The organism is Clostridium magnum DSM 2767 (assembly GCF_001623875.1).
In the GTDB taxonomy this organism is placed as follows: domain Bacteria; phylum Bacillota; class Clostridia; order Clostridiales; family Clostridiaceae; genus Clostridium_AM; species Clostridium_AM magnum.
On record NZ_LWAE01000001.1, the window covers coordinates 1,093,192 to 1,208,534 of the forward strand.

Annotated in this window: 112 protein-coding genes and 4 pseudogenes (2 of these 116 only partly in view); 114 read left to right on the top strand and 2 right to left on the bottom strand. The window is 31.5% G+C overall.

Annotated features, from left to right (window positions below):
- The 84 genes and pseudogenes from CLMAG_RS05235 to CLMAG_RS05605 form a co-directional block, all read left to right on the top strand.
- Positions 1 to 201 (top strand): annotated as a pseudogene (locus CLMAG_RS05235) (APC family permease) (it extends 1,637 nt beyond the left edge of the window).
- 103 nt (positions 202 to 304) lie between these two features.
- Entirely contained in the window at positions 305 to 1,525 is a 1,221-nt protein-coding gene (locus CLMAG_RS05240) for a M16 family metallopeptidase (protein ID WP_066618906.1), read from the top strand.
- 70 nt (positions 1,526 to 1,595) lie between these two features.
- Positions 1,596 to 1,811 (top strand): heavy-metal-associated domain-containing protein, encoded by a 216-nt coding sequence (locus CLMAG_RS05245; protein ID WP_066618908.1) that lies wholly within the window; start codon positions 1,596 to 1,598, stop codon positions 1,809 to 1,811.
- A gap of 218 nt (positions 1,812 to 2,029) precedes the next feature.
- Positions 2,030 to 3,808, top strand: coding sequence for a single-stranded-DNA-specific exonuclease RecJ (gene recJ, locus CLMAG_RS05250; RefSeq protein WP_066618912.1), 1,779 nt, complete (start codon positions 2,030 to 2,032; stop codon positions 3,806 to 3,808).
- Between the two features lie 102 nt (positions 3,809 to 3,910).
- Positions 3,911 to 5,971, top strand: coding sequence for an ATP-binding protein (locus tag CLMAG_RS05255; RefSeq protein ID WP_066618915.1), 2,061 nt, complete (start codon positions 3,911 to 3,913; stop codon positions 5,969 to 5,971).
- 101 nt (positions 5,972 to 6,072) lie between these two features.
- Positions 6,073 to 7,131, top strand: coding sequence for an undecaprenyldiphospho-muramoylpentapeptide beta-N-acetylglucosaminyltransferase (locus CLMAG_RS05260; RefSeq protein WP_423231063.1), 1,059 nt, complete (start codon positions 6,073 to 6,075; stop codon positions 7,129 to 7,131).
- Between the two features lie 504 nt (positions 7,132 to 7,635).
- Entirely contained in the window at positions 7,636 to 11,139 is a 3,504-nt protein-coding gene (gene nifJ / locus CLMAG_RS05265) for a pyruvate:ferredoxin (flavodoxin) oxidoreductase (protein WP_066618925.1), read from the top strand.
- A gap of 492 nt (positions 11,140 to 11,631) precedes the next feature.
- On the top strand, positions 11,632 to 11,991 hold the full coding sequence (locus CLMAG_RS05270; protein ID WP_066618927.1) for a DUF1292 domain-containing protein: 360 nt from the start codon (positions 11,632 to 11,634) through the stop codon (positions 11,989 to 11,991).
- A 282-nt stretch (positions 11,992 to 12,273) separates the two neighbouring features.
- The gene (locus CLMAG_RS05275; RefSeq protein ID WP_066618930.1) at positions 12,274 to 12,915 is read left to right on the top strand and encodes an HAD-IB family hydrolase; all 642 of its coding nucleotides are present in this window, start codon (positions 12,274 to 12,276) and stop codon (positions 12,913 to 12,915) included.
- Positions 12,916 to 13,095: 180 nt separating this feature from the next.
- Entirely contained in the window at positions 13,096 to 13,899 is an 804-nt protein-coding gene (locus CLMAG_RS05280; RefSeq protein WP_066618933.1) for an aminotransferase class IV, read from the top strand.
- A gap of 47 nt (positions 13,900 to 13,946) precedes the next feature.
- The gene (locus CLMAG_RS05285; protein WP_066618936.1) at positions 13,947 to 14,771 is read left to right on the top strand and encodes a PRD domain-containing protein; all 825 of its coding nucleotides are present in this window, start codon (positions 13,947 to 13,949) and stop codon (positions 14,769 to 14,771) included.
- Between the two features lie 58 nt (positions 14,772 to 14,829).
- Positions 14,830 to 15,638 (top strand): annotated as a pseudogene (locus CLMAG_RS33485) (PTS transporter subunit EIIC); the annotation flags it as partial.
- A gap of 240 nt (positions 15,639 to 15,878) precedes the next feature.
- Complete coding sequence (locus tag CLMAG_RS34625) at positions 15,879 to 16,727, top strand: PTS sugar transporter subunit IIAB (protein ID WP_341420090.1); 849 nt, start codon at positions 15,879 to 15,881, stop codon at positions 16,725 to 16,727.
- 450 nt (positions 16,728 to 17,177) lie between these two features.
- A complete protein-coding gene (locus CLMAG_RS05295; protein WP_066618938.1) occupies positions 17,178 to 19,169 on the top strand; it encodes a flagellar assembly protein A in 1,992 nt (663 codons plus the stop codon).
- A 100-nt stretch (positions 19,170 to 19,269) separates the two neighbouring features.
- On the top strand, positions 19,270 to 19,716 hold the full coding sequence (locus tag CLMAG_RS05300) for a chemotaxis protein CheW (protein WP_066618941.1): 447 nt from the start codon (positions 19,270 to 19,272) through the stop codon (positions 19,714 to 19,716).
- 23 nt (positions 19,717 to 19,739) lie between these two features.
- Positions 19,740 to 20,228 carry a chemotaxis protein CheD gene (locus tag CLMAG_RS05305; protein WP_066618944.1) on the top strand — a complete coding sequence of 163 codons (489 nt, stop codon included), beginning with the start codon at positions 19,740 to 19,742 and terminating at the stop codon, positions 20,226 to 20,228.
- A gap of 22 nt (positions 20,229 to 20,250) precedes the next feature.
- Positions 20,251 to 21,300 carry a protein-glutamate methylesterase/protein-glutamine glutaminase gene (locus tag CLMAG_RS05310; protein WP_066618948.1) on the top strand — a complete coding sequence of 350 codons (1,050 nt, stop codon included), beginning with the start codon at positions 20,251 to 20,253 and terminating at the stop codon, positions 21,298 to 21,300.
- Between the two features lie 5 nt (positions 21,301 to 21,305).
- Complete coding sequence (locus tag CLMAG_RS05315; RefSeq protein ID WP_066618956.1) at positions 21,306 to 22,073, top strand: CheR family methyltransferase; 768 nt, start codon at positions 21,306 to 21,308, stop codon at positions 22,071 to 22,073.
- 12 nt (positions 22,074 to 22,085) lie between these two features.
- Positions 22,086 to 24,128: a chemotaxis protein CheA gene (locus CLMAG_RS05320; protein ID WP_066618958.1), complete on the top strand. Its 2,043-nt coding sequence runs from the start codon at positions 22,086 to 22,088 to the stop codon at positions 24,126 to 24,128.
- A 17-nt stretch (positions 24,129 to 24,145) separates the two neighbouring features.
- Positions 24,146 to 24,742 (top strand): chemotaxis protein CheC, encoded by a 597-nt coding sequence (locus tag CLMAG_RS05325; RefSeq protein ID WP_066618960.1) that lies wholly within the window; start codon positions 24,146 to 24,148, stop codon positions 24,740 to 24,742.
- A 170-nt stretch (positions 24,743 to 24,912) separates the two neighbouring features.
- The gene (locus CLMAG_RS05330; RefSeq protein WP_066618963.1) at positions 24,913 to 25,272 is read left to right on the top strand and encodes a response regulator; all 360 of its coding nucleotides are present in this window, start codon (positions 24,913 to 24,915) and stop codon (positions 25,270 to 25,272) included.
- 442 nt (positions 25,273 to 25,714) lie between these two features.
- The gene (locus CLMAG_RS05335; RefSeq protein ID WP_066618965.1) at positions 25,715 to 26,116 is read left to right on the top strand and encodes a chemotaxis protein CheW; all 402 of its coding nucleotides are present in this window, start codon (positions 25,715 to 25,717) and stop codon (positions 26,114 to 26,116) included.
- A gap of 50 nt (positions 26,117 to 26,166) precedes the next feature.
- Positions 26,167 to 27,162 (top strand): flagellar motor switch protein FliM, encoded by a 996-nt coding sequence (gene fliM, locus CLMAG_RS05340; protein WP_066618968.1) that lies wholly within the window; start codon positions 26,167 to 26,169, stop codon positions 27,160 to 27,162.
- Positions 27,155 to 28,336, top strand: coding sequence for a flagellar motor switch phosphatase FliY (fliY, locus tag CLMAG_RS05345; RefSeq protein WP_066618970.1), 1,182 nt, complete (start codon positions 27,155 to 27,157; stop codon positions 28,334 to 28,336). The genes fliM and fliY overlap by 8 nt, the downstream gene beginning before the upstream one ends.
- Positions 28,337 to 28,540: 204 nt before the next feature.
- Entirely contained in the window at positions 28,541 to 28,813 is a 273-nt protein-coding gene (gene flgM / locus CLMAG_RS05350; protein ID WP_066618972.1) for a flagellar biosynthesis anti-sigma factor FlgM, read from the top strand.
- A gap of 160 nt (positions 28,814 to 28,973) precedes the next feature.
- Positions 28,974 to 29,381, top strand: a complete 408-nt coding sequence (locus CLMAG_RS05355; protein WP_066618975.1) for a flagellar protein FlgN — start codon at positions 28,974 to 28,976, stop codon at positions 29,379 to 29,381.
- 87 nt (positions 29,382 to 29,468) lie between these two features.
- Entirely contained in the window at positions 29,469 to 31,451 is a 1,983-nt protein-coding gene (flgK, locus tag CLMAG_RS05360; RefSeq protein WP_066618978.1) for a flagellar hook-associated protein FlgK, read from the top strand.
- Positions 31,452 to 31,541: 90 nt separating this feature from the next.
- Positions 31,542 to 33,206 (top strand): flagellar hook-associated protein FlgL, encoded by a 1,665-nt coding sequence (flgL, locus tag CLMAG_RS31490; RefSeq protein WP_066618981.1) that lies wholly within the window; start codon positions 31,542 to 31,544, stop codon positions 33,204 to 33,206.
- 128 nt (positions 33,207 to 33,334) lie between these two features.
- Complete coding sequence (fliW, locus tag CLMAG_RS05370) at positions 33,335 to 33,760, top strand: flagellar assembly protein FliW (protein ID WP_066618984.1); 426 nt, start codon at positions 33,335 to 33,337, stop codon at positions 33,758 to 33,760.
- 103 nt (positions 33,761 to 33,863) lie between these two features.
- Positions 33,864 to 34,079 (top strand): carbon storage regulator CsrA, encoded by a 216-nt coding sequence (gene csrA, locus CLMAG_RS05375; RefSeq protein WP_066618987.1) that lies wholly within the window; start codon positions 33,864 to 33,866, stop codon positions 34,077 to 34,079.
- Between the two features lie 35 nt (positions 34,080 to 34,114).
- The gene (locus CLMAG_RS30595) at positions 34,115 to 34,516 is read left to right on the top strand and encodes a flagellar protein FlaG (protein WP_082831805.1); all 402 of its coding nucleotides are present in this window, start codon (positions 34,115 to 34,117) and stop codon (positions 34,514 to 34,516) included.
- A 48-nt stretch (positions 34,517 to 34,564) separates the two neighbouring features.
- On the top strand, positions 34,565 to 34,861 hold the full coding sequence (locus tag CLMAG_RS05385) for a hypothetical protein (protein WP_066618993.1): 297 nt from the start codon (positions 34,565 to 34,567) through the stop codon (positions 34,859 to 34,861).
- 275 nt (positions 34,862 to 35,136) lie between these two features.
- Positions 35,137 to 35,523, top strand: coding sequence for a flagellar export chaperone FliS (gene fliS, locus CLMAG_RS05390; RefSeq protein ID WP_066618995.1), 387 nt, complete (start codon positions 35,137 to 35,139; stop codon positions 35,521 to 35,523).
- A 144-nt stretch (positions 35,524 to 35,667) separates the two neighbouring features.
- Positions 35,668 to 37,671 carry a flagellar filament capping protein FliD gene (fliD, locus tag CLMAG_RS05395; protein ID WP_066618997.1) on the top strand — a complete coding sequence of 668 codons (2,004 nt, stop codon included), beginning with the start codon at positions 35,668 to 35,670 and terminating at the stop codon, positions 37,669 to 37,671.
- A 72-nt stretch (positions 37,672 to 37,743) separates the two neighbouring features.
- The gene (locus CLMAG_RS05400; protein ID WP_066619000.1) at positions 37,744 to 38,079 is read left to right on the top strand and encodes a hypothetical protein; all 336 of its coding nucleotides are present in this window, start codon (positions 37,744 to 37,746) and stop codon (positions 38,077 to 38,079) included.
- A 347-nt stretch (positions 38,080 to 38,426) separates the two neighbouring features.
- Complete coding sequence (locus tag CLMAG_RS05405; protein ID WP_082831807.1) at positions 38,427 to 39,026, top strand: sigma-70 family RNA polymerase sigma factor; 600 nt, start codon at positions 38,427 to 38,429, stop codon at positions 39,024 to 39,026.
- A gap of 103 nt (positions 39,027 to 39,129) precedes the next feature.
- Positions 39,130 to 39,354: a DUF1659 domain-containing protein gene (locus tag CLMAG_RS05410; protein ID WP_066619003.1), complete on the top strand. Its 225-nt coding sequence runs from the start codon at positions 39,130 to 39,132 to the stop codon at positions 39,352 to 39,354.
- A 132-nt stretch (positions 39,355 to 39,486) separates the two neighbouring features.
- Positions 39,487 to 39,705, top strand: coding sequence for a DUF2922 domain-containing protein (locus tag CLMAG_RS05415; RefSeq protein ID WP_066619006.1), 219 nt, complete (start codon positions 39,487 to 39,489; stop codon positions 39,703 to 39,705).
- Between the two features lie 70 nt (positions 39,706 to 39,775).
- Positions 39,776 to 39,940, top strand: coding sequence for a YvrJ family protein (locus CLMAG_RS05420; RefSeq protein WP_066619009.1), 165 nt, complete (start codon positions 39,776 to 39,778; stop codon positions 39,938 to 39,940).
- 60 nt (positions 39,941 to 40,000) lie between these two features.
- Positions 40,001 to 40,831 (top strand): Rpn family recombination-promoting nuclease/putative transposase, encoded by an 831-nt coding sequence (locus CLMAG_RS05425; RefSeq protein WP_066619011.1) that lies wholly within the window; start codon positions 40,001 to 40,003, stop codon positions 40,829 to 40,831.
- 345 nt (positions 40,832 to 41,176) lie between these two features.
- On the top strand, positions 41,177 to 41,791 hold the full coding sequence (locus CLMAG_RS05430) for a sigma-70 family RNA polymerase sigma factor (protein WP_278329759.1): 615 nt from the start codon (positions 41,177 to 41,179) through the stop codon (positions 41,789 to 41,791).
- A gap of 46 nt (positions 41,792 to 41,837) precedes the next feature.
- Positions 41,838 to 42,062, top strand: a complete 225-nt coding sequence (locus tag CLMAG_RS05435; RefSeq protein WP_066619014.1) for a hypothetical protein — start codon at positions 41,838 to 41,840, stop codon at positions 42,060 to 42,062.
- Between the two features lie 94 nt (positions 42,063 to 42,156).
- A complete protein-coding gene (locus CLMAG_RS05440) occupies positions 42,157 to 43,485 on the top strand; it encodes an IS701 family transposase (protein WP_082831782.1) in 1,329 nt (442 codons plus the stop codon).
- Positions 43,472 to 44,344 (top strand): DnaD domain-containing protein, encoded by an 873-nt coding sequence (locus tag CLMAG_RS30600; RefSeq protein WP_073393114.1) that lies wholly within the window; start codon positions 43,472 to 43,474, stop codon positions 44,342 to 44,344. The genes CLMAG_RS05440 and CLMAG_RS30600 overlap by 14 nt, the downstream gene beginning before the upstream one ends.
- Positions 44,226 to 45,107, top strand: coding sequence for an ATP-binding protein (locus CLMAG_RS05445; RefSeq protein WP_169809796.1), 882 nt, complete (start codon positions 44,226 to 44,228; stop codon positions 45,105 to 45,107). Before CLMAG_RS30600 ends, CLMAG_RS05445 begins: the two co-directional genes overlap by 119 nt.
- 638 nt (positions 45,108 to 45,745) lie before the next feature.
- A complete protein-coding gene (locus CLMAG_RS05450; RefSeq protein ID WP_066619019.1) occupies positions 45,746 to 47,113 on the top strand; it encodes a flagellin N-terminal helical domain-containing protein in 1,368 nt (455 codons plus the stop codon).
- A gap of 629 nt (positions 47,114 to 47,742) precedes the next feature.
- Positions 47,743 to 48,180 (top strand): Uma2 family endonuclease, encoded by a 438-nt coding sequence (locus tag CLMAG_RS05455; protein ID WP_242872930.1) that lies wholly within the window; start codon positions 47,743 to 47,745, stop codon positions 48,178 to 48,180.
- A 48-nt stretch (positions 48,181 to 48,228) separates the two neighbouring features.
- Positions 48,229 to 48,366, top strand: coding sequence for a hypothetical protein (locus tag CLMAG_RS33495; RefSeq protein WP_242872931.1), 138 nt, complete (start codon positions 48,229 to 48,231; stop codon positions 48,364 to 48,366).
- On the top strand, positions 48,338 to 48,553 hold the full coding sequence (locus CLMAG_RS34630; protein ID WP_341419723.1) for an AAA family ATPase: 216 nt from the start codon (positions 48,338 to 48,340) through the stop codon (positions 48,551 to 48,553). Before CLMAG_RS33495 ends, CLMAG_RS34630 begins: the two co-directional genes overlap by 29 nt.
- Positions 48,516 to 49,358: an AAA family ATPase gene (locus tag CLMAG_RS34635; protein ID WP_341419725.1), complete on the top strand. Its 843-nt coding sequence runs from the start codon at positions 48,516 to 48,518 to the stop codon at positions 49,356 to 49,358. Before CLMAG_RS34630 ends, CLMAG_RS34635 begins: the two co-directional genes overlap by 38 nt.
- A complete protein-coding gene (locus CLMAG_RS34640; protein WP_341419727.1) occupies positions 49,328 to 49,636 on the top strand; it encodes a hypothetical protein in 309 nt (102 codons plus the stop codon). Before CLMAG_RS34635 ends, CLMAG_RS34640 begins: the two co-directional genes overlap by 31 nt.
- A gap of 20 nt (positions 49,637 to 49,656) precedes the next feature.
- Entirely contained in the window at positions 49,657 to 50,007 is a 351-nt protein-coding gene (locus CLMAG_RS34645) for a PD-(D/E)XK nuclease domain-containing protein (protein WP_341419729.1), read from the top strand.
- Between the two features lie 348 nt (positions 50,008 to 50,355).
- On the top strand, positions 50,356 to 50,526 hold the full coding sequence (locus CLMAG_RS05465) for a carbon storage regulator (RefSeq protein ID WP_066619022.1): 171 nt from the start codon (positions 50,356 to 50,358) through the stop codon (positions 50,524 to 50,526).
- A gap of 96 nt (positions 50,527 to 50,622) precedes the next feature.
- Complete coding sequence (locus CLMAG_RS05470) at positions 50,623 to 50,904, top strand: four helix bundle protein (protein ID WP_082831809.1); 282 nt, start codon at positions 50,623 to 50,625, stop codon at positions 50,902 to 50,904.
- Between the two features lie 203 nt (positions 50,905 to 51,107).
- The gene (locus tag CLMAG_RS34190; protein ID WP_066619025.1) at positions 51,108 to 52,799 is read left to right on the top strand and encodes a flagellin N-terminal helical domain-containing protein; all 1,692 of its coding nucleotides are present in this window, start codon (positions 51,108 to 51,110) and stop codon (positions 52,797 to 52,799) included.
- A 193-nt stretch (positions 52,800 to 52,992) separates the two neighbouring features.
- Positions 52,993 to 53,256 carry a hypothetical protein gene (locus CLMAG_RS05480; protein WP_066619028.1) on the top strand — a complete coding sequence of 88 codons (264 nt, stop codon included), beginning with the start codon at positions 52,993 to 52,995 and terminating at the stop codon, positions 53,254 to 53,256.
- Between the two features lie 19 nt (positions 53,257 to 53,275).
- Positions 53,276 to 55,237 carry a motility associated factor glycosyltransferase family protein gene (locus CLMAG_RS05485; protein ID WP_066619033.1) on the top strand — a complete coding sequence of 654 codons (1,962 nt, stop codon included), beginning with the start codon at positions 53,276 to 53,278 and terminating at the stop codon, positions 55,235 to 55,237.
- Positions 55,238 to 55,269: 32 nt separating this feature from the next.
- The gene (locus CLMAG_RS05490; protein WP_066619036.1) at positions 55,270 to 56,511 is read left to right on the top strand and encodes an N-acetyl sugar amidotransferase; all 1,242 of its coding nucleotides are present in this window, start codon (positions 55,270 to 55,272) and stop codon (positions 56,509 to 56,511) included.
- Between the two features lie 5 nt (positions 56,512 to 56,516).
- Complete coding sequence (gene hisH, locus CLMAG_RS05495; RefSeq protein WP_066619039.1) at positions 56,517 to 57,134, top strand: imidazole glycerol phosphate synthase subunit HisH; 618 nt, start codon at positions 56,517 to 56,519, stop codon at positions 57,132 to 57,134.
- A 1-nt stretch (position 57,135) separates the two neighbouring features.
- Positions 57,136 to 57,894 carry a glycosyl amidation-associated protein WbuZ gene (gene wbuZ, locus CLMAG_RS05500; protein WP_066619042.1) on the top strand — a complete coding sequence of 253 codons (759 nt, stop codon included), beginning with the start codon at positions 57,136 to 57,138 and terminating at the stop codon, positions 57,892 to 57,894.
- A gap of 17 nt (positions 57,895 to 57,911) precedes the next feature.
- On the top strand, positions 57,912 to 58,481 hold the full coding sequence (locus tag CLMAG_RS05505; protein WP_066619045.1) for a GNAT family N-acetyltransferase: 570 nt from the start codon (positions 57,912 to 57,914) through the stop codon (positions 58,479 to 58,481).
- Positions 58,478 to 59,236 (top strand): cytidylyltransferase domain-containing protein, encoded by a 759-nt coding sequence (locus CLMAG_RS05510; RefSeq protein ID WP_066619047.1) that lies wholly within the window; start codon positions 58,478 to 58,480, stop codon positions 59,234 to 59,236. Before CLMAG_RS05505 ends, CLMAG_RS05510 begins: the two co-directional genes overlap by 4 nt.
- Before the next feature lie 51 nt (positions 59,237 to 59,287).
- On the top strand, positions 59,288 to 60,583 hold the full coding sequence (locus tag CLMAG_RS05515; protein ID WP_066619050.1) for an aminotransferase class III-fold pyridoxal phosphate-dependent enzyme: 1,296 nt from the start codon (positions 59,288 to 59,290) through the stop codon (positions 60,581 to 60,583).
- A gap of 31 nt (positions 60,584 to 60,614) precedes the next feature.
- The gene (locus CLMAG_RS32270) at positions 60,615 to 60,773 is read left to right on the top strand and encodes a hypothetical protein (protein ID WP_161486934.1); all 159 of its coding nucleotides are present in this window, start codon (positions 60,615 to 60,617) and stop codon (positions 60,771 to 60,773) included.
- Positions 60,755 to 61,282, top strand: coding sequence for an aldo/keto reductase (locus tag CLMAG_RS05520; protein WP_066619053.1), 528 nt, complete (start codon positions 60,755 to 60,757; stop codon positions 61,280 to 61,282). Before CLMAG_RS32270 ends, CLMAG_RS05520 begins: the two co-directional genes overlap by 19 nt.
- A 163-nt stretch (positions 61,283 to 61,445) precedes the next feature.
- Positions 61,446 to 62,366 carry a dTDP-4-dehydrorhamnose reductase family protein gene (locus CLMAG_RS05525; protein ID WP_066619056.1) on the top strand — a complete coding sequence of 307 codons (921 nt, stop codon included), beginning with the start codon at positions 61,446 to 61,448 and terminating at the stop codon, positions 62,364 to 62,366.
- Positions 62,359 to 63,426, top strand: coding sequence for an N-acetylneuraminate synthase family protein (locus CLMAG_RS05530; RefSeq protein WP_066619059.1), 1,068 nt, complete (start codon positions 62,359 to 62,361; stop codon positions 63,424 to 63,426). Before CLMAG_RS05525 ends, CLMAG_RS05530 begins: the two co-directional genes overlap by 8 nt.
- Positions 63,427 to 63,963 (top strand): GNAT family N-acetyltransferase, encoded by a 537-nt coding sequence (locus CLMAG_RS05535; RefSeq protein WP_066619060.1) that lies wholly within the window; start codon positions 63,427 to 63,429, stop codon positions 63,961 to 63,963. It begins immediately after the preceding gene.
- Between the two features lie 233 nt (positions 63,964 to 64,196).
- On the top strand, positions 64,197 to 64,661 hold the full coding sequence (locus CLMAG_RS05540) for a hypothetical protein (protein ID WP_066619061.1): 465 nt from the start codon (positions 64,197 to 64,199) through the stop codon (positions 64,659 to 64,661).
- A gap of 15 nt (positions 64,662 to 64,676) precedes the next feature.
- Positions 64,677 to 65,168, top strand: a pseudogene (locus CLMAG_RS05545) (N-acetylneuraminate synthase family protein); the annotation flags it as partial.
- A 17-nt stretch (positions 65,169 to 65,185) separates the two neighbouring features.
- Positions 65,186 to 66,079, top strand: a complete 894-nt coding sequence (locus tag CLMAG_RS05550; protein WP_066619066.1) for an aldo/keto reductase — start codon at positions 65,186 to 65,188, stop codon at positions 66,077 to 66,079.
- 172 nt (positions 66,080 to 66,251) lie between these two features.
- Positions 66,252 to 67,268 carry an SDR family NAD(P)-dependent oxidoreductase gene (locus CLMAG_RS05555; protein ID WP_066619069.1) on the top strand — a complete coding sequence of 339 codons (1,017 nt, stop codon included), beginning with the start codon at positions 66,252 to 66,254 and terminating at the stop codon, positions 67,266 to 67,268.
- Between the two features lie 163 nt (positions 67,269 to 67,431).
- Positions 67,432 to 68,493 carry a UDP-2,4-diacetamido-2,4,6-trideoxy-beta-L-altropyranose hydrolase gene (pseG, locus tag CLMAG_RS05560; RefSeq protein ID WP_066619071.1) on the top strand — a complete coding sequence of 354 codons (1,062 nt, stop codon included), beginning with the start codon at positions 67,432 to 67,434 and terminating at the stop codon, positions 68,491 to 68,493.
- Between the two features lie 122 nt (positions 68,494 to 68,615).
- On the top strand, positions 68,616 to 69,623 hold the full coding sequence (locus tag CLMAG_RS05565) for a dTDP-glucose 4,6-dehydratase (protein WP_066619072.1): 1,008 nt from the start codon (positions 68,616 to 68,618) through the stop codon (positions 69,621 to 69,623).
- A gap of 311 nt (positions 69,624 to 69,934) precedes the next feature.
- Positions 69,935 to 70,033, top strand: a complete 99-nt coding sequence (locus CLMAG_RS33510; protein WP_242872932.1) for a YjfB family protein — start codon at positions 69,935 to 69,937, stop codon at positions 70,031 to 70,033.
- On the top strand, positions 70,033 to 70,290 hold the full coding sequence (locus CLMAG_RS05570) for a hypothetical protein (protein WP_242872933.1): 258 nt from the start codon (positions 70,033 to 70,035) through the stop codon (positions 70,288 to 70,290). Before CLMAG_RS33510 ends, CLMAG_RS05570 begins: the two co-directional genes overlap by 1 nt.
- A gap of 680 nt (positions 70,291 to 70,970) precedes the next feature.
- The gene (locus CLMAG_RS05575; RefSeq protein ID WP_066619077.1) at positions 70,971 to 71,330 is read left to right on the top strand and encodes a hypothetical protein; all 360 of its coding nucleotides are present in this window, start codon (positions 70,971 to 70,973) and stop codon (positions 71,328 to 71,330) included.
- A gap of 495 nt (positions 71,331 to 71,825) precedes the next feature.
- Positions 71,826 to 72,053, top strand: coding sequence for a type II toxin-antitoxin system HicB family antitoxin (locus CLMAG_RS05580; protein WP_066619079.1), 228 nt, complete (start codon positions 71,826 to 71,828; stop codon positions 72,051 to 72,053).
- The gene (locus CLMAG_RS05585; protein WP_066619081.1) at positions 72,053 to 72,283 is read left to right on the top strand and encodes a type II toxin-antitoxin system HicA family toxin; all 231 of its coding nucleotides are present in this window, start codon (positions 72,053 to 72,055) and stop codon (positions 72,281 to 72,283) included. Before CLMAG_RS05580 ends, CLMAG_RS05585 begins: the two co-directional genes overlap by 1 nt.
- 323 nt (positions 72,284 to 72,606) lie before the next feature.
- Positions 72,607 to 72,780, top strand: coding sequence for a hypothetical protein (locus tag CLMAG_RS32275; protein ID WP_161486935.1), 174 nt, complete (start codon positions 72,607 to 72,609; stop codon positions 72,778 to 72,780).
- Positions 72,781 to 72,887: 107 nt separating this feature from the next.
- A pseudogene (locus tag CLMAG_RS05590) lies at positions 72,888 to 74,347 on the top strand (IS1182 family transposase).
- A 39-nt stretch (positions 74,348 to 74,386) separates the two neighbouring features.
- Positions 74,387 to 77,089: a DEAD/DEAH box helicase gene (locus CLMAG_RS05595; RefSeq protein WP_066619083.1), complete on the top strand. Its 2,703-nt coding sequence runs from the start codon at positions 74,387 to 74,389 to the stop codon at positions 77,087 to 77,089.
- Positions 77,090 to 77,222: 133 nt separating this feature from the next.
- Positions 77,223 to 77,549 (top strand): nucleotidyltransferase family protein, encoded by a 327-nt coding sequence (locus tag CLMAG_RS05600; protein ID WP_242872934.1) that lies wholly within the window; start codon positions 77,223 to 77,225, stop codon positions 77,547 to 77,549.
- Positions 77,521 to 77,907 (top strand): nucleotidyltransferase substrate binding protein, encoded by a 387-nt coding sequence (locus tag CLMAG_RS05605; RefSeq protein WP_066619086.1) that lies wholly within the window; start codon positions 77,521 to 77,523, stop codon positions 77,905 to 77,907. Before CLMAG_RS05600 ends, CLMAG_RS05605 begins: the two co-directional genes overlap by 29 nt.
- A 71-nt stretch (positions 77,908 to 77,978) precedes the next feature.
- Here the strand turns inward: CLMAG_RS05605 and CLMAG_RS05610 are convergent, their stop codons facing one another.
- The gene (locus tag CLMAG_RS05610; RefSeq protein WP_169809791.1) at positions 77,979 to 78,578 is read right to left on the bottom strand and encodes a DUF975 family protein; all 600 of its coding nucleotides are present in this window, start codon (positions 78,576 to 78,578) and stop codon (positions 77,979 to 77,981) included.
- Between the two features lie 160 nt (positions 78,579 to 78,738).
- Between CLMAG_RS05610 and CLMAG_RS05615 the strand changes: the two genes are divergently transcribed.
- The 3 genes from CLMAG_RS05615 to CLMAG_RS05625 all read left to right on the top strand — a co-directional run bounded on the left by CLMAG_RS05615 (position 78,739) and on the right by CLMAG_RS05625 (position 85,998).
- A complete protein-coding gene (locus tag CLMAG_RS05615; protein ID WP_139264154.1) occupies positions 78,739 to 82,014 on the top strand; it encodes a DEAD/DEAH box helicase in 3,276 nt (1,091 codons plus the stop codon).
- A gap of 195 nt (positions 82,015 to 82,209) precedes the next feature.
- Entirely contained in the window at positions 82,210 to 84,696 is a 2,487-nt protein-coding gene (locus CLMAG_RS05620) for an MBL fold metallo-hydrolase (RefSeq protein ID WP_066619089.1), read from the top strand.
- 240 nt (positions 84,697 to 84,936) lie between these two features.
- Positions 84,937 to 85,998, top strand: coding sequence for an HD-GYP domain-containing protein (locus CLMAG_RS05625; RefSeq protein WP_066619092.1), 1,062 nt, complete (start codon positions 84,937 to 84,939; stop codon positions 85,996 to 85,998).
- Between the two features lie 296 nt (positions 85,999 to 86,294).
- On the opposite strand, the gene CLMAG_RS05630 is transcribed toward CLMAG_RS05625, so the two are convergent.
- Complete coding sequence (locus CLMAG_RS05630) at positions 86,295 to 87,089, bottom strand: MBL fold metallo-hydrolase (RefSeq protein WP_066619095.1); 795 nt, start codon at positions 87,087 to 87,089, stop codon at positions 86,295 to 86,297.
- A 119-nt stretch (positions 87,090 to 87,208) separates the two neighbouring features.
- Between CLMAG_RS05630 and CLMAG_RS05635 the strand changes: the two genes are divergently transcribed.
- The 27 genes from CLMAG_RS05635 to CLMAG_RS05765 form a co-directional block, all read left to right on the top strand.
- Positions 87,209 to 87,586 (top strand): VOC family protein, encoded by a 378-nt coding sequence (locus tag CLMAG_RS05635; RefSeq protein ID WP_066619097.1) that lies wholly within the window; start codon positions 87,209 to 87,211, stop codon positions 87,584 to 87,586.
- Positions 87,587 to 87,745: 159 nt separating this feature from the next.
- On the top strand, positions 87,746 to 88,414 hold the full coding sequence (locus CLMAG_RS05640; protein WP_066619100.1) for a superoxide dismutase: 669 nt from the start codon (positions 87,746 to 87,748) through the stop codon (positions 88,412 to 88,414).
- 65 nt (positions 88,415 to 88,479) lie between these two features.
- Positions 88,480 to 88,854, top strand: coding sequence for a zinc ribbon domain-containing protein (locus CLMAG_RS05645; protein ID WP_066619102.1), 375 nt, complete (start codon positions 88,480 to 88,482; stop codon positions 88,852 to 88,854).
- A 112-nt stretch (positions 88,855 to 88,966) separates the two neighbouring features.
- Entirely contained in the window at positions 88,967 to 89,317 is a 351-nt protein-coding gene (locus CLMAG_RS05650) for a single-stranded DNA-binding protein (RefSeq protein WP_066619107.1), read from the top strand.
- A 209-nt stretch (positions 89,318 to 89,526) separates the two neighbouring features.
- Positions 89,527 to 89,865 carry a hypothetical protein gene (locus tag CLMAG_RS05655; protein ID WP_066619109.1) on the top strand — a complete coding sequence of 113 codons (339 nt, stop codon included), beginning with the start codon at positions 89,527 to 89,529 and terminating at the stop codon, positions 89,863 to 89,865.
- Positions 89,866 to 90,290: 425 nt separating this feature from the next.
- Positions 90,291 to 92,189 carry a cell wall-binding repeat-containing protein gene (locus tag CLMAG_RS05660; protein WP_066619110.1) on the top strand — a complete coding sequence of 633 codons (1,899 nt, stop codon included), beginning with the start codon at positions 90,291 to 90,293 and terminating at the stop codon, positions 92,187 to 92,189.
- Between the two features lie 37 nt (positions 92,190 to 92,226).
- Positions 92,227 to 95,175: a DUF5050 domain-containing protein gene (locus tag CLMAG_RS05665; RefSeq protein ID WP_066619111.1), complete on the top strand. Its 2,949-nt coding sequence runs from the start codon at positions 92,227 to 92,229 to the stop codon at positions 95,173 to 95,175.
- 80 nt (positions 95,176 to 95,255) lie between these two features.
- Complete coding sequence (locus CLMAG_RS05670) at positions 95,256 to 95,966, top strand: hypothetical protein (RefSeq protein ID WP_066619112.1); 711 nt, start codon at positions 95,256 to 95,258, stop codon at positions 95,964 to 95,966.
- A 277-nt stretch (positions 95,967 to 96,243) separates the two neighbouring features.
- Positions 96,244 to 98,142, top strand: a complete 1,899-nt coding sequence (locus CLMAG_RS05675; protein ID WP_066619119.1) for a cell wall-binding repeat-containing protein — start codon at positions 96,244 to 96,246, stop codon at positions 98,140 to 98,142.
- Between the two features lie 39 nt (positions 98,143 to 98,181).
- On the top strand, positions 98,182 to 101,055 hold the full coding sequence (locus CLMAG_RS05680) for a DUF5050 domain-containing protein (RefSeq protein ID WP_066619121.1): 2,874 nt from the start codon (positions 98,182 to 98,184) through the stop codon (positions 101,053 to 101,055).
- A gap of 264 nt (positions 101,056 to 101,319) precedes the next feature.
- The gene (locus CLMAG_RS05685; RefSeq protein ID WP_066619130.1) at positions 101,320 to 102,045 is read left to right on the top strand and encodes an Ig-like domain-containing protein; all 726 of its coding nucleotides are present in this window, start codon (positions 101,320 to 101,322) and stop codon (positions 102,043 to 102,045) included.
- A 71-nt stretch (positions 102,046 to 102,116) separates the two neighbouring features.
- Positions 102,117 to 102,995: a flagellin N-terminal helical domain-containing protein gene (locus tag CLMAG_RS05690; RefSeq protein WP_066619132.1), complete on the top strand. Its 879-nt coding sequence runs from the start codon at positions 102,117 to 102,119 to the stop codon at positions 102,993 to 102,995.
- Positions 102,996 to 103,671: 676 nt separating this feature from the next.
- Positions 103,672 to 104,073, top strand: coding sequence for a flagellar basal body rod protein FlgB (gene flgB / locus CLMAG_RS05695; RefSeq protein WP_066619134.1), 402 nt, complete (start codon positions 103,672 to 103,674; stop codon positions 104,071 to 104,073).
- Between the two features lie 39 nt (positions 104,074 to 104,112).
- Positions 104,113 to 104,547 carry a flagellar basal body rod protein FlgC gene (gene flgC / locus CLMAG_RS05700; RefSeq protein ID WP_066619146.1) on the top strand — a complete coding sequence of 145 codons (435 nt, stop codon included), beginning with the start codon at positions 104,113 to 104,115 and terminating at the stop codon, positions 104,545 to 104,547.
- Between the two features lie 12 nt (positions 104,548 to 104,559).
- Positions 104,560 to 104,868 (top strand): flagellar hook-basal body complex protein FliE, encoded by a 309-nt coding sequence (gene fliE / locus CLMAG_RS05705; protein WP_066619148.1) that lies wholly within the window; start codon positions 104,560 to 104,562, stop codon positions 104,866 to 104,868.
- A 19-nt stretch (positions 104,869 to 104,887) separates the two neighbouring features.
- Complete coding sequence (gene fliF / locus CLMAG_RS05710; RefSeq protein ID WP_066619150.1) at positions 104,888 to 106,480, top strand: flagellar basal-body MS-ring/collar protein FliF; 1,593 nt, start codon at positions 104,888 to 104,890, stop codon at positions 106,478 to 106,480.
- 6 nt (positions 106,481 to 106,486) lie between these two features.
- Entirely contained in the window at positions 106,487 to 107,503 is a 1,017-nt protein-coding gene (gene fliG, locus CLMAG_RS05715) for a flagellar motor switch protein FliG (protein WP_066619152.1), read from the top strand.
- Positions 107,487 to 108,257, top strand: coding sequence for a FliH/SctL family protein (locus CLMAG_RS05720; protein WP_066619156.1), 771 nt, complete (start codon positions 107,487 to 107,489; stop codon positions 108,255 to 108,257). Before fliG ends, CLMAG_RS05720 begins: the two co-directional genes overlap by 17 nt.
- Positions 108,258 to 108,460: 203 nt before the next feature.
- A complete protein-coding gene (gene fliI / locus CLMAG_RS05725; RefSeq protein WP_066619159.1) occupies positions 108,461 to 109,768 on the top strand; it encodes a flagellar protein export ATPase FliI in 1,308 nt (435 codons plus the stop codon).
- A gap of 18 nt (positions 109,769 to 109,786) precedes the next feature.
- The gene (fliJ, locus tag CLMAG_RS05730) at positions 109,787 to 110,224 is read left to right on the top strand and encodes a flagellar export protein FliJ (protein WP_066619162.1); all 438 of its coding nucleotides are present in this window, start codon (positions 109,787 to 109,789) and stop codon (positions 110,222 to 110,224) included.
- Positions 110,225 to 110,249: 25 nt separating this feature from the next.
- Positions 110,250 to 111,605, top strand: coding sequence for a flagellar hook-length control protein FliK (locus tag CLMAG_RS05735; RefSeq protein ID WP_066619169.1), 1,356 nt, complete (start codon positions 110,250 to 110,252; stop codon positions 111,603 to 111,605).
- 76 nt (positions 111,606 to 111,681) lie between these two features.
- Entirely contained in the window at positions 111,682 to 112,383 is a 702-nt protein-coding gene (locus CLMAG_RS05740) for a flagellar hook assembly protein FlgD (protein ID WP_066619172.1), read from the top strand.
- 20 nt (positions 112,384 to 112,403) lie between these two features.
- On the top strand, positions 112,404 to 112,793 hold the full coding sequence (locus CLMAG_RS05745) for a TIGR02530 family flagellar biosynthesis protein (protein ID WP_066619175.1): 390 nt from the start codon (positions 112,404 to 112,406) through the stop codon (positions 112,791 to 112,793).
- 188 nt (positions 112,794 to 112,981) lie between these two features.
- The gene (locus tag CLMAG_RS05750; RefSeq protein WP_066619178.1) at positions 112,982 to 113,992 is read left to right on the top strand and encodes a flagellar hook-basal body complex protein; all 1,011 of its coding nucleotides are present in this window, start codon (positions 112,982 to 112,984) and stop codon (positions 113,990 to 113,992) included.
- Between the two features lie 140 nt (positions 113,993 to 114,132).
- A complete protein-coding gene (locus CLMAG_RS05755) occupies positions 114,133 to 114,321 on the top strand; it encodes a flagellar FlbD family protein (RefSeq protein WP_066619182.1) in 189 nt (62 codons plus the stop codon).
- Between the two features lie 357 nt (positions 114,322 to 114,678).
- Positions 114,679 to 115,212, top strand: a complete 534-nt coding sequence (locus CLMAG_RS05760) for a flagellar basal body-associated FliL family protein (protein ID WP_066619185.1) — start codon at positions 114,679 to 114,681, stop codon at positions 115,210 to 115,212.
- 28 nt (positions 115,213 to 115,240) lie between these two features.
- Positions 115,241 to 115,343: the start of a flagellar biosynthetic protein FliO gene (locus tag CLMAG_RS05765; RefSeq protein WP_066619187.1), read on the top strand. The gene runs 299 nt beyond the window's last position; the window shows 103 of its 402 coding nt (coding positions 1–103); its start codon is at positions 115,241 to 115,243; its stop codon lies beyond the right edge, outside the window.

Here is a 115,343-nt window from a genome sequence, read left to right on the forward strand (position 1 = left end):
GGTCCGCTGGTTAAATATATAGAGTCAGAGGAATATGCAGCAGGGCCGATGGATACAGTAACAGTTGTAATACCTCAATTTGTAGTTACGAAGTGGTGGGGAAATATACTTCACAATCAAACTTCATTATTCATTAAGACAATGCTTTTAAAGAGAAGAAATATTGCGATGATTACTATACCATATATAATTGAAGAGTAGTATTATATAAAGAGGGGACAAGTCTCCTCTTTATTTTTATAGGTAGATAAGGGAATAGGGATGTAAAATCCTCTACTCCCCATTTAGATAGTAGGGAGGATATATGAAAAAATATATATTAAATAATAGAGTTAAACTAATATATGAATTTAGAAGCTCAGATATAACATCTTTTTGTATAGGATTTAATGCTGGGGCTTTAGAAGAGGTATATGGATTTAAAATGGGAACTGCTCATGCGGTGGAACACATGGTATCAAAGGGAACCAAAACAAGAAGTGAAGAGCAAATTAATAAGTTATGTGATAAGATATTTGGATTTGAAAATGCTATGACTAACTTTCCATATGTAGTTTACTATGGTACATCTCTTTCAGAGGATTTTGAAAGAGGATTAGAACTTTATTCTGATATAATTTTAAACCCTATATTTCCTGAAGAAGGTTTTAAAGAAGAAATGGATATTATAATGGAAGAATGGAAAGAGTGGAGTGATGATATATATCAACATTGTGAGGATAGCTTACTTTATAATTCATTTAATAAAAAAAGAATCAAAAACTTGATAATTGGTGAGTTGGACAGTATAAAAGAAATTACATTAAAAGATATAAAAGAATTTTATAAAAGATATTATTCTCCTGAAAACTGTGTTATAAGCATTTGTTCATTCTTACCTTTTGATGAAGTGCTTGCTATAGTGAAAAGGTATTTTGAAAAATGGAATAAGGAATTTAAAGGAATTACAAGAGAAGTAAAAGAGACAAATAACCCAGGAATATTTACTGAAAAAGTATTGAATATAAAGGGAGCTAAAATACAATATTTATTTAATATAGATCATTTAGAAGAAGATGAGTTCAAAGCTTTAACATTATTTAACTCTGCCTTTGGTGAAGGTACTAGCGGTATGTTATATGAAGAAATTAGAACGAAAAATGCACTTGCTTATGATCTTGGTAGTCTTATTAAAAATGAAAGAGGAATAAAGTTTTTTACTATTAACATGGGTACCTCAGTAGAAAATATAGAGAAAGCTTTAGCAATAACAAATAATAAAATAGAGGAGATTAAAAAATCTTCAGGATATTTTAATGAAGAAAAGATAAGGGATTTAAGCAAAAGCATAAAATTAAAAAGGCAGCTTAAGCTTGAAAAATCTATTCAGCTTTGCAAAGAACTAACTACCTATGAACTTATGTATGGAAGTGCTGAAAAAGTTTATGAAGAAGTGGAAAATTTAGAGTATATTGGTGAACAAAAAATACTAGAAGTTATAAATAAAGTCCTGAAGAATCCAACGATACAAGTCCTAACAAACTAATTGTTATAGAATGCAGCAAAGTGGATAAAATTTATATGTACAGAAGAATATAAGGAGAGAGATATAAAAAATGAAAAAGATACTAACCATTCAGGGTATGAGCTGCATGAACTGTGTAAAACAGGTTCATGATGCATTAATGGAACTCCCAGAAGTAAATTCTGTAAATATAGATATTAGAACAGATACTGTATTTTTGGATGTTAAAGGAAATGTAGACAATGATAAAATTAAAAATGTAGTAGATGATACAGGATATAAAGTGACAGATATACAAAAAGTGTAAATTTCACACTAGCCTTTTTAGGCAATAACTAGATCTAATAGGTCTTAGTTATTGCCCTTTTACTTTTATTTGTAGAAAATACACAATTAATGTAAAACAATTGTAGGATAAATAACAAATTCCTTGTCTCAAGATTATAGTTTACATGTTATAATAAAGTGAAACTTGTTTCGGATATTTATTATGAAATAAGTTGAGGAAAGTAGGTGAAACTTTTTATGGCAAGATGGATGCTAAAACGATGCAGTGCTGACATCAAAGACCTATCTAGGAAAACTAGTATAAGTGAAATTATAATTTCTATTTTAGTAAATAGAGGTATAAAAACTGAGGAAGAAATAATAAAGTTTATGAATCCTAAATTAGAAAATTTACATAATCCAATGATTATGAAGGATATGGATAAAGGCACAGCTATAATAAAAAATGCTATAGAAGAGGGTAAAAAAATTGTTGTATATGGAGATTACGATTGCGACGGCATAATAAGTACATACATTTTATATTCAGCTCTTACGAGAGCTGGTGCTGATGTGAAATATCATATACCTGATAGAATTACTGAAGGTTACGGAATTAACAGCGATAGTATAAAAGTATTAAAGGAAGAAGGCTATGAAGTAATAATTACCTGCGATAACGGTATAGCGGCAATAGAACAAATTAAATTTGCAAAAGAACTGGGGATGACTGTTGTGATAACAGATCACCATGACATACCTTTTGTAACCCTAGAGAACGGAGAAAGGCAGTTTGTGGTTCCAGAAGCGGATGCAGTAATAAATCCAAAGCAGTATGATTGTTCTTACCCATTTAAAATGTTATGTGGAGCAGGAGTAGCTTTTAAATTTGTGCAAGTGCTTTATAAAAATTTTAATATACCAAAAGAAGAAGCCTATGAGTTCATGGAATATGCAGCCATAGGAACTATTTGTGATGTAGTTGATTTAACAGGAGAAAATAGGATAATTGCTAAGATTGGTTTAGGAATGTTAAATTCAACAGCAAATATTGGGATAAAGGCACTAATTAAAGAGACTTCATTAGAAGGTAAAAAATTAAATTCATATCATATAGGTTTTGTTATAGGGCCTTGTATAAATGCAACTGGAAGATTAGAAAGCGCTATCTTAGCTTTAAGGCTTCTTTTATCCATAGAGGAAGAAGAGGCACAGGAGCTTGCTAAAAAACTCCATAATCTAAATAGTGAAAGACAGGATATGACTGTTGACAGTGTAAATAAAATAATTGAAATGATAGAGTGCTCAGAAATGAGAAAGGATAAAGTTCTGGTAGTATACAAACCGGATGTACATGAAAGTATAGCTGGTATTGTTGCTGGGAGACTTAAGGAAAGATATAATGTACCAGCCATAGTACTAACACAAGGTGAAAAAATGCCAAAAGGTTCAGGAAGATCCATAGAAGAGTATAATATGTTTGAGGAGTTAATAAAATGCAAAGAACTAATGGAGAAGTTTGGGGGACATCCATTAGCGGCAGGATTATCTATAAAAGAAGAAAATATTGATTTCTTAAGAAAAGCATTAAATTCTAGCTGTTCTCTGAAAGAGGAGGATATAATACCTAAAATAAGAATTGATAGGCAGCTTCATCTAAATGAAATATCCTTTAAGCTTATTGAAGATATAGAAAAGTTAGAACCTTTTGGTAAAGCTAATTCATCACCAATTTTTGCAGAGAAAAATGTAACTATATTTAGGGTGTATTTAATTGGTAAAGATAAAAATATATTGAAGCTTTTTTGTAGGCCTAATGGAAGCTTTGAAAAACTAGATGCTATATGTTTTGATGGAGGAGAAAAATTTAAAGAAATGATATCAGAGACTTATGGTGAAGAAAAGCTTTTACAAATGTTGAATAATGGTCCCATGGATTTAAAAATGGATTTGATATTTTCACCCTCTATAAATGAATATAATGGAAACATAAGCTTACAATTAGTGGTTAAGGATTTTAGACTTTCTAATGTTTAAATAGAACATACAGTAATTGGTAGAAGGAATTTTGAATTTGGCATAGAATTTCTATAATTATTATATTTTTTGGAAGATTATAGATATGGGGGAAGAACATAGATGCAAAAATCTAAAAGTAATATATTTAAAAGTGGTAATTTGACAGAAAAAATAATAGAATCACTACCTGATTTTGCATATATAACAGATGAAAATGGTAATATAATATATAGTAATAAAAAGGGGCTTGAAATATTATCTAAAATTGAGAAGAGTAGTGCAACTGAAAATTGCTACGATATCTTTTATAAATATGAAACATTTTCTAAAGACGATAAAAAACTAGAATTAGAGGATTTCCCTTTGTATAGATGTCTAGAGTATAAGGAGGAAATTCAAAATTTAAGTTTAAAGGTTAATATCAAAGATCAAATAGTATATGTTTCAGCATCAACATTTCCTTTAATTGAAAATGAGAAGGTAATTGGTGCAGTTATAACTTTTAAAAATGTAACGGAAGACTATTTAGAAAGTTTAAAGATTAAAAATGAAAGACAAAAGTTTTTGGAACTTTCTACAGAATTGAAAGCTAAGTGTGATATTATAGAAATACTAAGAAGCAGGGAAAAAGAACATCTTATGCATTTGAAAGATGTTATTAATAATATTTCAGAAGGAATTTTGGTTTTTGACGAAAATGAAAAATTAAGTTTATGTAATAAAGCTGTTTTTAAAATTTTAGATCTAGGGGCAATAGATTTAGTAAACAATAGAGTAGTTCAAAAATATGAGATAACTCCAATTGAACAAGAAGAGCAGGATTTAAAAAAGATATACAATATGTACTCTAAGAGTAAAAAACCTATGAAAAATGCTACATTTAAATTAAAGGAAAAAAATACATTAGAAGTAAAGTACATAGAAGTTAATACTGCTCCTATAATAAATAAAAATGATGAATTACAGTCTACTATAATGACAATTAAAGATGTTACTGAAATAAAAATTCATCAAATAAATGCAGAAGAGCAGGCAGAATTCGTAAGAAATGTAGTAAACACTGTAAGTGTACCTATAGCTGTAGTAGATTATCCAAGTATAGCTTACAGGCTTACTAATAAAAAGTATGAAGAGATTATGGGACCCGGTGTGCAGGAGTCCTTAAGTGAAGAAAATAACACTGAAGAACAAATTAATGAGAATTTATATGATGTTTTGGAGTTTGTTGGTAAAAAATGCATACCATATACTATGAGTCCTTATAAGGTAAAAGAGTCTAAAGGTGATGAGAGATTCTATAAAATGAAGTTTAAACCCTATAAAAGTAAAGATGATACTACTAGAATTCACATTTATGGATCAGATGTTACTGAAGAGATAAATCATAATATAGAACTTGAAAAAATAACAAAATTAAAAGATGAATTTTTTACTGTGATCTCACATGAGTTAAGAACTCCATTAACTATAATATATTCTTCCCTGCAACTAGCATATGATATTTATAATAGAGAAATAACTCCTAATATGGATAAAACACTTTCTAGAATTAATCAAAATTGTAGCAGATTGTTAAAGTTAATTAATAATATACTTGATATTTCAAAGGCAGAAGCTGGATTTTTAAGCTTAAGCAGCACAGAATTTGATATAGTTGATTTGAGTGAAACTATTGTAAATTCCGCTAACTCTTATGCTGTAAGTAAAGGGATAGAATTAATTTTTGATACAAATGAAGAAGAATGTATTGTAACACTTGATAAGGATAAATATGAAAAAACTTTATTAAATCTGCTGTCTAATGCCATTAAATTTACTCCGGAAGGTAAAAATATTATAGTCTGTTTAAAAATAGAAGAAGATAATTTTTATCTAAGCGTAAAAGATTATGGTGTTGGTATACCAGCAGATAAAATAGAGTCAATCTTTGATAGGTTCTCACAGGTGAATAGTTCTCTTTCAAGAAGGGCAGAAGGAACCGGTATAGGGCTTGCTCTTGTTAAGAAAATCGTAGAATTAATGGGTGGTAAAATAAAAGTAATCAGTGAAGTTGGAATGGGCACAGAATTTATAGTTAAATTTAAAAAAGTATGTGTTAAAACTAATCATGTAAATAGCCATGCTATGCTATTAGAAAATATTGATGATAGAATAAATATAGAGTTTTCAGACATAAACTAGGTATTAGGTTCCACTGGGGTGTTATTAGATCCAATAGGTAATGTTCCAGCGGAATTTTCTATCTACAAAATTAGGGAGGTAAAGTTTTGAAGAAAATAATAATGACAGGTGGAGGTTCTGCAGGGCATGTTACACCAAACTTAGCTCTAGTACCTAAGCTTAAAGAATTAGGTTATGAAATAGAATATATAGGAACAAAAGATGGTATAGAAAGAAAAATAATAGAGGCAGAGAAAATTAAGTATCACATCATAGCTAGTGGAAAGCTTAGAAGATACTTTGATATAAAGAATTTTACTGATCCCTTTAGAATAGTTAAAGGTATACTTCAAGCTATACTTATAATAAGAAGAGTAAAGCCTAATATAGTATTTTCAAAAGGCGGATTCGTGTCAGTACCGGTAGTTATTGCAGCTCATTTTAATAAAATTCCTGTTATAGCTCATGAGTCAGACATGACACCGGGACTGGCAAATAGGCTTTCAGCACCGTACTGTACTAAGGTTTGTGTTACATTTCCTGAGTCTGTAAAAAATATAAAAAATGATAAAGGAGTGCTTACAGGTACACCTATAAGAGAAGAGATTTTAAAAGGAAATAAATCCTTAGGGCGAAAAATATGTGGCTTTGAAGATAGCAAACCGGTACTTCTTATAATAGGTGGAAGTTTGGGTTCCAAATTTATAAACGATACTGTAAGAAAAGTAATAAATGAGTTACTTATGAAGTATAATGTTATACATATATGTGGAAAAGGGAATTTAGATGAAAAACTAAATAATAAAAAGGGATATAAACAGTTTGAATATATAAGTGAAGAACTTCCGCATATAATGAATGCAGCAGATATAGTAATATCGAGAGCAGGAGCTAATGTTATCTATGAATTGCTAGCACTGAAAAAGCCAAACCTATTAATACCTCTTTCGAAAAAGTCCAGCAGAGGGGATCAGATTTTAAATGCAGCTTCCTTTGAAAAAAGAGGTTACAGCATGGTGATTAATGAAGATGACTTAAATGAGACTATACTTTCAGATAAATTAGATCAACTTTATAGAAATAAAGATCAATATATCAGTAGTATGACAGCAAGTCCGATAAAGAACGGAGTAGATGGCATAATCAAAGTTTTAGAACAGTACAGTTTATTAAATAGCTAAATACTGTAATATTCTTATTTTTATTCACAGTGTACAATAATAGGGGCGATGTCTTTACTCTCTTCGTTTTACGTAATAGTTAGTAAACTTATGATACAGAGTTAAAAATTTATTGATACAGATACTTGCAAATTAACGCGACTTTTAGAGAAAGGTAAACCAAAGTAGGATTAAATAGGTTAAAACTACCTATAGATATCAAATTTGAGTTTTACATATTTAAAAATTTGTTGTATAGTAAAATTATACTTTTAATTACATATTTATTTAAGGTATTTTTTTATATTTACTTTAAAAATTGGTGTAAAAACGTTTAATTACTACAAAGTGAGACAAAAATATGTAATTTATACATGTTTCATATACAATGATTGTCGAAAAATTCATTTAATAGAAAGAAAATGTTAAGATAATGAGCTATAAAAATTATACAGCATCACTTATGCTGTGTAATTCTAATTTATAGATAAAATTCAAATTGTAAGAAAGAAGGGGTTTTTTATTATGAGGAAAATGAAGACTATGGATGGAAACACTGCTGCAGCGCATATTTCATATGCATTCACAGATGTAGCTGCTATATTTCCTATAACTCCATCATCACCAATGGCTGAACATGTTGATGAATGGGTAGCTCAAGGAAGAAAGAATATTTTTGGACAATCTGTAAAGGTTATGGAGATGCAATCTGAAGCAGGAGCAGCTGGTGCTGTTCACGGTTCCTTACAAGCTGGGGCATTAACTACTACATATACTGCATCACAAGGTCTTTTACTTATGATACCTAACATGTACAAAATCGCTGGAGAACTTTTACCAGGAGTTTTACATGTATCTGCAAGAGCACTTGCTGCAAACTCACTTAACATATTCGGAGATCACCAAGACGTTATGGCTTGTAGACAAACTGGTTTTGCATTACTTGCAGAAAGTTCAGTACAACAAGTTATGGATTTATCAGCAGTAGCTCACTTAGCAGCAATAAAAGGAAGAGTTCCTTTCTTAAACTTCTTTGATGGATTCAGAACATCACACGAAGTTCAAAAAATTGAAGTTTTAGAATATGATGAATTATCAAAATTAGTTGACATGGATGAAGTAAGTGCTTTCAGAAGAAGAGCGTTAAATCCAGATCATCCAGTAACTCGTGGTACAGCTCAAAACCCAGATATATACTTCCAAGAAAGAGAAGTTTCAAACAAATACTATGAAGCACTTCCAGAAATAGTAGAAGGCTACATGGCTGAAATAACTAAGTTAACAGGAAGAGAATATCACCTATTTAATTATTATGGAGCACCAGATGCTGAAAGAATGATAATAGCAATGGGTTCAGCATGTGACACTATAGAAGAAACAATAGATTACTTAATGGCTAAGGGAGAAAAAGTTGGTTTATTAAATGTTCACTTATATAGACCATTCTCATTAGAGCATTTCTTTAAATATATACCAAAGACTGTTAAGAGCATAGCTGTTCTTGATAGAACAAAAGAACCAGGATCATTAGCAGAACCATTATACTTAGATGTTAAGAATGCATTCTACGGAAAAGAATTCCAACCAGTAATAGTTGGAGGAAGATACGGATTAGGTTCAAAAGACCCTGTTCCAGCACATATTCTTCCAGTATTCGAAAACTTAAAATCAGCAAATCCAAAAGATGGATTTACAATTGGTATAGTTGATGATGTAACTAATACTTCATTACCAGTTGGAGAAGATATAGATGCAACTCCAGCAGGAACTAAAGCTTGTAAGTTCTGGGGTCTTGGATCAGACGGTACTGTTGGAGCAAACAAGAGTGCTATAAAGATCATCGGAGACCACACAGACATGTATGCACAAGGATACTTTGCATATGACTCAAAGAAATCAGGTGGTATAACAGTTTCTCACTTAAGATTTGGTAAGACTCCAATCAAGTCCCCATACTTAATAAACAAAGCTGATTTCGTAGCTTGTCATAATCAATCCTACGTTTATAAATATAACGTATTAGATGGACTAAAGAAGGGTGCTAAATTCTTATTAAATACTGTTTGGACACCAGAAGAAATTGAAGAAAAGTTACCAGCTTCATATAAGAAGTTTATAGCTGAAAACAACATTGAATTCTATACATTAAATGCTGTTAAAATAGCTCAAGAAATTGGTCTTGGCGGAAGAATCAACATGATAATGCAATCAGCATTCTTCAAGCTTGCTAACGTTATTCCAGTTGATGATGCTATCAAATACTTAAAAGATGCAGTTGTAGCTTCTTATGGTAAGAAGGGACAAAAAGTTGTTGATATGAACAACGCTGCTATCGACAAGGGTGTTGAATCAATAGTTAAGATCGAAGTTCCAGCTTCATGGAAGGATGCTGTAGAAGAAGCTGCTGCAACTGTTGAAGTTCCAGAATTCATCAGCAAGATAGTTAACCCAATGAACAGACAAGAAGGAGACAAACTTCCTGTAAGTGCGTTCATAGGAATGGAAGACGGTACATTCCCACAAGGAACAGCGGCTTACGAAAAAAGAGGCGTAGCTATAAACGTTCCAGAATGGAAGATGGACAAGTGTATCCAATGTAACCAATGTGCATTTGTATGCCCACATGCTGCAATAAGACCAGTACTTTTAACTGAAGAAGAAGCAGCAAAAGCTCCAGCTGTATTAGAAAGCAAAGATGCAACAGGTGCTAAGGGTCTTAAATTCCATATGGCAATATCACAACTTGACTGTACAGGATGCGGAAACTGTGCTGACATTTGTCCAGCTAAGGAAAAAGCTCTTGTTATGGAACCACTTGAATCTCAATTAGAAAAGACTCCAGCATGGGATTATGCTATGAAGGTATCACCTAAAGCAAACCCAACAAATAAATTCAGCGTTAAAGGAAGCCAATTCGAGCAACCATTACTTGAGTTCTCAGGTGCATGTGGTGGTTGTATGGAAACTTCATACGCTAAGCTTGTAACACAATTATTTGGTGACAGAATGATGATAGCTAATGCTACTGGATGTTCATCAATTTGGGGAGCATCAGCACCAGCAACTCCATATACTGTTAACCACAGAGGACACGGACCATCATGGGCTAACTCATTATTTGAAGACAATGCTGAGTTTGGTCTTGGAATGTACCTAGGAGTTCAACAAGTAAGAGATAGATTAGCTATGACTGTAAAAGAAGTTCTAGCTGGAGATGCAAGCGCTGAATTAAAAGCAGCTCTTCAAGATTGGTTAGACAACATGAATGCTGGAGAAGGATCAAGAGAAAGAGCTGATAAAGTAGTAGCTGCAATTGAAGCTGCAAACTGTGATTGTGCTAAATTAAAAGAAATATATGAAAACAAAGACTTCTTAGTTAAGAGATCAAACTGGATCTTCGGTGGAGACGGTTGGGCTTATGATATTGGATACGGTGGATTAGATCACGTTCTTGCATCAGGAGAAGATGTAAATGTATTTGTATTTGATACAGAAGTTTACTCAAACACTGGTGGACAGTCTTCAAAAGCTACTCCAACAGCTGCAATAGCTAAATTTGCTGCTAGCGGTAAGCAAACTAAGAAAAAAGACCTTGGTATGATGGCTATGAGCTATGGTTACGTTTATGTAGCACAAGTATCAATGGGTGCTGACAAGAACCAAACATTAAAGGCTATAGCTGAAGCTGAAGCATATCCAGGACCATCATTAATAATCGGATACTCACCATGTATCAACCACGGATTAAGAAATGGTATGGGTAAGAGCCAATTAGAAGGTAAGAAAGCAGTTGAGTGCGGATACTGGGCTATGTACAGATTCAATCCAGCATTAAAAGAAGAGGGAAAGAATCCATTTATCCTAGATTCAAAAGAACCAACAGCAGACTTCAAGGAATTCTTAATGGGCGAAGTAAGATACGCTTCACTTGCTAAACAATTCCCAGAAGCAGCAGATGCATTATTCGAAAAAACTCAAAGAGATGCATTTGAAAGACTTGAAAACTACAAGAAACTTGCAAATCAATAGGTTATAATAAAAAAGATGAAGTGCATTGCGCTTCATCTTTTTAGTTAAGAGTTGAGAGGGAAGAGTTAAGAGCGAAGGAGGATTTTTTATGCTTAAGGCATAAAAAATCTAATAATTAACATATATTGTTTTGCTGAAAGCAAAACAAGGATACTATAAATTGAAAGATTTTTCGAACATAGTGAGAAAAATCAACCATAACTCTCAACTCTTAATTCTTAATTTTTAATTATTTGTGTGTCTTCTTATGTCGTAATATATTTTTTTATGTAATAATAGAATTTAAACAATAAATTTTTTAAAAAACACTTTTATTATTTCGGAATTAAGGTTAAAATTAGAACATATAACAAAAAGGAGGTGAAATACCTGGATTATCTACAAGTTGGTGGTTCATAGAATTATATGACCATATTAGGGTGCATAACAATAAAATTTTTAAGTTTAATTAAAATTGCACACTAAATACTTAGTTAGTTCCAGGGATATATTATGGATAAAGAAAATTTAAATGAATGTGGCTGCGGTTGTGGCGAAGAAAATAAAGGTTGCGGATGTGATTCACATGAGCATGAACATGGACATGAAGGTTGCGGCTGTGGATGCGGAGACCATGAACCTTTAATAGTTGACTTAGAAGATGAAGAGGGAAATGTAGTTGCTTGTGAAGTAATTGATGGATTTGAATATAAGGATAGTGAATATGCTATAGTTCAACACCCAGAAAACGGAGCAGTTTATCTATTTAAAGTAGTAGGTGAAGGTGAAGAAGGCGAACTTATAATTCCTGATGATTCTGAGTTTGAAGAAGTATCTGCTTATTATGAACAATTAATGGCAGAAGAAGAATAAGAAATCCATAAAAGTTATAAGAAAGTCGCTGCAGAGATGCATCGGCTTTCTTTATGATACAAAGACTTAATTTAGTTAAAAGTTAAGAATTAAGAGTGAAGAGTGAAGGATGACTTTTTATGCTTAAGGCATAAAAAATCTAGGAATTAATTTATTAATGTTTTGCCTTTGGCAAAACGAGAGAGTATAAATTGAAAGATTTTTCGAACATAGTGAGAAAAATCAACCATAACTCTTAATTCTTAACTCTTAATTCTTAACTAAAAGAGAGAGGTGTTCGTTGTGGAAAAACTAGCAATATTCGATGTTGATTATACATTAACAAAAAGAGAAACTCTTGCAGAATTCTATTGGTTTATGATTAAAAAGAATCCAAAACTTATAATACACGCCCCAAAAAGTATTATGTCTGCTTTTTTATATGGAGTGAAAGTACTTGACTCTCAAACAGCAAAGGAAAACTTTATAGCCTTTATTGATGGAATGCAGGAAGAAAGTATGCAAAGACTGGTAGAAGAATTTTATGAAAAAAGATTAAGTAAAATACTTTACATTGATGCTATAGATACTATGAAAAAACTTAAAGCTGAAGGTTGTAAGGTGTATTTAATATCAGCTTCAGCGGAGTTTTACTTAAATGAACTATATAAAATAAAAGAAGTTGATAAGGTAATTGGCACTAGATTTACTAGTGTAGGTGGTAAATACAGTAGAAAGATTGCGGGGAAAAACTGTAAAGGAGAGGAAAAGGTAAGAAGACTTATGGAGGTTTTAAAAGAAGAAGGTATAGAAGTGGATTTTAAAAATTCCTATATGTTTTCTGATTCTCTTGCGGATTTACCTCTTTTTAATTTAGTAGGAAATCCTTATCTTATTAATTATAAAAAAGGACATGATAAAATAGAGATACTTAATTGGAAGTAGAAAATCAAACTATAAAAATACATAAGTGAAAATTGTTTCAATATATATAAAATAGTTTGTTTAAATAATATAATGTAAAGTATAATATATTTAGATATTATATTAGTGCTTAAGGGTTGAATGTTCGAAAATTAAAGACCTATTTAAAAACCCTATGAATATAGAGAAAGGTGAATAATCATGAGTGAATGTTTATATAAATATTTCATACTTAACGATCAAGTAAAGGATTGTAGTGAATTTGATGATAGCTTTCTTAGAAAGGGTAAAGCCTTATATGAAGTAATAAGGATAATAGAGGGAAGACCACTATTTCTGGAAAGACACCTTGATAGATTAGAAAGTTCCTCTAAATTGGTTGGTGTAGAATTGTGGATTACTAAAGATGAGATAAAAGAAAAAATAAAACAACTTGTAGAAGAAAATAATATAGCTATAGGAAATATTAAATTTGTTTTTAATGTTGATAACAAAATATTTCTAGCTTATTTTATAAAGCACCACTACCCATCTAAGGATGATTATGTAAATGGTGTAAAGACTATTTTCTATCATGGAGAAAGAAAAAATCCTAACGCTAAGATAATAAATATGGATTTTAGAGAATTAGTAGAGAAAGAGATAAAAGAGAAAAAGGCATATGAGGCTATACTTGTTGACAGAAACGGTTTTATAACAGAGGGCAGTAAATCCAATATATTTATGATAAAGGATGGAAAAGTTATAACTTCACCTCTAGAGGATGTGCTTCCTGGTATAACTAGAAGTGTTATAGTAGAAGTATGTAGAAACATGGGATTAGAAGTGTTGGAAGAAAAAGTGCATTACAAGGATATAAACAATACAGATGCATTATTTATATCAGGTACCTCACCGGAAGTTTTACCTATAAGTAAGGTAGAGGATATGAATTTCAATTCTTCTCGCAATGAATTTGTATTTAAGATTATGGATGGATATAATGAGGCCAAGAGATCTTTATAAATGATTATATAAACAATATATTTTAAAGGTGTTTGGAGTTGAAGCGGATGGATGGTTATAAAATAAAAAAGGTTCTTAATAATAATGTTGTAATAGCTCAAAAAAATTCAGAAGAATTAATACTAATAGGTAAAGGTATAGGGTTTGACTTTGGTAAAAATGGAACTATACCCGAGCAGTCTGTTGAAAATGTTTTCGCTAAACAGACCTCTGAAATGGGGGAAAATTATCAGAAAGTACTACAAAGCATAGACAGCAAAATAGTTGGGATAGCTGAAGAGATTATTAACTATGCTGAAGCAGAGCTGAAAGTAAAATTAAACGATGCTATACACATATCCTTACCAGACCACATAAGTTTTGCTTTAAAAAGAATAGAAAAGGGTGTAAATATAGAAAATCCTTTTATAAATGAACTAAGTGCCCTTTATCCAGGAGAATATAGAATTTCTGTGAAAGCAGTAGAGCTTATAAATGAAAGATTTAATACGGATCTTCCAGAAGATGAGGCTGGATTTATATGTCTACATATAAGAGCTGCTCTTACAGAAAAGAATGTATCTGAATCATTAGCTTATACTAAAAAGATAAGTCAGGTAATGGATTTAATTGAAAAGTTAACAGGTAAAAAGCTAGAAAAAAATTCATTAGCTTACATAAGAACAGTAACACATATAAATTTTATGATAGAGAGAGTGGAAAATAATAAAACCATTAAAAATCATCTATTGGAAAGTATAAAGAAGGAATTATTCACTGAATATAGCATAGGAATTAAAATTGCCATGAAAATTGAAGACTTATTTTCTATGGATGTTCCAGAGGATGAAATTGGATATATAGCACTTCACATAAAAAGACTTGTAGAATAGTAAGGGAGAACATATGAAAAGAGTATTTTCAGTGCTCCAAAAAGTAGGTAGATCATTAATGCTTCCTGTGTCAGTTTTACCGGCAGCTGGACTTTTATATAGAATTGGGCAGGATGATTTACTTGGTAATTATGGAGCTGGGTTTAAATATTTAGCAGTTGCAGGAGATGCTATTTTTGGAAATCTACCACTAATATTTGCAGTAGGTGTAGCAATTGGATTCTCTGGAGGAGAAGCGGTTGCAGCTCTTGCAGCGGTGGTTGGACAGATTATTCTTCAATCTGTTATGAATGCTGCAACAAAAACTGCAGGTGTAGATATTAATATGGGGGTATTCGGTGGTATTAGTATAGGGTTAATTTCAGCAATACTATATAATAGATATCATAAGATAAGGTTGCCACAAGTTTTGGGTTTTTTTCGGGAAAAAGATTTGTTCCTATAATAACTTCAGTAGCAGCTTTAATTTTTGCTGTGGTTTGCGCTGGTATTTGGCAATCGATGCAGCAGTTTATAGATATATTTGCCAAGTGGGCGTCTGCATCTGTATTAGGTCCAGCCTTTTATGCTGCAGGTAAGAGACTTTTAATACCAATTGGATTACATCATATATATTACCCGGTATTTTTATATCAATTTGGTTCCTTTACTTTAGATGGAGTCAAGTATTTTGGTGATACAGCAAGATTTTTTCATGGAGATCCCACGGCAGGCATATTCATGGCTTCTGAATATCCTATTCTTATGTTTGGACTTCCAGGAGCGGCTATTGCTATGATAGCTGCCGCAAAAACAGAGCATAGGAAAAGAATTGCAGGAATGATGATTTCAGCAGCTTTCGTATCTTTTTTAACTGGTATTACAGAACCTATTGAATTTTCTTTTATATTTGTTGCACCAATACTATTTGTATTTCATGTTTTAGCAGCCTTTTCAGCAGGGATAGTAACCAGTCTTCTTCATATAAGATTGGGATATACCTTCTCTGCATCAGCAATTGACTATGTTCTCGGATTTAAATTTGCAGAGCACCCTATGCTTATATGGCCAGTAGGCATTGTATATTTTGCACTTTATTTTTTGGTATTCTACTCTGTAATAAAGGCTATGAACATTAAAACTCCTGGTAGAGAAGATGAAGAACAGATTACTTTTAATACTGCTAATACAGTTGGCTTGGAAAAAGCAGCTATGATATTAGAAGCAATTGGAGGCAGGGAGAATGTTGAGTTTTTAGATTCATGTATAACAAGACTCAGAGCTACTCTAAGGAAACCAGAAATTATAAATAGATCTCTGCTAACTGCAGCAGGATCAGTGGGTATTTTAGAAACAGGAGATAGTGTACAAATAATATTTGGGACGGAAGCTGAGAGAATAAAAGACGATATAAAAATACTAATAGAAAATAATATGCCCTATAAAAAAGAAGGTATTAAAGAAACAAGGGGCAAAGAACAAAATCCTAACCTATCAACCATAGGGGAAGATATACAAATAGCTAATCCTATAAAGGGTGAGGTAATAAACTTAGAGAAAGTTCCCGACGATGTCTTTGCAGCCAAAATGTTAGGAGATGGGTTTGCGGTAATACCTAAGGATAATAAGGTGTATGCTCCAGTCAGTGGAGTTATAAGGGTTATGTTTCCTACAAAACATGCTGTAGCAATAAAAACAGATGAGGGAATTGAAGTACTAGTACATGTGGGAATAGACACAGTTAAGCTTGGTGGTGAAGGGTTTGAAGCACATGTACAAAAAAGTGATATTGTTAAAAAAGGTGATTTGTTAATAACCTTTGATCAAAAGTTAGTTCAAACAAAGGCTAAAAGTTTAGTTTCACCAGTAATAATAACTAATATGGATTTAATATCTAGTATAACTGTAGTTTTTGGAAAACTTAGCAAAGGTAAAATAGCTGCTAAGGTGATAAAAAAAAATGAAGTGGAAACTTGAATCAGATGAGGTTTCAAAACCTCATCTGATTCTTAGTTGAACGAATCCAGGGACATAGCCGCTCGGCACGTGCACTTTGAAGAAGATGGGAGTATTAGAGCGGGTAGTCATCGGATAAAATATAGATTTTAAAAAGGTAATTCTATTTACTCACATTGTGAAAGGTAAAAAGAATTGCCTTTTTAAAATTTAATTTTTTTTTTAATGTTATAATAAATATTTTTAACTTAGCTCTTGCCGTGTTATAATAGAATTAGATAAACTAGCAATTTTTAAAGAAATAAGATTAATTTGATAAAATAATATAGATAATTATTGAAAAAGAGCAAAAAATAACATTTACATAAACTAATCCAGGACGTAGTCGTTGGCAGCGTACAATTTGGATAAGATAAGAGTATTAGAGCGGGTAGTCATTTGGATTATTATTTTATTAAAGGGAGTTTAATTATGAAAAAATTATATTGTGAGGCAACAGTAGAAAAATGTTTACAAGCGGCAAGTGATGAGTTAAAGATACCTGTAGATGATTTGAAGTATGAAGTATTAGAAGAAAAAAAATCCTTCTTTAAGAAAAAAGCTAAAATAGAAGTAGAAATTTTTGATGAACATATAGCAGAGGAAGATGGGGAATGTTCTGAAAGTATTGAAAATCAAGAAGAATACTTTCAGTTAGGTAAAAATGATGGAACCATAGAGATTATAGATGGCAACATTATAGTAAATAATCCTGAAGAAGGAGGAAGGCATGGAACGATTTTAGTAGGAAACGATATAAAGGTTATTGTAGATGGATTAGAGGTTAAAGGGAAAAAAGAAATATCTAAGGAAAATAAAATTGAAATAATTTTTGAAGAAACTACCGCATTTAGAGAGTTAAAAATAAATTTATCAGAAGATCATATGGAAGCGTATGCTACAATTGACTATAAACCTCAGCATAAATATAAGTTAAAAGATAAAAAGAAAAGTTCAATAGCAATATTAGAGTTAGAAATAGAGTCAGAAATTAATCCTCCTAAATATACTATAGAAGAAGTGAAGAAAGAGTTAAACAATAATAAAGTAGTTTATGGTATAATGGAAGAAAATTTGAAACAATGTGTAAAAAATGGAGGGATAAAACTTTTAGTAGCAAAAGGAAAGCAAGTAGTAAATGGATCAGATGATAGTATAGAATTAAAATTTAAAACTGATAAAAATTTAAAAAAGCTTGAAGAGGATGAAGTTGGTAATATTGATTTTAAAAGTATAGGTTCCGTAGAAGCTGTTCATAAGTCTGAAGTTATTGCAATTAGACATCAGGGGCAAGCGGGACAGGATGGTTGTGATGTAACAGGCAAGGTAAAAAAACACAAACCTTGCAAAAAGATAAAGTTAAAGGTTGGAGAAGGATGTATATTAATTAATGAAAATTCTGTTGCAGCAGCTATAGATGGAAAGCCTTGCATAAAGAGTAATGCCTTCTTTGTTTATCCAGTTCATGAAGTAAGAAGTGACGTAGATTTAAAAACAGGAAATATTAAGTTTATTGGCGATGTAGTAGTATATGGCAGCGTAAAAGAAGGAATGGAAGTAGAGTGTGGAAACCATTTAGATATAGAAAAAGATGTAGAAAGAGCTAAAATAAAAGCAGGTGGAAACATAAATATAAAAGGAAATTTAATTGCCGGTAATGTATTTGCAGGCGGTGAAGATGTGAAAAAATTGAAGGCACTTAAGGATTTGTCAAGTTTAAAGGAACAAATCTCAGGTTTAATAGAAGCTGTAGCAGAAATAAAAAAATATGATCTTCTAGGTAAGGACAGAAAAGATGGAGAATTAGTAAAAATTCTTATAGAAAATAAGTATAAAATGCTTCCAAAATTGTGTTTAAATGTAGTTACAGATTTAAAGTTACAGGACGATACTTCTAATATAGCAAATTATAATATATTAACTGATCTCATAAGGTCAAGATTGTTAGGGATAGCTCCAATAAGTATACAACACTACTCAGAGCTTGATTTAATAGTAAATTCTATAGATGAAATAATTTTTGAACTTAAAAATGCGTTATCTATTCCTGTAGATGTTAGAATATCATACTGTCAAGATTCTAATATACAAAGCTCTGGAGATATATTTATAACAGGAAAGGGAGAATATATATCAGATATAACTGCCAATGGAAGTATATATTTTCTTCAGGAAAAGAGCGTGGCTAGAGGCGGTGTTCTAAGAGCCAAAGAAGAAATTAAATGTAGAACTGTTGGTAGTACAGCGGGAGTAGCTACCAAGCTTCAAGTTGAGAAGCAAGGTCATATATGGGTAGACACTGCTTATCAGAATACAATATTTTCGGTAGGTAATAGAGAAGTTGTTTTAGAACTGCCAAGCAAGAATATTCACGCTTATATTGACAAAAATGACGATATAATAGTAGATAAGCTAAAACTTTAAGTAATTCCTATAAAAAAGCTGTTATCATATAGCATAGTTTATTATATAATGAGACTATAACTATTCTGCTTTTTTAGGTGTTGATCAAGGAGGGATAATAATGGACAATAAAGAGGTTAAGGTTTTAATATTTAGTATAAACGGCGAATTTTATGCTACAGATATTATGGAAGTAGAGAGAATTTTGGGGTATGAAGAACCTACAGCACTTCCAGACTCTCCAGATTTTATTGAAGGTGTGATAAATTATGAGGGAAGTATACTTCCAGTAATATCACTTGCAAGAAAGTTTAAGCTATCTCAAGGTGATAAAAAAAATGAATCAAAAATTATAGTAACTAAACAAGCTGGGGATAAAATCGGAATCATAGTTGATGTAGTATCAGAGGTTAGAGATGTAAGCGAAAAAAATATAGAGACACCACCAGAAATAGTAGCAAGTATATCTCAAAGATATATAAAAGGATTAATTAAAATAGACGGCAAAATAATAATATTTTTAAATCTTGGCGAAATACTAACGGAAGAAGAAAAAAAGCTTATATAATATGAGTTGAAAGGTGCATATTTATGGAGATAAAAGAAATAAAAGTAGGAATTGCAGATATGAACACTGCTTCTTCTCCTGATAGAATAATTACAGTTGGACTAGGTTCATGTATAGGTATAGCTATATACGATAGGGTTAAAGGTTTAGGGGGGCTGGCACATATAATGCTGCCAGATAGCACACAGTTTAACAATGTAACTAATCCATTAAAATTTGCAGATTTAGCAGTTCCACTGTTAATAGAAAGATTAGAGAAACTAGGAGCTTTAAAAAGAAACTTTAGAGCTAAGATAGCTGGAGGAGCATCTATGTTTAACTTTTCGGATAAAAGCATGATTATGGATATAGGAAACAGAAATGGGATAGCAGTAAAAGATGCTCTTAAAAAATATTCAATTCCGTTATTGGCTGAAGATATTGGAGGAAATAAAGGTAGAACGATGATTTTTAATACCTCTGATGGGATGGTTCAAATAAAGACTGTAGGCATGGGTGTAAAAGAACTTTAATAAAAATTGGAGTGATACTAATTTGAATAAGATTAAGGTTTTAATAGTAGATGATTCTGCTTTAATGAGAAAAATTATTTCAGATATGGTAAATGAAGAATCAGATATGGAAGTTATAAATACAGCAAGAAATGGTGAAGATTTACTCACTAAATTACAGAATAATTTGCCGGATGTCATAACTTTGGATGTAGAGATGCCTAAGATGGATGGTATCAAAGCACTGAAAGAAATGAAAAAAAATAATATTAATATACCGGTAATAGTTTTAAGTAGTGTTTCGCAGAAGGGACCTCAGCTTACAATGGAATGCCTTGAGGCTGGAGCTTTTGACTTTTTGCCTAAGCCTTCAGGAGCAATATCTCTTGATATAAATAAGGTGAAAATAGGTTTGATTCAAAGAATAAGACTAGCCTATGAAAAATCAAAAGTACAAGCTAGGCCAATAGTTAGACCTGCAGCAGTTGAAAATAGAGCTATAAAAAGAAATAGTCTGGAAAAAATAGATGCAGTGGTTATAGGTGCATCTACAGGAGGACCAAAGGCATTATATGCTGTTATTACTGCGTTTCCAGAAAAATTAGGAGTGCCTGTATTTGTTGTTCAGCATATGCCCGTTGGATTTACAAAGGCCTTTGCTGAAAGACTTAACTTAAACAGCAAAATAAAAGTTGTAGAGGCAGCAGAGGGTATGAGTATAGAAAAGGATACAGTATATATAGCTCAGGGCGGATTTCATATGGAAGTAGGAACAGATAGAAAAATTCACCTAAACACAGAACCTACTTTATGGGGAGTTAGGCCTGCGGTGGATAAGCTATTTATATCAGCTGCAAAGCTATACGGATCCCATATAATAAGTGCTGTTCTCACAGGCATGGGGAAAGATGGCGCTCAGGGAACAATAGAAATTAAGAAAAGTGGTGGTATCACCTTAGCAGAAGATAAATCCACATGTACCATATACGGTATGCCTAAGGCTGCTTTTGAAACAGGAATGGTAGATATTGTGTTACCAATAGATAATATAGCTAATGAAATAGTAAAAGCAGTATGTGGAAAAGGGAGGTAGTCTTTATGGATATGGCTTATTTTGAGCAGTGGGTTTTAAAGGAGTTTAATATAAATTTATCCGCCTACAAGTCCAATCAACTGCATAGAAGAATAGGAAGCCTAATGTCTAGAGTAGGGGTTAGCACTGTAGAAGAATATATAACATTACTAAAAAAAGATCCTGCTCAAAAACAAAAATTTTTGGACTTTATAACTATAAATGTTTCTGAATTTTTTAGAAATCCTGAGATATTTGAAGATTTGAAGGATAAATTAAAAAATGAATTGTTAAAGAACGGTAGTTCAATTAAGATATGGAGTGCAGCCTGCTCTATCGGAGCAGAACCTTATTCCATAGCTATGTATTTAGATGAACTTTCACCTATGGGAAGGCATAAAATAATTGCAACAGATATAGACAACACTATATTAGATAAAGCTAAAAAGGGTGAGTATGTCTTATCGGAAATAAAAAATGTGAAAAAAGAATATTTGAGTAAGTATTTTACCATAAAGGACGATAAATATAATATTAGTCCAAAAATAAAAAGTATGGTAACCTTTAAAAAACATGACCTAATACTTGAAAATTATGAAAGAGATTTTGATTTGATTGTATGCAGAAATGTGGTAATATATTTTAATCAGGATGTAAAAGACCAAATTTATAAAAAATTTAGTCAGTCATTAAAAAAAGGCGGATTACTATTTGTAGGTGCAACGGAAAGTATTTATAATTACAGAGATTATGGTTTTGAAAAAGCTTCTACATTTATATATAGAAAGTTATAAGGAGGTAATAAAATGGATACATCACAGTATATGTCGATGTTTTTAGAAGAATCAATGGACAACCTACAGACTTTAAATGATTCACTACTCCAACTTGAGCAGGAGCCAAATGATATAGATAAATTAAATGAGATATTCAGAGTAGCCCATACTATAAAAGGAATGGCTGCCACAATGGGATTTAATCAGATGGCAGAACTTACTCATAAAATGGAAGATGTACTTTCAGAATTTAGAGATGGACAACTAAAGGTTACGCAAAAAGTTGTCACTGTATTATTTAAATGCCTTGATACTTTGGAACAGATGGTTAATAATATATCTGACGGGATAGAGGGTGAGGTGACAATTGAAGAGATAATTAAAGAACTTGGATCCATTACAGATAGTAAGGAAGAAAAGAAGGAAGAAAGTATTAAAGATATAGAAGAACCAGCTTTAGAAGAAAATAAAAATGTGCCTTTAGATTTAAATGAATATGATATAAATATAGTAAAACAAGCTGAAGATAGAGGCTATAAATCATATCAAATAGGGATTATTTTAAGCGAAAATACCCTGTTGAAATCAGCTAGAGCATTTCTAATATTTAAGAGTTTAGAAGAGTGCGGGGAAATAATAAAGTCAGTACCAAGTACAGAAGATATAGAAAGTGAAAACTTTGAATTTGAGATAGATTTAGTTTTCTTATCAACAAAAGAAAAAGGTGAAATTTATGAAACTCTGATGAATATATCAGAAGTAGATAAGGTTTTTGTTGATGAAGTAGATGTAAAAGCAGAAAAAGCTAAGAAAGTTGAAATGAAGCTGGAAACTGTTAAAGTTGAAGAAATAAAAGCTACTATAGAACCAAAGCCTGCAGCAGTGGAAAAAGTACAAACTAAAGTAAATAATACAAAACCTGCTCAGAAAGAAGTGCATAAGAAGGCTCACCAGTCTGTAAGAGTAGACTTAGAAAGATTGGATAAGTTTATGAATATGGTGTCTGAACTTGTTATTCATAGAACAAGGTTAGAGCAAATTAGCAGTAATCATAGATTAAATGATCTAAATGAAACATTAGAACAGGTTGCAAGAACTACTTCAGACCTACAAGACCTAGTAATGAAGATAAGAATGCTTCCTTTAGACTCCGTATTTAATAGATTCCCAAGAATGATAAGAGATTTATCAGTAGAACTTGGAAAGGAAATGGAGCTTATAATTCAAGGAGCAGATACTGAACTTGATAGAACTGTAATAGACGAAATAGGAGAACCACTTATCCATTTGATAAGAAATGCAGCAGATCATGGTGTAGAGTCAAAAGAAAAGAGAATTGCACAAGGAAAAGATCCCGTAGGTAAGATAAGGCTTATAGCATACCAGGAAGGAACTAAGGCTGTAATAAAAGTTGAAGATGATGGTTCTGGAATACCTGTGGATAAAGTTAAGGCTAAAGCTGAAAGATTAGGTATAAATACAGATGGTATGACTGATAATGATATTAGGAATCTAATATTCATGCAGGGATTTAGTACCAATGAACAAGTTACAGATATTTCCGGTAGAGGCGTTGGTATGGATGTTGTAAAAACTAAAATATCAGCACTTGGAGGAACTGTAGATGTAATCAGCGAAAAAGATAAAGGTTCTACTTTTATAATAAGACTTCCATTGACCCTACAGATAATTCAAGCTTTACTTGTAAATGTAGGTAATGAGACTATGGCTATATCACTAGGATATATTGATAGAGTTATAGACTATAGTGATGATTTAGTAAAAATGACTAATAATAAAGAAGTTATAATTTATAATGGTAATGTGACACCACTTATCAGACTTAATAAGAGATTAGATGTTGAAAAATCAAATAGCAATAAAAATTATATAGTAATTGTCAAAGTAGGAGAGAAAACAGTAGGTCTTATGGTAGATGGACTTCTTGGACAGAAAGAAATAGTTATAAAACCTCTTGGAAAAACACTTCAAGGGTTAAAAGAATATATAGGAGCAACAATACTTGGAGACGGCCTTGTAACATTAATATTAGATGTTGCTGCCTTAGTGTAAGGAGGTATAATGCATATATGAGCTATCAAGACCTTACAACATTACAACTAGATGCATTAAGTGAAGTGGGAAATATAGGCGCAGGAAATGCTGCTACAGCGTTATCACAGCTTATAAATAAAAAGATAGATATGACAGTACCTGCAATTAATATAGTGCCTTTTGATGATATATTTTCAAGTATAGGTGGAGATGAAATAGTTGTAGGCGTTATAGTAAGAGTACTGGGAGAAATTCCAGGAAATATATTGTTTGTCTTTGAAAAGGATACAGCATTAAATTTAGTAGAGATTTTGACAGGGCTTCAAGAAGAGTATTTAAGTGATATGGGAAATTCAGTAATATGTGAAATTGGCAATATTATATCAAGTTCCTATATGAATGCAATAGCAAAGTTCACAGGACTAACTGTAATGCCTTCAGTTCCAGCAGTAACCTATGATATGTTAGGAGCAATACTCTCTACAACATTCATAGAATCAGGCCAATTTGATGATTATGTGCTTGATATAGAAACATTATTTATACAAAATAATGAAGAAATAAGCGGGCATTTTTATTATGTACCAATGCCTGGTTCACTTGAAAAAATATTAAGCACTTTAGGAGTGTGAAGTGAAACTTGAATCAGATGGGGGGGTTAAAGCCCATTTGATTCTTAGTTGAACGAATCCAGGGACGTAGCCGCTCTTTACTTCTCTGACGATAGGAAGAGAAGTATTAGAGCGGGTAGTCATCGGATAAGATAGTTACAACAGGAGTAAATAAATTTGGAGGGAAGAAAATGGCTAAAGTATTAATTGTTGACGACGCTGCTTTTATGAGAATGATGATAAAGGATATATTAGAAAAGAATGGATTCCAAGTAGTTGGAGAAGCAAATAATGGAATAAAGGCTGTAGAGCTATATAAAAAAGAAAGACCAGATGTGGTTACAATGGACATAACTATGCCTGATATGGATGGTATAGATGCTGTAAAAGAAATAAAAGCCTTTGATCCAGCAGCAAAAATAATAATGTGCTCTGCTATGGGGCAACAAACAATGGTTATGGATGCTATAAAGGCAGGAGCAAGAGATTTTATAGTAAAACCATTCCAACCAGATAGAGTTTTAGAAGCTATTAAAAAAGTTGTAGGATAGAAATAAGTTAAGAATTAAGAGTGAAGAGTTAAGAGTTAAGGAGAATTTTTCTCCACTTTGTTACGAAAAATCTTAAATTTGAAATGTATTGAAGCAAAGCTTCAATAATATTATATTTTAGATTTTCTGTAGCGTTAGCGAAAGAAAATCATCCATAACTATTAACTCTAAATTCTTAACTCTTAACTAAAATCTTTGTAGTTATATAAAGTTGAGAATTTAGAATTGAGAATTAAGGAAGTTTTGCCACTGAAAAACTAGTGAATTTGGAGTATTATTTTTGATATTATAGATTTATAGCTTGGATAATAAAGTGGACATATATCGCGGCTTTATTATCAGATTACCTTCATTCTTAATTCCAAGTTCTCAATTCTGAAATTTAAATTTTTAGAGTTGAATATAGGGGCTTAAAACTACTTATTATATGGAGGTGTAGATTATGCAGGTTGTTATATTTAAGTTAAATAATGAGCAGTTTGCTGTAGAAACAGCAAAAGTGCAAAGTATAAATGATGCTATGGAAATAACTAGAGTTCCAAAGGCTCCAAGGCATATAAAGGGACTTATAAATCTAAGGGGTAATGTTATCTCCCTTCTTGATATAAATCTTTTATTGGATGTTCAAAAGGAAGAAGAAAAACAAAATAATATAATTATACTTGAGATGGAAGATGAATTAGTAGGAATAACTGTAGATCAAGTAGATGAAGTATTAGATGTAGAAGAGGATATCATAGAAAAGATCAGTGATGATAGAAAAAAAGCTTATATTGAAGGAGTTATTAATTTTAAGGAAAGAATAGTAACCCTAATAGATATAGACAAGCTTCTTTCAAATTAGAATTAATAACTAAGGCTAAGAAATTCTTTATTTAGAAATGAGGGAAAAAAATGGCAGACGTATTATCACAAAGCGAAATAGACGCCCTTTTAGCTGCGTTATCAGCGGGAGAACTAACGCCAGACGAGGTGCCAAAGGAAGAAGAAAAGCAAAAAGTAAAACCTTATGACTTTAGAAGTCCTCAGAAGTTCTCTAAGGATCACATAAGGACTCTTGAGCTTATTCATGATAATTATGCCAGAATAATTTCAAACTACCTAACAGCACAGGTTAGAGCTAATGTAAAAGTAAAAATAGAATCTGTTCAGCAAATAACTTATGAAGAGTTTATTCATTCTGTACCCAATCCAACTATTCTAACTATATTTAGAATGCCTCCTTTAAGTGGCTCTGTATTATTCGAAACTAATCCTCAATTTGTTTTTGAAATAATAGACGTACTATTAGGCGGCAAAGGAATGGGAAAGTATAAATTAAGGGAATTTACAGATATAGATAAAAATATCATAAAAGTTGTTAACACAGGACTTATCTCAAATCTAAAACTTGCATGGGAAGATGTACTAGAGATTCAAACTGAAATTGAAGGTCTTGAAACGAATCCAGCCTTAAATCAAACATTGGCACCTAATGAACCAGTAGCTTTAATAACTTTTTCTGTAGAAATGGGCAAAAGCAGTACTTTTCTTAACATCTGTATACCATATCTTAGTATAGAAAAAGTTCTTGATAAGTTAGTTGTTCAATACTGGTTCCAGGATAACGATGAGGATATTATAAACGAGTCAAGAGAAAAACTAAGAGATAGACTTAATATAGTAAATATGAAGCTTAGTGCAGTACTAGGAACAGCAGATATCACCGTAAATGATTTTCTAAATTTAGGCGTAGGTGATGTTGTTACTTTAAAAGAAAAGAATAATAGTCCTGTTAAGCTAACGGTGGAAGATAAACCATATTGTTACGGAAAGCCTGGAATAATTGGCAAAAACATGGGCATTCAGATAATAGATATTATAGATAAGGAAGTGGAAAATTATGGGTAATGGCTTTCTTTCACAGGAAGAAATAGATGCACTATTAAATGGAGGAGGAGATGCACAAACTGAATCATCAGTAGATGTATCTGCTGCAGCACAGGATTTACCTGAATTAACAGATGTAGAAAAAGACTTACTTGGAGAAATTGGTAATATATCTATGGGTTCTGCCTCCACAGCACTTTCTACAATATTAAATCAGCCGGTAAATATAACTACTCCAGTAGTAAGTGTTACTATGTTGAAAAATTTAAAAGATGAATTCGAAGTTCCAAATATAGCTTTGGAAGTTAAATATATAAGCGGAATAATGGGAGAAAATCTTCTAGTAATGAAGATTACAGATGCATTCGTAATTGCCAATCTTATGATGGGAGGGGATGGGAACGTTCCAGACCATACTGAAGAATTAACTGAAATAGAGTTAAGTGCAGTTTCTGAAGCGATGAATCAAATGATAGGTTCTGCAGCTACATCAATGGCTACCATGTTTATGAGAGAGGTAAATATATCACCTCCTATATCAAAGATTTGGAGTGAGATAACAACACCTCTATCAGAAAATATATCAGATGATGAACCTATAGTAAAAGTATCTTTTTCACTAACAATAGGTAATTTAGTAGATAGTAATATAATGCAAATTTTACCAATAGCTACTGCTAAAAAGATAGTATCTATAATGATGGGTCAGGAAGAGCCAGAGAAACAGCCAGAACAAACAGCACACGCAGCTTATTCTCAGCCAGAACCACAACCAATGTACCAGCAGCAACCAGTTCAGCAAGATATGCAATATCAAATGGCACAGCATCAACCTATATATGAAAAACCTGCAGAAATGCATAGACCACCAGTGGAAGTGCAGCAGGCAAGCTTCCAGCCTTTAACTCAAACACAGTCTAGTCAAGGAATGCCTAAAAATATAGATTTAATATTAGATGTACCTTTAGAAATATCTGTAGTACTAGGACGTACTAAGAAAAACATTAAAGATATACTAAGTTTAGGAACAGGTTCATTGATAGAACTTGATAAACTCGCAGAAGAACCAGTAGAAATATTGGTAAATGGTAAAAAAGTAGCTTATGGAGAAGTTGTAGTAGTTGATGAAAATTTTGGTGTAAGAATTACAAGTATTGTAAGCAATGAAGAGAGAATTAAATCACTGGGAAGATAAAAAGCAGCCTTTTAGAAAGGCTGTTTTTTATGTGGATTTTTAATCAAATTAACTAGAGTATTAAAGTGGTAAAATAACGAGACTTTGAGCGTAAAATAGAGTAAATACTTTCTTTTATGGGTATAAACATTATTAGTATATAGTCGATAATATAACTAAGTAATAATAGTAGAAGTTTAAATGTAACCAGAGGAGTGTATAGATATGAAAATAAATGGAGTTAATCCAAGTAAAATAGTGAACATTTACTCAAGTCAAGCAAAGAGCGTAGAGAAAAAAGCAGAGGTTTCACAGAAGGATTCTATTCAGATATCATCACTTGGAAAAAACCTAAGTTCATATTCTTTAGACGATAAATTTGTGAATTCAAATGAGAAGATAGAAACTATAAAGAATCAAATAGCAAATGGTACTTATTCCAGAGATTCAAAATTAGTAGCGGCAAAAATTCTTGAAGAAATAAGGGGAAATAGTTAAGAGTTAAGAGTTGAGAGTTGAGAATTAAGAATTAACAGTTAAGGATAATTTTTTATGATAAAACATAAAAATTTAAATTTAAGGTTTTTCGACGGAAGGAGAAAAATCATCTATAACTCTTAATTCATAATTATTAACTAAAGAAACACGGAGGTTAGAGATGACTCAGGAATTAAATAGAATAATGATTAAAGAGTATAAAGCCCTTCAGGATTTACTGGGAGCTTTAGATGAACAATTTGGGTATTTAACAAAAAGAGAAGTTTTTGCGTTAGATGGGATAACCAGAAAAATTGAAAATTGTGCTAGAGAAGTAGCTCGCTTTGAGGTGGAGAGAAGAAATATAACAAAGGGCGAAGCTATGAGTAAAATAATAGATAACTTAAAGAATGAAGAGTTAGAAAACAATTATAGAAATATAAAAAAACTTTTAGAGGAAATTCAGTTACAAAAGGATACAAATGAGCTTTTAATAAGACAAGGTCTAGGATTTACTACACAGATGTTAAATTTTCTAAATCCTGATAGAGGACCAAAGACTTATACTGCTTATGGTAAGAGAAAATAAGCAGAGAGCCAAAATCTATGATTTTGTGCGAATCGCTTACTCCTCTGACAATAGGAAGAGGAGTTTCATTAAAAAGGGGGAAAAAGAATGTCCGGTTTATTTGGGACTCTTAATATATCAACAAGAGGGCTTTTTGCACAACAAAGAGCTATTGATACAACATCACATAATATAGCCAATGCCAATACTGAAGGGTATTCAAGACAAAGGGTAACTCTGCAAACATCAAGGCCACAAAGTATTCCTGGTAGTGCTGGCCAAGTAGGAACTGGTGTAGATGTCTCTGCGGTTAACAGGGTAAGAGACAGCTTTCTAGATTATCAGGTAAGAGTTGAAAATGGTGTAAATGGCCAATATACAGGTCGTGATAAATTCTTGAGTCAGATAGAGAATATAATGAACGAGCCTACAGACACAGGTATATCTACATTGATAGGTAAGTTTTTTGATTCCTGGAATACACTAGCAACTTCTGCAAAAGAATCAAATGCTAGGTCAATAGTTGCTCAGCAGGCACTAGCTTTAACCAATGAACTAAATCATACCTATACAGAATTGGAAAAGTTAAAAGAAAATGCTCAAGAAGTAATAAAGAATACGGTTTTTGATGTAAATGGTATGTTAAGCCAGATAAGTCAATTGAATCAGCAGATAAAACAGGTAAGCGTATCAGGAAATAATCCAAACGATTTAATGGATAAGAGGGATTTATTATTAGATCAGTTAAGTTCCAAGTTTGGAATAAAGGTTGATAAAAAGGCCTTCGAGGGAATTAATGTAACTACTTCCGCTGATGCTAATGATAATGGTAATGGAAGTGCACCACTAGGGTCAGATGGTAAGACACCATTAAATATAACTCAGGCTATATTGCCAGGGGCTAATAATGCAACACCAGCTGAGCCAACAGCGAAATTTTCTTATATAAGTGAAATAAATCCTCCATCAGGAAAAAAGGCTGGAGAAGAAGGTGTTTATACAGTTGTTTACTATAAAAATGGTGATATGACTGATGATGCAAATAAAGTATCTATAAAGGTTACATTAGAAGATACAGAAGATTCTAATGCTGAGGAGAAATTTAATCAGTTAAATGAATGCAGAGTGCTATGGGCAAACGATAATGGTGTAGCTTTTAAAGTAAAAGAGGTACAAGATCCAAACTATCCTGAGGACACAACTAAAAAAGCTAAACAATTAGCTGGTGGTGATGGAGATGCAAGTAATTTAGCGGATGGTCAAAGCTGTGATTTTAAGGAACTTGCACTTTTTCAAGCACCTACCGGTGAATTAAAAGGATATATGTCTGTACAGCAAGATATAGAGACCTATGAGGATCAGTTGAATAAGCTTGCAAAAGGCTTAGCATTTGCAGTAAATGGTATATTGAGCCAAAGTGATACACCAACTGCAGATGTAAAAGATTCAGCAAATAAAATAATTAGTGCAAATAACTTTTTTGTAAATGCTGATAAAAAATCGCAATATGCTGCAACATCAAGTACAGATACAGCTGCTATAGCTAATATAGACACTGCAGAACAGGAAATTACTGCTGCCAATATTACTATAAATCAGGCTATAATAGATAATCCACTGCTTATAAAAACTGCTGCAAAATATGATGAAAATGGAAACAACTTAAGTGGAGAAAGTGATGGAAGCAGAGCATTAGCAGTACAAATGCTTAGAGATAGACTGATGTCTATTCAAGATATAAAAAAGGATACTAAAAGAACGGAATTTTTAAGCGGAATATTAAAGACAGATTCAACTGTAAGTGGTTTGAAAACAATATCAAATGATACAGGCGGCATGACTATAGACAGTTACTTTAAGGATACAGTAGATAGGCTTGGCATACAGGAGCAGGAAGCTAGGAGAATGGTGGACAACCAAGCGAAGCTTCTGGCAGGCTTTAAAGAATCAAGAGACTCAGTATCTGGAGTTTCTCTTGATGAGGAAATGGCAAACTTAGTCCAGTTTCAGCACTGTTATCAAGCAAATGCAAAAATTATTTCTACAGTGGATGAATTGCTTGATGTGGTTATAAATGGATTGAAAAGATAGAAACTATATTTAAGAAATTTAAGAAAGTTATTACAGGGTAATTCTGTAATAGCTTCAAGCTTATAATTAATAATATGGGGTGATTACACAGTGAGAGTAACTAATAAAATGCTCGCTAATAACTTTTTAAGCGACATGAATGTAAACCTTAATAACATGAAAACCCTTCAGCAGCAGATGGCATCAGGAAAAAAATTTAGAAGAGCTTCTGATGACCCATTTAATGTAGCTAGAGCCATGCAGATGCATAGTTCCATAAATGCAAATCAACAGTATAATAAGAATATAACTAATGTTATAAACTGGATGGATACCACAGATACAGCCCTTGGTCAAATGGGAAATGTATTTCAATCAATAAGAGAAAAATTAGTATCAGCAGGAAATGCAGCCTATGGTTCAGATGAAAGACAAAAAATAAAAGATGAAATAAATCAAAGAGTTGGGCAAGTAGCTCAGATATTAAATACAAGCTTTGATGGTGAGTATATATTTGCAGGAACCCGTGGAGCATCTAAGCCAGTAGATTCTAAAACACAATTCAATATACCAGCCAAGGTTGATAAAACCAATAGTTCTGGTGGAGATGCTGTACTAAGTGGTGACTTTACAGGCGCAAGTGCTCTAAGTTATAAAATAAAAGTGACTGGAGTAACTGTAGCAACAGGTAACGTTACAACTGCAGAATATTCTACAGACAATGGATCCACTTGGACAAGTACCACAGTATCTGGAGGGACTTTTGATATAGGTAATGGATTAAAAATAAAGATTAATGATGCAACCGCTAATGCAAATGGAGATGTTTATAGTTTTTCAATAAATCAAGATTTTAAGCTTACCTATTGTAATAGTGATGGAACTGAGATGGTAGTAGATCCTGTACAGTCTGATATTGTAACAGATGTGGCAGCCAATTGGAGTGGTAAGGATATAAAATTCAGTATTGCCGACTCCTCTACTGCGACACCAGTTGAAGAATCAATATCTTTAGGAGATTTTACTGCAGCTGGAAAAACAATAAAGGATGTAGTAGACGATATTAATGGAAAATTAAATAGTTCTTCTAGCTTGAAAGGTAAATTGGTAGCGGAACAGACTGCAGATAACAGAATATCTTTTAAAGCATTAGGAAACGATATAATTAAGATACTTCCTGATGTGGTGGGGCCACCTCCTAGTACTTCTGTTACAGATTTGCAAAGTTCTATAAATAAACAGCTGCCATCTACCCAGTTTGACAATATTCAATCTAAACGTCAGACTGAGCTTTCACAGGGCGTTTTAGTTGGATATAATGTTTCAGCTGTGGATGTTCTCAAGTACGGAACAAGTGAACAGGATGATATAAGAAATCTTTTAGATAGAGTAGTAAAGCATTTAAATGGTATGGTAGAACAGAAGGATGCTTCAGGAAATGTTTTAAAAGATTCTTCTGGCAATATCTTATATATTGCAGATTCATCAAAGGCAACATCAGCCCTTACCAATGATGATTTGAAGGATATGGATAAAGCTATGTCACAAATCCTAAAGGTGCGCTCAGAGGTAGGAGCAAAGCAAAATAGAATGGAGAGCGCTAAAGAACAAAATGAACAATCAAACTTGGATATGACAGATATACTCTCAAAAACAGAAGATATAGATATAACAGAAAAAACTATGGAATTTGCCACAATGCAGACAGTTTATTTGGCATCATTGCAGACCAGTGCAAAGGTTCTACAGCCAACGCTGATGGATTATATGAGATAACTATTTCAATTGACAGTTGACAGTTGACAGTTGACAATGAAAGGAGAGTTTTTTTCTTTGGCAGAAAACTTTGTTATTGTCCATTGTCCGTTGTCCGTTGTTCATTGCTAAATGAGGTGTTAAGGATAATGAAATTGAACACAAAATATCATGGAGTTAGAGAATACGAAGAAAAAGATATTTTAAGTTTTAAAAAGGGTCTTCCAGGTTTTGAAGGATTAAATAAATTTATCATATTCCCTGTAGAAGATAATGAGATATTTAGCATTCTTCATTCCTTAGAAGATGACAGTATAGGATTAGTGGTTGTTTCTCCTTTTTATGTAATAAAGAATTATGAATTTAAGTTAGAGGATGAAAAAATTGATGAATTAAAAATAGAAAGTCCTGAGGATGTATTGGTTTTAAATACAGTAACCTTAAATTCAGCTATAGAAAAAATTACAGTTAACTTAAAAGCTCCAATAATTATAAATATAAAGAACAAATTAGGGGAACAAATAATACTAGATAATCCTAATTATTCTATAAGACATTCATTATTTGAGAAATAATCAACTACAATATTGTACAAAAATATTTTGCGGAAAAATATCTTTATGAAAATATATAAGGTAGTGATTTTGGATGGTATAGAGCTGCCGAGGAGATGATTGGATGTTAGTCATAAGTAGAAAGAAAGGTGAATCACTTCTAATTGGAGATGATATAGAAATAACTATAATAAAAACAGATGACAATTCGGTAAAACTTTCTATATCAGCGCCTAAAAGTGTAACCATATTAAGAAAAGAATTATATAAAGAAGTAGAGCAAGAAAATAAAAATGCAGCAGCCATGGATATTAGTATACTAAAAAATATAAAAAAATAGTTTTGGATTTATTTAAAGTAATAGGGGGGTTAAGTATGGAAATTAGAAACATAAATCAAGCAGGACAATCTACATTACCATTAAATGTGAGTATTCCATCAAGTCCAGCAAATACACAAGGAACTGTACAGGAAACAATTGTGATAGGTGATGGAGCAAAAGGAAGCCAACAGAATGATACTTATCAAGAAAACAGTGGTCAAAAAAATTTGACAGAAAAAGAAGTAGGTAAGGCCGTAGATAAGCTAAATAAACTTCTTGAAGACAAAGCTACTCATGCAGAATATGAAGTTTACGGAAAAGGTAAAGATTTAATTGTAAGAATAGTAGATAACAAGACCAAAGAAGTAGTACAAGAACTGCCACCAAAACAAATAATTGATATGATAGATAAGTTTTGTGAATTAGCAGGAATGTTTGTGGACAAGAAAGCATAATTATTATTTATTTATTTATTTAACTTCTAAATCTGGGGGTGGGATTTTATGGAGTTTAGGTTAAATAAAATAGACCCGGAAGTACGTGAAAGGGTTAAAGAAACTACAAGTGCAGGAAAAATTCACACAAAGACAGGCATAGTTATAAATAAGGATACCAAGAAGAACAAAGAAGATAATGAAGCGGACTTTGAAGATGAATTAAAGAGACAAAAGAAAAAAGGGAAGAAAAAGCTTTTTGTAGAAGCTGTAAAGGTAGAAGAAGTACAAATACCAGTCTATAAAGAAGCAGATAGTTCATCAGAGGATGAAAATAGGGGTCATTTTCTTGATGTGCGAAAATAATTTTTAAGAATTAAGATTTGGCTCTTTTGAAGAAGCTAATCTTAATTCTTCATTTTAAGCAGGGAAAAAATACTTTATCCGATGGGGTTTGAAACTCCACCTGATTCAAGTTTTCACTTCATTATTATTTTTATATTTAATTTTTAGAAGTTAGTAATTAAGAGTTAATAAATGTATACGATAATGAAGTATGGGTAATATGTTTCAGAAAAAGATCATAATTTAAAAAATGTATTTTAGAATATTAAATTTTAAACATAAAAGGGGTGTTGTACATGTATGCAACAAACGCATATAATGCATATAAAACTAATAGTGTAAATTACGCTTCAAAGGATCAACTGCTGCTTATGCTAGTTGAAGGAGCAGTTAAATTTGCGAAAATTGGTAGACAAGCAATTTTAGATAAAGATGTAAAAAGAGCACATGAAAATATAGTAAAAACTCAAAATATATTCTACGAACTAATGGCAACCTTAGATGTGAATAAAGGTGGAGAATGGGCAAAAGGACTAATGAGCGTATATGAGTTTATAACAAGAAGACTTATGGATGCTAATATTAAAAAGGATGTAGAAATAATGAATGAGGTTATTCCTTTGATTGAGGATATAAAGGATACTTGGGAACAGGCTTATAAGGTAGCTAAAGGGATGAAATAATAATTAATAGTTGACAATAAAGGAGGATTTTTTTCATAATTTGTTAAGGAAAATCTAAGAATAAAGTATCATTGAAGTACTGATTTAATAGTGATGAATTTTACCTTAATTGTCAATTGTCAATTCAAAAGAAGGGGGATATATATGAGTATAAGTGCAACTAGCAACACTTCCAGTTCTAGTTTGTTAAGAATATCAGGAATGGCATCTGGTATTGATACAGATAGTGTCGTTAAATCTATGCTTTCAAGCTACCAAACGAGGATAGACAAAGCTAATCAAGCTAAGCAAACGGTACAATGGAAACAAGAAGCATATAGAGATATTATAAAGGATATAAAAGGATTACAGGAATATTTTGATCCACTTTCAAGTAAATATATGTTGTCCGGAAATTCTTTAAACATTAATACAGCTGCAAGTGATGATACATCTATAGTTTCAGCAACAGTAGGGTCAACTGCTAAGTCTGGAACTTATAAGGTTAATGTCAATCAATTGGCAACACAAGCTAAGATTGAAGGAAGCACTAAAGATTCACTTGTAGAAGTAACGAATTTATCAAATTGGAGTGGTAAAGTACTTGATTTTGGGTCTAGCGGAAGTATAACATTAAGTGCTATAGATACCGCTATGAACTCAAGTAATATGTCTAAATTGGCATCAGATATAAATCAACAAATTGCATCTAATGGTACATTAAAGGGCAAGATTTCTGCATCTTATGTAAATGATGGAACTCATAATTATATTAAGTTTACATCTACAGCATCTATTACATTGGATGGAACTGATGTAGATGGTGGCACTACTGTTTCTGATATAGGCGGCAGCGATTTAACTATTAATGGTGGAATATCTTCTACTTCAAAATTAGTTTCAGATTTAAATTTTTCAGCAGGATCTATAAAATTTACTTTGACTAATGGAAGTACTAATTCTACTGTTTCGCTTACTGTAGATGCAAATACTACTGTACAAAATCTAATTGATCAAGTTAATAGTTCAACTGATGGTGCTGTTACTTTAAGTGTAGATACTATTACAGGTAAATTTTCATTTCAATCAAAAGATTATGGTTCTTCTTCAAATATTAGTATAACTAATGATGCAACTGCAGCTAATGATATAGTAAATGAATTAGGTATATCATCTACTACAGGTATAGGTAAAGATGCTATAGTTGCAATTACTGAACCAGGACGATCAGAAGTAACTACTACTCAAAGTTCTAATAAATTTACTTTAAATGGTGTTACTTATAATCTTGTTGGAGTTAATAATGCAACAAATCCAGATTCTAATATAACTATAACCGCAAATTCAGATACAGTTGTTAGTAATGTTAAAAAATTCATTGAGGATTATAATTCACTAATATCAAAAATTAATACAAAGTTAACAGAAAAGAAAAATAGTGATTATGCTCCACTAACTGATGCTCAAAAAGAAGCTATGAGCGAAGATCAAATAAGTGCATGGGAAACTAAAGCAAAGGTTGGAATACTTAGAAAAGATGACTATTTAAGTAGTTTAATGACTCAAGTGAGGGGAATATTTTCTTCACCAGTATATAGTAGTTATAATAGTTCAGATACTAGCGCAGGAAAAATAGCACTAAGTTTTGGTAAGTATGCAGCTAATGCCATAGGTATAGATACTTCAACAGATTACACTGATGGAGGTAAGCTTATTATTAGTGATGAAACAAAATTAAAAACTGCTATTGAGAATAATATTGATGATTTTAAAAAATTATTTATTGGAGCTTCAGAAGCCGCTTTAGGCACTAATGAGCCTTATGTTGGCTCAGAGAAGTATATGGAAGATGGTTTATTCAAAAGAATGGATATTATACTTAGAGATTATGTAGCAGCACCGGGTCTAGGAGAAGATGGTACTTATACTTTATCTGGAAGTATGAATATATTTGTAAATAAGCAATATGATTATAGTTCTTCAGGTTCTTCAGGAAAAAATACATTACCAGATCAAGTATATAAACAAACTTCAAGTATTAGTAAAATCACAAGGCAAATGTCAGATGCTGAAACTAGATATTATGCTAAATTTACAGCCTTAGAAACAGCTATGAACAATTTGAATGCACAACAGGCTCAACTTAGCTCTATGCTTGGAACAGGCTAATTAGAAATAAATTTTTAATAATCATTGTAGATAGCGTATTGTTAAATTTTATTTAATAAAGAAGGTGATGAATTGTCGTTAGAAGAAAGTTTTATTAAATATAAAAATGTAACTTTGACTATTATGGAAATAGTTAAGTCTGAACAATACGAAAAATTAGATGAGTTTTTTAGTCAAAGACAATTGATTTTAGATGATATTAATAAACTAAATTGTTCGAAGGAACAATTGAAAGAGTTTTATGTAAAATATGATATAGAAAACTTGCATAAAACCTTGGAAGAAGAAATGAAAAATAGAAAAGAAGAGTTGTTAGTAAAAATAAGGCAAACTCAGAAAAGAAAAGTAGCAGTCAGTGGATATAATAATCTACAAGCTAAAGCTGTATTCTTAAGTAAAGAACTTTAAAGAAATTATTAGAACAATATTATAGTTAGATTCCCACAAACCCATTAGTAAGTAATGATAACTTTCTAATGGGTTTGTTTTAGTATTTTATTAACTCCATATGTCAAATTTATAATGTTTAGGGTATCAGTTCAGATTGTCTAAATAACAAAGAATTTAGGGGAAATATTTTGTTTACTAGAGAATGGAACTTTCTGTATAATATACATACAGGAACTTTTGTTCGTATAAATTTGGATTTAAATACTATATCTTTCTGTAGTTAACAATTGAAAATAAATTAAGATGGAGGAATTAGGATTACGAATGAAGGTTTTCTGAGAGGAAGAAGTGAAAGGGGATAAAAAATGGAGACTATAACTAAAGTAAATACTAGGAGCCAAGTAACAAGTATGTATTTAATAAAGAAGGCACAAATGGGAGATAAAGAGGCAATTGAAGATATAGTCACAAGATTTATCCCTTTTATAATAAAAACCTGCAGAAGAATCTATATAAGAGGATTTGAGTTGGAAGATTTGATACAAATAGGACAAGTGTCTATTATCAAGGCTATAAATAATTATAAAACAAATAGAAGGTATGCATTTACTACATATGCAGTGAGCACTGTTAAGACAAATCTCTATAGATTGATGAAATATAAGGTGAATTCTGTAAGTGAGATAAGTCTAAATGCAGTAAATAATAAAGGTTATGAAATTATTGATATCTTAGCTTCCAAGGATAACGTAGAAGATGATATTATAGAAAATGAAGAAAAGAGAAGGCTTCATGCTGAAATAAATAGGCTCTCTCACAGGGAAAAAGAGATTATATTTTGGTTTTACTTTGAAAATAGAACTTTAGATGAATATGCAAGAGAGAAAGGAATTTGCTACAGAGCAGCAGTAGAGAGAAAGAGAGGAGCCATAAAAAAACTTAGGCGGCAGATGGGTCAAATATAAGGTTTTAGAGAGGGATTTTAACTCGAGGACTAAATATGCTAGATTTATAATGTCACATTTTTCTAAAGTATCCCTATATATTAAGTGAAAGGAGTTGATATACATGGCTGCTATAGTAACAAAATTAAGTAGTACATTAGTTCTTAAGTACAACGATGGAGTAGATGCAGAAGGAAAGGACATAATCAAATCACAGAGGTTTGCAAAAGTAAAAACTACAGCTGTTGAACAGGACATATTAGATGTGACATTGGAGATGGAAAAACTATTAGGAAAGACTTTAAATGAAGTCATAAGGGAAGACCAAAGTGGAATAACTGCGGTTTAGTTAATAGTTAAGAATTAATAGTGAATAGTTAAGGAAGAATTAAGGGTGTATATCTCTGCTTTACAAATAAAGCAGACCAACTCTTAATTATCAACTATTCACTATTAACTAAAAAAGAGGGGGGTATGTGCAATGAGTAATATACTAGTAATGAACTTTCTAAATGAAGGTGGAAAAAAGACTTCTATAAGGGTTAATAATATAAAGGATACTGTCACTGAAGCAGAGGTAAAGGCGGCTATGGATGTTGTTATTGCCAAAAATATATTTACATCCACAGGTGGTGACTTAAAGACCAAGGACTCAGCAGAATTGGTAGATAAAACTTCTACTGAATTTGCAGTTAAGTAATTAGTAAATCATGCAGTGGAGCAGCTAATGTTAAAGTTAGCTGCTTTATTATATAAAAGGAGGCTTGTATATGAATGCAGATCTTTTAACTACTATAGGTAACGTAGGGTTTCCGATTGCGGTGTCTGTTTATCTGTTAGTTAGATTTGAAGGCAAATTAGAAGCGCTTACTTTGAGTATAAACGATCTTTCAAGCAGTATAAAAAGTTTGCTTATAAAATCTGATGACAAATAGTTTTTTTGTATGTAAAATATTAAGTATAGTTAAGATGAAAGATTTGGAGAGTGGAAGATTATGTGTAGGATAAATCCAAAAGTAGATTTTGCCTTTAAAAAGCTATTTGGAAGTGAAGATAATAAAGACTTGCTTATCTCCTTTATAAATTCAGTTTTATCAGAAGATGAACAAATAAAAGATGTAGAATTAAAGAATCCATATAATCTAGCAAATTATAAAAATGGTAAAATGTCAATTTTAGACATAAAGGCAGTAGATGAAAAGGGAATATGGTATGATATAGAAATGCAGATTGCAGAACAAGGATATTATGATAAAAGAGCTTTTTACTATTGGGCTAAAGTATATTCTGACCAGATAGAAAGTGGAGAAGATTTCGATCTCTTAAGAAAAACTATAGGAATAAATATTTTGGATTTTAATTATTTAAATGAAGAAGATTTTCATAATGTTTATAGAGTATATAACCAGAAAAGCAAAAATACATTTTCAGATATGTTTCAAATGCATTTTATAGAATTAGGAAAGTTTAATAAAGGTTTTAAAGAAATAAAAACAGCCTTGGATAGATGGATTGTATTTTTAAATAGAGCTTATGAAATTAATAGAGATAAGATACCATCTGAGTTAGCAGAAGATATAAGTATAAAAAAAGCTATAGAGAAACTAGATATTATGTATTTAAACGTAGAGGAAAAAGAGATATATGAAAATGATCTTAAAAGGCTTAGGGTACACAAAGCTGAAATAAAGACTGCAGAGGACAAAGGAAGAAAAAAAGAAAAAATTCAGATAGCTAAAAATTTATTATATGTCTTAGATGTTGAGACAATAGCTCTAAAGACGGGACTTACTGTAGGTGAAATAAATAATCTAAAAAAACACTAGAGCATAATAAAATACCAGAAGAATTAGCCTTAGATGAAAATATAAAAAAGCTATAGAAAAGCTTGATATTATGTATTTGGATTAAAGAAGAAAGAGAAATATACGAGAGTGATTTGAAAAAAACTAAGAGATCAAAAAGCAGAATTAAAAACTGCTGAAAGAAACTACTAAATGTATAGAGATATACTTTAGTAGTTTTTTTATTTATAAAAAATTTGGATAACACAGTTTCAGCTACAAAATTAAAAAAATACAAAAAAACTTTGCCTACTTAGTGCCTAGGAGTATATATATTAATCAGAAGAAATAGTCAGTAACTGAAAAATAAAATCTTTCATATTACTTTTGCGGGGAGGGATTATTATAAATAAAGTTGATATTAATACTTTAATTAAAAGTGCACAAGCTGGTGATAAAAAATCATTAGAGCAAATAATAAAAATGTACAAACCCTTCATCATAAAAAAAGCTTCACAGATTTATATAAATGGATACGAAGTAGAGGATTTAATACAAATAGGTGTTATGGCACTAATGAAAGCAGTTAATAAGTACAAAGTAGATAGAAAAGTTGCTTTTACTACATATGCTGTAACTGTAATTAAAAATGCCTTTAATGAAGAATTGAGGAAGGTTATAAGTAAAAAATGGGATGAAAAGTTTAAATGCAGTTTAAACAATGTAAATAGAGATGGATTAGAGCTTATGGAACTATTAGCTTCTGATGAAGATGTAGAAGAGGAGTTTATTTTAAAAGAGAAGATAACCATACTAAAAAAAGCCTTAAATCAGTTAACGGAAGATGAAAGAGAACTAATTGATTGGTTTTATTTTAAAAACAAGCCCTTGAAGGAATATGGAATAAAAAAAGGTATAAATATGAACACATTGGCTAAGAGGAAGGGTAGGGTTTTGGAGAAACTTAAAGGGTATTTTAGAGAACTAAACTTAAACTACTAACTCTACACTCTTAATTCTTAACTAAAAAAATTGAGGGGTGTTAACATTGGTAAACATATTAATAAAAGAGAATAATCTAATGGTATTTCAGCCGAAGCTTGCAAAACTTCTGGGGCTTAATGAGACAATAATACTAAATCAAATACATTACTGGCTGGAGAAGAAGAAAAATATTATTGACGGAAGGCCTTGGGTTTATAATACCTATGAAAATTGGCAGGAGCAGATTTGTTTTCTTTCTGTAAGTACTATAACACCACTTTACAAGTAATTTAAGTTACCAAAAAATACAACGTACCAAATACCTCTTAATTATCAATACTAATATTGAGCAAACCAGCACTGATTAGGAGGTATCTAGTACTATGATTAGTATTGACGAAAAATCAACAATTAAAACAATAGAAAATTATTTAAGTAAATATCGCTCCATCTTCAATAAGCGGAGCTTTCATATATTTATTTTACTTGTTACTGCTATGCTTTCAACTCAAGAAGTTCGTTCTATAAAATTTTTATATGACAATTTTATCAAAAAGTATTGGAATAAAGTTCTTAATAGCTTTTATTATTTTTTATCCTATACAAACTTCTCGATAGAGAGCTTAATGTTTGCAACAGTAAAAATAGCAATCTCACTTATTCCCGAAGAGCTTAAGTCTACTATAACTATATTCTTAATTATAGATGACACACTTCAAGCTAAATTTGGAGATAAGTTTGATTGTTACGGTAAGCTTTTTGACCATACAAAGCATGATGGCACCTCTTTCTTAAATGGACATTGCTTTGTATCATTGGTTATAAGCATCCCTATACTCTTTTGTGGTAAAATCAAATACCTTACATTGCCAGTTGGATATAAACTCTATGATAAGAGTGAAACCAAACTTGAAATAGCTGGTAAGATGATACAAAACATTATGCTGTTACTATTAGATTACCAAGTTATAGTGTTATGCGATAGTTGGTACACTAAAAGACCTTTTCTAAATATGTTCAGAAATTATACCAATCTTTCTATCATAGGGGCAGTCCGTTCTGATACCAGCATATATGATTTATGTCCAGAACCTACTGGAAAAAGAGGACGCCCAAGAAAGAAAGGTTTAAAACTTAATATTAGAGATTTTGACTACACTAAAGAGGATGACTACTATATTGCAACTAAAAAGGTTTTAACAAATTTGTTTAATGAACCTGTTATAGTAACAGTAACAACTACAGATGTAGATAAATTCTCATCTGTAAGAGTTTATATTTGCTCCATAGAGCCATCAGATATACAAATTTTTAAAAACTATACTGTAGATGAATGTAAAGCTGATAAAGAAAGACCAACTCTTATTCCATTTTTTGCATATAAATTCAGATGGAATATAGAAGTGTTTTTCTATCAACATAAATTCTTTTGGTCTTTTGGTAACTACATGGTACGAAATAAAAAGGCAATAGAAAATTATACTAATTTACTGGCTATCGCCTATAGCTTTGTAGTAATATTGCCTTTTATTCATAAGTCTTTTTCTAAATATAAATTTCAAAGTCCTCAAGAAATTAAAAATGCTATCTCTTACCAAATATCAAAAGAATTAATATTAAGCACTTTCGTGCAAAAGATACAAAAGAGCAATATTAATCAAGAAGCTTTAGAGGCAATTAATTCCTTAATATATTTAGATGAGGTTAGTTAATTTTCTTGTAAAGTGGTGTACTATAAAAAAGGCTATAAAGAAATTGGAGGGTATGGGTATAGTTATAGCTGGTAATTTTAATAGATCTAAGGTAGATAAAACTAAATGGTATACCATAGATTATAAAGCTTTAGAAGAATTATATGAGGCTGAAAATGATAAGGAGAAGGATAGAGAGAGCTGTGAAGATAAAATAGCAACGACCACGGACAAGGTTAACCAAAGCAGTGATATAAATAATCAATGCACAGACATAAATAACCAAACCACAGACATAAATGAATTGTCCAAAGGAGAAGAAATACCAGAGGAAGAGGTAAATTCTAACGGACCAATACCAGAAACTACTACAGAAACTAACTCACAGGATAATAATAAAGATGATAGTAAGGCCCAGGGGCAAGAAAGTAATTCTCCTGAGGATTTAATTTTATTCCCGGAAGAATCAGTAGATGGATTTAAGAAAATAGTCTGTTTTTACAGCGAAAATATAAGACTTCCTGGTTCCTATGAATTAGAAAAAATAAAATATCTCCATGATGAATTTAAAGAACCGAAACTTATTATACTTGCCCTGCAGCAGGCAATAGAAAGAAATGCAAGAAATTTAAGATATGTGGAGACAGTATTATACAATTGGCGGGATAATGGTATAAAAACTTTAGAAGAAGCTGAAAAATTTATTGAGAGTTATAAAAAGTATAAGGGGGATGGAGACAATGGACAATTTAAAGGAATCCATGGGCAGAATAAATGCTATAATTCAAAAACTTCGAGAACAGACGGCACAAAATGGTCAGGATATAAACCACCAGAGCCAAAGAGAAGAACAGATACAGATGATTCAGGACTCATCTGAAAAAGATAGGGGAAACTTATGTGTTATTAATAATTCTAAGGATAAAAAAGCTTTGCAAGCAGAGAAATTAAAGATATCTAATGGTGAATGTCCAATCTGTGAAGGAAGGGGGTTTACCATAAAGAATAGTTCTAAATATCAAGATACAATAGTTTTTTGCAAATGTAGAGAAATGGATAAAACTCGAGTTTTGTGGAAGAACTCTGGTATTGAAACTGAAAAGAATAGACTTACCTTTGGAAATTATAAGATCTACAACAGAAGCACTGAGAAAGCTAAAGAGGCAGCTATAGACTATTTTAGAAACTTCAACAATATAAGGTCTACTAGAAAAAACAGCATAGGTTTTTTGGGACAAGTAGGCTCAGGAAAAACTCACTTAAGTATTGCCATAGGCTTAAACCTATTAGCTAAAAATATTCCAGTAGTCTATATGTCCTATAGAGATGAAATTCTAAAGCTTAAACAGAATATTTTAGATGAAGAGTACTATGCTAGTTGTCTGAGAAGATACAAGCTTGCTGAGGTGCTTATTATTGATGATTTGTTTAAGGGAAAGATTAATGAGTCTGATATTAATATAATTTTTGAAATTATAAATTATAGATACATGAATAATCGCCCAATGATTGTGTCCTCTGAATTTACAGCAGAAAAACTTTTATATTTTGATGAAGGGGTAGGCAGTAGGATTATTGAGATGTGTAAGGATTATATGGTGGAGATTGAGGGGAAGGATAATAATTATAGGGTGAATAGTTAGGGATTTTAGGTAAAATTTACATATAACCTAAGGTGTAAAGAGGTGTTGTAACCTTCCGATAACATTATTACAATAATGAAATACTAAATTTAGATAGACGAGTTTTAAGCTAAATTAGGGTTACTGAATTAACAAAACCATATAATTAAATGTTAAAATTGTCTATCTAAAAAAGAAACAAAAAGTCAAAAAAAGTAGTAAAGTTAACAAAAATAGTACCGATAAATATGTTACAAAACAAAAATTAAATAGAAAATTTAAAAAAATTAAACTTAAAATTAAAAAAATGCTAAAGTTAACAAAAATAATTACGATAACTAAGTATAAGACAAAGAAAAATAATCTTAAGTGGCCACTTAGATTAGTTAGTAAAAATGAAAATCATTAGTTATAGTAAAACCGCCGATGAAACAGTAAGTTTTATTGTGGAGGTAAGTCGTAAAAAGTATTAGGACAAGTTTTTGAAATTATAATTTATCTCAGTTAGTAAGCGTTAAGTTAATTGACAATTGATAGCTAAAAGTTGACGGTTTAATAATTGTCAATTGTCCAATGTTAATTGTCTATTGATAAAGTGCTTAACTATAAATAAAAAATAAGGGCAAGGACGCCCGTTAAAATTCAGGGAGGAATTTATTATGATAATTAATCACAATTTACCAGGTATGAATGCAATAAACAGAATGAATGCTAATTCAGCAACTGCAAGTAAGTCAATGCAAAAACTTTCTTCAGGTCTTAGAATTAATAATGCAGCAGATGATGCGGCAGGATTAGCTATATCTGAAAAAATGAGAGGACAAATAAGAGGTCTTGATCAGGCTTCTGGTAATGCTCAAGATGGTATATCAATGATTCAAACTGCTGAAGGTGCACTAAATGAAACTCACAGCATACTTCAAAGAATGAGAGAGTTATCAGTTCAGTCAGCTAATGATACTAATAATGATACAGACAGAGGACAGATACAGAAGGAAATGGACCAATTAAAGGGTGAAATAACAAGAATATCAAGTGATACAGAATTTAATACTAAGAAGTTGTTAAATGGAGACATGGGTAAAACAGCTCAACAAGGAGCTGGTGCTGCAGTCTATAGTAATTTACAAGCTACAGGTTCTGATTTGACAAGTGGTAGTTATTCATTAGATATGGTAGCTGCTGGAACGGATACATTCACAGTTACATCAGGAGCTACAGCTGTTACAGCAGCTACAATACAAAATGATATTACAGTTCAAGCTGGAGCTCAGATAAAATATGGAGCATATACACTAGATGTTTCTAATTTTAGTGCTGGAACATCAGCAGACCTAAAATTAACAGGACCAGATGGAACTGTAACTAACGTTACGGGAGCAGCTCTTAATGCTGCTGTAGATATTGCAGGGGTTCATTTTGATTTTGCGACTGAAAATATTACTGGAAATGGTACTGCAAAATTTGATTTAACTTCTAATGGTTTAGAGATTGATTTATCTGGAGATAAAGCTGTTAATAATTCAGCAATTGCTGCATATGATGGTAGCACTCTAAATATTGGGGGATTTGAACTTACTGTTCTTACAAACCATGGTGCAAATGGTAATGCGAAAGCTATTAATGTTGTTGATAAATCAGTGAAATTCCAAATTGGTGCAAATGAAGATCAAAACACTCAATTAGCAATAAATAATATGAGTGCTACTGCACTAGGGGTCAATAATATTGATGTTACTTCTCAAGCAGGTGCTAATTCAGCAATCACAACTATCCAAACAGCAATTGACACAGTATCATCTGAAAGAGCAAAGTTAGGTGCTTATACTAATAGATTAGAGCATACAATAGCTAACTTAGGAACTTCATCAGAAAACTTAACATCAGCTGAATCAAGAATAAGAGACGTTGATATGGCAAAAGAAATGTCAACATTCTCAAAGAATAATATTCTTTCTCAGGCTGCTCAGGCTATGCTTGCACAAGCTAACCAACAACCACAACAGGTTCTTCAGTTATTAAGATAATTTAAGCAGGTAACTAAAATCCTTAATTTTCAGTTAGTCCCGTAGTTAAAAGTGAATATTTTTTAACTTCATTAAAAAAGTAGTATTAAAGAGTCAGGGCGAAAGTTCTGGCTCTTTTCCATATGTCAATGCCTATAGCTATTGCTTGCCTAATTCAGTTTTATTCAAAATAGAGTATTAATAAGATATTTTTGCAACTCGACAATATTTTACTTAATATTCATAGGATAAAGAGAAAGACTGAACTTTTCAAAATTATCTCAGGGGAAAGAGCTGTTAGTTAATATAAATAAATTTGGATTGTAGAAAATGGAAACTGTAGGACTAAGATTCTGCAGTTTCTTTTTTGTGTTTAAAGAAAAGGGGATGTGGTAAAATATATGTAATAAGGGGCGCGAAAATGGTATGGAAAAGGAACGGTGGTAGGGAGTATAGTTATATAATTAAGCTGAGTGAGTTGTTAAAAGAGTTAGAAGGGAGAGAATAATATGGGTTTAGCAGACAATAATCTATATTTTACCTATGAACAATTCTTGGAGTTAGCGGAGAGTATAAGAGCTAATACTGGCTACAGGACAGAATACACTAATGGAGAAATTATATAGCTTAGTCCAAGTGCAAAACATAGCATGAGTATTAATAATACAATAGCTATTCTAAGAGGGAAATTACCTAGTAATTGTATGGCAATTAGTGAGCTGCATGTTAAATTTGCAGATGGTGAATACAGAATACCAGATGTATCTGTATTTTGCGGTAAAGATATAAAAGATAAGTATAATAATGATACACTACATTTAGAGATGCCTAAGTTAATTTTTGAAGTATTAAGTGATTCCACTGAAAAACATGATAGAGAATATAAAATGAAACTATATGCTGATGCTGGAATAGAAGAGTATTTACTGGTAGATTATAAAAATAGAACCATAGAGGAATATTATTTAGATGGCAGTTCCTATAAATTAAAAGGTATTTATAAAAATGAGGACAACTGTAAATTATTGTTATATTCGCAAGTAACTTTTAAAGCAGAGAATGTTTTTGAACCTTTTATTAATGGATAACATACAAAATTGATTAATAACTAAGGTAGAGGAGATGATAAGATTACTATGGATAGTCATAAAGTAAACATATTAGATAAGCTAAAATCAAAAGAGGCAATAGATATATTTAAGGAAAATTATAGAGATGATATCTGTAAGGAGCGTGGGAATATTTATGAAGAGAATATCCTTAGGCGGAAGTGATTTTAAAGAATTTGTAACGGAAAATTTCTATTTGGTAGATAAAACCTTATTTATAAAAGAAATCATAGATGATGGATCAAAGGTTATATTGCTACCAAGACCAAGACGTTTTGGAAAGACTTTGAATATAAGTATATTGAGGTGTTTTTTTGAAAAAACAGAAGAGACAAACGAAGAGCTTTTTTAAAGACTTGAAAATATATACAGACAAAGAAGTAATGGCAAAGCAAGGGCAGTACCCTGTTATATTCATTACTTTTAAAGATGAAAAACATTCTAAATGGGAACATTGTAAAATAGGTCTGAAAAAAATTATAAAAGATGAATTTGCTAAACATAGATACCTTTTAAAAAGTGATATTTTAGACTCTTTTGAAAAAGATGAGTTTATAAGAATACTAGAAGAAAAAGCAGATTATGTAACTTATTTGAGAGGATTGAAAATACTAAGTAATTATTTATATAGATTTCATAAACAAAAGGTAGTAATACTCATAGATGAATATGATGTACCTATTCAAAGTGGATATTTAAAAGGATACTATGATGAAATAATAGAATTTATGAGAAACTTCTTAAGTGCAGGCTTGAAGGACAATGAACATTTAGAAAAAGCCGTACTAACAGGAATACTAAGGGTGGCGAAGGAAAGCATATTTTCAGGATTAAATAATATTAATGTGTGTACTTTATTAAGTTCAAGATATAGTGAGTATTTTGGCTTTACAGAAGAAGAGGTTTTAGATATTCTAAAATATTATGGAATAGAAGCTAATTTTGAAGAATTGAAAAATTGGTACAATGGATATATTTTTGGAGATAGAGTTATATATAATCCATGGTCGGTATTAAATTATGTATATAATTTTAAAGATGGCTTTAAACCTTATTGGACTAATACTTCCAGTAATGACTTAGTAAAAATGCTGGTTACAAAAGGTGGAGCAGAGTTAAAAAAGAGTTGGAGCAACTTATCCAAGGTGATGTTATAGAAAAAATCGTAAATGAAGATATATTTATAGCAGAAATAGATAGGGGAACTGAAAGTGTATGGAGTTTTTTACTTTTTAGTGGATATCTTAAAGTTGTAAAAAAGAGACGTAATGAGGGAGAATTGCACTGCAATTTAAGTATACCTAATAAGGAAGTAAATTATTTGTATAGACAGATAATACTCAGCTGGTTTAGAGAAAGCATAAATAATGATCAATTCAATACAATGCTTAAAAGCCTTGTAACAGGAGATATAAAACTTTTGGAAAGATATTAAAGATTTTTGTAAAAAACAGCATGAGCTACTTTGACCCTGCAGGAAGCCAAAGTGAAAAAGTATATCACGCCTTTGTACTTGGAATGCTCTTAGGACTTGGAGATAACTATGAAGTGAAATCTAACCGTGAGAGTGGATATGGAAGATATGATGTTAGTGTAATTCCAAAGGCCACAAGCAAAATAGGAATAGTAATGGAATTCAAAAAAGTAGATGAAGATGAAGAGGAAGACCTGGAAAAAGCAGCAGATGCAGCACTGGAACAGATTAAAGAAAGGGATTATAGAGCAGAGCTTATAGAAAGAGGAGTTGAAAATATAATTGAGCTTGGTATAGCTTTTGAGGGGAAAAGGGTATTGGTTAAGCAGTGAGTATTATAAATAACCATTTTATTGAGGTAAACTTACTAGTTGTTTTAAATACGCCTTAATAAAGTGGCTATTTTGTTATGAAAAAAATAAAAAGAATTTTTATTTTAATGTAAAGTTTCTTCAATTTCAATCGAATAATTAATTAACAAGAAATAATAGGAAACATAAGAAAAAAATATTTGAAATGGATATAAAGTTTCCTATAAATACACCGAATAAATTAATATAAAAGTTTATAAAGAAAAAGTCAGGACGACTAGTATACCTATTATACTCTGCAGGAGGCGGAAGTCAGTAGGTGTATTAGTTGTACTTTTTTTATTATTAAAATCCAAGGAGGGAAATTAAATGTTAGTATTAGGCAGGAAGCCAGGGGAGTACATCGTAATTGGCGACAATATTAAAGTAAAGGTTGTTAAAAGTGAAGCAGGTGATTTAAGACTTGCTATTGAAGCACCAAGGGATGTTAAGATCACTAGAGGTGAGGTTTGGGAAGAACAACTTAGACAAGCTAAATAATTTAATAAGGGAAGTACTCAGGAGGAGTCAATTATTCTCGTAGTTCAGCAGGATGCTGAAGGGGCGGGGATAGTTGGCTTCTTTTTTAATTGAAAGTTGACAATTGACTCAAAACAGATTCTTAGATCAGGAACAAGCATAGGTGCAAATACAAAAGAAGCTGTACAGGCATCGAGTAAACGGGATTTTTTAATGAAAATGAACATAGCGTTGAAAGAAGCCTCAGAGACAGAATATTGGATAGAACTTTTAATTGCAACTAAGTATATTGATGCTAACGCATCTAAAATATTACTTACCGAATGTAAAGAAATAAATAGAATATTAGGGTCTATAGTTAAAACAACCAAAAACAACTTGAAAATTTCAGATGATTGATAAGGAGACAAAGCCTAACGGCTAAAAACTAAAAACAATAAATTTAAAGATTTTCCGACGTAAAGAAGAAAATCTACCTTGACTGTCAACTGTCCTCTGTCAATTGCTAACTAACCAAGTTTTATTAGTCATCACTGACTTTTAAAAATAAATAAAAACGGTGAACAAGGAAGTTCACTAAAACAAATCAAGGAGGGAATATTATGATAATTAATCACAATTTACCAGGAATGAATGCGATAAACAGAATGAATGCTAATGCAGCAAATGCAAGTAAGTCAATGACAAAACTTTCTTCAGGTCTTAGAATCAACAATGCAGCAGATGATGCGGCGGGATTAGCTATATCTGAAAAAATGAGAGGACAAATCAGAGGTCTTGACCAAGCAGGAGCTAACTCTCAAGATGGTATCTCTATGATTCAAACTGCAGAAGGTGCATTAGGTGAAACTCATAGCATTCTTCAAAGAATGAGAGAACTTGCTGTACAAGCTTCAAATGATACTAATACTGCAAGTGACAGAAATGAAATTCAAAAAGAAGTTAATCAGTTGTCCTCAGAAATAAATAGAATTGCTGGTACAACAGAATTTAACAAGCAAGTATTGATGGATGGAACTAAATCAGCATCACAAGTTACTGGTGCATCTGTTGCTATTACTAAAGCAGGAGCTAATGCAACACAGACTTCATATGAGATTACTTTTACTGCAGCTACAAGTTGTTCTTCATGTATGCTAACTTTCAATGGTACTGATTTAGGCTCATGTATAGGTTCAGTTCAAATAACATGTACATCAGTATCTGGTTCAGTTTCTCAATTAGCAGATCTTATAAATACAACATTAACCTCTGATTGGAAAGCAGTAGCTTCTGGTAATAAGTTAACGGTTACTGCTGTTGAAGGTGGTGCTTGTGATGGTAATGCTGCAGGTGTTGGACTTTGTCTTGCTAGTTTTACCGATACATCATGTGTTACATCAACAAAAACTGATGGTAAAGATGCAGTATGTCAGATACAAAAAATTTCATTAAGTGATGAGACTGTAGCAGAAGGTCTAAAATTTACTATTGGAAATAAAACAGTTGCATTTTACAATAGTAATTCAGGAACTTATGAAAATACTGCTGCTGCAAAGCAAGCATTAGGGGCAGATACTCTTATAGATATTTACTGTTCAGATGGTACAGTAGCATGTGCTGTTGATATAGTAACATGTCTTGTAGGAACTGATGCTGCAGGTTGTGCAAATGCTTGTGGTGTAACATTATGTATATGTGCTAATGAATCTACTGGAGATCAAAATATTTTAGTAGTTACTACAGCTACTTCAGGTGCTGTTGCAGCAGCACAGACTACAGCAAGTTTAACTGCTTCTGAAGGAACAGCATCTGGAGCAGAAAATGGTATGACATTACAAATTGGTGCAAATGCAGATCAAACTTTTAAAGTATCATTTAGCGATATGTCAGCTGCCTCAATTAAAGTTGCAGGAAAAAGCGCTGGTTCGGCAGTAGTTACAAGTACTGGTAAAACAGCATACTTTACTACAACGGCAACTGTAGACAAAGGTGGATCTACTACACAATATTCATTAGATTTGTCAACTGCTAAGAAAGCAACTGCTGCAATTGATGCAATTGATGACTCAATTCAAACTGTATCAGCAGAAAGAAGTAAACTTGGTGCTTATCAAAATAGACTTGAGCACACTATAAGTAACCTTTCTACTGCTTCAGAAAACTTAACATCTGCAGAATCAAGAATTCGTGATGTTGATATGGCTAAAGAAATGTCAACATTCTCAAAGAACAATATTCTTTCTCAGGCTGCTCAGGCTATGCTTGCACAAGCTAACCAACAACCACAGCAGGTTCTTCAGTTATTAAGATAATAATAAAGCTTAATATTAATTTTTGTTAAAGGCAGATGGTGATAACTTCCCATCTGCTTTTAGTTTAGTAAAATAATTATAATAAGGTTTACCAAGGTTTTTTTAGTTTTATTTAGTAAAACAGTTAAGTTTAATTATAAAAATACCGATAAACTAAATATGGATGCAATTTGTGAATAAGGAGATGAAGCTTATGTATGAAGAAATAAAAGAACAGATAAATCAAATTGTAGATAGTATTTATAAGTATGATATAAATAAAGTGATGAATCTAATAGGATGTTTATTTAATTCTATTGATGTTTCTTTGCAAAAAAATGAATTTGAAAATGTTAATTCATTGAATAAAGTGTTAACTATGATGGAAGAAGCAATGAATAATAAAGATTATTTACTATTAGCAGACATTCTGAAATTTGAGCTGTTCCCAATTATACCTAATAAATATATAAATTAAGAAGGGAATAAGGTATATTATGAAGATATATGATAATAACTTAAGATATTTGAAAAAAAATTCCTTGCAAATTTATGATATCATTACTAAAGAGAAAGATTTATATGAAGTTAAAATAAGTGACTTAAAAGAACAAGATAATTGTATTGTAGAAAAAGGAGAAATTAAGTGTTATTTACATAGTATTTATGATAAAATAGCAGAATGTAAAAAAAGTTTATCTCAAGTTAATGAAAATACAGGAACATTAATTTTATTTGGTGTTGGTTATGGTCATGTCTTTAGATATTTAAAGAAAAATGCTTTAAATATAAAGCATGTTATTATTATTGAACCCAATATACAACTCTTTAAAAGATTTTTAAAGTTTAATAAAATAGAGAGTTTGTTAAAGTCTATTCCTAAGATTTCTTTTATAGTAAATAAACCAGCAGAAGAGGTAGCATTAGCACTTGAACAGATGATAGGAGAGGCTATTAATACAAATATACAGTTTGTAAATAGTATAACATATGTTACACTATTTAATGATTATTATAATAAAATGAGTAAACATATTGTAGAAGTATTAAGAAGAATTCGTATGAATACTAGCACTGATTTCCATAATACTTATAGATTACTAGTTAATGTGATGAAAAATTTGAAAGTTCAAGGCTATAAAATGAATAGGTTGAGCGAATTACTAGAAAAAACGCCTGTTATCATTGTTTCTGCTGGGCCATCCTTGAATAAAAATATGAGTATTTTGGAAGAAGCAAAAAATAAGGCAGTTGTTATTGCTGTAGGAACTGCAATTGAAATTCTTGAACAAAACAACATTACTCCTCATTTTAGGGCAGCATTTTCACCACATGTAGATACTACAATATTTAAAAAATTAAAAAATTGTGATGTTCCATTGATTTATACAAACAATTTATATTTTGATATTTTACCAGAATATTCAGGACCAAAGTTTAGACTTATTGCTGATTCAGATATATTAAGCAGATATGTTTATGATAAAGCAAAAATTGAAAATAAGCTTGTTATTTCAGAATTATCAATTGCCAATATAATATTTGAATATTTATGTAATATAGGTTGTAATGATATTATCTTAATTGGTCAAGATCTTGCATATAAGGATAATACAATGTATGCTCAAGGGGCAATTAATAATATTAATGTGAATTTTGAGACTGCTGGACTTATAAAAGATAAAGATTCAGAAGGAAAAGAAATTTATACAGATTCAAAGTTTATGGGAATGAGAGATGCACTGGTTAGAAGTATGAATAGATATCAGGTAGACTCACAAGCAGTTACAAATACCAGTGAGGGAGGTTTATATATACCAAGTACAACCTATATGAAGCTTTCAGATAAATTAAATAAAATGGAAGAACTGTGCAAACTTGAATCTGAAATACAAGCAATTATTCAGCAGGAAAAAAATGAACAAGTTGATAATTTAAAAGATGTTGTTAAAGTTGTTTATGGTATAAAAAAAGAATTACAAGAAATTAAAGAGATAGCTGAAGAACGTGTAACTATGTTAAAGAAAGCCGTAGAAATGAAGGATAAAGGCATAAATCCAAATGAGATATTAAAAGAGTATGAAAAAATCAATAAATTGGAACAAAATATGCTATCAATTCCATTTTATGATATGGTTACGAAATATCAACTGCATGGAAATTATTCAACTACAATTTCAGCCTTTAAATATGACGGTGGAGATCAAAATAAGCAGGTAGAAGCGTTGGAGAATATCTTAATGCGTGTTGGAGTAGAATTAAAGAGTTATTTTGAAATTTTTGAAGCCGTGTTAAGCGAATATAATGATAATTTTATAGAATTTAATTTATTATCACAAGAAGAAATGAACAAACTTCAAAATGAAGAAGTATGTGAAGTAAAAGAGAAAATACAAGAAGAAAGATTGGGAATATTAGGACTACAGGGAGTATACGAAGAAGTAACTGAGAAAGAATAAAATTATTAACGATTAAAGAAAGGAATTTTTGTATGTATGAATTAAAAAGATGTTCAAAATGTGTTACACCGGAAACCCATGAAACAATATTTTTTAATGAAGAAGGAGTTTGTAATGTTTGTAAACAAAATGAATATAAAAAAGAAAACATTAATTGGGCAGAAAGAGAGCTTGAACTTAAAAATCTTTTAGAAGTTTATAGGGGAAGAGGTGATTATGATTGTCTGGTTCCCTTTAGCGGAGGTAAAGATAGTACCTTTACACTTTACAAATTAGTTAAAGATTATAATCTTAAACCATTGGTTATTTCATTTGATCATGGATTTTATAGACCAATGGTAGAGGAGAATAAACTAAGAACTTTTCGAGAATTAGGAGTGGATGTATTAAAATTTACTCCAAACTGGAAAGTTGTAAAGAAATTAATGCTTGAAAGCTTAAAGAGAAAAGGTGATTTTTGTTGGCATTGTCACACAGGAATTTATGCGTATCCTATGCAGGTAGCAATAAAGTACAATGTTCCATTAGTTATATGGGGAGAGCCGAGTGCAGAATATACTTCTTATTACTCATATGATGATGGAATAGAACAAGTAGATGAAGAGAAGTTTAACCGTTTTATAAATTTAGGCATAAATGCTGAAGATATGGTGGGAATGCTTGATGGTAGCATAAGCATGAGAGACTTGAGTCCTTTTACGTATCCTAAACTAAAAGATTTAAAGTCAATTAATTACCGTTCTTTTTGCCTTGGCAGCTATATTCCCTGGGATGTAAGAAAACAAACTGAAATTATAAAGGCCGAACTCAATTGGCAGGAAGAAGATGTTGAAGGTGTTCCTCCTGGATATGGTTACGAAAAAATTGAATGTGCGATGCAAGGAGTAAGGGATTACTTAAAGTATATTAAGAGAGGATATGCAAGAACATCTCACCTTACAAGTATAGATATAAGAAATAATAGGTTAAATAGAGAAGAAGCACTAGAACTTGTTAAAAAATATGAAGGAAAGCGACCAGCTAGCCTTGACGTTTTTCTTGGATACCTTGGAATTACCGAGAAAGAGTTTAACGAAATAGCTTTAAATCAAATTGTGCATCCTAATGAATGTGATCCAGAGGAATTAAAAAAAGGAGAAGAACTATGGGATCAAAAGTTGTGGTTTAAGGGAAACAATAACAAATCAATAAAAGAAATAGTAAAAGAATATGATAATCTTATAAAAGAAAATAAATTGCTTAAGGAAGAAATAGAAAAACTAAAAAGGAAGTAGTAAAAATGATAGCAATTATTGACTATGGAATGGGTAACAAATATTCTGTATTTAATGCTTTAAAGTATCTTGGTATTGATTGCGTAATTACTAATAAAAAAGAAGAAATTAAAAAATGTGATAGAATAATATTGCCCGGTGTAGGGGCTTTTGGTGCTGCAATGGAAGTGTTGGAGAACTCAGGTTTGAAACAAATCTTAGATGAAGAAGTGATTAAAGAAGCTAAGCCTTTTCTAGGTATCTGTTTAGGTATGCAGCTTGTAGCAGAGCATGGATATGAAAAAGGACATTTTAAAGGACTAGGATGGATTAAAGGTGAAGTTATAAAACTTGAGACCAATGAATCCAATCTAAAAGTTCCTCATGTAGGCTGGAATGATATAAGTATTGAGAATAGTACACCGCTTTTAGAAGGACTTAGTAAAGAAAAAGCTTTTTATTTTGTTCATAGTTATGTATTTAAGCCAGAGGATAAAAATGAAATTATTGCTGTATGTAACTATGGGCAAGTTTTTACAGCTGCGTTACAAAAAGATAATATTTTTATAACGCAGTTTCACCCGGAAAAAAGTCAAAAGAATGGATTGGCTATACTCGAGAACTTTTCTAACTGGAGGGGCTAACATGCTTAAAAAGAGAATAATACCCTCTCTTCTTTTAAAAGATGGGAGAATGGTTAAGGGCAAGAACTTTGATAACTTTAGAGACGTTGGAAATCCTATTACAGCGGCAAAGGTATATAATGCTCAGAAGGTAGATGAACTAATATTTTTAGATATATGTCCTTCTGCAGAGAGTCGCGAAAAGGTTTATGATGTTATTAAAGAAGTAGCAACTGAGTGTTTTATGCCTCTTACAGTTGGGGGAGGCATTAAAAATTGTGATGATATAAAAGCGTTTTTAGATATTGGAGCTGATAAAGTATCAATTAATTCCTCAGCAATAAGATATCCTAGTTTAATAAGACAAGCATCAGAGACTTTTGGTGACCAATGTGTGGTTGTTAGTATAGATTATAAAAAAAATATAGAAGGTAAATTGGAAGTTTTTATAGATTCAGGGAAGACTCCTACAGGCATATCTCCATTTGAACATATTTTAAATTGCATAAGTCTAGGTGCTGGTGAGATATTATTAACTAATATTGATAATGAAGGAACAATGCAGGGATATGATATAGAGTTTATAAAATACGTTTCGGAAAATACAAATATACCTATAATTGCATCTGGCGGTGCTGGAACATTGGAGCATTTTTATAACATACTTAAAGAGACGAATGCTTCAGCAGTTTCAGCAGGAAGTATTTTTCATTTTACAGATCAGAGTCCAATTAAGGCAAGATTCTATTTATCAAATAGTGGGATAAATATTAGGGTATAATGAGGAAGGTGACAATTATGGATAATGTATCTTATAGTCATTTTATTGATGGAGAAAGGTTATATCTACGGGAAGTACGGATTGAAGATGTAAATGACGATTATTATAGATGGATGAATGATGAAGAAATAACAGCATATACAGAAAGTAGATTTAGGCCATACTCCATTCATCAACTAAAGGATTATGTTTCTAAAATGGATGGTGAAACCAATTCAATTTTTTTAGCAATTGTCGATAAGGCTACAGATAAACATGTTGGAAACATAAAATTAGGAAACATAAATTGGATTCATAGAATTGGAGATATAGGAATAATAATTGGTGAAAAAAATTATTGGGGCAAAGGCTATGCTACTGAAGCAATAAAACTTTTAACTGCGTATGCTTTTCACAAGCTTAATTTACATAAAGTATGGGCCGTTTGTTATGACCTCAATAAGGGATCAATAGGTGCTTTTAAAAAGGCTGGATTTAATGAAGAAGGCTTACTAAAAGAGCATTATTTTTATAAAGGGAAATATATTAATGAGATAATTTTTGGGCTAACATCTGAGGACTTTAGCAAACTGGAGGGAATAGTTTGATTTATGCAATTATTCAAGCAAGGTTAGGATCATCGAGGTTACCAGGAAAAGTTATGATGGAGATTCAGGGAAAACCTGTTTTGGGGCATGTATATAATAGAATATCTTATAGTAAATTAATAGACAAAATAATTGTTGCAACGAGTGACTTAGATGAAGATAGAAAAATAATTGACTTTTGCAAACTAAATAACATAGACTTTTTTGCTCATAGTGAAAATGATGTACTTACGAGATATTATGAAACTGCCAAAAATAAAGGTATTAGTCCTGGAGACCATGTAGTAAGGATAACAGCGGATTGTCCACTTCATGATGCTAATGTAGTTGATAAGGTCATAAAAGTATTTTTAGATGGGGATTACGACTATGTATCAAATACTTTCGAATATACATATCCAGACGGATTAGATGTTGAGATTTTCTCATTCAATGTGCTAGAGGAGGCTTGGAAAAATGCAAGACTAGCATCTGAAAGAGAGCATGTTACTCCTTATATGAAAAAAAATGATAAGTATAAAAAAACTAATGTGATTTCGGATAAAAAGTACCCTATCTATAGACTTACATTAGACTATAAAGAAGACTATGAGCTTATAAAAAACATCTATGAAGGGATTGGGAAAGCATATTTTAGTTTAGATGAAACTATTAAATTTTTAGAAAAACATATTGACTATACTAGGATAAATGAAAATTATGATATTAATGAAGGATATAGAAAATCATTAAAAGAAGATAGGATAGTTAAGTAATATAATATAGCTTTTTCTAATTAAATAAAATTATAGATTGGTGTGATATAGATGGCGAAAATATTTAACAGAAAATTATATAAATCAAATCAATATTGGGAAAAGGCTTGCAATACTATACTTTCAGGAACTCAGCTTTATAGCAAAGGACCTGAGACTCATATAAAAGGAGTGTCTCCTATATATATTGAGAAAGGAAAGGATGCTCACGTATGGGATCCAGATGGAAACGAATATATAGACTATGACATGGGACTTGGACCTATACTATTAGGTTACTCTTATGAACCAGTAGATAATGCAGTTATAGAGCAGATGAAAAAAGGCATGGGATTTTCTCTTGTGAGTCCAATCGAAGTTGAATATGCAGAGCTTTGTATAGAAAACATACCTTGTGCAGAGAAGGTAAGATTTTTAAAAACTGGTTCTTCTGCTACAGAAGGAGCTATAAGGATTGCAAGAGCATACACTGGGAAAAAGCATATAATACGTGGGGAATATCATGGATGGCATGAGTGGACTGTAGCTGGTGAAAGTGTAAGACAGGGTGGGATACTACCAGAGTTAAAGCAGTATGTACATAAATTTGAATATAACGACTTTGCTACTTTAGAAAAACTCTTTGAACAATATAAAGATGAAATAGCGGCAGTAATTATAGAACCTGTCATATTAGAAGAACCAGAAAATAATTTTCTCCAAAATGCTCTAGATATATGCCATAAAAATGGAGCAATATTAATATTTGACGAAGTAGTTACAGGGTTTAGATTTAGTATAGGAGGGGCACAGAAGTATTTTGGAATAACTCCAGATTTAGCTACCTTTGGTAAAGGAGCTGCCAATGGTATGCCACTTTCCATAATAGCAGGAAAAAGAGAAATAATGGATGATGTGGATAAAAAAATATTTATATCCACAACCTTTGGTGGGGAAACCTTATCTCTTGCAGCAGGCATTGAGGTTATGAATGAGCTTAAAAATAAAGATGTAACGGAAAGAATTTGGAGTTTGGGTAAGAAGATTAAAGAGGAAAGTAATGCAATGGCTGAGAGAATTGGAGTTAACATAAGACTAGAAGGATATCATTGTAGAATGGCATTTGATTATAAAGATAATAATGGCAAAAGGGATTGGTTGTATAATTCCATATTTATGCAGGAGTGTGTAAAAAGGGGAGTCCTTTTAGGGTGGAGTATTTTTCCTTGTTATACTCATACGGATAAAGATATAGATTTTACACTAAATGTGTTTGAGGATGCAATGAGAGTTTATAAGAAAGCCATAGAATCAGGAAATCCAGCTTCCTATATGGAAGGAGAACCTTTAAAAATTGTTTTAGGATAAGTTATTATTAAGTATTGAAGCAGGTGGAAAAATGAGTGGATTTATTTTAGGAACAGTACAATTAGGTACTGATTATGGAATAAATAATATACAGGGTAAGCCTTCCTTAGAGAAGGCTTTTAGCATATTAAAAACAGCTTCAGTGATTTTGTTTTATATCTCCATACTTTTTTGTATATTAAAAATTTAAAACAGCAAGGACTAATAGATAAATTAGGTGTATCTATTTATGATACAGAAGAAATGGAGTATATTATTGATAATTTATCAAATTCTATAGACATAGTTGAACTTTCATTCAATATTTTTGATTTAAAATGGCTTAAAAAGGATTTATTAAAAAAGGCTAAGTTAAAAAACATAGAAATTGCAGTAAGGAGCGTTTTTCTTCAGGGATTATTTTTTACGGATAAGTTAAAAGCATCTAAAGTACATAATAATGCATATGAGTACATTAAAAAATTAAGGGGTTTGTGCGAAATTAAGGAAACTACAATAGAACAATTAGCATTATCATTTATAAAAGGCAATGAAGAAATTGATTATATTCTTATAGGTTGTGAAAATGAGAAGCAGCTTATAAAAAATATTAGAAATTTTGATAAGAAAATAAACTTTACTAAGAAGGATAAAGAATACATATGTGAAAGTTTTGGTAATATTGAAAAAAGAATAATTAACCCAAGGATGTGGAAATAGTTGATATATAGATATGTTTATTACTTTTCAAAATTTACTTGCAAATTTAAATATGATTTAATCTAGTGTAAATCTAAAAATTGTAAAATATTTTAGAAGAGAAAAATTGAATTTTCTATATAGAATAGAATATTTGATATAGTATATGCTAAGGAGATAAATTATGAAAAAACCCAATGTTATAATCACAGGCTCTAATGGAATGTTAGGGAAGGATATAGTTTCTCTCTTTTCAAACAAAGAAAGATTTAACCTACATGGAATAAATAGGAGTAAAAAAGATAATAAAAAAGTATATCAACACGCATGTGATCTAACTGATTTCAATAAAGCAATATCAATATTAAATGAATTAAATCCTGATATAATAATTTATTGTGCAGCTAATGTCAATGTAGATGCATGTGAGAAGGATAAGGAGTATGCTTTAAAACTAAATGCGTATGCAGCGCAAGCTTTAGCTAGTTATAAACCAGTGAAAACGAAATTTGTATATATTTCTACGGATTCTATTTTTGATGGGATAAAAGGAAACTATACCGAAGAAGAAATTGAGAATCCGTTGAATTACTATGCTTATAGCAAATTACAGGGAGAGAAGTTGGTTTTAAAAGAGAATCCTAATACAATAGTTATAAGAACTAATATTTATGGATTTCATATACCAGAAGGAAATTCACTTGTTGAGTGGGCATTAAATAACTTAAAGTATAATAATAAAATTTTAGGTTTTAAAGATGTCTATTTTAATCCAGTGTATACTAAGCAACTTGCAAAGGTTATATTTAATCTTATTGGCATAGATTTTAATGGTATGGTGAATGTTGGCTGTGAAAAAGGATTAAATAAATATGAATTTTTGATAAAGCTAGCTAGAAAGTTTAATCTCGATAGTAGTCTAATAAGTGAAAGTTCAGTGGATGGTATAAGTTTTAAAGCTAAAAGACCTAAAAATACTATACTTAATTTAACTAAACTTAAAAATATAATTAATTATGAAATAGAAATTGATGATGGAATAAACGAAATGTATAATGATTATATTGAACAAGCTTTTATAAAAGGAGGTCTAAAGTGTGAGTAAAATTAAGATTGGAAACAGATTTATAGGAGAAGGTGAAAAGCCATATTTTATAGCTGATATAGCTGCAAATCATGATGGAGATATAAATAGGGCGTTTAAACTTATAGAGATGGCAAAACAGGCTGGAGCAGATGCAGCTAAGTTTCAAAATTTTAAAGCTTCTAAAATAGTTAGTAAAAATGGATTTAAGTCTTTGGAAAAACCACTTTCTCATCAATCTTCTTGGAAAAAGTCAGTTTATGAAGTATACGAAGAAGCTAGTATTCCAGAAGATTGGACAGAAAATCTTAAAAAGAAGTGCGATGAAGTTGAAATTGAGTATATGACTAGCCCATATGATTTTCAATCGGTAGACTTGGTAGATCCTTTTGTTAATGCTTTTAAAATTGGGTCTGGGGATATTACATGGAACGAAATATTGCACTATATAGCAAGTAAAAATAAGCCAGTAATTCTTGCAACAGGTGCATCTACTATGGAAGATGTAGAGAGGGCTATGAATACCATTTATGATATAAATAAAAATATTATTATAATGCAGTGTAATACAAACTATACAGCTAATCGCGAAAATTATAAATATGTGAACTTAAATGTATTAAAAGAATATAAAAAAAAGTTTCCTAATAGCATCTTAGGATTATCAGATCATACATATGGTAATGCTACTGTGCTTGGAGCAATAGCGTTAGGTGCTTGTGTTATAGAAAAACATTTTACTGATGACAACAATAGAGTAGGGCCTGATCATAAATTCTCTATGAATCCAACTACGTGGAGGGATATGGTAGATAGGTCTATAGAACTGTGGTCTGCATTAGGAAATGGAATAAAAAAAATAGAACTGAATGAAAAAGAGACAGTTATGGTTCAGAGAAGAGCACTATACTATACAAAAGATATAAAATTAGGTACCGTTTTAAGTAAAGATGATCTATTTCCTGTAAGGCCAATAAAGGAAGATGGAATACCACCATATGAGCTAGAAAAACTTATAGGTAAAGTATTGGTTAGAGATATAAAGAAAGATAATTATATCAAATGGGAGGATGTAAAATAAATGATATTAGGGGAAAAGATTTACCTTACATCGATAGAAAGGGAAGATTTACATAAACTTATGCATTGGAGGAATAGAGAAGATTTTAGAAAATACTTCAGGGAATATAGAGAAATAAATACTGATATGCAAAACAAGTGGTTCGAATCTAAAGTCTTAAATGATCCTTCAACTATTATGTTTTCAATAAAAAGGGTTTCTGATGATGAACTTTTGGGGTGTTGTGGACTTTGTTATATAAACTGGGTTCATAGACATGCAGATTTATCACTTTACATAGGTTTGAATAATATTTATATTGATGAAGAAGGCTATGCAGAAGAGAGTTGTAGATTGCTTTTTAAATACGGGTTTAATGAGTTAGGCTTGAACAAGATATGGACTGAAATATATGAATTTGATATGAAAAAGATAAAATTGTATAGTGAACTTGGTTTTAAGAAAGATGGTGTGTTAAGGCAAAATTATTTTTACGATGGTAAGTTGTGGGACTCTTATGTATTTTCTATCTTACAAGGTGAATTTATGTGTAAGTAAGGGGGTTAATTTAATGGAGGAATGTAAGTGGTCCAGATATAAATATTGAGGAAACAATATTTATTAAAAAACTTAAAAAAGATACAGTTTGTAACGAAAACTTTAAAATAAGGGAATTTATTATTAAGAAGCTTGAAGAATTTGAAACTTATGATACTGGTCAGATAAATTGTATTGAAAGTTTATTAGTTAAATTTATTAATACTCTGTTAAATTCTACAGAACAAAGTTTATTGAAAGATATAAAAAATTCTGGTTTTGTTAATTTAAATAAAATTAGTGGTAACTATTTTTTACTTAGAATGATAAAAGATGTTATTAAAAAAATATCAAATAATATGAGCTTAATTGTAAGAATAAGAACATCATTGTTTACAGGAGATGCAGAAAAGAAGCAAGTAAAAAGAGTAACTGAAGCTATTAAAGGAGGTGTTGATCTTTCAAATTCTGACGTAGTTACCGATATATATAAAATAAATATTCGTAATAAAAAAATAAAGATATATAGTTGTGAGTTCCTAAAAAATATTCTAAATAAAAAAACATATAGTGGTTGTAAATTTATAATACAAGATAGGACAAAAAGAGAATTTTTAAGCTCAGTTACTGAATTGAAGGATAATATTTCTTACACACAAATTGAAAATCTTCTTAAACTATCTCATAATAACATAATCGTTAAGCCAATTGAAGCATAAAGTGTTGTAAGTTAAAGTGCTTATTCAGCATTTTTTGAGGATGTGAATTTAAGAACCATACCTAATTTAAGTGAAACTTTTAATGTACTATTAAGTTTATTTGATCACATCTTAGGGATTTCTGTATCTGTAGAGGCTGTGACATTAGCAGTTAAAACAGTAGCAAAGCATTTTACACTTTGTAGAGCAGACGGAGGACCAGAGGCTGCATTTTCTCTTGAGCCAGATGAATTAAGACAAATGGTTAAGTCTATAAGAGAGGTTGAAAAAGCACTGGGGGGAGTATCCTATGAATTAACCGAAAAAATGAAAAATAGTAGAGAGTTTTCTCGTTCTTTATTTGTTACTCAGGATATTAAAGAAGGAGAAAAATTTACTGAAGAAAATGTACGTTCCATAAGACCGGGTTTTGGGATGCATCCAAGATATTATTATGATATAATTGGAAAGGAAGCAAAGCAGAATATAGAAAAAGGAACACCTATGAACTGGAATTTGGTTAAATAAATGAAGGGTGATATAAGATGAAACAGTTAATATTAGGTACTGTACAACTAGGACTAGATTACGGAATAAATAATAAAAAAGGAAAGCCTTCCAGTGAGAAGGCTTTTGATATACTTAATACAGCTCATGATAATGGGATAAACCTTGTAGATACAGCATCAGCTTATGGGGATTCAGAAAAAATCATAGGGAATTTTATAAAAGATACAAAAAAGAATTTTAAAATTTCAACTAAAATTCCAAAGTTAAACTTTGACAAAGACATATTAGAACAAGTAAAGATAAGCTTTGAAAATTCAATAAACAATTTAAAAGTATCAGTTATAGAATATTATTTATTTCATAACTTCAATGATTTGGTACTAAAACCGGAAACCATTGACTATTTGTGTAAGCTAAAAAGTGAGGGTGTTATAAATAATATAGGAGTTTCTATATATGATGTACCTGAACTAGAGTTGATACTTAAAGAATACAAAGACTTAATAAATTTTATTCAAATACCTTTTAATATTTTTGATCAAAGATGGATTAAAGGAAATCTTTTAGAAAATGCAAAAGAAGCAGGAATAGAAATTGGAGCAAGAAGTGTTTACCTCCAAGGACTGTTTTTTGCAGATAAAAGAAAAATGGATAAAATTCATTCTAAAACTTTTTACTATGTTTCTAAGTTAAATGAATTGTGTAAGCTGAAAAATATTTCAAAAGAAGAAGCTTTATTTTCTTATGTAAAAGAACAGCTTTTTATAGATTACATATTAATTGGATGCGAAAACAAGGAGCAGCTTGAGCAAAATATTAAAATTTTTAATAAAGAGGTTAAATTTACAAATATAGAAAGGGAATGTATCTGTAATAATTTTTCTGACATTGAAAAAGATATAATTGATCCACGAAGATGGAAATATTGAACATGAGGGTTTTAATTTCTCATGTTTTTATAATGTTTAAAGTATTTTTATATGCTGATAGATTGAGATATAGAAAGTTTGTAGAATTTAATAAATAAAGTGAAATTATGGACGATAAATAGAGTATATAAAAATTCTTTGAAGTTAGTTTTTATCTAGAAGGAGGAAACAGATGGGATACTTTAAGAATAAAAACATACTAGTTATAGGTGGAACAGGAACTATAGGTAGGGGATTAATCACTGAACTTGTTAAAGATGAACCTAATGTTATAAGAATACTAAGTAGAGATGAGTATAAACAATTTATTATGGAGAAAGAACTAGATGACGATAATTTATTTAGATTCCTAATAGGGGATGTAAGAGATTATGATAGATTGGAAAGGGCTATGGAAGGAATAGATGTAGTTTTTAATTTAGCAGCTATGAAACATGTACCAGCTTGTGAATATAATCCTTCAGAGGCAATAAAGACTAATATAACCGGGATGGAAAATGTAATAAAGGCAGCAATACATAATAATGTGGAGTGTGTATTATTTACAAGCTCAGATAAGGCAATAAATCCAACTAATACTTATGGTGCTACAAAACTTCTTGCTGAAAAATTAGTACAAGCTGCTAACTTTAGTAAAGGTACTGCAAGAACTAAATTCGTCGCAGTGAGGTTTGGCAATGTTATGGGGTCTAGAGGTTCTGTTATACCTCTTTTTAAAAATCAAGTAAGAGAAGGCAAAAGTATAACTATTACAGATCCTACTATGACAAGATTTATGATGACATTAAGTCAGGCTGTAAAACTTATCATGACTTCTGCAGAGATAGCATATGGTGGGGAGGCATTCGTACTAAAAATGCCTATTATAAAGCTGCAGGACTTAGCTGAAATTATAGTTGAAGAGACTTGTAAAAAACTTAACATGTGTTTTGAAGAGGTAGAGATTAGGAGTATAGGGTTAAGAGCCGGAGAGAGAAAGTTTGAAGAGCTTATGACAGAAGAAGAGTCAGAATTTGCTTATGATCTTGGGGATATGTATGCTGTAATACCGCCAACTTATATTAAAGATATGAAAAAATACTATTGTGATGAAAAAAAAGCTGAAATAGGTAGTTATAATTCCTCCGATATGGAAGCTATATCTAGAGAGCAGGTGAGACAAATGCTTCTAGATGAAGGATTGGTTTAAAAATACTATCTTAATGGTTTAGGGTAAGATTTAGAAAACTAATACAAATACAAGTTATGTTTAATATGCTATTTAATAATGCTTTTTTATGAAGTGAAAACTTGAATCAGATGGGAGTATTAGAGCGGGTAGTCATCGGATAAAAAATTAGGTGGGTGGTTTTGTGAAAATAGCTATACGTGCCGATGGAGGAGCTAAAATCGGTATGGGTCATATTATGCGTACCCTGGTTTTAGCAAAAGAACTGAGAAAGCATCATAATAAGGTATTTTACATATGCAGGATAGATTCGGAGGATATTCCAAGTTATGACGCTGAGCTTTGTCATAAGTTTTTAAGTGATAAAATTAAAGAAATAGGTATTTCGGATAAATATAAGAAAGGTATAGAAAAGATAACATCAGAGGGTTTTAAAGTTTGTTTTGTAAGAGAAGGTCATTTATTAGAAGATATCAGCACAATTACTGCAGATATTTTGATTACAGATAATTATAATGTAGATGAGAATTATTTTAATAAAACCAAAACTATGTTTAGAAAAACAACATATATAGATGATATGAATCTTTACAAATTCAATGTGGATTTTTTATTAAATCAAAATGTAGATGCTGAGGATTTTAATTACAAAGTAAATGATGATACAAAATTAATTCTTGGTGCTAAATATATAATGCTTAGAGACGAATTTAGGGATTTACCTCCTAAAAATATAAAACCTAAAGCAGGTGATATAATGTTAACTGTAGGTGGAAGTGATCCATTTTATCTTACAGATAAAATTTTATCTTGGGTTAGGGATTTGGAATTTAATTTCCATGTTGTAGTAGGACCCTCTTTTGAACATGGTGAACACCTAAAAAAGTACGAAAACAATAAAATAAAGCTTTATTATAATGCCAATATGTATAAGATAATGGAAAAGTGTGATATAGCTATATCTGCCTGCGGAAGTACATTATATGAACTAGCTGCTTGCGGAGTTCCTACTATAGGAATAATAATAGCAGATAACCAAGCTGGTATTGGTAAAAAATTAAATAGCATGGGAATTATAAAAAACTTAGGTTGGTATGATAAAATAGATAAAGAAGACTTTTTAATTAATGTTAATAAACTTATAAATGACTATGAATTAAGAAGAACAATAAGCCAAAGAGCAAGTAATATCGTAGATGTCAAGGGTGCAGAGAGAATTGCAAAGATTTTAACTGGAAATATTTAAAACTACATATCATAAAGAGATTTTTTATTTTATTATTTTGCATGCAGAAAAAATAAGAGAAGTCTTATCTGTTATTTTTTCTTTGAACTTTGTTATTTTACACATAGGAAGGAGTAATAAATATGAATATACTAGTAACTGGAGGAGCAGGATTTATAGGACGTTGGGTTGTAAAAAGACTTTTGGAAGATGGTCATAGAGTTGTGGCATTAGATAATCTGTCTAATGGAAGTTTAGAAAATATACAGGACCTTCAAGAAAGAGAGGACTTCAAATTTATAATTGGCGATATTAAAGATGAAAAGATACTTGATGAGATTTTTAAAGAAAAGTTTGATATAATATACCATTTAGCTGCATCAATAAATGTTCAAGACAGCATAGATGATCCAAGAACTACTTTCTTTAATGATACAGTTGGTACTTTTAATATATTAGAAAAGGCTAAAATTCAGATGTTTGGTAAAAACGGAAGAATGGATGGGGATGGCTGGGTTTTAGATCCTTCAGAAGATACTTACCCTTGTAAAGTTGTGTTTATGAGCACATGTATGGTTTATGATGTAGCTGGGGCAGCTGGAATAGATGAAAGACATCCAACAAAGCCTGTATCTCCTTATGGAGGAAGTAAAATAGCAGCAGAGAACATGGTGCTTTCATATTGCAATGCATACAAGTTGCCTACTGTTGTTATAAGACCATTTAATACATATGGTCCATTTCAGAAAACTGGAGGAGAAGGTGGAGTTGTTGCTATTTTTATAAATAATTCAATACATGGAAGAGATATTAATATATATGGAGGCGGAGACCAGACAAGAGACTTATTATATGTTAAGGACTGTGCAAGATTTGTTATTATGGCTGGATATTGTGGAAAAGTTAATGGAGAAATAGTTAACGCAGGAACTGGTAGAGATGTAACTATAAATGAATTAGCAGAAATTATATCAAATGATAGAGTAAGTATAAAGCATGTAAAACATATTCATCCTCAAAGCGAAATAATGAAGCTGAAATGTAACTATTCCAAAGCTAAAGAACTTATGGCATGGGAACCAGAATATACGTTGGAACAAGGAATTAAAGAAACTGAACAGTGGATAAAAGGCACTAAGCTTTTAAAATAAGTGGGTGGAATTCTCACATCATTTAGATGGGAGATAGATAGTGTAAGTGGGGTTCTTCGGTTCCCACTAGGGTGACCAGAGATTTCGAGGATAAATTAGAAAAACAATTGAAAGTATTGATTTACAATATTTTTTTGTTTGGTAAAATTACCAAGTTTGTCGACAAGCTTCCTCACTAAGATGGTAGGTGTTTGTAAAAATGTAAAAACGAAGGAGGTATAACCATATGGATATAGCAGCACTATCAATGGTAATGAGTCAATCAAAGGCACAGACAGACAGCAACTGGTATATCGGTAGCCAAGATGGCCATGGATACAAATAAGGAAGCTGGCACACAGATGACAGAAGTGTTGAAGAACTCTGCAGTAGACCCTAATCTAGGGAATCATATAGATCTAAGTGTCTAATGAAGATGGATGAAAAAGAGAATCCAGAGAAAGAGCTACAGCAGGAACTGCAGTGGGTGAAGTATAGGCAGAAGATGCTAGACATCATGGAGGAGAAGCTACTGTTAATGAAACAATTGTCGGAGCAGGCTAAGAAGGGTAATCTCATTGCAAGAGAACTGGAAGAACTAAATACTAGGATAAACGACTTAGCAGCACAGGTTAGAGCACTAGATAGTGAAAGTAGAAGAACGGAAGATGGAAAAATATTAGAATGAGCACTAATGGCAGGAGAAATAGCTATTGGTGCTCATTTTGATGTGGGAGCTATTCCTAATTTGGTAGGGCAAACAGGGCTCAGTTTTCCACCCTACTAGCCCTCCAAAGTTGGAGTAGAGTATACTGTGGCTGCTACTGTAAGTTGAATTTTTTCTCCTACACCTATTCTAAGCCTAAAATATTGGCAACTATCAGCAATGTAAAGATTAGTATGACAATAATTCCAGTAGTGCCGGTATTTACGGCTATAAATGGTATAGAATAGAACCTAATTTTCTGATAAAATAAAAATATAGAAGTATGAATATAATGAATGATAATAGTCAAAGGTAAATATAGAGGAAGTGATTGGATGCCTAAGGGAAAAGGGACCAATAAAGAAAAAGTAATAGATGATAATTTCATAATGTCACCTAAAGATAATGAGTAAGGACGAAAAGGCTAGAATATTATACGAAGCTAAATATGCAGAAATTAGTGACCAAAGGACTAGGATAAAGTCAGCAGAGGAAGAAAAGAAGGAAAAGAAGAAGATGCTATAAACTTTTTGAAACTTGGTGTAAGTGAAGAAATTGTGACTAAAGGAACAGGATTATCAGTAGAAAAAGTAATTGAGCTAAAAAACAAAACGAGTAAATAAATTAGTAAATGTAATTTTGTAATAAGAAGGTGTGGTTAGTTGTATAGTTGGACTAAATATAATTGGACTAAGGCAGAAAAAGAAATATCAGATTCTATTTTTGAGAGATATACAAATGGGGAATTGTCTTACAATGAAGCAACTGAAACAGCTGAAAATTATGGAATACCAGGATGGCTATACAATAGATATTCATTCAATGAAGCAGTAAGAAGATATAACCAGGACTTTTACAAGTATATTGGTAAAGTCAAAAAGGAAGCTCTTGATAGGTTTAAGCTTACAGAAGAAGATGAAAGGCTTTTGAGAGAAAACCCAGACGATATATCACTTATTAAGGGCATTTTACCACTTACTGATGAAGCTATAAAAGAGATAAGGAATAGTATTTTAACTTAGTTCAGAAGATGATGTTGCAGAATCTACTACTGTTCCTGATGGAAATAGTGCAGGAATAACATTAAGTCTTCAGGAACAATTTCTACTTAAACAAGCATTACCGATACTACAGTAATTATTGGAGAGCAAGGATATATTAGAGAACTTGATGAATTGTAGTGAAGCAAATGATGAGGAAGTACTACCAAGATTCAATATTCCAGGAAGGTACATGACTAAATGTGTGTACATGACAGACCTAATGGATCAGATGGTGAAGGATTATAGTATTCAGAACAATGTTAGTCAGACAAACAGCCGTAGATATCGGCACTACCGGCAGTATTTGTTATGCGATTTTTACAGTGCTAACAGTGCCGATATTTTAGGGTGTTAGAGTAGAAATTAACTTTTTATTCTATTTAATAGTGAAAAATATGTGGTGAAATTCATTATGGACTTGGATATAATAATATTATATTATGTAGGAAAATATTTTTATTAGGGGTTGATATATTGAAAAAGTATACATTTACAGTACTTATAGAAAAAGATGAAGATGGAGGCTTTATTGCAACTGTTCCTGAACTTAAAGGTTGCCATACTCAAGGTGATACTATGGTTGAATTAATGGCAAATGTACAAGAAGCAGTAAGATTATGTTTGGAAGTTTCAGAAAAACATGGTATAGATGTATTTAATACTGATTTCATAGAAACAAAGCAGCTTGATATGGTGATGTAATGAGTAGACTAACTATTATTTCAGATAAAGATATGGTGAAAATACTTCAAAAGCTTGGGTTTGGTGAAGTGAGGCAAAATGGTAGTCATAAGTTCTTTGCACATTCTGATGGAAGATGCACTGTAGTGCCAGTTCATGGTAAGGATTTAAAAAGAGGTCTTATTAAAGGTATATTGAAAGATGTAAAAATTACAGATGATGAATACGAAGAACTTAGAAAGAAATTATAGTATATAGAAATATTTCTTTATCGTTAACAGGAAGGAATTTTCCATTCACTAGGGTAACTGTGACTTGGAAAAAATAGTAAATAAGAGGAATAACTATGGATATAGCAGCACTATCAATGGTAATGAGTCAATCAAAGGCACAAACAGCAGCTGGCATAGCAATAAAAAAGGATATAATTGTGATATAATATTATAGTATACCTAATTCAAACTACAGAGACAGGCTTTGTAGTTTCTTTGTTTTGAGAAGGATGTGATCAAAAATAGTAAATAGACTTAAATCTAAAACATCATTAAAATTTGATGTTACTTTTGAATATCATATGGGACAAAATGATAAAAGTTATGCTATAAAGCTAAAAATTGGTGAAAATAAAACCTATGAAATAGATAATATTAAAGAATTTATACTAGCTCTTAAATATACAAATCCCTTAAAGATAAGGGATTTCAGGCTGTTGATAAACATATTTTGTCAGCAGCCTTTTAAATTTTAGCCCGAAAGGGCTTTTTTTTTTTTTTTGAATTCAAAAAGGATTTTAAGATTCTGTGTAGAATTTATATAATATGAGATTTTTTAAAAAGTTAAAAGGAGTTAATTATTATGATTCGAGAAAACAATTCTGCACAACAAGGATTAGAATTAGTGTATATAGAAAATTTAGTTCCCCAAGATCATGTGTTAAGGAAAATTGATAAATATATAGATTTTTCATTTATTAGAGATTTAACTAAGGATCTCTATTGTCCTGATAATGGAAGACCAGCAATTCCACCAGTTGTTTTATTCAAAATGTTGTTTATAGGTTACTTATTTGGAATAAGATCAGAGCGACAGCTCGTAAAAGAAATTGAAGTAAATGTAGCATATCGTTGGTTTTTAGGGCTTTCATTAACAGATAAAATTCCTAGTCATTCTACCATAAGTTAAAATAGAATAACAAGATTTAAGGATACGAATATATACCAAGAAATCTTCGATAACATTGTATTTCAAGCAATAAATAAAAAATTAGTAGATGGAAAAATTCTTTATACAGATTCTACACACTTGAAAGCTAACGCTAATAAAAATAAATTTATAAAAGAACAAATCACTCAGTCAACTAAAGATTATTTTAACGAGTTAGAAGAAGATATAAATAAGGATAGAATCGCCCATGGAAAACAGCCTCTAAAAAAAAAGACAAAATAGAAGAAACTAAAGAAATTAAAGCCAGCACTACAGACCCTGATAGTGGCTATATGCACAGAGATGGAAAACCAAAAGGATTCTTTTATTTAGATCATAGAACGGTAGATGGAAAGTATAACATAATAACAGATGTGTATGTAACACCTGGTAATATAAATGATGTAGACCCTTATATAGAAAGACTAGATGTTCAAATAAAAAAGTTTAATTTTAAGACTAAGTATGTTGGAGCTGATGCTGGTTATTCTACTAATAATATTTGCAAAGAAATATTTAAACGAGAATTAAAGGCCGTTATGGGATATAGACGTAGTCCTCATGTAAAAGGTAAATTTACTAAATTTAGATTCCAATATGTTAAAGAGCAAGATATATATTATTGCCCAGATCTAAGAGTATTAGAGTATAGAACTACTAATCGTGATGGGTATAAAGAATACGCATGTAAAACTGAGTACTGTAGCCAATGTAGCAAAAAAGAAAATTGCTTATCTGATAAAAGTAAAAGAAAAGTTGTTTATCGTCATGTTTGGGAAGATTATAAAGATGAAGTGATCAAGTTTACTAAGACTGATAAAGGAAAATGCTTATATAAAAGAAGAAAAGAAACTATTGAGCGTAGCTTTGCAGATTCAAAAAATCTACATGGACTGCGCTATTGCCGCATGCGTGGAATTAAAAAGGTTTCTGAACAATGCTTGTTGACAGCAGCAGTTCAGAATATGAAGAAGATAGCCAGAGTGCTATCGCACCTATTTTTTGCTTATTTAGATAGTTTAATTGCCTATTACTGTAAAAATCAAATAGCCTCTTTTTTATGCTACCGCATAATTAAATTGGGATATGATAAAACCCTATGCTCAGCATAGGGTTTTTGAACAATCTGAAATCCCTTAAAGATAAGGGATTTGTTTTCATACGTTCCAGAGAAGCATGGTTTTAAAAAGGAAGATGTACAGTTAATAAAACTTATAGCAACCTCAAATAAGTTTGGTAAAGATAAATTTGAAGAGGATAAGGTATATCTTGATAATGGGGAAGTGAAAAATTTTCTTGAAATAATGAAAGATAGAAGCTTTGATATTAATATTCAAAACAAGCTTTATAAAAATATAAAAATTATTGAAAAGGATATGCCCCTTCAGTTTGAAATAAAAGAGGAAAAAGAAAGAGTTATACTTAAACAACTTAACCCTACTCCATTAGCTTTAACCTTTGAAAATGATTATTTTCTATTTAATGGAAACATATATAAGCCAAGCTTTGTACAGGTTTATAAGTATTCACAATTTTATAAGAAATTCATGGAGACAAATAGTTCAGAGATAAGGTATAAATCTACAGATGCAGAAAGAATAATTTCACTCCTATCCTTTAAATTAAAAGATATTAGTAAAAGCTTAAAAGTTATTCAACTGGAAAAAGCAAAAGAGGAAGATATTCCTGTTAAAACATATATAGACATAAATGAATCTAATAAAGGAATTATAGTAAGACTTAAGTTTTCTTATGGGAATATTGAAATAGATCCTTTTAGTGATGAAAAGTATGCAAACTCTTCTAAAGTGGGTAAAAGAGATGTATTGCAAGAGAGAAGAATTATAGAGTTAATAAGAAATCTTCAATTTGTTCATTCTAAAGAAGGATTTTTATTAAGTTATGATAATACAAAAGCTGTTGTTGATTTTATAAAAAAGGGAATAGAAAAGCTTGAAAAGCTTGCTACCGTAAGCTGTGTTGAAGATATTAAGAACGTAAAAATATATGAAGCAGGTGAATATACACCAAAAGTAAAGTTTTATCACCAGTATTTAGAGTTTACCTTAGATATAAGTAATATAAGTTTCATAGATGTAGTGAATATCCTTGAGGCGGCTCAGTATGATGAAGGTTATCATAGACTAAGCAATGGAGATTATGTTTCTTTAGAAAATAACCAGTTAATAAAGATTGCTAATATTATAGGTGAAAGAAAGATAGAAAGTAAGTCCACTTTAAAAGGCTGGTTTACTGTTTTAAGAAAAATTTCGGTAACAACGGGACGAGTATATAAGAGAAGAGATAATCTAGATGAAGAGATATTAAGAAAACAAGCCGAAAATGAAAAGTTTTATAAAGAAAAAAATGAAAAACTAAAAGAAATTCTCATGAATATGGAAAAGATAAATGAAAATGATTTTAAAGTTCCTGAAGAATTGAAAGATGTAATGAGAAGCTACCAAAAAACAGGGTTTAAATGGTTTAAAACTCTTGCAATACAAAACCTTGGTGGAATACTTGCAGATGAAATGGGGCTTGGTAAGACTCTTCAAGCTATAGCACTAATCCTATCTTATATAGAAGAGAATAAAGAAAATAAAAAAGCAGCAATAGTAGTAGCTCCCACCTCTCTTATATACAACTGGGAAAGGGAAATAGAGAAGTTTGCACCTACATTAAAAACTATAGTGATTTATGGGAAACAAAAGGATAGGATCAGTTTAATAAAGTCTATTGAAGAAGCGGATGTTGTAATTACTTCATATAGTATTCTTGCAAAGGATATAGATTATTATGGTTCAACAGAATTTAGTTATTGTTTTATAGATGAAGCACAGCAAATAAAAAATCCTAAAACTGCTGCGGCAAAAGCCACCAAGTTAGTAAAAGCGGAAGCTCGTTTTGCACTTACAGGAACTTCAATTGAAAATAAACTTAGTGAATTATGGGCTATATTTGATTTTAGTATGCCAGGATATTTACTTTCACATAGAAACTTCAATGAATTATATGAATTTCCTATTATGAACTATAAAGATGAAAAAGCTCTTGAAAGCTTAAATAGTATCATTGGACCATTTATTTTAAGACGTTTAAAAAATGAAGTGATGAACGAACTTCCAGAAAAAATTGAACATAGAATAATTGTGGAAATGACAGAAGAGCAAAGGGTGGCATATTTTAAATTTTTATCTAGTTCTAAAGAAAGTATAGATAGTGAAATTTTTTCAAAGGGTTACAATAGAAGTCATATTCATATTCTATCCGCATTAACAAAGCTCCGTCAGCTTTGCTGTCATCCATCAATAGTTTTACAAGGTTATATTGGTGAAAGTGCAAAAATCCTTACACTAGACAGTATTATTGAGGAAAGTATAGCTGGAAACCATAGAATTTTATTGTTTTCTCAGTTTATATCTGTTCTTCAAATATTGAAAGAAAGATTAGAGGATAAGGGGATTAACTGCTTATACTTGGACGGATCAACAAAAAGTAAGGATAGATTGGAACTTGTTGATGAATTTAATAGAGGATATGGTGAGGTGTTTTTAATATCATTAAAAGCTGGAGGCTATGGATTAAATTTAACAGGGGCGGATACTGTTATACATTTTGACCCATGGTGGAATCCTGCTGTAGAGGATCAAGCTACGGACAGAGCACATAGAATAGGGCAAACTAAAAATGTTGAGGTAATAAAAATTATTACAAAGGATACTATAGAGGAAAGAATATTAAAGATTCACGATAGAAAAAGAAATATAGTTGACAATGTTATTTCTGACAAGAATAGTGAAGAAAACTTTATCTCTAAATTATCTCAAAAGGAAATAGAAGAGTTGTTCCAATAATTTATATATTTTAAAAAATTTTGTGTTTAAGATAAGTGTATGTGGTAAAATATATAATATGCTATTTTAAATATATGTTAATTTAAAATATTGTCACTATGTTATAATAATTATTGAGTAGAGAGGTATCCTCGTGGAATCTAAATTGATAGATGATAAATTAAGAAATGAGTTAGAAGTAATTTTTAGTAGATATATAGAGGTTGAAAAAGTTTTATTATTTGGATCACGAGCTAGAGGAGATAACAAGTATAATTCTGATGTAGATTTATGTATATTTGGTGAAGGTGTATCTCATTTAATTTTAGCAAAAATAAATATGGATATAAATGAATTAAATACTTGCTTAAGCTTTGATATATTATCCATTAATGAGCTTAGTAAAGAAGAATTAATAGAAAATATATTAAGAGAAGGTGTTGTTATATATAATGAAGAGACTAGAGGAAAGAAGATATGATTTTATAAATGCATTGAGTAGATTAAGAGAAGCATTAGAAAAAGATATTACAGATGATATAATAATAGATGGTATTATTCAAAGATTTGAATTCACATTTGAGCAGAGTTGGAAGGTTATGAAATTATATCTAGAGGATCAAGGAATATTAGATGAAGCTTTAGCTCCAAGAAGTACCATAAGGGTAGCTTTTAAGCATAAGATAATATCTAATGGAGACTTATGGATTGAGATGATGTTAGATAGAAACAGAACATCTCATATGTATGATGAAACAACTGCTAAAAATATAGTTGAAAGAATCAAGAAAATGTATATTAATGAGTTTAATGCTTTGGAAAAATTCTTAAAAAGGTAATTAAAGCAGAAGGTATATAGATTTAATCTAAACAAATCTATATACCTTCTCTTATAATTTCATATTAATTGCTACATAGTTTTCTTAATACCTTCATAGAAATTAGCTACACTAGTGTTAATATAAGGAACTAACCACAAAAATCCAATACCGCAGGTAAGGATAGAAAGTAAAGCCCATCCGATAAAGCTTAAATGTAAGCAGAATAATCTCCACTTATTTCCCATCATAATTTTTTTACTTAAATCCAAAGCTTCCATTGCTCCTAAATTAGGATTGTCATAGAGTATATAGAAGGACATTGAATATCTGTATCCAGCGATTATGCCAGGTATTATAAGAAGTAATGCCCAGAGAAAGACAAAGAGTGTTACAAGGATTTGTAATATAAAGGCTGAGGTGAAATTTTTGAAACCATCAAATACATTTTCAAATGTAAAGTTTTGTTTTCTAACCAATCTTATAAAACAAGAAATAATGCCTAAAGTAAGTGGACCTGTCAGTACTATACTTATTACTGAACCAGCATAGGGGATGGCGTTAGGCAGAGCACTTATGATCATAAAGACTACAGATATTAGTATGGCTGTTACCCATTGTCCCCTTAATTGATCTCGGGCAGTAGATCGTAATTCGGAATTTGTTTTCATAGGACTGTAGTTGATATTCATATATTTACCTCCTGAAAATTTTGGTAATCAATATATATTATGAGTAGAATTTGTAATATATGCCTAGACCATTAAAGATTGCTACAGGATAATGATATGTTTAAAATTACTATTTTGTGATAGAATGTTTAACAAGAACGCAGGCAGGAGTGAAATAGTTTTGTTTGAAATAAATGAAGATATAATAAGAGGCAACTTAAACCAGGAAACTTATGCAAGGGGCATCGAATGTTATGAAAATGGTCAAGTAGAAAAGATAAATTTGAACATTCAAGAAGAATTTGGAGTTAAACGAATTAACATTGAAGGGGAGGTTACCTCTTCCTCATTTATATTAAAAAAATACAATGTAAGTGCAATATATCCAAATCGCAATAAAAATATAAGTTGTTATTGTAATTGTCAGGAATACTATGCTTATAATGCACCCTGTAAGCATATAGCTGCAGTGCTTATAAAATATGTTAGAGAAAAAAAGGAATTAGAAAAAAAATTAGTAATAAAGAAAAATAGCAAATTAATTCAACAGTTAAAGGAAAGCTTAATACCATCTAAGTCAATAATAGAGACTAAAACTTTAAATCTTCAATATAAGCTTCAATTTAATATTAACCGCAGAGAAAGTGAAGCTTTTCTTGAATTAAAGGTGGGAGAAGAAAAGCTTTATGTAGTAAAAAATATGAAGAGTTTTTTAGCGGCAGTTATAGAACAGGGTGATTTGGAGTTTGGTAAAAAATTTACCTTCAATCCATATATACATAGATTTAAGGAAGAAGACAAATTTTTAATAAATATTCTTAGGGATTTATACGAGGTAGATAGGACTACAGAGGATATGGTAATGTATGATTACCATTATAATAGAACGCCAAGATTTTTAAGTGGTAAAAGGGCTCGTCTTACAGAAAATAACTTAAAAAAATTTCTTAACAATATAGGAGAAAAAGCTATAGATTTAGTTATAAACGATGATAGCTATAGTGAGGTTAAAGTAGTAAGAGAAAATTTTCCTTTAGAATTTAAATTAGATACTAAGGGAGATACTATAATTTTATCTCAAGTTTCAAAGCTGCCTAAGGCTTTACTTAATAACGGAAATTATTTTTATTATAACAATAAAATATATATGCCAACAAATGAGCAGGTAAGGGTATACAAATCCCTTTACAATACTTTTGTTGCACAAAAAAGCTCTGAAATTACTTTTCATCAAAGTGAAAGTGAAGAAATAGCTTCTTATATAATTCCAGCTTTAAAAAAGATAGGTACAAAGGTAACAGTAGATGAAAGTATTAAAAATAAGTTTTACGAAGAACCTTTAAAATCCTGTCTTTATTTTGACAAAGACAAAGAAGCTGTAGTTTGTGATGTAGTATTTAAATATGGAAATGTAGATATAAATCCTCTAAGGGATACTGAAGTAAGAGAAGATGAGAAGGTACTGATTAGGGACATTGAAGGAGAAGCATCTATAGTAGATACCTTGACTGCTTTTCAATTTGAAAAGAATAAATCTAAATTCCTTCTACAGGAAGAGGATAAAATTTTAGATTTTATAGGGGATGGCTTAGAAAAACTTCAGGAATTATCAGAAGTATACTATTCTGATGCCTTTAAAGATATAAAAGTTTATACCAATAAACATTATAAATCCAATATAAGATTTAATGAGGAAGACCTTTTAGAGTTTACCTTTAATATTGATGGGGTAGATAGAGGAGAATTGAAGCATGTATTTGATGCGCTAAAGCAAAAGAAAAAGTATTACAGGCTTAAAAATGGAGGGTTTATTCCTCTTCAGTCTAGTGAACTTCAAAATATGTCAGATATGATGGATTATTTAAATGTAAAGACTTCAGACTTAGAAAAAGATCAAATAATTCTTTCTAAGTATAATGCAGTTTATATAGATGCAAATCTAAAGGAAAATAACATAAGCTTTGTACAAAGAAATAAGAAGTTTAGAGAGTTAGTAAATAACATTAAGGATATTGGTGACATAGATTACACCATTCCAGAAAACTTGGATAACATTATGAGAGGTTATCAAAAATTTGGTTTCAAGTGGTTTAAAACCCTTTCAAGCTGTGGCTTTGGCGGTATCTTAGCAGATGAAATGGGACTTGGAAAGACCCTTCAGACTATAGCCTTCATAAAATCAGAAGTAGATGGAAATGAAGAAAAGCTGCCTTCTTTAGTAGTATGCCCTACGTCCTTAGTATACAATTGGGAAAGTGAAATAAATAAATTTCAGCAAAGTTTAAAATGTTTAGTTGTGTCAGGCAGTAAGGATGCAAGAGAGGATCAGTTAAAGGAAATAGAGGATTCCGATGTAGTTATAACCTCCTATGCACTTATTAAAAGAGATATAGATCAATATAAAGATATAAAATTTAGATACTGCTTTTTAGATGAAGCTCAAAATATAAAAAATCCTGAATCTTTAAATGCTCAAAGTGTAAAATCAATCAAAGCCGATAGTTATTTTGCATTGACAGGAACACCTATTGAAAATTCCCTTACAGAATTGTGGTCTATTTTCGATTTTATTATGCCAGGATATTTATTAAATCATAGAAAGTTTAGTCAAAAATATGAGGCGCCTATTATAAAAAATGGAGATAAAAAAGCTTTGGAGGAATTAAATAAGCATACTAAGCCTTTTATACTTAGAAGGCTTAAGAAAGATGTTATTAAAGAACTTCCACCTAAAATAGAACATAATATGGTGGTAGATATGACAGATGATCAAAAGAAAGTATATGCTGCTTACCTTCAGCAGGCTAAAGAGGAAATAGATAATGAAATAAGGGATAAGGGAATTAATAAAAGTAAAATAAAAATACTTTCAATAATAACAAGGCTCAGACAGATATGCTGTGATCCTTCTACATTTATAGAAAACTATGAGGGTGACAATGGGAAGATGGAAGCCCTTAAAGATATAGTACAGAATAATGTTAATGAAGGACACAAGATATTATTATTTTCTCAATTTACTTCTGTGCTTAAAAATATTGGATACATGTTTCAAAAGGAAAATATAAAGTATATATATTTAGACGGAAGTGTAAAAGCAGAAGTCAGAGGGGAAATGGTAAAAGAGTTTAATGAGGGGGAAATACCTATATTTTTAATATCTCTTAAAGCTGGAGGAACAGGATTAAACCTTACTTCAGCGGATATAGTTATTCATTATGACCCATGGTGGAATCCAGCAGTAGAAGATCAAGCTTCAGACAGAGCCCATAGAATTGGTCAAAAGAAAACAGTAGAGGTTATAAGACTTATTGCTAAGGGGACTATAGAAGAAAAAATCCATAAGATACAAGAGAAAAAGAAGGAAATAATAAATGATGTTTTAGAAGAAAATGCAGGAGAGGAAATTTTGCTTTCCAATATGGGAGAGAAGGATATAGAGGAGCTTTTTAGTTAAGCAGAGAACCAAAATCTATGATTTTGTGTGAATCGGTCAAGCAGACATCCCAAATCTATGATTTGGTGATGGTCGCTTACTCTGTGAGTACTCCTCTGACGATAGGAAGAGGAGTTTCATATAAAGATTGGAATATTAGAGCGGGTAGTCATCGGATAAAATAAAAAACAATAGCAAGAGGATGGTGGTATTATAATGAAAATTTCATTTTTAGGAGGGGCTCACGAGGTTGGCGGAAGCTGTATACTCCTAAAAATTTATAATAAAAATATACTTTTAGATTCAGGAATAAGGCAGAGTGCTTCTAAAGATCCTCTGCCGGATTTTAGAACTATTCAAGAATATGGCGGTATAGATGCTATAATCATAAGTCATGCTCATTTAGATCATATTGGATCCCTTCCTTTAATAAGCAAAGAATATCCTAATGCGAGAATATATGCAAACAATATGACAAAGGATTTAATGAAGGTACTATTATATGACAGTTTGAAAATTATGAACAATAGAGAAGCTGAAATTCCTCTTTATGCTGAGCAGGATGTAGAAAATATGCTTAATAGGATTTTTACTATAAATTATTCTGTTGATTTTCCTATTTTTGAAGACGTAATTTTAACCTTTTATATTGCAGGTCATATAGCCGGTGCTTCCTGTGTATATATTACCACTCCAGAAGGTTCTTTATTTTATTCAGGAGATTTTTCTATATTTTCACAGAGGTCAGTGGATGGGTTAAAGGTTCCAAAGCTAAGACCAGATGCAGCAATTTTTGAAACTACCTATGGTGATAAACTTCATTCTAATAGAGAAGTGGAAGAGGAAAGACTTATAGAGCTTGTGAGAAAATGTGAAATAAATAAAGGTAAAATGCTTATTCCTGCCTTTGCTTTAGGAAGAGCTCAAGAAATTTTATTAATTCTACAGAAGGCTATAAATAAAAAAATAATAAAGAATATAAATATATATGTAGACGGTATGATTAAGGATATTAATAGAGTTTATAAGTTTAATCCATTATATTTAAAAAATTCTTTAGCTAAAAAGATATTAAGAGGAATAGAGCCCTTTTACCATGAAAATATAACTCCGGTTGACAAAAGAGAGCTTAGAGAAAAAATAGCTGAGGATAAAGAACCATGCATAATAGTGTCAAGTTCTGGAATGATTACAGGGGGACCAAGTCAATATTATGCTGAAAAATTTGCTTCACTAGAAAATGGATATATTGTTATAACAGGATATCAAGATGAGGAAGCACCAGGTAGAAAACTGCTTAATCTTTTAGAAAGTGAAGAGAGTGAAAGAAAGCTAGAGATAAGTGGAAAAAGTATTCCTGTAAGATGTAGAGTTGAAAAGGTTGGACTTTCTGCTCATGGCGATAAGGGAGAAATTAAGTCGCTAATAAATTTATTAAGTCCTAATAACATATTTTTAGTACATGGTGATGGAGCAGTTATAGAGTCCTTTGCCCAGGAAATATCTTCAGAGGTTGGAGGAAGAATATATGCTCCGAAATCTGGCGAAGATTATGAAATAAATATAAAAAATCCTAGAAAACAGTGGAAAAAGCAAATGCCTCAGGTTATTAAGTCAAATGAAGAGCTGAGTGAAGATAACATAGAAAAACTTTGGGGATTTGTACTGAATAACTATGAAGAAAAACTTTTTACAATAGAGGATTTAATTTACATATGGACAGGAAATAGTAAAATAAAAGCACAGGATATAGAAAAAGTTCAAAAGCTTATAGTTCAGTCTTCTTATTTTGAAAGTGATGCTAGAAGATTATTTTTGTTTAAAGCTAAAACAAAAGAGCAGGTAGATGAGGATACAAAGGAAAGAGAACTAAAGCCTAATGAATTAAATGATTTTATTAATGAATATTTTAGTATATATGAATTTAAAAAGGCTAGTTTGATATATGATGAGAAAAAAGTATCTTTAAGCTTCAACTTTCCAGAGATAGTAGATAAAAGTATATTTGAAGCCATCAATGAATTTGAAAAGAAAACCTCTTGGAAGGCAGAAATAAGTGATAAAGTAAATATAAATGCAGTGGATAATCTAATAAGGGAGATTTTCTATGATGCTGATATTAAAAAAATATCCTTTAAGCTTGAAGATAAAAAAGCTGTTGTAATACTAAATTCAAAGTTAATTATGGAAGAACGAAAGCTACAGCTATTTAAAGAAAGCACTGGAATAGATATTTTAATACAGAATCCAGGTGAAAGCGTAAGTAATGAAGCTAGCAGTATTGTGGAAGTCAGTAATGCTACTAATGTTATGGAGCAGAATCAGGCTTTAAAAGTAATAGAAGAAAGTTTTAAAGAAGAAGAATTTATGCCCTATAAAAAAGGAATAAAAAATAATGAGAAGGGAAAATACATAGAACTATCATTCATATCTCCTGCAATAGGAAGAAAATACATCGAAAAGATTAATTCTTTAGTTAAAAAAACAGGGTGGGGTATGAAAATATCCGATGCGGTAAATCAAAATGAAATAATAAGGATTGCCATAGAACTATGTAAAAAGCAGGGTATAAGCCTAAAGAAAAATCCATCCTTTAATCCATCAGCCTTGACTATAGAGTTAAAGGTGGAAAATTTAGATGAAGAAAAGATAACAGATTTAAGAAAAGAGTTTGAATATAAAACGGGATGTAGGCTTTTGTAAAGCTGTTGCAAGGAAATTTTCAGTTTTATTTCCTTGCAAAAAACATAATTTAATATTGGAAATTTGAAACTGTAATAGAATAATTTCTAATAGCATCCGAAAGTATAGATAATAGATTTGAAGATTTGTACATTAAAAATAAGTTTTAAAATATGTTAAAGTTAGCTTAAAAATAAATTTGAAAATTGAGATACGTTATTATATTATTATTTTATGGAATTAAAACTTTAGAGGTGGATTATGAAATTAGAAGTTATAAATAGACTAAAAGGTGATGAAGTATTAGGTAGAAATATATTTACAAATGATGGTAAAATATTATTAAGAGCAGGTACAAAATTAAGTAGTGGATACATTAATAAGATGAGGGAAATGGGTGTATTTTACGTTTATGTAGAAGATGAAAGATTAGATGATGTCGAAGTAGAAGATGAAAGTATTAGTAGGTTAAAGCAGCATACAATGGAAAGTATGTCAAAAATAATGAAAAATACAGCCATCATAGCTGACAAGAAGGCTATGGGCGAATATGTAAAAACTGTAGAGGATCTTATAAGTTATATTTCAGAAAATAAGGAGATAACTAAGAGCTTATATGATATTCAAACTCATAGCAATTCTAATTATGTTCATAGTATATCAGTATGTATTATATCAGCAATAATAGGACAAGGTATGAGGATGGATTCATCAGCTATCAAAGAATTGGGGGTTGCAGCAATTCTCCATGATATTGGGAAAACTCAATTACCTAAAAAAATAATAGAGAAACAGGGAAGCTTGACTGGCGAAGAGTTAAATCAATATAAAGAACATCCTTATTTAGGAGCTATGCTTCTTAAAAAGAATATAAGAATGTCGGACAATATAATTAAAGGAGTTCAGCAGCATCACGAAAGAGTAGATGGTAAAGGCTATCCTTATGGATTAACTGGCAAATCTATAAATAGGTTTGCTCGCGTAATTTGTGTAAGTGATGTCTATGACACAATAACCAATAGTAAGGATTATAAAAAGGCGTTTAGTCCAAATGATGCCTATGAACTAATACTAGCTGGCAGTGGAACTATATTTGATGAAGAAGTGGTGCAGAGCTTTAGAAAATCCTTCTCAGTATATCCTTTAGGCTGCTGTGTAAAGTTATCTGATAGAGTTGAAGGGTACGTAGTAAGACAAAATCAAAACTTTCCAGATAGACCTGTAATTAGAGTTATACAAGATATTGAAACTAAAGAGGATATTGATCCTTATGAAATAGATTTAGTTAGAAGTACTAATTTAGTAATAACTAGTATAGTTTAAAATGTTAAGAGCAAGAATATCTTATAGCGGTTCAGAGCTCTAAAATTAGCCAATACACCGGGATATGATGCCAATTCTTCTGCACCATAAATGCTTTTTAATGAGTCTAAAGCTCAGAGTCGAGAAAAGCCAAGAAGCTTTGATAACTCGCTTACGCTCAGACAATCAAAGCTTCTAAGCCTTTCTCAAATCCCTTGCTAAGACTCATAAAAAAGCATTTAAATGTTCCTCAGAATTGATATCATATCCTTTCACATTGGGTGATTTTAGAAATTTAAACCGCATATAACTTTTTCTTAAATTTTCAATTCCTCTCCTGGATTAGTTATAGTTACAATCTTTACAGGAAGTTTAGAGTTTTTTTCTGCAAATTCTCTAGTAATATAGGAGTTATCTCCAAAGTGCATAGGTATTAAGGTCTTAAGTGCTATTTCCTTTATAAAGTACTCAGCACCAATACCATAAAATTCCTCTAGTCTTGGATCTACTGGGAAAAAGGCTATGTCAATAGGCTGACCTTTGATTTTATCAATTTCTGCTTTAAAGTTTTCTTCAGCAGCTTTTCTTTCCTCATCAGAATCTTCCTTCCAATGCCACCAGTTTAAATCACCAGCGTGGAAGATATTTATTCCATCAACTTTCACAAAAAATGATATTCCGATATCTGTAGAGCCATAAGCTTTTATATAAACAGTTTCAAGTTCATTGTTCATTTCCGTAGAGGTAGGGATGTTTTGAGCATCTTCTAATTTAGTTTTAAGAAACAATTCCTCATCTTGAGAGATTTTAAAGTAGTTAGCCTTCCAACTATCTAAGGTTATATCACTGCTTAAAATATATTTAATGTTTTGGTTGTACTTTTCCCATTCTAAAATCGCAGGATTAAAGTGATCATGATGACTGTGGGAAGAAAAAACTAATACATTTTTTTGTTTTGTGATTAAATCCTTTAATACAAAGCTTTTTGAAAGATTAGATTCTTGATTGTTATCTGGTTCCTTGTAATAATCAAATACTAAAAAACAATTTGGGGTTTCTACAGCAAAACAACTGTGGTATATGTAATGAATTTTTAGTTTAGAATTAATCATAGTTTCAACACCTCGCTTAACTACAAGTTTCACTTAATATATAAATTATGATATAATATCATTGATTTTACAATACTAATAATATTTAACGCAAAATGAATTGAAAGGGGAAATAAACAATGAATTTTACATTTGATCACAATAATATAAATGTATTGGACCTTGAAAAAAGTGTAGCTTTTTACAAAGAAGCACTAGGCTTTAAGGAAATTCGCAGATACCAACCTGAAGACAAAAGCTTTACCCTTGTATTTATGGGAGACGGAACTAAGGACTATCAAATAGAATTAACTTGGCTTCGTGATAGAAAAGAACCTTATAATCTTGGAGACAATGAAATACATATGGCAGTTCGTACGGATGATTTTGATGGTGCCTATGAACTTCATAAAAAAATGGGATGCATATGCTATGAAAATAAGGGAATGGGACTTTATTTTATAGCAGACCCAGATGGATATTGGACAGAAATTTTACCAAAGAAAAACGTTGTTTAGTTTTAAGATAGGGTTCCAGGCTTCAGCTTAGGAACCCTGTCTTTTTTACCTGACGGACGAATTGGGTTATTTTTCCTGTTATAGAATAGATAAAATTTAACATTTTAAAGTTATCATGAATATACTTATTATGTAATAAGTATTTAAGGAGATAAAAAAGTGGCTAACTTGGTACCTAAAAAATATAATTTTTCTACGGTAAAGGGAATAACTAAAAAACAACTGGAAGAGCATTATAAACTATATACTGGATATGTAACAAAAGTAAATGAAATATGGGGAACCTCAGTAGACGCTAAAAGTTTTGGAGAGAGTAATCCAACTTTCAGTAAAATGAGAAGTTTAAAGCTTGGAGAAACCTATGCAGTAGATGGAGTAAAACTTCATCAAATGTATTTCGAAAATATGACTGGTGGCAATAATAAACCTACTGGTGGCATCTTAAATTTAATAAAGAGAGATTTTAAAAGCTATGAAAACTTCTTAGAGTATTTTAAAAGTGTAGGCCTTGCTATGAGAGGCTGGGCAATACTTGCCATCGACCCTTTAGATAATAAACTTCATGTATTTGGATCAGATGCACATGATGTTGGGGCAGTTTGGAACTCAATTCCCTTATTGATATTGGATGTATATGAACATGCCTATTTTATGGACTTTGGAACGGATAGAAAGAAGTATATAGATACATTTATTGGGAATATAAATTGGCAAGTAGTTAATGATCGATTGAAAAAGTATAATATGATTAAAACGGTTATGGTAAGCTTAAGAACCTTGGATAATACATCTATATATCCAATATGGAATCTGTCAGACAATGAATAAGTTGGAAGCTTGAATCATATGGGATTATTAGAGCGGGAGTCAGCGTATAAAGGGAGGCGAGAACTATGTCCTTAAGTGATAAGCTAAAGATTTTAAAGATATCACTGGAAGAGAGTGCAGATGCTGCTGCTAAAAAGTCGCAAGATTTTATTGAGTATTCTGATTTGTCTTTATCAGCTTCATCATTAAAGAAAAAAATAGAGGACATATATACAAAAATAGGAGAAAAAATCTACAAGGACTTTAAGGATGGAGAGCCTGACATACTGAATCTTAAGGTTATATTTGAATACTGTGATGAAATAAAGGAACTTGAAAAAGAGTTAAGCAAAATAAATAAGAAAATACTAAAATTGAAGAATAAAAAAGAGTGTAAGCAGTGCGGTAATCTTATAGATAAAAAAGCTTGTTTTTGTGATAAATGTGGCTCTAAACAGTGATTAGATCCTCCTAACTTGGACATAATTAAAGAAAATCAGGTATTTAAGACAGAATATACTAGCATACTGACTAGTTATCTGTTTTAGATTCCTTAGTTAGGAGGACAGGGATTTGAATAAAGTAATAATGGTTGGAAGAATTACAAAAGATTCAGAACTTATACAATTAGAGGGAAGCACAAGAAGTGTAATAAAATTTGTGCTAGCGGTAAATAGAAGATTTTCGAAGAAAAATGAAGAAAGGGATGCAGATTTTATTTCTGTAGTTTATTGGAGTAATTATGGTGATAAAATTCAGCCTTACTTATTAAAAGGAAAACTTATAGGCATAAGTGGAAAAATAACTACAAGAAGTTATACTGGAGCTGATGGGTCAAAGAAATATATCACCGAGGTTGAAGCAGATAATATTCAGTTCTTAGAAAATAAAAAAGAGAATTTAGTGCAGGAAAATGTAATGTAGTTACAGGTTTTCATTATTAATACCGTCATACTTTCAAAAGTGTGGCGGTATTTTCATGGTTTGTATTATTTTCAATTTTCCATTAATCAATTGACAGCATGGTAATTACATTGATAGAATTATAATATGGACTATTTAATAATTATTTATGGAAAATTTATTTTAAATAATTTATAAATGTAGTTAATTGTAAAAGGTGGGAATTTGTTTTGGAGAATAGAGAGAAAATATTAATAAGTAAGGAAATTATAGACAAGATTAAAGCGGGACTTCACACTATAAGATTAACAACTAAAGAAAAAAGTATACAAAAGGAAGCTGCCACTCTAGTAAAGTTATTAGAAGCCGAAACAAATATGGACAGCTTATCCCTTGAAGAGAAAATACTACAGAAAATGAAAGAGACAAAAAGTACTGATCCGGATATGAATGCTAATTTGTATATACTTCACCGTAAGTTAGTTAATGGACAGATAAGTGAGCAGCAGGCTTTAGAGTTATTTGAAGCTTATGTAAGAACTGATAATATGAATAATGGGTTTTATTAGTATAACTCAGAGATATATCCGCTTGCAACGTACACTTTGGAGAAAAGCAGAGAACCAAAATCTATGATTTTGTGTGAATCGCTTTCACAGAGTGCGTATGGGAGTATTAGAGCGGGTAGTCATCGGATGAAATAAACTAAGCATTAATATATTCTAATGCTTAGTTTGTTTTTGTTCTATTATATTTTTGTGTTATTGTATATAATATACCTAATAAGTTAAATTATTGTTTTTTTATTAGAAAAAATGACTTAAGATTTGTTTTAGTGGCACTTATGTAAAATTAAACTAAATGTTATAAACTTTTAAACGATAATAGTATAGTAAAATGAATAAATACTAAGTGAAAATGAATTGTAATATTGCTAAATTAAGTTATAGATATTCATTTAGAAGAGATCCTAGAAAGGAGTGGATGCATTTTAATGAAAAATATAAGAACTAGGTTTGTACTTAAAAGCAAAAAGTTGGCTGCTATAGTTATGTCTGCAGCTTTAGTTGCCGCCTTCAACTTTACAAAGGTAGATGCTGCAAGTATAGCAGCTAGATATAACGGTGTTGATAGATACGAAACAGCATCAAAGGTTTGTCAGGATGGATGGAAAGAAGATACTGACTACGCAGTAATAGTTAATGGAGATAATTTTCCGGATGCGATGACTGCTGCTCCATTAGCTAAAAAATATGATGCGCCAATTTTGTTGACTAATACAGATATATTGAATCCTTACACTTCTGTGGAGCTTAATAGGTTAAAAGTAAAAAATGTATTTTTGATAGGTGGAAAGTCTGTTATATCACAAAGTATAGAAGATGCATTAAAAGCTAGAGAAATTAAAGTTACAAGAATTGGTGGAACCAATAGATATGAAACAAGCATTCTGGTAGCACAAAAGCTTGGAAAGGTAAATGAAATTGCGGTAGTTAACGGAGATCAATTTCATGATGGAATGTCTATGGCATCCATTGCAGCCTTGAAGGGAATACCTATTATTTTAACTGGCAGCAACTATATTCCGGATACAGTTAAAAAATATTTACAGTCAAACAAAAAAATAGAACAAGCCTATGTGGTAGGTGGAACAGATCAGATAAGTGATTCTGTACTATCATATATCCCTAATGCAAAGAGAATAGGGGAAGGTGATGTTTACCAGAGGAATACAAGTATAATAAATGCCTTCCAGAATGAAATAAGTACAGGCACTATATTTGTTGCATCTGCACGAGATTTTCCAGATTCCCTTGTGGCTTCGTCTATTGCACCAAAGACCTCATCGCCAATTTTATATGTAGATAGTCCCATTTCGGATTATACAGTAAATCTTTTAAGTTCAAAGATTGTCAATAACATAAAAATTTTAGGCGGTACTGGAGTAGTAGGATATGATTTAGAATATATTTTGTCAAGTATTCCACTTAGCATAAGCTACGTTAATAATATTACTGATACAATATGGCAAAATCAAAAATATACACCAAGACCTACCGTGGTAGTAACAGCTACAGATGGTACTCTTAAGGAAATGCCTGTAACCTGGAATGTATCGTACTTAAGTACGTCTAAGCCAGGAATATATACTATAAATGGAACAATAGACGGTACATATAGAACAATAACCACTACCCTTATAGTTAATCCTTTGCCGGTTTCTATAGCAGATATTTCCGATGAAGTTCAAAGTGGATATTCATATTCTTTCCCGGATACTGTAAATGCTAAGATGTCAGATGGTACAGTTGCAAAGGTAGATGTAAATTGGGAATATGGAGATCAAGCGATAAATACTCCAGGTGTGTATACCTTCTATGGTACTGTGAATAAGTATAGTAAGAAAGTAAAGCTTACATTAGTAGTAAGAGACAGTGGTAGTTCAGGTACACCTAGCAATCAATTTGATGATACTACAATTGAAATTGTTCAGGGAGAAAGCTATAAATTACCTAAAACAGTGTTAGATAAGGTTACAAATAAAAATTTACCTGTAACTTGGAATACTAGAAGTATTGATACAAGTGAAACAGGTATTGTAAGGCTTGTAGGAACGGTAACCGGATCTTCTTATAATGCATACCTAACTCTAATAGTAACACCAAAAATTGTAGAAGTGCCACAAATCGTGGAGACAGTAATTCAGGGAAGCACTTACACAATGCCAACACAGGTTGCTGCAAAGACTTCAGATGGACAAACAATTTATGTAGATGTTACATGGGAGACTCCGTTTGTAGATTTAGGTAGTCCTCAAACATATTACTTGAAAGGTACTGTAAAACACTTTGAAGATCCAGTAGTACTGGTACTGAAGGTTGTATCTTATTAGATTAATTATTATAAATTTTAAATGAGGTGAAACTGAAATGAAAAAGATAAAAGTATTAGTGGCTTCTGTAGTTATGGCCCTTAGTTTTTCAACTGTTGCATTGGCAGCTTTACCAGCTAACACCATAATAATAGGAGATAAAGCCTATAGCATGGACTATATTTCAAAGAACTTAGGACAGCTAAGTGATATATTAAATAATTCTACTCAATATCAAAGTATTTATTATGTAAATGGATTAAGTAAGATAGTTAATTTATTTGATGGAGAGGAACTTTCTACTACCAGTTCAAGTATAAGCAGCAGCTTGACATATTATGATGGCAGTGGAAATAAGACTATGTATACTCGCAGCGGAAATAGTACAACAGGATATACTTATGATGCAGATAAAACTAGTTCAAAGATAAATGCTACAGTAACTGTAACATCAATAGGCAGTATGTATTTTATAAGCGTAAAGATACCTTATGCCAGCGATGTTAATGTAGCCCCTTATACTTTAACTCCAAAATATTTTAAGGTTATTAATAATGGTACAAATACTAGCAGTGATTTAATTAAAAAGATAGGAACTCCGGATACTGATAATGGTGAAAGTAATGATGATTATATATTAAATCTAGTTACTACGGATAGAACTGTAAGAATACAAATACTTTCTTCTGATAAGGTAGCTATAGCTACAAGTGAACCTAAAACTTTAAGTGTGGCAACATCACAGAGTGTACCTTTTAACCTGGATAACTACTATACTCCAACAACTAGTTATACATATACTAATACAAATGGAGTAGGAAATCTAAATAACACTGGATTAGCAACTCAAAGTAATGGATGGATTTATTATAGTAATCTAGGAGACGGCGGCGGAATATATAAGACTAATGGCGTTCAGAGTTATAAAATATGTGAGGATAATGCTAAGTTTATAAATGTAGTTGGAGATTGGATATATTATAGTAACTATGGTGATGGTCAAAAAATATACAAGGTAAAAGTAGATGGTACAGGAAGAAGAATTGTATGTACAGATCAAGCCTCCTATGTTCTAGTTTCAGGAGAGTATATATATTACAGCTACCATTCAGGTAATGGAACTGGAAATATAAGAAAGGTAAGCAGAGATGCAAATAGATCTGCAGGAAGTAATATTACCAGTGATGAGGCTGAATATTTAACTATATCAGGAGATATGATCTACTATACAAATAAAACCGAGGGTAATTCCATATATTCCGTTTCAATCAACGGAGGATCTAGAACAAAAATTTCTACTGATAGTGCTAAATTTATAACCTTTGCTAATAACCAGATCTATTATGTTACTGATTCGGGCCAGTTAAAGTGGATAAGCAAAACTGGAGGAAGCTTTGGATCTATACAAGTAACTAATGGAAGTACTGGCTCAAGCGCAGTTATAGGAGCTATGAATATAACAAGTGATGGAAAATGGATGTACTATACTGATGTTGCTGATGGAAACAAGCTTTATAGAGCTCCAATAGTTAATTACTTAAAAATATCTGGAGATAAGTATGCTGACAGTTATGCTGATTTTATAGCTTTAGCCGGAAGTAATGTTTATTATAGTAAAGGAAGTTCTATGTTTATTGCAAATGAACCTACAATTTCTTCTGGTGCAAGCTCAAGTAGTTCTGGTTCGTCAGTTTATCAGTATAGTTCAACAGCTGTAGCAAAAATTGCTCAACCTTTAAAGGTTGTATCCTATGATAAAGTGGCAACACCTACAAAAAATGCAGTAGGTACAAACACAAGCAATTTAGAAGATTATTTACCAGATAAAATTACTGCAGTTTTAAGCGATGGCAGCGTACATGAAGTATTAGTTGACTGGGATTTAAATCCAAAAACCACAAATAGTGCAGCAACGCAATATACAGGTAAAGTAGTAGGATATGGTTCAAAAGTTAGCTTATCTTTATCGATGGCAAGTGAAACTATACCGGTAAAATCTATTAAGGTTATTAATAATGCAGGATTATTAGATGACAAAATATATATAAATAAAGATGATACTGGGGCGGAGATGTCAACAAAAGCTAATTTACAGATAGGAGATGTAATAAAGGTTTATAGAGATTCCTCTAAATCAGAATTGTTAGGACAAGACACTGTAGTTCCATCCCTAGGAGGAGGATTGTTGAATTCCATAATTACATTAGCACAAAATAAGACAATAGCAGACAATGCTGAATATGTGTATGTAACTAGAACTTCATCTGGCGTACTTGAAAGTGATGTGGTGCAGGTTCCAATAAGCGGAGTGTCAGGAACTCCAACCTTTGCTATAAGTACATCAGATGTAACATTAACTAATTATGGTACTCTACAAAATGGATTGTCAGAAAATGATATAGTACAAATAGCTCCAACGACTCAGCTTCAACAAGGAGATATAGTAAATATTTACAAAAATACAAAGGATAACGGTAAGATTAAAATAGCTTCACAAATGGTTCAATATGTACAAAGCTCAGATCCATTTTCGCCAAATAAATTCTCAGCTACTATATCTGTTCCAGCTGGATATATTGAGTATGATTCTTCAGGTGATACTTATGATGGTAAGAACAAAATTTATATAACAAAGAGTACTCAGTTTGCAGAAAGCAGCTGGGAAAAGGCTATAAAAGTTGATGTAAATCAAGGTGTAGCATTGCCATTAGGGCAGTTGATTATTTCTGGAACTAGTACCTCTGGGGTATTTGTTCGTACACAACTAGATCAAAATTACGAGTATTATTATAAGGTTGGAGCATCTACTCCAGAGCTTGGAAGCATAATAACCGATATATCTGGTAATCCGCTTAGTGGTGGATGGACTAAATTTGATAAGACTAATCCACAGTTAACTGGTGTTGTAAATGGTAATGATGTGTATGTGCTTCAAGTATACATTGATCCAAAAGATGGCGGAAAAGCATTTAGATGCAGCCATGCAACAGCTGTAGTTACTCCGTAAGTATAACAGCAAATAAAACATAACTATTTGGCTAGTAAGGAATAGTGACCTTGCTAGCTAATAGAAAGGGGAAATAAATTTTGAAGTTAAAATATAAAAAACTCATTGCGTTTATAGCTGTAATTAGTACTGTTCAATTTGGGGCTTTTAGCATAATTAATCCAAATTCAATAAATTATAATACAGTCTATGCAGCTAGCTCACAGACAGAGGATAAAGTAATAACTCAAAAGATTACAACGGATACCAATAAGGCTTGGACTATAAACTTTAACACAGAAATAGATTTTAATTCTGTAAAAGACAGTATACAGGTAAATAAAGTTAGTAATGGTCAACTAGGGACGACTGTTCCGGTGACGGTTTTCCAAAGAACAAAATCCTCTATAATAGTAACGCCACCTTCTGGAGGATATGAAAAAGGTCAGATGTATCAAATAACTGTAAAAAAGGGTGCTAAAGCTACAACAAAAAAAGGCTTGTATAGAAATAACATTATGAAGTTTTCTGTAACAAGTGACAATGCTGCTATAGGTAAGGTTGAGGTTTCTCCTGTGGTAAAGGCATTTAAGCTTATAACTGTAAATGCAACTTCTAGGTCAGATATAAAGAAATATAAAATTGAAGGTAATGAAAAGCTATTTAATATAGGGGAAACTTCGCTTAATGTATTAGAGAATAAAAGCAGTGTTAAGGTATATTTCTATGGAGATGATAGATATACACTTTTAGGAAGCGCTACTGTAGATGTAAGTAAAAGTGCCAGCGATATACAATTTCAAATTAAGTAAAAAAAGCTGTATGGGATAAAATGCCCATACAGCTTTTTTTACTTAATGACTATTTTTTAGTACTTTTATCTGATTTAGATTTTTACTTAATGTTTAATGAGAAAAAGAAATTTATGCGAAAAGTAGGTATTGACAGGTGGGGCATATAATACCAATCAAGTATTATATGCTGGTGGGCGATAAACATTATATATTTTAATTCTTCTCAAAAATTGAAATAAAGTTTGTGAGAAAATGATTGTAATTATCTAAATTGAGGAGGGAGTGTTTTTCTTTAATGAAAAGCAGCAGGTTTGCTAATACACTTATAAGTAAAAAAATAACTATTATGGTTCTAGCTGTAATTATCGGTACTGCTGTTAACTTTACAAAAGTGCATGCTGCTAGTATAGCAAATAGATATAATGGCGTTAATAGATATGAGACAGCAGCAAAAGTTTCCCAGGACGGGTGGCAAGAAGATACTGATTACGCAGTAATAGTTAACGGTGAAAATTTTCCGGATGCAATGAGTGCCGCTCCTCTGGCTAAAAAATATGAAGCTCCTATATTACTCACAGATAAAGACCTATTAAGTCCATATACATCTGTTGAGATTAATAGGTTAAATGTGAAAAACATTTTTATAATAGGAGGCAAAGGAGTGGTATCACAAAGTATAGAGGATGCTCTAAAAGCAAGAGGTATGAAGGTTACAAGACTTGGAGGAGTAGACAGATACGAAACCGGTATTTTAGTAGCACAAAAACTTGGGAAACCAAGTCAAATTGCTGTAGTCAATGGAGCAGATTTTCATGATGGAATGTCCATAGCATCTATTGCTGCACTAAAAGGAATGCCTATTATCTTAACCGGCGTCAATACTATTCCGGATTCCGTTAAGAAATATCTTAAAGCTAATAGTAAAATAGAGCAGGCTTATGTAATAGGTGGAAAAGCTCAAATAAGTGATTCTGTGATGTCCTTTATACCAAATGCCAAAAGGGTAGGAGAAGGCAGCGTTTATGAAAGAAATGCAGCTATAATAAATGCCTTTCAAAATGAAATAAGTACAGGTACTATATTTGTAGCCTCAGCTAAGGATTTTCCGGATTCTCTTGTGGCATCTTCCATAGCGCCAAAGACGGCATCACCAATTCTATATGTAGATAGTCCTATGGCTCAGGCCACAGAAGATTTGCTTAAATCAAAGATTGTTAAAAATATTAAGATATTAGGTGGTACTGGGGTAGTAGGGTATGATACAGAATATACTTTGGGATATATGCCGTTGGACATAGCATATGTGGAGGATTTTACAGATGTTATATGGCAGAATCAAAAATATACACCTAGACCTACAGTTATAGTAACAGCAACTGATGGAACTATAAAGGAAGTACCTGTAAGCTGGAACCTGATAAAGGTAGTTACTTCAAAACCTGGAGTATACACTTTATATGGAAAGATATATGGTACAGACAGAACTATAGTTACAACACTTATTATAAAGCCTTTACCAGTTAAGGTTGAGGATACAGGGTCTGAGGTTAACATTGGAGATGAATATACTCTACCGGAAACTATAAGTGCTAAAATGTCAGATGGCACTGTTAGTAAAGTTGACGTATCTTGGGAATATGGAAATCAAGATACTAGTAATCCGGGAATATATACTTTTTATGGTACTGTTGAGAAGTACAGCAAAAAAGTAAAATTCACGTTAGTAGTAAAAGATAATGGTAATGGAAATACAAGTAACGACCAATTTGATGATACTGTAATTGAAATAGTACAAGGAGAGGCATACACACTGCCGAAAACAGTACTTGATAAAATTAGTAATAAAAATTTACCTGTAACATGGAGTACAAAAAGCATTGATACAAGCCAAGTAGGAATTGTAAGACTTCAAGGAACGGTACAGGGTTCTATTTACAAAGCATATTTAACTTTAATTGTAACACCTAAGATTGTAGATGTACTTCAAATTACAGAAACTGTAGTTCAAGGAAGCTATTTTGAATTACCAACTGAGGTTGCGGCTAAAACTTCCGATAACCGTATAATTTATGTACCTGTTACATGGGATAGTCCGTTTATAGATCTTGGTACTCCTCAAACATATTATCTAAAGGGTACCGTAAATCATTATAAGATGCCAGTTGTGCTAATGCTTAAAGTTGTATCTAACTAATAAATTAAATAGAATAAATTTCAGAAGAGGTGAAGGTAAATGAAAAAGACAAAGCTTATAGTTGCGCTGGTAGCTGCTACAGCTATGGCTACCATGTTTTCAACTAAAGTATTTGCAGCTTTGCCAACTAACGCTCTTATAATAGGTAACAAAGCTTATGATGTAGGTTATATTTCGAAAAATGTAAAGCAGTTAAATGATATATTAAATAATTCCACTCAATATACTGATATCTACTATAATGATGTTTCTGGTAATGTTTTAAGTTTATTCAGTGGAGATAAGATTACAGATTTAACAAAATTAGGAGTAAACAGCTTAACTTATTATGATTATAATGGAAACAAAAATATATACAAGCTTACTAATGGCCAATTTAATCCAGATACTGAGAGCTCTACTATACAAGCTGAAATAACTGTAACACCAGTAGGTTCAGGGATAATGAACTTTATAAGTATAAAGATACCAGATGCCAGTAAGGTTAATGTAAAACCATATACCCTAGAGCCTCAGTATTTTAAAGTATATAACAGCAATAACAGTGATTTAATAAAGAAAATTGGAGTGCCTAGCTCAATAAGTGGTGAAAGTAATGATGATTATGTGTTAAATTTAATCTCTACAGATCCGTATTTAAGGTTGCAGATACTTTCTTCAGATAAAGTACCAATAGCCACAACTAAGCCACAAACATTACAAGTAGGAAAAAATACTGTAAACTTTACTTTGGATAGTTATTTTATTCCACCAGAAAGTTATAATCCAAGTGCTAATGGACTAGGAAATATAAATAATAATGGGTTGACTACTCAAAGTGGAGATTGGACTTACTATAGTAATTCTAGTGATGGTGGTGGAATATACAAGACAAACGGAGTGCAAAGCTATAAAATTTCCGAGGATAATGCTAAATTTATTAATGTAGTTGGCGATTGGATATACTATAGTAATTATTCAGATGGACAAAAAATTTATAAGATAAAAGTAGATGGAACGGGAAGAAGAATTGTATCCACAGATCAGGCATCTTATTTAGTGGTTTTAGGAGAATATATATATTATAGCTATCACTCAGGTACTGGCGTTGGAAACATAAGAAAGATTAGTAGAAATGCTTCCAAGTCTCCAGGAGAAAATGTTACTAGCGATGAAGCAGAATATATAATAGTATCAGGAGATATGATCTACTATACAAATAAAAATCAAGGAAACTCCATATATGCTATCCATACTGATGGAACTTATAGAAGCAAGATTTCAAGTGATAATGCTAAGTTTATTACTTTAGCCAATGAGAAAATTTATTATGTAACTTCTTTAGGTCAATTAAAATGGATAAGCAAGAATGGGGGAAGTTTTGGAACTATATTGGTAAGTAACGGGAATACTGGCTCAAATGCAGTTATATCTTCTATGAATATAACGGATGATGGAAAGTGGATCTATTATGCAGATTCTACCGATGGAAACAAAATGTATAGGGCGCCTTTAGTAGATTACTTAAGGATATCTGGAGATAAATATTCCAATGATTATACTAATTTTATAAATATAGTAGGAGGCAAAATTTATTATACCAAGCTAAGCAGTATGTTTATTGCAAATGAGCCTACTATTTCCAGTAAGAAAGACAGCTATGGCAGGGCGATTTATGATTATTCGTCTACTGCTATAACAAAGATTAAACAAGATTTGAAGATTCTTTCATATGATAAAGTAGCAACACCTACAAAAAATGCAGTAGGTGCAGATGTTAATAACTTAGAAGAGTATTTACCAGATAAGGTTACTGCAGTAATGAGTGACAATAGTATACAAGAACTATTAGTTAACTGGAATTTAAATCCAACAAAGAGTACAAAAGGATCAGCAGTACAGTATGAAGGTACAATAGTAGGTTATGGAACTAAAGTTACATTAACATTATCTATGGCAAGTGAAGCAATACCAGCTACTTCTGTTAAAGTTATTAATAATGCAGGATTGTTAGATGATAAGATATATATAAATTTAGACGATCAAGGAATAAAGCTTCCAGTAGTAGCTAACCTACAAGTTGGGGATACAATAAAGGTTTATAGAGATCCTCTTAAATCAGAATTGTTAGGACAGGACATTGTAGTGCCGTCTATAGGAGGAAATGTATTAAATTCTACAATTGTGTTAAGAAGAGAAAAGACAGTAACAGATGATGCTAAATATGTGTATATAACTCGAACCTCAGCAGGGGTTCTTGAAAGCGAACCGGTACAGGTTCAAATAACTGGAGGAGTGTCTGGAAAACCAACCTTTAATAAGGATAATCTAAGTATAAAAGTAATTAATTATGGCACACTTCCAAATGGGCTAACAGAAAATGATATAGTAGAAATAGCTCCGACTACCGAACTGCAGCAGGGAGATATAGTAAATGTTTATAAGAAGGTAGACAATGTGAAGGTAAGAATAGGTTCACAAATGGTTGAATATGTTCCAGATCCTAATCCATTTGCAGAGAAGAAATTTAAAGCTACTATAATACTTCCAGCTGGATATATCGAGTATAAAAATGGTGGAGATAATAATATTTATATCACAAGAAGTACTCAATTTGCTGAAAGTGATGACTTAACTGTAGCCTTTGATCAGGGAGTAGCACTACCGCTAGGCATGTTATCAATATCAGGAACAGCAGGAAATGTATTAGTTCGTACAACACTAGATACACAATATGAATACTACTATAAAGTATTTGGGCCAGCCCCTCTTCTAGGTGAGGATATAACTGATCCAAGTAATGGATGGACTAAGATAGCAGATCCGACAAATCCTAAATTAGATAATATTATTAACGGGGATGATGTTTACATTGTTCAAACCTATAGTGGAAAGGCTTTAAAAAGTAGTCATGCCATAGCACAGGTTAAGTAGGGTACCTATTATCTAGTAGATTCTATTAATTAGATTAGTGTTATTACAGATTTAAGTTAAAAATAATTACATGACATAGTTAAGAGAGCAGTAGGTATTCCTGCTGCTCTTTAGAATTATAGCAACGAAAGTACAGTAATTAAGTAAAAAGCAATTTATCGTAAAAATATAATTGACTAAAGATAACAGATGTTATAACGATAATTATACAAAAGAGATGTAAAATTTATATATTTAAATATATTTTTTAGGAGGAAGAGAACTTTGAAAAAGTTATCAAGAAGATTTAAGATTTGGACGTTAGCTTTGATTATAGCAGGGTTTTCTATATCCACTATAGTCTTTGCCGATGGTATGGCTCTAAATAATAAAGCTATAGTATCAATTGATGATAATAGTATAAGTAAAATTAGTGATAAAACAATTTCTGATACTCATAAGGTGTGGACAATCAGATTTAATTCTTCTATAGATGCTAATTCCTTTGCTAATAGTGTGCAGGTTAGAGACTTAACAACAGGAACCACAGAACAGATAAGTACAACCATAGGGGATGACAATAGTTCAATAAAAATTAATCCGTCAGAACAAGGATATAAGGTTGGACATAATTATGAAATAACTGTAGGAAAGAATATCAAATCTAACAAGGGTAAAAATTTAAAGAAATCAGCAGTGATGGGGTTCAAAGTAATTGATGTGACTAGTGGTAATAACACTGCATCTGCTAAGGTAGTTGTGTCACCTGTTCTGCCTATGTTTAAGCAGATAACAATAAATTCTATAGATCTTTCAGATGTTAAAACTATAAAGATAAATGGTAATGATAAAGTGTTTAATGTTGGAGAAGCAGCCCTTTCATTTGTAGGTGAAAATACAACAACTTTATATTTTTACGGTAGCGATGGAAAGACTGTTATTGCTAAAGGGGATATAGATGTAAGTCAATCAAAAGACAATGTGATTATAAAGCTTACTAATGGGAATTAGTTAGATTGAGAGAAGTTAACTATGTATCTCAATTAATTAAATATAATATAGATGGTTTGGAGTGAAATTTTATGAGATTAAGTCATAATACGGCCTCTCTAAATGTGTATAGGGGTTATTCTAAAGCAGTACAAAAACAAAGTGATGCTATGAATAAAATATCATCAGGCTATAAAGTTAATAATGCTAAAGATGACCCAAATGTTATAGCACAAAGTGAGAGAATGAGAATGCAAATAAGAGGATTGCAGATGGCAGGGAAAAATGCCCAGGATGGAGTTAGTATGCTGCAGACTGCTGAGGGTGGTTTAGATAGCATGACCTCAATGGCTCAAAGAATAAGGGAACTTATTGTGCAGGCTGGAAATGGTGCCAATACTGAGGAAGATAAAAAAACTATCCAAAATGAAATAGACCAAATGATTGATGGGATAGATGATATAGCTAAAACAACTGAGTTTAATGGTATAAAACTTTTAGCAGAAGATAAGATTCTGGAGATGCCTATTGGAGCAAATGCTGGAGAAAGTGTTAAAATACCTCAATTTGCACTGTCTTCAGATAAAGTAGGGACTGATATGACAAATACATTACAGTCAATTAGATCTGCCAATAAAAATGATGGGACAATAGGAGTAAATAATATAGTAGATAATTCCATTGATAAAGCCCTTGAAATCGTAGATAGATCTTTAGATAAAATAGTTTCTGTAAGAAGTAAATACGGAGCACTAGAAAACAGATTTGAAGGCGGCCTTCAAGATATAAATGAAATATCTGATATAATGGATGGGGCAGATAGCAATTTGAGGGATGCGGACATAGCAGTTGAGATGGCTGAACTGGCAAAAAATAATATACTTGCAGAAGCAGGAAATGCAATGATGGTACAAACAAATAAGTTCCCGCAGGATGTTTTGAGAATTTTAGAGAATGTGAGAAGTAAATAAAAAATAATATAGGGGTATGCTAATAGGCGTACATCAAAATAAAGCAGCATATATTTTTAATTGTTACTAAAAATATATGCTGCTTTTCTTATTTATATTGTAAATTAGCTCTTAAATATACAAATACAAACAACATTTTATATAATCTAAAAATAATCCCTACAATTCCCTAACATCAGGAGTAAATTAGTCTTCAGTCTTGAATACCAATAACTATAATAGAATTAAATAAATTTGACTAAAGATGTGGAATTAGTTTCTTATTTACAAGGAGTTTGAGGGAATGGTATCTTAGTAATATAAATATGTCTCTGAATTATGACAATATATGTTTTAATTTGAGGAAAAAATCCGTATAATATGAACTATAGAACATGATTTGAAAAGTAGCAAATTGTTCCTTTATACTATATAATAATATAAGAAAAAGTCCAATTTTGATATTATCTTTAAGGTAGGAAATCCAATCATCGTGATTATCAAAAAAAGCATTACAAAAACCTATAAAAAAATAAGATAATTTTGAACAATAGTAACACAAAACAGTACTTTTATGATAAAATAATTATGAATAAAATGAGGTTTTAATTAAAAATAAAGTTTAATTAAAAAATGAATGAACATGAGAAATGACAATAAATCTCTAATGATGTTATAAATTACGGAGGATGATAAAGTGAATTTTCAAAATCTGTCAAAAGATCAGTTGGTGTATAATTTGTTAAAAAAAGGTTTAGATGCTTCTTCTCTTAGAAGTAGAGCCATATCAAACAATATAGCTAACATAAATACTAAGGGTTACAAAAGACAATATGTTACCTTTGAAGAATCATTAAAGGAAAATATAGATAATGTAAGCCTTAAAACAGAAGATGACAAGCATATAGATGGCGGTATTAAATATGGAGAAATTAAGACAGGAATAGATAACTCATCTAGTATGAGAGAAGACGGTAACAATGTTGATGTAGATAATGAAATGGTGAATCAAGCAGCCAATACTTTAATGTATAATGCACTTGTAACTCAGGCTAATAGCAGATTGACTATGGAGAGGTATGTAATAAATGGAAGGTAATATAGTTAAGGGGAATACTGCGAAGGGAGATAACATAGTATGATTAGAGCATTTAACACTTTAAGGATAAGTGCTAGTGGACTTTCTGCTGAAAGACTTAGAATGGACACAATATCTTCAAATATAGCAAATGTGAATACTACTAGAGGAGCAAATGGACAACCTTACAGAAGAAAAGTTGCTGTTTTTCAAGAGAATTTAAATAAAGAATTGAATAAAGAAAATGGCAAATATGAAGCTACACCAATGGGAGTAAAAGCAGTTGGAATTGAGGAAGACAATTCACCTTTAAGAAGAGTCTACGATCCGTCTAATCCAGATGCAGACACAGAAGGATATGTTTCAATGCCTAATGTAAATGTACTGAATGAAATGGCAGATATGATGGTTGCAACAAGAGCCTACGAAGCAAATGTTAATGCAATTAATGCTGAAAAGAGTATGTTCTCAAAAGCTTTAGAAATAGGAAGGTAGGTAATTTAGGCTATGAAAATAAATGAGTTTACTCCAGATACTGAGATTTTTAAGAAAATAGGCAATAAGGATAATAAAGAAGAGATAAGTGAAAAAGACTCAGCCAGCTTCGGTGATTTATTAAAGAAGAAGTTAGATGCAGTTAATGAGAATCAAATTAAAGCTGAAGACACCACCCAGAAATTTATTCAGGGGGATGAGGATGACATTCATAAGGTTATGTTAGACACCGAAGAAGCTAAAATGTCATTAGAACTGGCAGTTCAGATTAGGAACAAGTTTGTTGAGGCATATCAAGAATTAAGTAGAACGCAGTTATAGTGAGGAGTGCTTAGATTATATGGGTAAGCTATCAGAAAGTTTTAAAAGTTTAAAAGAAAAGTGGAATGGCTTTGGCAAAAACAAAAAGATAGCTTTTGGTGTATTTTTTATAGGAATAATAGCGGCTCTAGTGTTTTTGGGAGTATCTGTAGGTTCAACTAAATATGAAGTTCTTTTCTCTAATATGGACCCTACTGACTCAGCGGCAGTTTATAAACAATTGCAGGCTGATAAAGTAGATGCTAAGGTCAGTGGTAATTCAATATTAGTACCAAAAGAACAGGTAGATCAGCTTCGAATGAAGATGCTTTCTGAAGTATCAATGACTAATGGAAGTCAAGGATTTGAACTTTTAGATAAAAGTAAACTTGGCTCCACAGATCAGGAAATGAAAATAAATTATCAAAGAGCACTTCAGGGAGAATTGGAGAGAACTATAAAGAGCTTTCCAGAGGTAGAGAATGCTAGAGTACACCTTGTACTTCCAGAGGATACAGCTTTCGTTAAAGATACAGAGCCTGGGAATGCTTCTGTAACTTTGAAATTAAAAGCTGGAACAAAGTTGAGTTCAGACCAAGTAAAGTCTGTTATTGCTTTAATAACAGGAAGTGTTAAAAATATACCAAAAGAAAATGTACAAGTTATAGATGATAAAATGACCTTGCTTTCAAAGGATGTATATAATGATAATAAAGATTTAGCAGATTCAACAACTCCAGCAGAAAAACAACAACAGTTAAAAGAAAATTATGAAGAAGATATGGAAAAAAGATTACTAAGTATGCTGGAAGCGATTTATGGTAAAGACAAAGTTAAGGTTAAGCTAAATGCAGATTTGGATTTTGATGCAGTACAACAGGATTCAGTAACTTATGATCCGAAATCAGTTGTAGTAAGTGAACATGGTGTAAAGGACACTTCAACAGGACAAGGGAATACTTCTAGTAGTCCAGTAGACAATAATATGACAAATTCTGCAGCTACAAATGCTAACGGTGAAACAACTACACATGAAGAAACAACTAAAAATTATAATGTGTCAAAGGTGGAACAAAAGACTATAAAGGCTCCAGGTGCAGTTAAAAGATTAACTGCTTCAATAGCTTTAGATGGAAATGTGGATGATGCGACTAAAGCTTCCATAAGAAATCTTGCAGTATCAGCTATAGGCTATGATGATAAAAGAGGAGATACTATAAGTGTAGAAGGTGTACCTTTTGATACTACAATAAAAGATAATGCTAAAAAAGACCTAGATGCAATGGAAAAGGCAGCAGAGCAAGCAGCGAAAACTAAAATGTATACTATGATTGGAATTGGAGCTGCAGCACTTTTAGGATTAGCAATAGCATTGTTCTTATGGAGAAGAAAGAAAAATGTAGAAGAAGATCAATTGTTAGGAGCACAACTTGAGTCACAAGGTATTGATGTTATTATAGGCGATGATACTGAGGGTCAAGATGGAAAACAACGTCCTAAATTTAAGCCAATAGAGCTTGATGAGGAAAATGAAAGAACTCATTTTGAAAATGAGATAAAGAAATATGCTAAGGATAAACCTGAGCAGGTTGCAGATATTGTTAAATCTTGGTTAGCAGAGGATGAGAGGTGATGAAAGTTGGCTAAGGAGAATGTAAAACTAACAGGAGTACAAAAAGCAGCTATATTGTTTATAACGCTTGGCCCAGAAGCTTCTGCAGGTATAATAAAAAAACTGCCAGAGTCAGAGATACAAAAAATAACTTATGAAATAGCCAATATTTCAGCAGTAAAATCCGATCAAAAACAAGAAATATTACAGGAATTTATGGAGATGAATAAGGCTAAAGACTATTTAACAGAAGGTGGAATTGATTATGCCAAAAACCTTCTAGCAAAAGCCTTAGGCAATCAAAGAGCTATGGAAATATTAGATAAGGTTACAGAGGCTACACAGCAGTTTAGACCTTTTGCTATAGCTAGAAAGGCGGATGCTCAACAGCTTTTAAATATTATTAACAATGAGCATCCTCAGACCATCGCACTAATATTATGTTATCTTCAACCAGACAAAGCAGGACAGATATTATCCTCACTTCCTGAAGATACTCAATCAGAAGTAGCTTACAGAATAGCAACTATGAGTAACACATCACCTATGGTGGTAAAGGAAATTGAAAAGGTTCTTGATGATAAGTTATCTTCAGTAGTTAAATCTGATATGAAGGTAATTGGTGGAGTGTCAACTATTGTCGAAATTCTAAACCAGGTAGATAGAACTACAGAAAAGAATATTACAGAAGGACTAGAGAAGGAAGACGCAGAATTAGCAGAAAAAGTAAAAGAGTCTATGTTTGTATTTGAGGACATTATTACTCTTGATGATGTTTCTATACAGAGAGTTCTTAGAGAAGTTGAAACTAAGGAACTTGCACTTGCACTTAAAGGATGTTCAGAAGAAGTTGCAAATTCTATTTTCAGAAACCAATCGAAGAGAGCTGCTGCAGCATTAAAGGAAGATATAGAATTCCTAGGACCAGTAAGACTTATGGATGTGGAAAAGTCTCAGCAGAGAATTGTAAGCGTAATAAGAAGATTAGACGAAGCTGGAGAAATCGTAATTTCAAGAGGTGGAGAAGATGCAATCATCGTATAATATTATCAAAAATTCCAGCGTAGTAAAAGAGGGTAATAAGCAAATAGTAACTGAGTTTGAACAAATTAAAGAAGATAAGCAAAAGGAACTACAAAAAGAAATAAATGCAAAGAGTTTTATAGACAGCTATGAAAATTTAGCAAAAACTATGATTGAAGATGCTAGAAAGCAAAGGGAACAAATTCTATCCTCAGCTTATTCAGAGGCAGAAAGGCTTTCCAAGGAAGCTTATGAAAGAGCTTATCAAGAAGGTAATCAAAATGGGTATAATGATGGATTTAATAAGGCCTATGAAGAAGGGTATAAAATTAATCTAGATAAAGCACTTCAAGAGGGACAAATTATAAGAAATAATGCAGACAGTGTCTTAAGAAGTGCCGTAGAGGAAAAAGAAAGATACCTTAAAGAAAAAGAAAATGAGATAAAAGATTTAATAATAAATTGCGTAGAGAGTATCTTAAAAAAAGAAGTTAAAGAAAAAGATGGATTAAACAATATAATCTTTGAGGCATTATCAAAAGTAAAGAATACCAACACTTTTATAATTAAAAGTAACCCAGTACACTGTGAAGAATTTAAAGGTAAGATTGAGCTTTGGAAAGAACAACTTCCATTTAGAGGCGATATATTTATAATACCAGATGAATCTATGGAAGAAGGAAGTGCAGTCATAGAGAGAGAAAATGGTAAAATTCAAGTGGGAGCTAATATTGCCCTGGAAAAGGTTCGGGAGATTTTTAATAGTGTAGAGTAAATGTTTAAAGTTTAGAATTAAGAGTGAAGAGTTAGAGAGGATTTTTCTCCCTTTGGTCGAAAAATCTTTAAATTTAAATATGCGATGTTCACCGCAGGTGAAGGCGTTCTAAAATAAATTGTTTTTCCGACATAAGGAGGAAAAACTGCCTTAACTTTCAACTCATAATTCTTAACTTTTAACTAAATCTAGAGGTGTAATTAATGATAAACCTAAATTTCAACTTATTAAACAAAAAAATAAGTGAAACCACCTTCACTTATTCCGAGGGAATAGTAAAAAAAGTTATAGGTCTTACCGTAGAAGTTGAAGGAATTAAGTCCTTCGTTGGCGAAGTATGTACAATATACAATGAAAAAAATCATCCGATTACTTGTGAAGTAGTAGGGTTTAGAGAAGACAATGTTATACTTATGCCTCTTGGAGAACTTATAGGTATTGCTCCAGGCTGTAGAGTAGTACCGGAAGGTAAGCCTTTAAGTGTTAAATGTTCAGAAGATTTATTTGGAAAGGTACTTGATGGTCTTGGAAACCCTCTAGATGGAGAAGAACTCCTTGGGGGGACCTTATATCCACTTGATACGGAACCTCCAGATCCAATGAAGAGAAGAAGAATTACAGATGTTATACCTACAGGAGTTCGTGCAATTGATGGATTTATAACCTGCGGAGAAGGACAAAGAATTGGTATTTTTGCAGGTAGTGGGGTTGGGAAGAGTACAACCCTAGGAATGATTGCGAGATACGCAGAAGCTGATGTAAATGTAATAGCTCTTATAGGAGAAAGAGGTAGAGAGGTTAGAGATTTTCTTGAAAAAGATCTAGGTGAAGAAGGTCTTAAGAAATCTATAATTGTCTGTGCAACCTCAGATAAGCCTGCATTGGTAAGACTTAAAGGAGCTTTTACAGCTACAGCTATTGCAGAATATTTTAGAGACAAAGGCAAAAAAGTAATATTAATGATGGATTCTGTTACTAGATTTGCTATGGCACAAAGAGAAATAGGACTAGCGATTGGGGAACCGCCAGCTACAAAAGGGTACACTCCATCTGTTTTTGCAAAGTTACCTAGACTTATGGAACGTGCTGGTATGTCAAGTACAGGTTCTATTACAGCTTTTTACACAGTTTTGGTTGATGGTGATGATTTTAATGAACCAATTGCTGATGCGGTTAGAGGTATACTAGATGGACATATTGTTTTATCCCGTGGATTGGCAGCTAAAAATCATTATCCTGCAATAGATGTGCTGAGTAGTATAAGCAGACTTATGTCTGAGATAGCAGATGACAATCATAAACAAGCTGCATCCTTTGCAAGAGATCTCATGGCTACCTATAAAAATTCAGAGGACTTGATAAATATAGGAGCCTATGTGAAAGGCAGTAATAAAAAGATAGATCTTTCAATACAATACAACGATGAAATAACAGCTTATTTAAAGCAAGGAATGAAGGAACATTCAGGTTTTGGGGAAAGTGTTAAAAAACTTCAGAGTATATTTATTTAAAAATTGGGGGGAAAGATTATGGAGTACTATCAGTTTAGGCTGCAAAAGCTTTTGGATATTAGAGCCGATAAAGAAGAAGAAAGTAAAAGGAATTTTAAAGAGGCTCAAAGTGAAAGGTTAAAAGTAGAAGAAAAGCTCAATAATCTTAAGGAGAATTATACAAAATATAGAGAAATGTCAGGGGAAGAATCAGTTATAGAGCGCAAAATTAAACATGTCTATTTAAATGCAATAAACTACAACATAGCTGAAACTTCAAAAGAGTTAAAAATTAAAGAAAGAGTTTTAGAGGAAAAGAGAGAAGATCTTAAACTAAAGCAAATTGATAGAAAAACCGTTGAATCTTTAAAAGAAAAACAAAAGGCAGAATTTATTAAAGAGCAGGAGTTAATAGAACAAAAAATGAATGATGAATTTGCATTGTATGCTTTTATTAGACAACAAAATAGTTTATAGATAATCTTGAAAGGAGGTGAAATTAATGAAAATAGATATCCTAAATTTTAACAATTCAATGAATAATATAACAAAAACTAATGTTAAATCCACAAGCAGTAACAATTCTTTTGATAGCTTATTCGCAAAAGCTACCTACTCAAATGGCGTTAAAAATGATGCTAAGGAATTGGCACAAGTATCACAAAAAACTTCAAGATATGATAATAACTACAAAGAAAATTATGCTGTAAAAAACAATAATGTAAGGGAAGGTGATAGTACAAAGCCAGTACCAAAGGAAGTAAAGGATGCATTAAAAGAGTCTGGAATGTCTAATGAAGAAGTAGATGAAATAAATTCATTAGAAGATTTAAAAGATAAGGTAGAGCCAGACAAGCTTTTAACTATTCTTTTATCACTTATGAATGGGAATTCTTTTAGCCTTGATTTATCAAATATAAAGGATAGAATAAAGGCTATCATAGATGCTGATCCTAGCAAATATGCCAATATAACTGATGAGACAGCATTTAAGAATAAACTTATTGATGGATTATTTGCAGCTATAAATGGAAAAGATTCTGAGATTCAGTCATCAGATAAGGCAAATGCTTCTAATAATACTGATATAAAGTCTCTAATAAGTGATGATATACTTTCAAAGGTACAGTCAGAATTAAGTGCTGCATTAAAGGAATTAAAAACAAATAAAGAAGTTACAAGCAACCTTACATCAATGGCTACAAATTTCAATGGTAAAAGTGCAGAAATATTGATAAAAGCAGTTAGTGATGGAGATGCTTCTGATAACTCTTCCCTGCTAAACAGCAGTGACTCAAAAGGAGAGGACGGATTTTTGAAAAATCTGTTATCAGATAATAACGATAAAATATCAAGAGTGACAAATTTTATGTCTCAATTCAATAATATGAAAGTAGACAATAATGCTGTTAGCGACCTACAAAAAATAGTTATAAATAAAAATACCATTGGCACTGATATGATAAAAGCTCTAAAATATATGCAGACAAATGATATGAAGGACTTAATTGTAAAGATAAATCCAAAAGAACTAGGTGAAGTAGTTATAAAAATAACTATGGAATCAGGTGCAATGAAAGCAAGTATTAATGCTGCTAATAAGGAGGCATATAATTTGCTTAACTCAAATTTAGCAGATATAACAAGCAAACTTCAAAATACTGATATAAAGATTCAAGATATTTCCCTAAGCCTTTACAATGAAGATACTACTTTCTTTAAGGATGGTTCTGATCAAAACAGAAGTGGAAGAGAGCAAAACGGAAAGAAAGCGCAGGCTATAGGAGCAATAGGTGAAGAGGATATTGTAATAGATAATCAGATTGAAGCAGATAGCAATGTAAATATTTTGGCTTAGATTTCCCAGTAAGTTGAAAGTAGATAGTCGAGAATTGAAAGTTAGACTTAATAAATAGAAGTTGGAGGTGAGAAATTTGGCAACAACAGTAAGCAGTACAGATACTCAGAGTTTGTTAGAGAAGATTAATCAAGCTAACGCAACTAAGACAAGCCGAGGTACTAGAATAGTAAAGACTGGAGAGGATATGGATAAGAATGCCTTCCTAAAAATATTATCAGCAGAGCTTTCTAATCAAGATCCTCAAAATGCAAAGGATGGTACCGAATTTGTTGCTCAAATGGCACAGTTTGCAGGCCTTGAACAGATGGCAAATCTAAATAGTAGTATTAGGCTAACAGGAGCAAATTCACTTATAGGAAAAGAAGTAACTCTTAGAAAATATGACCAAAGTGGAAACTTATACAGTGGACAAGTAAAAAATGTAGTTAAAAGTGGCGATGAAATAAAAATTAATGTTGCAGTTGGAAAAGAAAAAGATGCAAATGGAAACATAGTAGATAAGTATGAAGAGTTCAGTCTTAATGATGTAACTCAAATTAAAGAGACCTCTAGTGCACTAAATTCTGCAAGTAATTCTAATAATTTATTAAATGCTGCAGCTATAATAGGAAAAACTGTAGAAATAGATGAAAAAGACAGCAATGATAAAAATTACACTGGTGTATTAAAGGGAATATTACGATATACTGAAGGGATAAAAGTAAATGTTCAAATAGGTGAAGGCCAAACTAAAGAATTCTCATTCGATGAAGTTATAAGGATAACAGAAAGTTAATCCTAGAAAGAAGTGATTGCATGGGATATAGAGTTATTAATGGCAAACTTCATCTAATTGAAGATTTTAAGTCCTATCATAAGACCACAAATACAGAAACTAAAAACATAGAAAATTCTTTTAAGGATGTTTTAGGGAAAAAAATTAATAAGCAAGAAAGCTTTGTTATCTCAAATCATGCAGCAGAAAGACTTAGACAAAGGAATATAAGCTTTAATGAAGCTGATATGAAAAATATAAATGAAGGAATAAACAAAGCAGAGGAAAAGGGTTGTCAGCAATCTGTAATTCTATATAAAGATACAGCGCTTGTAACTTCAATAAAAAATAGAACTATAATTACTGCACTAGACAAGGACAATAGTAAGGGAAATGTTTTTACTAATATAGATAGTGTTATTATGTTATAAACAGCAGGACTTGTGGAGTTAAGAGTTTAGAATTTAGAATTGAGCGTTAGTGAAGTTTTTTCTGCGAAAAAACAAAAAAATAAAACTCTTAATTCTTAACTAAATCAGGGGGCTGTGCTTTGTGGAACGAATGAAACAAAGCTAGATAAAATATATAAATTAAAAAACAAAAATCGGAGGTAAAAATAATGTTACCATCAATGTTTTCAGGAATTAGTGGATTAAAGGCCAATCAAAAAAAGCTTGATGTAGTTGGAAATAATATCGCAAACTCAAGTACAACAGCATTTAAATCTCAAAGAATAAGATTTCAGGATATGGTAAGCCAAAATGTTTCTGAAGCTTTAGGACCAGGACAGAATACTGGTGGTGTTAACGGCAGACAGGTTGGTTTAGGAGTTCAAATAGCAGGAATTGATACCAATACAGCTGTAGGAAATATGCAGCCTACAAGTAGAAGTTTAGACGCGGCTATAGACGGATCAGGGTATTTTATTGTAGCTAAAGGTAAATTAGACACAGATTCGGCTACAACTAGATTAGAGGTAGATGAAACGGAACATACCTTAGTAAGGGGTGCAGTGCTAAGCACATCTTTTACTAGAGATGGTTCTTTTACATTAGACAGTCAAGGAAATTTATTAACTTCTGATGGTTATAGAGTTTTAGGATACACCGTTGGTAACGCAGCGATAACCTATTCCAGTGACCCAAATGTTCAGGGTAGTGTAGCTTTCCAGGATGCTAATAACAGTGATGAATTAATTGCTGATCAGACTGGATTAGTTCCACTTGTTATACCTGATTCTATAGAAGGAAATAGAGTTCAATCTTTCTCTATAGAAAAGGATGGATTACTAAAGGCTGTGTTAGCTGATGGCTCTGTTGCTGCTTTAGGTCAAGTAGCTATGGCATCCTTTAAAAATGATGCTGGTCTTAAAAAATTAGGAAAAAACCTATATCAAAACTCAGCAAACTCAGGGGAGCCAGTGTTAAGAAGTGGAATAGGCGCAGAGACCGATGTTGACAACAGCAAGGGGTATGGTGATATGCTTCAAGGAATGCTTGAAATGTCAAATGTAGATCTAGCTGAACAGTTTACAGACATGATAATAGCTAGTAGAGCTTTCCAAGCGAATGGAAAGATAATAAGTACTGGGGACGAAATACTTCAGGATCTTGTTAACTTGAAGAGATAGTATTCAGCTGATTAAATTTTAATTATTACTGGTATTCATAGAAGGCTTCTTTCAGTGTTATTAACAGTTTAAGTTGCTTCTATGGATGCCTATAACTAAGTCAGAGTCTAAAAAATAATAAGTGAAAATAGGAGATAATTATGATTAAACTTGTTGGATTAGATAGTAAAGAGTATATTCTTAATGCAGATCATATTGAGAAGGTAGAAGAAATTCCTGAAAGCGTGATTACACTTACTAATGGTAAAAAATATCTTGTGAAAGAATCCAATGATGAAATAGTTAAAAAAGTAATAGAGTATAAGCGAAAGATTTATGCTGGCCCATAAGATATTATTGTTATGGGTTTGAGGTGTGCAATTACTCTCAAAAATCAGTGCATCATGGCAATAAAGTCTACTAATAATGGGATATATAAGTGTAAATTTCTTCTGCTGAAACAATGTAGAAATTTTATTGTATGTAATTAACTTGAAAGATTATTTGTGTTATGATGACCAGTAAATTGCACCTATGAAGGCAGTAGAGAATTAGTTATAATAATTCTACAGAACAGCAATTATAAGACTTGTTAATAGATTTTAAAGGAACGTTAAATTAACCTTATGGTAATATGCTTCATATTTTATATGGAATGCAGCTTAGAACTAGTTTAAAGTATGGTATATGAAAAGGAGATTAGTGGCATGGAGAATAAAAAGGAGAAAAAAGGCGGCGGCAAGTTAAAAATAATTATAATAGCAGTTGTTACTATTCTTGTAGTTGGTGCAGGTGGATATTTTGGCTATACTATGTTTTTAAAAGACAAAGGATCAACAGCTAAAACTGCGGCACATACGACTCAACAGGTTGTAATACAGCAGGGTCAGCAGCAAGCAGGGGCAACTGGGCAGCAGGTATCTTTTGTGCAGCCAGTAATTTCAGCCAAGACTTTTGGCCTTGATGAGTTTTTAATAAACCTAGCAGATGAAGATGGCAAAAGATATTTAAAGGTAAAAATCTTTCTAGGATATGATGAAAAAAAATTAGCTACAGAATTAGAAGAGAAAAAACCAATACTAAGAGATGCTATAATAAGCGTTATAAGAACTAAGAAGGCAGCTGATATAACTCCTAAAGGAGTAGAGACTATTAAAATTGAAATTATTCAAAGAATAAATCCACTACTTGAAAAAGGACAATTAAATAACGTTTATATAAATGATATTTTAGTGCAGTAAAATTCTAAAATATGAATGGAGGTATTAAATGGATTTACAATTTTTATGGATGCTTTTTAAAATAATAATATTTTTACCTTTTATACTTCTGCTCATATATATATCTATAAAGTACGGTGGAAACAAACTTC

Bases quoted from the DNA above. Each gene is read 5' to 3' on its own strand.
- CLMAG_RS05240 (WP_066618906.1), top strand. From the start codon at position 305: ATGAAAAAATATATATTAAATAATAGAGTTAAACTAATATATGAATTT.
- CLMAG_RS05245 (WP_066618908.1), top strand. From the start codon at position 1,596: ATGAAAAAGATACTAACCATTCAGGGTATGAGCTGCATGAACTGTGTA.
- recJ (WP_066618912.1), top strand. From the start codon at position 2,030: ATGGCAAGATGGATGCTAAAACGATGCAGTGCTGACATCAAAGACCTA.
- CLMAG_RS05255 (WP_066618915.1), top strand. From the start codon at position 3,911: ATGCAAAAATCTAAAAGTAATATATTTAAAAGTGGTAATTTGACAGAA.
- CLMAG_RS05260 (WP_423231063.1), top strand. From the start codon at position 6,073: ATGACAGGTGGAGGTTCTGCAGGGCATGTTACACCAAACTTAGCTCTA.
- nifJ (WP_066618925.1), top strand. From the start codon at position 7,636: ATGAGGAAAATGAAGACTATGGATGGAAACACTGCTGCAGCGCATATT.
- CLMAG_RS05270 (WP_066618927.1), top strand. From the start codon at position 11,632: ATGGATAAAGAAAATTTAAATGAATGTGGCTGCGGTTGTGGCGAAGAA.
- CLMAG_RS05280 (WP_066618933.1), top strand. From the start codon at position 13,096: ATGAGTGAATGTTTATATAAATATTTCATACTTAACGATCAAGTAAAG.
- CLMAG_RS05285 (WP_066618936.1), top strand. From the start codon at position 13,947: ATGGATGGTTATAAAATAAAAAAGGTTCTTAATAATAATGTTGTAATA.
- CLMAG_RS34625 (WP_341420090.1), top strand. From the start codon at position 15,879: ATGAACATTAAAACTCCTGGTAGAGAAGATGAAGAACAGATTACTTTT.
- CLMAG_RS05295 (WP_066618938.1), top strand. From the start codon at position 17,178: ATGAAAAAATTATATTGTGAGGCAACAGTAGAAAAATGTTTACAAGCG.
- CLMAG_RS05300 (WP_066618941.1), top strand. From the start codon at position 19,270: ATGGACAATAAAGAGGTTAAGGTTTTAATATTTAGTATAAACGGCGAA.
- CLMAG_RS05305 (WP_066618944.1), top strand. From the start codon at position 19,740: ATGGAGATAAAAGAAATAAAAGTAGGAATTGCAGATATGAACACTGCT.
- CLMAG_RS05315 (WP_066618956.1), top strand. From the start codon at position 21,306: ATGGATATGGCTTATTTTGAGCAGTGGGTTTTAAAGGAGTTTAATATA.
- CLMAG_RS05320 (WP_066618958.1), top strand. From the start codon at position 22,086: ATGGATACATCACAGTATATGTCGATGTTTTTAGAAGAATCAATGGAC.
- CLMAG_RS05325 (WP_066618960.1), top strand. From the start codon at position 24,146: ATGAGCTATCAAGACCTTACAACATTACAACTAGATGCATTAAGTGAA.
- CLMAG_RS05330 (WP_066618963.1), top strand. From the start codon at position 24,913: ATGGCTAAAGTATTAATTGTTGACGACGCTGCTTTTATGAGAATGATG.
- CLMAG_RS05335 (WP_066618965.1), top strand. From the start codon at position 25,715: ATGCAGGTTGTTATATTTAAGTTAAATAATGAGCAGTTTGCTGTAGAA.
- fliM (WP_066618968.1), top strand. From the start codon at position 26,167: ATGGCAGACGTATTATCACAAAGCGAAATAGACGCCCTTTTAGCTGCG.
- fliY (WP_066618970.1), top strand. From the start codon at position 27,155: ATGGGTAATGGCTTTCTTTCACAGGAAGAAATAGATGCACTATTAAAT.
- flgM (WP_066618972.1), top strand. From the start codon at position 28,541: ATGAAAATAAATGGAGTTAATCCAAGTAAAATAGTGAACATTTACTCA.
- CLMAG_RS05355 (WP_066618975.1), top strand. From the start codon at position 28,974: ATGACTCAGGAATTAAATAGAATAATGATTAAAGAGTATAAAGCCCTT.
- flgK (WP_066618978.1), top strand. From the start codon at position 29,469: ATGTCCGGTTTATTTGGGACTCTTAATATATCAACAAGAGGGCTTTTT.
- fliW (WP_066618984.1), top strand. From the start codon at position 33,335: ATGAAATTGAACACAAAATATCATGGAGTTAGAGAATACGAAGAAAAA.
- csrA (WP_066618987.1), top strand. From the start codon at position 33,864: ATGTTAGTCATAAGTAGAAAGAAAGGTGAATCACTTCTAATTGGAGAT.
- CLMAG_RS30595 (WP_082831805.1), top strand. From the start codon at position 34,115: ATGGAAATTAGAAACATAAATCAAGCAGGACAATCTACATTACCATTA.
- CLMAG_RS05385 (WP_066618993.1), top strand. From the start codon at position 34,565: ATGGAGTTTAGGTTAAATAAAATAGACCCGGAAGTACGTGAAAGGGTT.
- fliS (WP_066618995.1), top strand. From the start codon at position 35,137: ATGTATGCAACAAACGCATATAATGCATATAAAACTAATAGTGTAAAT.
- fliD (WP_066618997.1), top strand. From the start codon at position 35,668: ATGAGTATAAGTGCAACTAGCAACACTTCCAGTTCTAGTTTGTTAAGA.
- CLMAG_RS05405 (WP_082831807.1), top strand. From the start codon at position 38,427: ATGGAGACTATAACTAAAGTAAATACTAGGAGCCAAGTAACAAGTATG.
- CLMAG_RS05410 (WP_066619003.1), top strand. From the start codon at position 39,130: ATGGCTGCTATAGTAACAAAATTAAGTAGTACATTAGTTCTTAAGTAC.
- CLMAG_RS05415 (WP_066619006.1), top strand. From the start codon at position 39,487: ATGAGTAATATACTAGTAATGAACTTTCTAAATGAAGGTGGAAAAAAG.
- CLMAG_RS05420 (WP_066619009.1), top strand. From the start codon at position 39,776: ATGAATGCAGATCTTTTAACTACTATAGGTAACGTAGGGTTTCCGATT.
- CLMAG_RS05425 (WP_066619011.1), top strand. From the start codon at position 40,001: ATGTGTAGGATAAATCCAAAAGTAGATTTTGCCTTTAAAAAGCTATTT.
- CLMAG_RS05440 (WP_082831782.1), top strand. From the start codon at position 42,157: ATGATTAGTATTGACGAAAAATCAACAATTAAAACAATAGAAAATTAT.
- CLMAG_RS30600 (WP_073393114.1), top strand. From the start codon at position 43,472: ATGAGGTTAGTTAATTTTCTTGTAAAGTGGTGTACTATAAAAAAGGCT.
- CLMAG_RS05445 (WP_169809796.1), top strand. From the start codon at position 44,226: ATGGGCAGAATAAATGCTATAATTCAAAAACTTCGAGAACAGACGGCA.
- CLMAG_RS05450 (WP_066619019.1), top strand. From the start codon at position 45,746: ATGATAATTAATCACAATTTACCAGGTATGAATGCAATAAACAGAATG.
- CLMAG_RS05455 (WP_242872930.1), top strand. From the start codon at position 47,743: ATGAGTATTAATAATACAATAGCTATTCTAAGAGGGAAATTACCTAGT.
- CLMAG_RS33495 (WP_242872931.1), top strand. From the start codon at position 48,229: ATGGATAGTCATAAAGTAAACATATTAGATAAGCTAAAATCAAAAGAG.
- CLMAG_RS34630 (WP_341419723.1), top strand. From the start codon at position 48,338: ATGAAGAGAATATCCTTAGGCGGAAGTGATTTTAAAGAATTTGTAACG.
- CLMAG_RS34645 (WP_341419729.1), top strand. From the start codon at position 49,657: ATGAGCTACTTTGACCCTGCAGGAAGCCAAAGTGAAAAAGTATATCAC.
- CLMAG_RS05465 (WP_066619022.1), top strand. From the start codon at position 50,356: ATGTTAGTATTAGGCAGGAAGCCAGGGGAGTACATCGTAATTGGCGAC.
- CLMAG_RS34190 (WP_066619025.1), top strand. From the start codon at position 51,108: ATGATAATTAATCACAATTTACCAGGAATGAATGCGATAAACAGAATG.
- CLMAG_RS05480 (WP_066619028.1), top strand. From the start codon at position 52,993: ATGTATGAAGAAATAAAAGAACAGATAAATCAAATTGTAGATAGTATT.
- CLMAG_RS05485 (WP_066619033.1), top strand. From the start codon at position 53,276: ATGAAGATATATGATAATAACTTAAGATATTTGAAAAAAAATTCCTTG.
- CLMAG_RS05490 (WP_066619036.1), top strand. From the start codon at position 55,270: ATGTATGAATTAAAAAGATGTTCAAAATGTGTTACACCGGAAACCCAT.
- hisH (WP_066619039.1), top strand. From the start codon at position 56,517: ATGATAGCAATTATTGACTATGGAATGGGTAACAAATATTCTGTATTT.
- wbuZ (WP_066619042.1), top strand. From the start codon at position 57,136: ATGCTTAAAAAGAGAATAATACCCTCTCTTCTTTTAAAAGATGGGAGA.
- CLMAG_RS05505 (WP_066619045.1), top strand. From the start codon at position 57,912: ATGGATAATGTATCTTATAGTCATTTTATTGATGGAGAAAGGTTATAT.
- CLMAG_RS05515 (WP_066619050.1), top strand. From the start codon at position 59,288: ATGGCGAAAATATTTAACAGAAAATTATATAAATCAAATCAATATTGG.
- CLMAG_RS32270 (WP_161486934.1), top strand. From the start codon at position 60,615: ATGAGTGGATTTATTTTAGGAACAGTACAATTAGGTACTGATTATGGA.
- CLMAG_RS05525 (WP_066619056.1), top strand. From the start codon at position 61,446: ATGAAAAAACCCAATGTTATAATCACAGGCTCTAATGGAATGTTAGGG.
- CLMAG_RS05535 (WP_066619060.1), top strand. From the start codon at position 63,427: ATGATATTAGGGGAAAAGATTTACCTTACATCGATAGAAAGGGAAGAT.
- CLMAG_RS05550 (WP_066619066.1), top strand. From the start codon at position 65,186: ATGAAACAGTTAATATTAGGTACTGTACAACTAGGACTAGATTACGGA.
- CLMAG_RS05555 (WP_066619069.1), top strand. From the start codon at position 66,252: ATGGGATACTTTAAGAATAAAAACATACTAGTTATAGGTGGAACAGGA.
- CLMAG_RS05565 (WP_066619072.1), top strand. From the start codon at position 68,616: ATGAATATACTAGTAACTGGAGGAGCAGGATTTATAGGACGTTGGGTT.
- CLMAG_RS33510 (WP_242872932.1), top strand. From the start codon at position 69,935: ATGGATACAAATAAGGAAGCTGGCACACAGATGACAGAAGTGTTGAAG.
- CLMAG_RS05570 (WP_242872933.1), top strand. From the start codon at position 70,033: ATGAAGATGGATGAAAAAGAGAATCCAGAGAAAGAGCTACAGCAGGAA.
- CLMAG_RS05585 (WP_066619081.1), top strand. From the start codon at position 72,053: ATGAGTAGACTAACTATTATTTCAGATAAAGATATGGTGAAAATACTT.
- CLMAG_RS32275 (WP_161486935.1), top strand. From the start codon at position 72,607: ATGGGACAAAATGATAAAAGTTATGCTATAAAGCTAAAAATTGGTGAA.
- CLMAG_RS05605 (WP_066619086.1), top strand. From the start codon at position 77,521: ATGAAGAGACTAGAGGAAAGAAGATATGATTTTATAAATGCATTGAGT.
- CLMAG_RS05610 (WP_169809791.1), bottom strand. From the start codon at position 78,578: ATGAATATCAACTACAGTCCTATGAAAACAAATTCCGAATTACGATCT.
- CLMAG_RS05620 (WP_066619089.1), top strand. From the start codon at position 82,210: ATGAAAATTTCATTTTTAGGAGGGGCTCACGAGGTTGGCGGAAGCTGT.
- CLMAG_RS05625 (WP_066619092.1), top strand. From the start codon at position 84,937: ATGAAATTAGAAGTTATAAATAGACTAAAAGGTGATGAAGTATTAGGT.
- CLMAG_RS05630 (WP_066619095.1), bottom strand. From the start codon at position 87,089: ATGATTAATTCTAAACTAAAAATTCATTACATATACCACAGTTGTTTT.
- CLMAG_RS05635 (WP_066619097.1), top strand. From the start codon at position 87,209: ATGAATTTTACATTTGATCACAATAATATAAATGTATTGGACCTTGAA.
- CLMAG_RS05645 (WP_066619102.1), top strand. From the start codon at position 88,480: ATGTCCTTAAGTGATAAGCTAAAGATTTTAAAGATATCACTGGAAGAG.
- CLMAG_RS05660 (WP_066619110.1), top strand. From the start codon at position 90,291: ATGAAAAATATAAGAACTAGGTTTGTACTTAAAAGCAAAAAGTTGGCT.
- CLMAG_RS05665 (WP_066619111.1), top strand. From the start codon at position 92,227: ATGAAAAAGATAAAAGTATTAGTGGCTTCTGTAGTTATGGCCCTTAGT.
- CLMAG_RS05675 (WP_066619119.1), top strand. From the start codon at position 96,244: ATGAAAAGCAGCAGGTTTGCTAATACACTTATAAGTAAAAAAATAACT.
- CLMAG_RS05680 (WP_066619121.1), top strand. From the start codon at position 98,182: ATGAAAAAGACAAAGCTTATAGTTGCGCTGGTAGCTGCTACAGCTATG.
- CLMAG_RS05690 (WP_066619132.1), top strand. From the start codon at position 102,117: ATGAGATTAAGTCATAATACGGCCTCTCTAAATGTGTATAGGGGTTAT.
- flgC (WP_066619146.1), top strand. From the start codon at position 104,113: ATGATTAGAGCATTTAACACTTTAAGGATAAGTGCTAGTGGACTTTCT.
- fliE (WP_066619148.1), top strand. From the start codon at position 104,560: ATGAAAATAAATGAGTTTACTCCAGATACTGAGATTTTTAAGAAAATA.
- fliF (WP_066619150.1), top strand. From the start codon at position 104,888: ATGGGTAAGCTATCAGAAAGTTTTAAAAGTTTAAAAGAAAAGTGGAAT.
- CLMAG_RS05720 (WP_066619156.1), top strand. From the start codon at position 107,487: ATGCAATCATCGTATAATATTATCAAAAATTCCAGCGTAGTAAAAGAG.
- fliI (WP_066619159.1), top strand. From the start codon at position 108,461: ATGATAAACCTAAATTTCAACTTATTAAACAAAAAAATAAGTGAAACC.
- fliJ (WP_066619162.1), top strand. From the start codon at position 109,787: ATGGAGTACTATCAGTTTAGGCTGCAAAAGCTTTTGGATATTAGAGCC.
- CLMAG_RS05735 (WP_066619169.1), top strand. From the start codon at position 110,250: ATGAAAATAGATATCCTAAATTTTAACAATTCAATGAATAATATAACA.
- CLMAG_RS05745 (WP_066619175.1), top strand. From the start codon at position 112,404: ATGGGATATAGAGTTATTAATGGCAAACTTCATCTAATTGAAGATTTT.
- CLMAG_RS05750 (WP_066619178.1), top strand. From the start codon at position 112,982: ATGTTACCATCAATGTTTTCAGGAATTAGTGGATTAAAGGCCAATCAA.
- CLMAG_RS05755 (WP_066619182.1), top strand. From the start codon at position 114,133: ATGATTAAACTTGTTGGATTAGATAGTAAAGAGTATATTCTTAATGCA.
- CLMAG_RS05760 (WP_066619185.1), top strand. From the start codon at position 114,679: ATGGAGAATAAAAAGGAGAAAAAAGGCGGCGGCAAGTTAAAAATAATT.